Source organism: Hoylesella nanceiensis DSM 19126 = JCM 15639 (assembly GCF_000379965.1).
GTDB classification, from domain to species: Bacteria; Bacteroidota; Bacteroidia; order Bacteroidales; family Bacteroidaceae; genus Prevotella; species Prevotella nanceiensis.
In genome coordinates, this window is record NZ_KB904327.1 from 230,685 (window position 1) to 346,027 (window position 115,343).

Below are 115,343 nucleotides of genomic sequence, written 5' to 3' on the forward strand. Positions count from 1 at the left end.
GGAATTAAATGTAAAAGGAGAATTCTTTTTACAAATGAATATTGTCAATAGGGTATAATGAAAATGCAACTAGACTTTTAAAAATTTGTTGTTAATATATTTTTTTGTTACCTTTGCCACCTAGTAAATTAACGATAAAAACAATATTAAGTATATGAGTAAGATATTTGCAGAATATTCTGGTCTGGATTTAACAAAGACCAATAATGAAATATTGGCTGCATGGCAGTCTAAAGACATCTTCCATCGCTCAATAGAAGAACGTGAAGGTTGTCCAGAATTTGTGTTCTTTGAAGGTCCACCCTCTGCAAATGGTCACCCAGGTATACACCATGTTCTAGCAAGAGCAATTAAAGATACCTTTAACCGTTATAAAACGATGAAAGGTTTTCAAGTTCATCGTAAAGCAGGTTGGGACACACATGGTCTTCCTGTTGAACTTGGTGTAGAGAAAGAGCTAGGTATTACAAAGAAAGATATCGACAATAAAGCATCTGATAAATATATTTCTGTAGAAGAGTATAACCACAAGTGCCGTGAGAATGTAATGAAATTTACAGAAGAGTGGCGTGAGTTGACAGAGAAGATGGGTTATTTTGTAGACCTAGAACATCCTTATATCACATACGAAAACAAGTATATTGAAACTCTTTGGTGGCTTTTAAAGCAATTCTATACAAAGGGATATCTATATAAAGGTTATACTATTCAGCCTTATTCACCAGGCGCTGGAACAGGATTGTCAAGTCATGAGTTGAACCAACCAGGCTGTTATAGAGATGTAAAAGATACAGTTGTAACTGCATTATTTAAGGTCGCAGAACCAAAGAGCGAATGGACAGAGTGGGGAACTCCATATTTTATGGCGTGGACAACAACCCCTTGGACTCTTCCTTCTAATACAGCTTTGTGTGTTGGACCAAACATTGACTATGTAGCAGTTCAAACATACAATCCATATAACGCACAACCTGTTACTCTTATATTGGCAGAATCTCGTTTAAATGCTTATCTAAGTGCAGAAGGAAAAGACCTTCCTCTAAACGAATATAAGCAAGGTGACAAAGTTATTCCTTATAAAGTAATTGGTAGTTATAAGGGTAGTGAACTCGTAGGAATACATTATTATCAATTAATGCCATGGGTAAAACCAAGTGCAAAGTTAGATAATAATGCTGCAGAGTTTGTTACTCGTTTTGCAGAAGCTCATCCTGAAAATGTATTTACATCTGAAAACGGAAAAGAACGCTTTGTTGAAATGTCTCAAGAAGCATTCCGTGTTATTCCAGGAGACTATGTAACAACAGAAGATGGTGCCGGTATTGTACACATTGCAAATACCTTTGGTGCTGATGATGCTAAGGTTGCAAACGATGCGGGCATTCCTCCTGTTATCTTAATCAATAGGAAAGGCGAAACACGTCCTATGGTTGATCTACAAGGTAAATATTATACTGTAGATGAACTAGATGACAACTTCGTTGCAAAATGTGTTGATGTTGAGGCTTATCAACATCATGCTGGAGACTATGTGAAGAACGCTTATGCTCCAGAATTTAACGTAAACGGATATGATGAGAAAGCTGCTAATGCTGCAGAAGATCTCAACTTGATTATAGCTCTCGAAATGAAGGCAGAAGGAACAGCGTTCAAAATAGAGAAGCACGTACACAACTATCCTCATTGTTGGCGTACTGACAAGCCAGTTCTTTATTATCCACTAGATAGTTGGTTTATAAAGAGTACAGCTAAGAAGGCTAGAATGTTTGAATTGAACAAGACAATTAACTGGCAACCTGAATCAACTGGTACAGGAAGATTTGGTAATTGGCTTGAAAATCTAAACGACTGGAACTTATCTCGTTCTCGTTTCTGGGGTACACCACTACCTATATGGAAAGATGAAGATGGTGAAGAAAAGTGTATTGGCTCGTTAGAAGAGTTGTATAATGAGGTTGAAGAGGCTGTAAAAGCAGGCTTTATGTCTTCAAACCCATTGAAAGATAATGGCTTTGTTCCTGGAGATTACTCAAAAGAGAATTACGATAAGGTAGATCTTCATCGTCCTTATGTTGATAATATCGTTCTTGTTAGTAGCAAAGGAAAGGTAATGACCCGTGAAACCGACCTCGTAGACGTTTGGTTTGACTCTGGTGCTATGCCTTATGCACAGGTGCATTATCCTTTTGAAAATAAGGATTTGATAGATAAAGGTCTTGCTTTCCCCGCAGACTTTATCAATGAAGGTGTAGACCAAACACGTGGTTGGTTCTTCACTCTACATGCAATTGCAACCATGATATTTGATAGTGTTGCCTTTAAGAACGTTATTTCAACAGGTCTTGTACTTGACTCTAAGGGTAATAAGATGAGTAAGCACGTTGGTAATGTGGTGAATCCATTTGATATGATAGAAAAGTATGGAGCAGATTCTGTACGTTTCTACATGATGACCAATAGTGAACCATGGGATAATCTTAAGTTCGATAAAGAGGGAGTAGACGAAGTTCGTCGTAAATTTTTCGGTACTTTATATAACACTTATTCATTCTTTGCTCTTTATGCCAATGTTGATGGATTCTCATTTGCAGAGAAAGAAATTCCATTGAATGAGCGTCCAGAGATTGATAGATGGATATTATCTTGCTTACACACATTGATTCGTAATGTAGATAAGGAGCTTTCTGAATACAGTCCTACTAAAGCAGGTCGTTTGATTGATGCTTTTGTGAATGATGATTTATCAAACTGGTATGTAAGATTGAACAGAAAACGTTTCTGGGGTAAAGAAATGAGCACAGATAAACTAAGTGCTTATCAAACTCTTTACACATGTTTGGAAACTATTTCGAAATTATTAGCGCCATTTGCACCATTCTTTGCAGATAGATTATATTGCGACTTAATGTCTGCAACACATCGTGAAGCATTTGATTCTGTACACTTAGCACATTATCCAGAGGCTAAAGAAGAATATATTGATCATGACCTTGAAGAGCGAATGAGCATTGCTCAAAAGATAACATCAATGATTTTGGCTCTTAGAAGAAAGGTAAATATCAAGGTGCGTCAGCCACTTCAGCAGATAATGGTTCCTGCAGTTGATGATGAGCAACGTAAACATATCGAGGCTATTGCAGAGCTTGTTAAGAACGAAGTGAATGTAAAAGAACTAAACTTCATCGAAGGTGATGGTGTTTTAGTGAAGAAAATAAAATGTAACTTCCGTACTCTTGGTAAGAAATATGGTAAGTTAATGAAAGACATTGCTAATAAAGTGAATACTCTAACACAAGAAGATATTCTTGAAATAGAGCGTAGCTTGAAAGAAAAAGCAAACTATGTTCTTGGAGTTATTGCAGAACAAGAAGTGATTCTCGAGAAAGAAGATGTTGAAATCATTAACGAAGACATTCCAGGATGGTTGGTTGCAAACGAAGGTAACGTAACAGTTGCCCTTGAAGTTGAATTAACTGAAGAGTTATTACAAGAAGGTTTGGCTCGTGAGTTGATTAATCGTATTCAAAATATGCGTAAAGATAATGGTCTAGAAATAACAGACCGTATCGATATTGTGGTTGCAGAACATGACAAAATGCACGCTGCAATTGACCATTATGGAGAATATATCAAAGGTCAAGTGTTAGCTGATAATATCACAATTGCAGCTAATGACGGTGAAGAAGTTGATTTTGATGACTTTAAACTTAATATAAAGATCCAGAAAGTATAACGGAAAGTAATTTAGAAATTAAAAAACAAGGATTAATCTATGACTGTAAAAACTCAGTATAGTGATGAGGAATTGGAAGAATTCCGCGCTATAATCAATGAAAAGATTGCTATTGCTCGTCAGAGTTATGATGAGATGATCAGACAATTAATGAATGCAGATAGTAATGATGTTGATGATACATCTCCAAAATACAAAGCTTTAGAAGAGGGAAGTACAACTCAATCTAAAGAAGAATTGGTTGAGATGGCAAATCGACAGAATAAGTTTATTCAAGGATTAGAGGCAGCTTTAGTCCGCATTAAGAATAAAACTTATGGTATAGATAGAATCACTGGTGAGCTAATTCCAAAAGAACGCTTGCGTGCAGTGCCTCATGCTACTTTGAGTGTAGCATCAAAGCAAATGAGAAAAAAATAACTATTGAAGCACAAGGTGAAGAATATTTTAAAGAATATCACAAGTTTACGATTAGTATGGTTCATTGTTTTGGCCATACTAATCGTTGATCAAATTATAAAGTTTGAGGTTAAGTCTACGATGTCTTTAGGTGAATCAATCCCCATTGCATCGTGGTTTAAGATTACATTTATTGAAAATAACGGTATGGCTTATGGCATGACGTTCATCAATAAGATTGTACTCAGCATTTTTAGACTTATTGCCATCACCGCAATAGGGTATTATGTTTGTAAAATAACCAAAACAACTCACCGTAAAGGTTATGTCGCTTGTCTCGCATTAGTATTGGCAGGAGCTATTGGCAACATGATAGATTCGATGTTTTATGGTTTGATCTTTAATGCATCTACTCCCTTTAACGTCTCAGAGCTCGTTCCTTTTGGAACAGGTTATGCTGGTTTTCTAGAAGGAAAAGTTGTAGACATGTTCTATTTTCCTTTAATAGTTACCACTTGGCCTGAATGGGTTCCAGTGTGGGGAGGACATGAATTTATATTCTTCTCGCCTGTGTTTAACTTTGCAGATGCAGCAATTAGCTGTGGAGTAGTTCTGCTCATCCTTTTTTATAGAAAAGAGATGGAAGGCTTAAGCCTTAATTTCTTCTCAAAGAAATCAAAAGAGAAAGAAGAAAATTAAGTAAGTATTAGTTCGTTTATTGTTGTTTTTGATCGCAGATATAATGGTATTTATAAAGAGACATCTTGCATTATTACAGATAATGAGTATATCTTTAATCTTCTTTGTGGCATGCAAACCAGGTGTACCTAATCGTTATATTCAACCTTCAGAGCTTGGAGATATTCTCTATGAATATCACTTAGCAGAAGGAATTACGTCGCTTAAAAACGACACAACCGCTCTTTATTATTATAAGAATAATATTCTAAAGAAGCATAACGTCACTTCTGCCGAGTTTGATTCATCAATGGTGTATTATCTTCGTCATGCAGATGAATTAAAAAAGATATACGAACACCTTTCAGAACGATTCTCTGCAGAAGCAAAAGCCAATGGCTCTGCAATTGGAGACCTTGCTAATTCTGCATTTAATAGTGTTAATGGAGATACAACTAACGTGTGGCAGGCAGACAATGGCATTGTTCTAACACCTTATGCACCTACAAATCTCTATTCTTTCACACTTAAAGTAGACTCAACCTATCATAAAGGAGATAAGTTGTTGCTTGCCTTTGATGCGCAATTTATTTATCAAGATGGAGTGCGTGATGGTGTTTGTGTGATGTCAGTTACATACAATAATGATAGCATTGCATCACAAACTGTTCGTATGAGCTCGTCAAGCTCGTATTCAATGGAGGTTAATGATATTCATAAGCACGGTATTAAGAGTATAAAAGGATTCTTCCTTTTAGGTAATGGTTCAGAAATCAATGCCTATACTTCAACAACTTTGCGATTAATGGCATTGAGAAATATCCATTTAATACGTATGCATCAGAGCGAAAATAAAAAAGAGGAGAAGCCAGAAGAGGTACAAAGAGACTCGCTTGCCATTAGAGAAGAAGAGTAGAGGGTAATAAAAAAGCCTTACATCTATCACATCTAGGTTTAACCTGCTAGTGATGTTGCCATAATATGATATTCTTTTGTATTTTATTCTAGCTTCCTTTATTTCATAAGGGTGTTGTCTTCCTTTATTTGTAATACACTCTTAGAATAAAAATGAACTTATTTGAAATATTAGATATATTGTAGTTTTTAAATTAAAAAACTTTTATATGTTGAGAAAATTATTACTATTATCAGCTTTCTTAGGCTTAGTAGATATGGCTAATGCCTGCACTAATTTTATTGTTGGAAAGAAAGCCAGTGCCGATGGGTCTGTAATTTGTACCTATAATGCCGATGATTATGGCTTGTTTATCAATTTATGCCATTATCCTGCAGGCACTCATTCTAAAGGAACCATGCGAAAAATATTCAACTGGGATACTAATAAATATCAAGGAGTTATTCCAGAAGCTCCTCAAACCTATAATGTTATTGGCAATATCAATGAGTTTCAAGTCTCTATTGCAGAAACAACGTATGGCGGACGAGAAGAAATGGAAGACTCAATAGGTATCCTTGACTACGGTTCTCTTATCTATTTAGCTCTTCAACGTTCTAAAACTGCTCGTGAAGCAGTTCAGGTAATGACCACTCTTGCACAAACTTATGGATACAATAGTGGTGGAGAAACTTTTACAATATGCGATCCTAACGAGGCTTGGATTATGGAAATGATGGGTAAAGGACCAGGCTCTAAAGGTGTAGTATGGGTGGCTTTGCGTGTACCCGACGATGCAATATGTGCTCATGCCAATCAAAGTAGAATTACCAAGTTCAACATGAATGATAAAGCTAATGTGCTTTATTCTAAGGACGTTGTTTCTTTTGCACGTTCAAAAGGTTGGTTTACTGGAAAAGATAAGGATTTCTCATGGCGAGATACTTATGCAAAACCAACTTTTGGAGGTCGTCGTTTCTGTGATGCTCGAGTGTGGAGTTTCTTTAATCACTTTGCAAACGATTTTGATAAATATCTTCCTTGGGCTTTAGGCAAGGATAAAGATGCAGAGGATATGCCTTTATGGATTGTGCCAAATAAAAAGGTTAGCGTGCAAGATGTTATGGTTTGTATGCGTGATCATTATGAAAACACACCACTTGCGCTAGATTCTTCAAGTGTAGGAGGCGGTGTTTGGGAAATGCCTTATCGTCCAACACCTTTACGTTTCAAGGTAGATGGAAAGAATTATTTTAACGAACGTCCTGTTTCTACTCAACAAACAGCTTTCTCTTACGTTGCTCAATTGCGTTCATGGTTGCCTAGAGAGGTTGGAGGAGTGTTGTGGTTTGGTAATGATGATGGTAATATGGTGGCATATACTCCTATTTATTGCGGTAATACAACACAGGCTGAATGTTACAATACACCTGGAGCAGATGCTGTAACATTCTCTGATAAGAATGCATTTTGGGTGTGCAATTGGGTGTCAAACATGGTTTATCCACGCTATAATCAGATGTTCCCAACCTTGAAAGAGGTGAGAGATAGTTTAGAGAATAGCTATTTTGCTAATCAATTGACTATTGAGAAGCAAGCAGTTGCATTATACAATACAGATAAAGCAAAGGCGATTAGCTTGTTGAATCAATATAGTAACGATAAAGCACAACAGATGTTGCACCATTGGAAAAACCTTGCTGTTCGTCTAATTGTGAAGTTTAACGATATGACAGTTAAGCCTGAGAAGGACGGAGTGTTTGTAAGAACCCCAGAAGGAACAGGTGCTGCGGTTAAACGTCCAGGCTTTTCAAATGCTTTTGCACGCAAACTTATAAAAGAAACAGGCGACAAGTATGAGTGTCCTGCAGAATAATGAAAGTACATTTATTTTGTTATGACAATAGAGTAGTAGCTAAATTAAAATAAAAGAACATTGAGTTATGATTCTACTGAAAATAGATAAATAGCTCAATGTTTTATTTTATGCTGAAAAATATTCTGTAGTTTTTGGCGGTTTTATAAAATATATGTATCTTTGCATCACCATTTAAGAAGGCGCTTCGATACAAATGGTGTTATAATGGTGGATTCATCTAACGGTTAGGATACAAGATTCTCAATCTTGGCATAGGGGTTCGATTCCCCTATCCACTACAAAATGCTCAGCAAGAATTTATTTCTAGTTGAGCATTTCTTTTTATATACAATTCGAACTCAATGAAGATAGTCCTAAATCTCTATCTTTTTACTGATTAAAAGCAGTGCTCTTGCGATCTAATTTCACTGCTTTTGTCAACTAAATGCTATGCTTTTATAATAATGTTTCAATCTATTCAAGTAGGAGGAAAAAAGAAAGCATAACAAAGATGTTGCTTTGTTATGCTTCACCTGTAAAGTCTTTTACTATAAAAGTAGATATGCTTATTGGTGAACGTTGAAGTAGTTCGTGTTCAGAAATATTCTATCTTTATAGTTTTATACAATGTATTGCAGCCTCAATGTTGAGTTTTAATTGACTTGGAGTTGGCTCTTGAGAGAATAAACCGAATATAGTACTACCGCTTCCACTCATCGCTGCATATTCAGCACCATTTAGGTAGAGTTGTTCTTTGATGTCTTTCAGCTCAGGATTCATTTTGAAAATTGGAGCCTCAAAGTCATTAATAAGTAGCTCTTTCCATTCTTTTATAGGCTTTTCAATAATATTCCTACAGTTTATTGCAGGCTTTTGGGGAGTAATCATACCAAAGGCTCCTTTGGTAGATATAGATACCAAGGGCTTAACCGCAACGATATAATATTGGGATAGTTTTTCTTTTAAAGAAGGGATAAGTGTTAACTGTTCTCCAATTCCCTCAGCGTAGGCAGGTAAGCAATTGATAAAGAAAGGACAATCGGCGCCTAGTTGAACAGCATACTCTTCTAATTGAGAACTTGTTAGTTGTAAGTTGCAATAGTCATTAATGAGCTTTAGCATGAAAGCTGCATCGCTAGACCCCCCTCCCATACCTGCTTGAGCAGGTATTTCTTTGTGAAGATGAATGTGAAGTCGTGGCAGTTGAAAATCATTCGCAAGGAGTTTATATGCCTTCACTACAAGATTTTCTTGCTCATTTTCATTGAACGACATTCCTGTTACTTTTAAATCGCAATTGAAAGGAGTTGGAAACTCGTTGTCAATTGTGTACACCTCGAGTGCATCATGAAGAGGAATAGGGTAGAACACCGTTTCTAAATTGTGATAACCATCAGGTCGTTTAGACACAATGTTTAGTCCTAAATTTATCTTGGCACATGGAAATATCGTCATATTATTATCTTCTTCTTTAAAATATATAGGGACATAGAATCTAAAAAAAGTCTCTATGTCCCTTTAAATATAAATTATTTACTCTTTGTATTAATCTCGTTTAAGAGCTTCAATATGCTTAGCATAAGCGCCCCAGTCTGTTATTTTGTGTCTTGCAACACCACTTTCGATAGCAGCTTTAGCTACAGCTGTACTTACTTTAACAAGTAATCGTGGGTCTACTGGTTTAGGAATGAAGTATTGAGCACCAAACTTTAAGTCGCTAACGTTATATGCAGCTTTCACTTCTGCAGGTACTTCTTCTTTTGCAAGAGCTGCAATAGCATAAGCTGCAGCCTGCTTCATCTCCTCATTAATTGCAGTAGCACGAACGTCTAGTGCACCTCTGAAGATGTAAGGGAAACCAAGTACGTTGTTGATTTGGTTGGGATAATCAGATCTTCCTGTAGCCATTAATACGTCAGGACGGCATTCTGTAGCTGCTTCGTATGTAATTTCAGGGTTAGGATTAGCCAAAGCAAATACAATTGGATGGTCATTCATTGATAGAATCATCTCTTGTGATACTACATCAGCTTTAGAAACACCCAAGAATACATCTGCACCTTTCATCGCATCTGTTAGAGTCTTCACCTCAGTTCTGCTGCTTGCAAAGAATTTCTTTTGTTCATTTAAGTCTGTTCTATCGGTAGTTATTGCACCTTTAGAATCTAACATAATGAGATTTTCTTTCTGAACACCGAGAGAAAGATATAGTTTGGCTGTTGAGATGGCTGCTGCTCCAGCTCCGTTAATAACAACTTGAACTTTATCTATTTGTTTGTTAGCTACCTCAAGTGCATTAATAAGACCTGCAGCGCTAATAATTGCAGTACCATGTTGGTCGTCGTGCATTACAGGAATATCGAGATTTTTTTTCAATCTCTCTTCAATATAAAAACATTCAGGTGCTTTAATATCTTCAAGATTTATACCTCCAAAGGTACAAGCAATACGTTCTACAGTCTCACAGAACTTCTCTGGGTCTTTTTCATCAACCTCAATATCGAATACATCAACGCCTCCATAAATCTTAAAGAGTAGTCCTTTACCCTCCATTACAGGTTTTCCGCTCATTGCACCAATATCTCCTAGACCCAAAACTGCGGTACCATTAGAAATAACGGCAACAAGGTTACCTTTATTGGTGTATTGAAAAACGTCGTTAGGATTTTGTTGTATTTCTAAACAAGGATAAGCAACGCCAGGCGAATAAGCTAAACTTAAATCGCGTTGTGTGCTATAAGGCTTTGTTGGCTTTATCTCGATCTTTCCTGGACGGCCTTCATTGTGATAGTGAAGAGCCGCTTCTTTTGTAACTTTTGTCATAATCTTAAAACTTTAATAAGTTGGATAATCCAACTGACAAAGATACTAAAAAAAATGAAATAAGGCCGTTTTTAGATGTTTTTTTATACCTTTGTACCCGAAAAACAGCATTTTAATGAATAAAGATTGTATAGTGAACGATTACAGAAACGAACTGAAAGAAAGAATTTTAGAATATTCTGAGAAGGAATTTTATGCAAATGGAGTGAGACAAGTAAAGATGGACAACATTGCAAACTATCTTTCTATATCTAAACGTACACTCTATGAGATCTATCCAACTAAGGAAGATTTGTTGTTAGAGTGCGTTAAAAAGCATGATAAAACACATGAATCAAGAATCGAACAATACATAGAAGAATCTAATCCTAACGCAATTGAAATTATTATCTTCTCTTATAAAATAAAGTTAGAACATTTCTTGCAACTTAATCCTTTATTTTTAGAAGAACTTTGTAAATACAAACGAGTTATAAATTATTTTGATGCAAGGGATAAAGAGCGTGATACTAACTTTGAATGGTTATTTAATCGTGGTGTAGAAGAAGGTTTCTTTAGAAAGGATTTGAATCCACGAATCATCTCAAATATGTTCACTGTTTCACTGAAAGAGGCTATAGATAATGAGTTGTACAAAGAATTTGGGATGGAATATCTTTTCCGTGATATTGTTTTTACACTTATTCGAGGAATTTGTACCATCAAAGGTATTGAAGCAATAGACCAACTTTTAAATTAATAAAAGCTGGTCTATTTTCTTTTTTGTACTGATATTAAAATATGAAAAGTTGATGATTAAAGGCGACTAACTTGTTTTACACCTTTAATTGTTTTGATTTTCTTTATCAAACTATCTAGTTTAATTGTGTCTTGAAGTAGTATTGTTAAATTACCTGTGAACAGTCCGTCGTGTGATTCGATGTTGATTGAACGTAAAGTAATTTTATCTTCTTTTGAAATAATACTAGTAATATTGTTGATTATCGCAATATCGTCATTTCCAACAATACGCATTACTGTGCTATATTGTGAAGTTCCTTTACCACTCCAACGTGCTCTTACAATACGATAGCCAAATCTTCGGCGTAGTTCTGCACTATTAGGACAGTCGCAACGGTGAATTTTTATACCGCCATTAACGGTTACAAAGCCGAAAACATCATCGCCATAAATAGGGTGACAACATTTTGCTAGAGAGAAATCAATACCCTTTAAGTTTTTATCTATAACTAGAATATCGTCGCTTTCTTTTGTTTTCTCCTCATTAGGGTTATCGAAGTTGAACTCCTCTGCAGACCTCGCAGGTTGAGTAGGGTTAGCGTTCATATCATAATCTCTAACTTCTAAGTACTTATCAACAACCTCATTAAGGTCTAATTTCTCATCTGCTATTTGCTTGAAAAAGTCAGACATTTCTTTGAATCCCAATCTTTTTACAAGATGAGACATCACCGATTCGTCTATATCTATCTTTCTATTTTTGAATCTTCTCTCAAGCATTTCCTTAGCATATAAGCCTGTTTTTGCTTGAGTTTCTTTTAAAGCGAGTCGTATTTTCGATTTAGCTCTAGATGTTTTTACAATCTTTAGCCAGTCTCTATTGGGTTTTTGGTTGTTCTGAGTGATAATTTCTACTTGGTCACCAGAATGTAACACCTCTTTAATAGAAACGTTTCTATCATTTATTTTGGCTCCAACACACTTACAACCAAGCCCCGAATGGATGTGGAAGGCAAAGTCTAAAACTGTTGCTCCCTTTGCTAATTTATACAAATCTCCTTTGGGAGAGAACACATAAACCTCGTCTTCATAGAGATCTAGTTTGAATTGATCCATCAATTGCAAGTCGTCATTGTGTTCTAATGCCGCACGAATATTACCCAACCATTCATCAACTCCGCTTTCACTTTTAACACCTTTGTAACGCCAGTGTGCTGCAAGTCCATGCTCAGCTATTTCGTCCATGCGCTCAGTTCTTATCTGAACTTCGACCCATTTGTTCTCAGGTCCGAGCACAGTGATATGCAAACTCTCGTAACCATTAGACTTTGGAACAGACAACCAGTCACGTAATCGTTTGGGGTTAGGTTGATACATGTCCGTAATAATAGAATAAGCCTGCCAACATTGCATTTTTTCTTGTTGCTCAGGAGAATCTATTATAATACGAATAGCAAACAAATCATATATTCCAGAGAACCCACATTTCTGCTTTTTCATCTTCTGCCAGATAGAATGAATACTCTTTGTACGTCCTTTTATTTGGAACTTTAGACCAGCATTCTCTAGCTTTTCTTTGATTGGAGCAATGAAGTTGCTTATATAAGCATCACGAGTTTTCTTTGTTGCATTGAGGTTTTCCTTAATCATATAATAAGCATCATGCTCAAGATACTTTAAACTAAGATCCTCTAGTTCGCTCTTTAGCTTATAAAGACCAAGTTTATGAGCAAGTGGTGCGTATAGATAATTTGCCTCTTCTGCCGCTCTTCTGCGTTCTTCTTCTTTGTTTGTATCACGAATTTGCCTCATCATATTCACACGATCGGCTATCATTAACAGGATAACTCGCATGTCTTCGGCAAATGATATGAGTAGATTTCTGAAGTTTTCGCTTTCTACTACAGGCGTCTTTTTATATAATTCGTGTAGGCGTAATAATCCCTTTACAATGGTAAAGACGCCTTCTCCAAAAGTCTTCTGTATGTTTTCTATGGTTGAAAACTCATTAATCACACTATTAAAAGTGAGTATAGCAATTACAGCATCACGTTTTAATCCTATTTCTTTAATTGCGATTTGAGCTGTTTCTAATGAAAATAAGATAGGATTAAGACCAAAAATATCTCTTGGAATAAGGTTACTTTCAAGCGCAGCATTGATATGTAGACTTAGTTTTTCTTTGTCTCCAGGCTTGAAAGAATCTTCTATAGCACTATAAACAGTCTCGAAAAGTGAGAGTATTTCAATGCGTTCTTTTTCTGTTGAGATGTTATTTTGTTCCATAGTTGCTAACTTTTAATGATAAACAAAGATACAATAAAATAAAAGGAAAAGAGATATTTTTAATCAATTTTATTGCTAAAAGGGTGAATTTAGTGATATTTTCCTATTCTTTAGTAGCAAATTCAACTTTGACGTATAGCTCTTTTTGTTCGTATATTGATATTATAGAAGTTGTTTATGTATGTCTTTTGAAAATATAATCCTACTTTCTTATTTTGCAGAATATCATCTCTTGATATCTAAATCGTATAAATTTTATAATAAAACTTATACATCTTATAATAATAGAGTTATGAAAATATAACAATTGTATATCTTTAGTTTTATTAAAAAAACATTTTGTTGATTGCATTTAAAAAACTACCTTTGCATAATAAGAATGTATTTACACCCAAAGAGTTTATTTATTTGAGGTGTTTTGCAAGTAAATCAAGGCTAGAATAATAATTCTAATCGGCTTATTAATAACTAATTGGAAGATGACATACACAGAAACCGAACTGAAAGGTGTTTGGATAATAGAACCAAAGGTCTTTAATGATGACAGAGGTTATTTCTTTGAATCATGGAATAGCAAAAGTTTTACAGAACATATTGGAGCTATTAACTTTGTTCAAGATAATGAATCGAAATCTAGTTATGGTGTTTTGCGTGGGTTACATTATCAAAAAGGTGATGCAGCACAAGCTAAACTTGTTCGTGTTATCAAAGGAAATGTATTAGATGTAGCAGTTGATTTACGTCGTTCTTCGCCCACATTTGGTAAATATGTAGCTGTAGAATTAAGCGAAACAAATAAACGACAACTCTTTATACCACGTGGTTTTGCACATGGATTCTTGGTGTTAAGTTCTGAAGCAATATTCTGTTATAAAGTAGATAACGTGTATGCGCCAGACCAAGAGGCAACTTTAATGTGGAATGATGAAAGTGTTTCAATTGATTGGCCTATCAAAGAAGATTTAATTTTTAGTGCAAAAGATTTAAAAGGAAAATCGTTGAAAGACGCAGAAGTATTTGATTAATTAGATATGAATATTGCAATTGTTGGAACAGGTTATGTTGGTTTAGTCTCAGGAGCATGCTTTGCAGAGACCGGTGCCGTTGTTACATGCGTTGATGTTGATGAATTAAAGATTCAAAAACTGATGCAAGGAGATATTCCTATCTATGAACCTGGACTTGATGAGCTTGTTTTAAAGAATATAAAAGCTGGACGATTGAAATTTACAACATCGTTAGCAGAGGTTTTAAACGAGCAACAAATAGTGTTTTCTGCAGTGGGTACACCTCCTGATGAAGATGGAAGTGCAGACCTAAAGTATGTTTATCAAGTGGCAGAAACAATAGGCGAATATCTTGATAAATATGTTGTTGTTGTAACTAAGAGTACAGTTCCTGTTGGAACTTCAATGCAAGTAAAACACATTATCCAACAAAAGCTAAATGAAAGAGGCGTTAATGTGCCTTTTGATGTTGCAAGTAATCCTGAGTTTTTGAAAGAAGGTAATGCCATAAAGGACTTTATGAGCCCTGATAGAGTTGTGGTAGGAGTAGAGAGCGACAAAGCAAAAGAAATACTAACACGCCTTTATAAGCCCTTTTTACTTAATAATTTCCGAGTTCTTTTCATGGATATTGCAAGTGCGGAGATGACCAAATATGCTGCCAACTCAATGCTTGCAACACGTATTTCGTTTATGAATGATATTGCAAACCTATGTGAATTGGTAGGAGCAAATATCAATATGGTGCGTGCAGGAATAGGTAGTGACACTCGAATAGGACGCAAATTTTTGTATGCTGGCTGTGGATATGGAGGCTCATGTTTTCCTAAAGATGTCAAAGCATTGATTAAAACGGCAGATGATAATGGCTATAATCTACAGGTTTTAAAGGCTGTTGAGAATGTAAATGCATTGCAAAAGAAAGTTGTTTTTGATAAACTTTGCAAGATATATGGTCAAGAACAACTAAGCAAAAAGACAATAGCAATATGGGGATTAGCCTTTAAACCTGATACAGATGATATGCGAGATTCTACAGCTTTGGTTGTAATAGATTTACTTTTAAAAGCTGGTTGCACAATAAAAGTATATGATCCTGTTGCTATGGACGAATGTAAACGTCGTATAGGAGATGCTGTTCACTATTGTAAAGATATGTATGATGCAGCAATGGGAGCTGATGCAATCTTATTAATCACCGAATGGAAGGAGTTTAGATTACCTTCTTGGGACGTTGTTTCTAAGATAATGAACAAACCTTTGCTTATCGATGGACGCAATATCTTCGATAGATCAGAGCTTGAAAGTATTGGATTTGAATATCACTGCATAGGATGTTAAAGATTAAAAGTTAATAATAATGCGGTTATCTATAAATAAACTCATAAAAAGAATTGCTTTTATTTTACTAGCATGCTTTGTTGTTATGGCTTGTTCTGACAAAAAGAATGCGAAAGTAATTGATAATTCAGAAGATAAAAAAGCCAAACAACTATTGCAAGGAATATGGATGAATAATGATGATGGAGACATTGCATTCCGAGTTTTGGGCGACTCTATCTTTTATCCCGATTCTTTAAGCGTTCCCGTTGCATTCAAAATACAACGAGACTCATTTGTTTTGTTAGGATCAAACGTTACTAAATACCCCATTATAAAGCAAAGTGAGCATGTTTTTGAATTCAAAAATAGCAATGATGAGGTCGTTCGTCTAGTGAAAAGTGATGATCCTTCGAACATATATGAGTTTGAACATCGATCAGATATTCAGCTTAATCAGCATAAATTAATCAAGACCGACACTATTGTTACTGTCGGACAAGATAAGTATCACAGCTATGCTCAGATCAACCCAACAAGCTATAAGGTGGTAAAAACAGAGTATAATGATGATGGAGTAGAGGTAGATAATGTTTATTACGATAATATTATACACATAAGTGTGTTTAAAGGTTATCAGAAGATGTTCTCAAAAGACTTCTATAAATACGACTTTGGAAAATATATCCCTAAGCAATTCTTAAGACAAAGCATATTAAATGATATTGTTCTTTATAAAGCTGATAGCGAAGGATTGCACTATAAGGTTACTTTAAGTATACCAGATACCCCGTTAAGTTATATCCTTGAGATGGTGATAACACAGAATAAGATATCAAGAGTTTCGTTAATAGAAAGTTAATATATTTTGTTTTGAAATGTATGTAACATTCAAAGAGATATAGCAAATAAGATATTTGAAGATTTAAATTATCGAATAATATAAGAATAGCACTCTAATTATTAGGGTGCTATTTTCTTTTGGGGCTATAATGGTGGTGTTGTTATAATGCAATAACATTGCTTTTGCGCTGTAAAAGCATTGCAATTCAATTATAAAAACATTGAGTTTAGTGATTAAAAAGAATGTAATTATTACTCATTAAAGTATTTTACTAATATTGATTGTCACGAGATCCTATTCTTTATAGATATAAATTTTAAAAGAATTAATTTCTATCCTTAATCAAATAATAATGAGTTGATTATAAAATAATATTAGAGATAAACTTTAATTTTATTTAGATGTGATTTATTTAGAAAATTTGGAGGGTTGAAAATATAAAAGACGAACTCTTTTAAATATGTTTTGCTTGCATTTTTTTTGTCTTCTTGCTTTGCTTGTTATGTAGAACGTTGATTAAAATAGTCATATTTGTCAACTTAATTTGAGTATATAGATGTGCTTTATACCTCGTTGTTACATGCGATTTGAGCTGTTTGAACAACACAAAAATACTTATAAATAAGCTAATTGATATTCATATTCATTCTACAAAGAAAAGATAACGCAAAATAAAGAATATTTTCTTTGTAAATAAGAAAAAAAATATTAACTTTGAATTCATAATAGAAGAACTATCTTTTGTTTTGCTAAACAATTTATATTAAGAAACAATTAAACCTTAAAGAAGCTATGAGTTATTTGCACTTCGAAAAATCCTTGATGACGAATTTAGAGGAAGCGCTTCCAAGAGAGTTGCTCAGAACAAATCGTTCGGGTGCTTATTCGTGCTCAACCGTCGTTGATTGTAACACTCGCAAGTATCATGGACTACTTGTAATACCTATTCCTGAACTTGATGAAGAGAACCATGTCTTGTTATCTTCAATGGATGTTACCGTAATTCAGCATGGAGCAGAATTTAATCTTGGACTGCATAAATATCAAGGAGATAACTATAGTCCTAAAGGACATAAGTATATACGAGAATTTAACTGCGATAAAGTTCCCACAACTCTATATCGTGTAGGTGGAGTAATATTGAAAAAAGAAGTTGTTTTTCAACATTACGAAGACAGAATTCTTATTCGTTACACCTTGGTAGATGCTCACTCTACTACAACTTTACGATTTAAGCCATTCTTAGCGTTTAGAAGTGTAAGACAATTTACACACGAAAACTCGGTGGCTAGTCGTGATTATTTTGCGGTGACCAATGGTATTCAAACCCGAATGTATGAGGGCTATCCCGACCTTTATATGCAGTTTAGTAAGAAAAATACATTCGTTTTTCAACCAGATTGGTATAGAGGCATCGAATATACTAAGGAACAAGAACGTGGTTATGCATCAAATGAAGATTTGTATGTGCCAGGTTACTTCGAAATGAATATAAAGAAGGGTGAAAGTATCGTTTTCTCTGCTTCTATTTCAGAATGTAAAACAAAAGAATTAAAATCACTTTTTGAAGCAGAAGTAGAAGAAAGATCTCCTAGAGATAACTTCTTGCACTGCTTAATTAATGCGGCACACCAGTTCCATAACCGAAGTAAAAAAGATGAGAGATATATTCTTGCAGGATATCCTTGGTTTAAATGTCGTGCAAGAGACACCTTTATTTCTCTTCCTGGCTTAACGCTTTCTATTGAGGAGGCTGACTATTTCGAGTTGGTTATGGAAACAGCAGAGGTCGGATTGAGAGAATTTATGGAAGGAAAGCCTTTGTCTGTAGACATATATGAAATGGAACAACCAGACGTTTTGTTATGGGCAATATGGGCTATTCAACAATATTCAAAAGAAGAAGGAAAAGAAAAGTGTCTTGAAAAATACGGGAAACTTCTTCATGATCTTATAGATTTCATCATTAATAACAAGCATTCAAACTTATTCCTTGATGAACAAGGTTTGTTAAAGACCAACGGACGAGATAAAGCCGTGACATGGATGAACTCTACTGTTAATGGAAAACCTGTTATTCCACGTACTGGTTATATCGTAGAGTTTAATGCCTTGTGGTATAATGCTCTAATGTTTGTGTCTAAACTCTTAGAAGAAACGAATAAAGAATTTACTGAAAAGCTTCTTGCAATTGCAGAGAAATGCCAGCAATCATTTGTAAATACTTTCTTAAATGATTATGGTTATCTCTTTGATTACGTTGATGGTAACATGATAGATTGGAGCGTTCGTCCTAATATGATATTCGCTGCAGCTCTTGATTACTCTCCATTGACACAAGAACAAAAGAAAGGTATTATAGAAATATGTACCAAAGAACTATTAACTCCTAAGGGTTTAAGAACCTTATCTCCAAAGAGTGGTGGTTACAACCCAATGTATACCGGTCCTCAAACACAACGAGATTACGCCTATCATCAAGGAACTGCGTGGCCATGGCTAGGTGGTTTCTATATGGAAGCGTGTCTAAAACTATTTAAACATACTCGATTAAGCTTTATAGAGCGCCAAATGGTGGGTTATGAAGACGAGATGACCAATCATTGTTTGGGCACTATTCCAGAGTTGTTCGATGGTAATCCCCCTTTTAAAGGGCGTGGAGCAATATCTTTTGCTATGAATGTTGCAGAGATATTAAGAACACTTGAGTTACTAGAAAAGTATAACTTTAAATAAGAGAGGGCTGAAACATGAAAGTATTAATGTTCGGATGGGAGTATCCACCTCATATTCTTGGAGGATTAGGAACAGCAAGTTTCGGTATATCTGAAGGCCTCCATGCTCAAGGTGACATGGAAATTACATTCTGTTTGCCACGTCCTTGGGGTGATGAAGATAAGAAAGCTGCAAATATTATAGCAATGAATTGTGTGCCCATTGCATGGAGAGATGTTTCTGAAGATTATCTAAAAGAACGCATAGGACATGTGATGTCGCCTGAACTATATTATGATTTGCGTAATAATATATATGCAGATTTTAATTATATGCAGCTTAATGACCTTGGTTGTATAGAGTTTTCGGGTAAGTACTTAGATAACTTACACGATGAAATTAATAATTATTCAATTGTTGCGGGTGTTGTAAGTAGACAGCAGCAATATGACATTATTCATGCACATGACTGGTTAACATACCCTGCAGGTATTCATGCTAAGCGCATATCTGGTAAACCTTTGTGTATACATGTGCATGCAACAGACTTTGATAGATCACGTGGTCAAGTGAATCCAACTGTTTATTCTATTGAAAAAGATGGTATGGACCATGCCGATTGCATTATGTGTGTGAGTGAACTAACACGCCAAACGGTTATCAATCAATATCACCAAGATCCAAGAAAGGTATTTACTGTGCACAATGCAGTTTATCCTTTATCTGAAGAAATAGAAGCAATTCCACGTCCAAACCATAAAGGTAAAGATAAGATTGTTACGTTCTTAGGTCGTATAACCATGCAAAAAGGACCTGAATATTTCGTTGAAGCAGCAAGTATGGTGTTGCATAGAACTCGAAATGTCAGATTCTGTATGGCTGGAAGTGGTGATATGATGAATAAAATGATTAGGCTTGCAGCTGAGAAAGGCATTGCAGATAGATTTCATTTCCCTGGATTTATGAAAGGAAAAGAAGTATACGAGTGCTTGAAAAACTCTGATGTTTACGTTATGCCATCAGTAAGTGAGCCCTTTGGAATATCGCCTTTAGAGGCTATGCAATGTGGAACCCCAACCATAATATCTAAACAAAGCGGTTGTTCTGAAATCTTAACTAATTGTATAAAGGTAGATTATTGGGACATACACGCTATGGCAGACGCCATTTACTCAATCTGTCACAATGATAGCTTGTTTGATTATCTACAAGAAGAAGGCTTGAAAGAGGTTAATCAAATAACGTGGGCAAAGGTTGGTTTGTGGATTAGAGAACTGTATGAGCGTGTCCTTTAAAGTATTATAGTTGAATAACAATAAAAAATATCAATAGAAATAGCTATGAAAACAATCTGTCTTTATTTCGAAATTCACCAAATAACTCACTTAAAACGCTATCGTTTTTTTGACATTGGTACCGATCATTATTACTATGATGATTATGAAAATGAACGCACAATAAATGATATTGCCGAGAAATCATATATGCCTGCTCTTGAAACTCTTCACAAGATGATTAAAGAAAATGGCAAGTTTTTTAAAGTTGCCTTCTCTTTATCAGGTGTAGGAATTGAGCAATTAGAGATGCATGCACCACAAGTTTTAGATAAGTTGCAGCAACTTAACGAAACTGGTTGTGTGGAATTCTTAGCAGAACCCTATTCGCATGGTTTGTCTTCACTAACAAATGAAGAATGTTTTGTTGAAGAAGTAAAGAAACAATGTGCTAAAATAAAAGATTATTTTGGACAAACTCCTAAGGTAATCAGAAACTCTTCACTTATCTATAGTGACGATATTGGCTTGCAAATGCAGCAAATGGGTTTCATTGGAGCATTGACAGAAGGAGCAAAACACGTGTTAGGTTGGAAGTCTCCACATTACTTATATAATTGCGCTCTTACTCCAAAGTTGAAGCTTTTGCTAAGAGATATAACCTTAAGTGATGATATCTCGCTTCGTTTTAATAATAGTTCTTGGGACGAATATCCTTTATTTGCAGATAAATATATTAGCAAGATAACCGCACTTCCTGAAGATGAGCAAGTTATCAACTTGTTTATGGAATTGTCAGCGCTAGGAATTGCACAGCCATTATCAAGCAATATTCTAGAATTCTTGAATGCTCTTCCAGCACAAGCAAAGGCAAAAGGCATTACATTCTCAACTCCTTCTGAAATCTGTATGAAGCTTAAGAGCGTTGGAGAACTACATGTTCCCGATGCAATCTCATGGGCAGATGAAGAAAGAAACTTAAGTTGTTGGCTAGGAAATCCAATGCAACGTGAGGCATTTAATAAGCTTTATAGTATTGCAGACCGTGTAAGAATTACCAATGAACCACGTATTAAGCAAGACTGGGACTATCTTCAAGCATCGAACAACTTTAGATTTATGAGTACAAAGCCATCTAGTGTGATGTTTGGTAGAGGTATTTATGATAATGCTTTCGATGCATTTACCAACTACATGAATATTCTTGGTGACTTCATTAGTCGTGTAAATAGTTTATATCCTGAAGAAATTGACAACGAAGAGCTAAATAGTCTTCTAACAACTATTAGAAATCAAGGTGAAGAAATAGCTATTCGTGAAAAAGAAATCATTCGTCTTCAAACCAAAATCGAAAAGATGGAGCAGGAGAGAGTGAAGGATTCTGAAGAGAAAACAGCTAAGAAGAAAACTAAGAAAGCCGCAACTACAAAGAAATAAAGAATAAACTTTATTCATAATATTTCTATTGTAAACAGATGGTTAAATAGACATTGTAAATAACAAGCTATCAATTGAATGTTGAAATTTCTTTATAAATAATTTTGAGATATCAAATATTATCTTTATATTTGTCATGTTATTTTTTAGATTTCGACATTATTGAAATCATCCTCCGAGGTTGGTTGCATCCTGCACCAACCTCTTTTTAATATTAATAATTTGTTCAAATCAATCTTTTTATTTATCTTTGCCACCGTTAATATTATTCTAAAAACAATAAAGAAGGAGCCTATCGACAAATATCTACTTCATCAGAACGAATAGAAAATGAAGCAATTACATGAAATGACCAATGAAGAATTGGCATTATCTTATATAAATGGAGACAATAAAGCTTTTGATTTACTACTTTCAAGAAATCAAGAACAATTGTTCTCTTACATCTTCTTTATTGTGAAAGACCGTGCTTTAGCTGACGATTTATTTCAAGAAACCTTCATAAAAGTGATTACTAAGCTTAATGAAGGTAAGTATTGCACGAACGGAAGGTTTGGAGCTTGGCTCATAACTGTAGCACATAACACTATAATGGACTTCTATAGAAGTTCTAAAAATGACAAGTATCTTAATAACATCGATACTAATGAGTTTGATAATGCAGTGAGCATATCACTTATGGATAGTTGTATTGAGAACCATTATGTCAATCAACAGGTGTTGAAAGATGTGAAACGTATGGTTGATATGCTTCCAGCTCTTCAACGTGAAGTGGTGTTTATGCGCTTTTTTCAACAGTTATCGTTTAAAGAAATTGCAGAGATTACCAATGTAAGTATTAATACAGCGTTGGGAAGAATGCGATATGCGATACTCAATTTACGCAGAATGGCAAAGACAAATGGTATTACTTTGCAGTTAGATTAATATAAAACCACCCATTTCTTAATCAGAATATAATTGAATTGCATATCATACAACGTTATATATTGTATGTGAATGAATTCATTTTCTATAACTTTGAATAATGCATGTTGAAAAACATGCATTTTATTTTGCTCCATTTTGAGAGTAAAAGCATTCCTTTTGTGTAGTAAACTCAATTTATTTACATCTTAAAAACAGTGCTTTTACATCTGTAAATCACTGCTTTTATAAAATTCTGAAACAATTCTTTTAAACTATTCCTATCAAAATGCATTTTAATGATAAATCATTTTAATTTTTATAGAAGGTAAAAAGGTCTGTTTAAAGCCATATTCTGTTACTTTTACAAAATAAAATGGGTGTGTTTTATCATCTAACAATAGCACTATTAATTTTGTTTATGCTATTTATACTTGCTCATTTCCAGAAGAAATATTTTCTTTACAAATGAAAACCCAACCTAATTCGATGTAAAAGACAAAAAGTAGGTGTTTAAAATTTGTCCGCTTGTAACTTTTATTTATATTTGCACTGCTCTGAGGTGATAAAAATCAAGAATTAACTTTCAATGATAATAGAATTGATTGCATGGAAAATAATATAGAAGACGTATTAATTTGAGTTTAATCGTTTACTATATAATTAGGTTCCTACTAATAATTTATACCTATTCTGGGCAACCAACAGATATATATAGATATATCTTACCACTTGATATCACCACTTCTACTAAGGGATGAGGCTTCAAAGAGGATAGAGATTACTTGTTACCAATCCAATCTAGAATGCTTTCTTTAACTAAAGATAATTGGAAACGAAATCCAGGTTGGTAATAGATGTGTAACGGAGAAATATTTTTAGAGACGAAACATAAATAACTATTTTAAGACAATGTGTATTAAAAGATTACAATTAGTAGTGATTGGTCTTCTTTTCTCACTGTGTAGTTTTGCAGGAAAACAACCAGTTGGGAATTGGAACACCATTCCATTAGCTCAAAGTATTGAGCCGTTAAAAGAGAAGAACTTTGTATTGAATGGCAAAACAACAATCTATTGTCCTGATAATGCAAATGAATTACAAAAACGTAACGTTGAATTTCTCATTTCATATATAGAAGAAGTGACAGGAATGAAGTTGAAGGAGAATTCTAAGTTGACAAATAATCAAATTCGATTGTCACTTAATTCGTCTATCAAAGGAAACGAAGCGTATGAGATTAAGGCAACTCCAAAGGTGTTAATGCTATCGGGAAGCACTCCTGCAGGTGTGTTCTATGGTTTGCAAACATTGACTAAAGCATTGCCAATAGCAAAGAATGTGAAACAAGTTGAATTACCTTCTGTTATAATTTCAGATTCTCCACGCTTTGTTTATCGTGCTTTTTTGATCGATGTAGGTAGACATTTCTTTAGTATCGAATACTTAAAGAAGCTCATAGATATGTTTGCATTGCACCATATCAACTATTTCCATTGGCATTTAACTGAAGATCAAGGTTGGAGAATAGAAATAAAGAAATATCCTAAGCTAACAGAAATAGGCTCAAAGCGTACTGAAACGGTTCTACCTGGTGACAAAGGATATGATGGAACGCCTGTAAGTGGATACTATACTCAAGAAGAAGCACGTGAACTTGTGAAGTATGCGGCTGACCGTTTTATTACTATTATTCCAGAAATAGATATGCCTGGGCACATACAATCTGCGTTAGCTGCATATCCAGAGCTAGGATGTACTGGTGGACCATATCCTGTTTGTACTCATTTTGGCGTTATTAAAGAAGTTCTTTGTGCTGGAAATCCTAAAGCATTGCAGCTTGCAAAGGACGTTGTGAATGAGATTATGGATATCTTTCCATCAGAGTATATTCATCTTGGAGGTGACGAATGTCCTAAAGATAGATGGAAAGAATGTGCTAAGTGTCAGCAAAAAATAAAGAACTTAAACCTAAAAGATGAAGAAAAACACTCGAAAGAAGAGTTGCTTCAGACTTGGTTTATGGGCGAATTAGAAAAGGATATTCGTGCAAGAGGTCGTAAAATGATTGCTTGGGACGAGATCTTAGATGGCTCTCCTTCGAAAACTGTGACTGTAATAGGATGGACTTCGAAAGATGCTTCTATTCGTTCTGCTCGTCAAGGTTATCCTACTGTAGTTGCACCAATTACCAATTTCTATTTCAGTAACCCACGAATCAACAAAATAGAAGGTATTCCTAGTATTCAAAGAGTTTACGACTTAGATCCTTGTTTCGATGTATTAACTCCTGAAGAACAAAAGAATATAATTGGAGCAGAGGGCTGTATTTGGACTGAATGGGTGAAAGATAGTACTAAGTTGGAATGGCAATTGCTTCCAAGACTTGCAGCTTTGTGTGAAGTTCAATGGACACCTAAGGATAAAAGAAATCTTGATAACTTCTTATCACGTATGTTCCATATGCAAGAGTTGTATCAACTTAAGAATATGAATTATAGAAAAGACATTGGGGAAGATGTCTTAAAATCAAAAGACAATAAAGTTGTTTTCTGTAAATAAGGCAATGATTACTCCTTACAAATAGAATAAGTTCTATTAAATATCAATTTAAGGGAAATGAAATAAGGGTGAATCTCAATAGGAGATCACCCTTATTCTTATTTTATAGTTAAGTTGTTACTTGATATTTAATGATAAATAAAGTCTTTTAGTGTATTGGCTTGATTATTGCTTTACTTGCTTTAAGCTTCTAATTGTCTCTTCAGGATTAGGAGAATTGAATATATAACTACCGCTAACAAGAGCATCTGCTCCTGCATCTACTAAGGCTTGAGCATTCTCTCCTTGTACTCCTCCGTCTACTTCAATGATAGTTGATAAGTTTCTTTTATCAATTTCTTGTCGTAGTTGAGCAACTTTCTTAAGCGCATTGGGTATAAACTTTTGTCCTCCGAATCCCGGATTTACACTCATAATCAAAACCAAATCAAGGTCATCTAGTATATCTTCAAGAACAGAAACAGGTGTACTAGGATTTAATGCCACTCCTGCTTTCATGCCAGCAGCGTGAATTTCTTGAATAGTTCTATGCAAATGAACGCATGCTTCGTAGTGAACACACATTATTTCAACGCCTAGTTTTGCTGTTTGAGCAATATAGTGTTCTGGATGTTCAATCATAAAATGAGCATCAAGTGTCTTTTTACACGCCTTTGCAACAGCACTTATTACGGGAAAACCAAAAGAAATGTTAGGTACAAACATACCATCCATAATATCTAAATGAAGCCAATCTGCTTCACTTCTATTGATCATGTCAATATCTTTCTGTAGATTTATGAAATCTGCAGATAGGAGAGAGGGGGAAATAATTACTTCCATTTAGTTTTAGTTTAGACAAATAACCTTCTTGTTGTTATTTAAATGAAGAGTTTTATACGAGTAAGCTAATTGACGAATTAGCATTAATGTCTTCTCTGAAGGATTTAATTCTTCTGTAGTAAAAATTTTTATAGGCATAAAATTTTATTGTTAAATACTATAGTTATAACGCCATTTTATTTCCTTTATTATATAAAAAACTAAATAATTCTATCTTTTTATTTTGACAGAAGAATAAAATAAAAAAGGAGAGTGTACCTTGTAATAAGGTGACACCTTCCTTTTCAATTCTTAATTACTTATATATTCTTTTTAAAAAGCTTATATAATACCTTGTGCCATCATTGCATTTGCCACTTTTAAGAATCCTGCAATATTTGCACCTTTCACATAATTGATGTATCCATCTGCTTCAGTTCCATATTTAACGCAGTTCTCATGGATATCATCCATTATGCTATGTAGTTTAGAATCCACTTCTTCACGACTCCAATTCAATCGTTCTGAGTTCTGAGTCATCTCTAATCCAGATACAGCAACACCGCCTGCGTTAGATGCTTTGCCTGGAGCATATAGTATTTTTGCATCTTGGAACACCTTAATAGCTTCAGGAGTAGTAGGCATGTTCGCTCCTTCGCTGATCGCAATAACGCCATTTGCAACAAGAGTTTTTGCGTCTTCTTCAGTAATTTCGTTTTGTGTTGCACAAGGAGTAGCGATATCTGCCACTTCACTCCATGGTCTTCCCCCTGGTACATACTTCACTCCATATTGCTCAGCATATTCCTTTATTCTTCCACGTTCAATGTTCTTTAGCTCCATTACGAATGCTAACTTCTCTGAATCAATGCCATCTGGGTCGTAAATATATCCATCAGAATCAGATAAAGTTACAGGAACTGCTCCTAATTCGATAAGCTTTTCAACAGTATATTGAGCAACATTTCCTGAACCAGAAACAAGAACACGCTTGCCTTTTAGTGACTGATTGCGTGTTTTAAGCATGTTTTGTAGGAAGTAGATATTACCATATCCAGTTGCTTCAGGACGTATATTAGAACCTCCAAAGTCTTTTCCTTTTCCGGTTAAAACGCCAGTAAAGACATGAGTTAACTTCTTATATTGACCAAACATATAGCCTACTTCACGACCTCCAACACCAATGTCGCCTGCAGGGATATCTTCATCAGCTCCAATATGACGATAAAGCTCTTGCATAAAGGCTTGACAGAAACGCATAACCTCAGCATTACTCTTACCTCGTGGAGAGAAATCTGAACCGCCTTTTGCACCTCCCATAGGAAGAGTTGTTAAGGCATTCTTAAATGTTTGTTCAAAAGCTAAGAACTTTAAGATAGATAAGTTTACCGACTTATGAAAGCGGATACCACCTTTATATGGACCAATTACATTGTTATGTTGCACTCGATACCCCATATTGGTTTGTACATTACCCTTGTCGTCTACCCATGTTACTCTGAATTGAACAATTCTATCAGGAATACATAGACGTTCAATAAGGTTCACTCTCTCAAACTCTGGGTGCTTGTTGTATTCTTCTTCAATTGTTTCTAGCACCTCTGTCACTGCCTGAATGTATTCAGGTTCATTTGGAAACCTTTGTTTAAGAGTTTCTAATACTTCATTTGCTTTCATCTTTACCTTATTTGTTTTTATGTGAACAATTAATTTTTAATACTAATAATGTGTGTAAATAGATGATAATAAACAATCTTAATCGTTATTCTATCTCCGTTATTATTCTTTGTTTTAAAATCTTTATGTCTATTATTTCTTTACTTCTTCAAATTGAATATTGATTTTTTGAATTCCCATAGCCCTAAAAAAGTTCTTCATTTGCATTTCCGCATTCTCTTGGGCAGATGTGATATTCTCCTTTGTCATACATCTATTATAGATACGTTTGTAAGCTTTTTGATACATTTCTTGGCGTGCTTTGGCGTCCCAAGAACCTTTTTCAAAGAATGAAACCGTTTTAGCCTCATCAATAAAATTATTGTCTAGTAACTTAATCGGAGGCAATGTGGCAATTAAAGAATCACCTTCTAGTTTTGCCCAGCCTGGTTTTGCATCCCTAAAGTTTATGCCTAAATGAAGCGTTCCATAGTAAATACGAACCAATTCTGCATCTCCAAAGAAGCCATGTCGAGTGGAATCAACCATTTCTTCTGTACTAATAGAAAGGAATTCCCATTCTCCAAGAGTCTTAATTTGTTGGATTTGAGTTACTGTAAATCCCGTATTTTCATTGTCATTTACACCAATAGAAGTCTTTCTTATACTGAAAAATATAAGAAGAGCCACTACAACTACAGCGCAAATAGCTAATATCAAGATATTACTTCTTTTAAAAAGCCATCTTAAAAGCAACTCTTTTATTTTATTAGATTTATTTTCCTGCTGATTCATTTCGTGTTATTGTATTGGTTATTAACGATGAAGCATTGTTGCTATTAAGTTCTTTTCTAAATGTTATTGTGATGTTTTCTTCCTTAAATCCTAAGCCAACAAAAATAGGTATGAGTGTTTTTGCTGCACTTATGCGTGCCAGTTCTAATACATCTAACTTAGGAATATCTTTTATTATTGCCTTTCTTCCTTCTTGTTCATAGTGTGCTAGCTCTTCATCTGTAAAGTTACTGCGCATAAGAGCAACATATTGTTTGATATTAGAATGATCTATGCGAGAAGAAGTAAGGGTTAATTGTGGATCGGGCAATATAATATTTATTTGATCTTTGTTGCGTATTATATTGGAAGAAGAAAAATTATTAAAGTCGACGTAGGCTTTAATTGTTGCATCAAGAGGTATGGCCAGCTTGCGTTGGCTTACAGGAAGCTTTACGTTAAACGATTGATTGAGAAATGTTCCTGATATTTCTTTATCATCGGTGTGGGTTATTATCTTTCTAACTTTTACTTCTGCAGAATATAAGCGAGAACATTTTTGAACCTGAGTAACTAACATTGGAATGGTGTCTATACTCTCAGGAGCATCTAATGTTTTATTCTTTTTACATCCTAATAATAGAAATACAAATAGAATAGCAATACTTAATACCTTCATACCTTTATGATTTGAGTCGATGCAAAGATAATAAAATAATGTAGAAATAAAATAATTAAGTACTTTATTTTATGAAAAAGTTTTATCTTTGCATCTGAAATAGTGGTAAACTATCATTTAATTACTTATTATATAGTAGGTGATATTGTAGAAAAGTGATATTTTAATGGTATAAATTGCTATAAATTTAAAATTAAGAATTAAAGAAAAGGAGATTTATTATGAAAAAAATGATGTTAGCATTGGTTGCAATGTTTGCGTTAAGCTCAGCAACTTTTGCTCAAGAATGTTGTAAAAAAGACGGAGAAAAGAAAGAAGTTAGTAAAGCAGATTTCGCTCAAAAGCGCACAGAACAAATGGCTGAACGCTATGGTTTAAATAGCGATCAAAAGGCAAAATTACTTGCTGTAAATACTGCTTTCTTTGAAAAATATGGCAAAAAATGCAATGGTTGCCCAAACAAAGAACAAGCAAACAAAGATTGTTGCGACAAAAAACAAGAAGCAAAGCAAGATTGCTGTAAAGACAAAAAAGAATGTTCAAAGAAAGACGAAGCAGCAAAAGGCGACAAAAAAGATTGTTGTAAAAAGGCTAATAACGGTCAGCCAGTAGCTAAAAAGTGCGAAAAGGACGGAAAAGAATGTTCTAAAGACGCTCAAAAAAAAGGCGAATGCCCAAAAAGTAGTTGTGAGAAAGAAAACAACAAAGAACAAGTAAAGGCTGATGTAGCAAAGTATAAGAGCGACTTAAAGCAAATCTTTACAAAAGAACAATACGAAAAATACGAGAATGATATAAAGGAAAGACAAGAACGTCTTAAAGCTGCAATGGAAAAGAAACAAGCAGAGTAATATTTCAACTCAATTGTTTTATTTATAACCTGTATTCATTCTTGAATTGAAGTTATAAACCGACACATTCCAATAAAAAAGAATGTGTCGGTCTTTTTTTACACTATTTCTTTGTATCTTTGCGCCCAAAATAATACTATTTTTATTTTAGTACAAATGAAAAGAATTATGAACAAGACGTTATTCTATGCCTTTTTTGTTGCGGCTTTTGCTCTTTTACAAGTTGGATGTGCCAAGAAAAAGGAAACAACCAACATTATAACTCATAAAGAGAAGAAACAAAAGCCTAAGCCAACACAAAAAGTGGGTGACTTTTCACAGACAAGAACCATCTCATGGTTAGGCAGTAATATTAGAATTACTACAGAACGTGTGGCGGATAAAAGTCTTTCTATTGTTCAAGATGAAAATGGAAATAAGTATTATGACAATAAAATCATATTGAAAATACAACGTGCTGATGGCTCAATGTTCTTAGAACGAGTGTTTTATAAATCAGATTTCTCTAAATTTATAGATGCTTCTGCGGATAAAACAACAGCTCTTCTAGGAGTCGTTTTTGATAGAGTAGATGGCGATCACTTAATATTTGCTGCAAGTGTTGGTTCACCTGATAAAATAAGTGACGAGTTTATCCCACTTGTTTTGAAAGTTTCTAAATCAGGTAGCTTATCAATGTATAGAGATTCTCAAATGGATACCAACGATGGTAGCGTTCCAATAGGGGCAAATACTACTGATGAGGAAGAAGAAGGAGTATAGAACTAGATTATAAAAAGAAATAAAATAGAAAAGTAAATGGTAGCTTCTTATGTTGAGAAGTTACCATTTTTCTTGTTTATGTATTATAAAAACTCTTTCCATCATAACGTGGTTGTTTTTAAAGATTCTTCTTTTGCTATATAAAAACAATGCTTTCACATTGCAATAGTAATGTTCTTATAAGCAAAAAGTAATGCTTTTAAAATGTAAAAGCATTACTTTTATTATATGAATATAACTAATTAATTATCTGGATATTAATAAAAATAACCCTAATAGGGTAGCGTTACACTAAAATAAGGATTATCAGTGTGCTCTTTTTTAATGATATCTATCATCTTTTTCACGATATCGGGATGTTCATTGGCAATGTCATTATCCTCGTGAATATCGTTTGCTAGATTATAAAGATGAGGCTTTCCATGTTTAACCACTAACTTCCAATCATCCATTCTCACTCCAATTTGATTGGTTTCATCGAATTCCCAATATAAAAAGTCGTGCTTCTTTTGTCCTTTTTCTCCATAAAGAGTGGGCAGAATAGATATACCATCAAAATAATCAGTTTGCTTTTTGTTGCCATATTTCTTCTGAACATCTTTAATTCCAATCATCTCACAGAATGTAGGCATAACATCATAGAAGGCAAAAGGATGGTCATTAACTGTATTAGGTGTAACCTTTTTAGGATAGCTAACAATGAAAGGAATTCTTATTCCACCTTCATAGCATTGACGTTTCAAGCCTCTTAGCTTGCCATCTCGTCCAAAGAATGTAGGATCTGCGCCTCCTTCTTCGTGAGGTCCATTGTCACTGGTAAATATAATCATTGTATTTTCGTATAAACCTTGTTCCTTAAGCAACTCAATAATTTCTCCCACATAAGCATCTAAACGAGTAATCATAGCTGCAAATTGTGCATGTGTATACACTGAAGGATTGTATCTTGAACCTTCTTGCCCTCCCCAAGTCTTGTCGTTAAAGAACTTTTGTTTATAATGAGCAACGATAGAGTCGTCTGGTTGCACAAGTTCTGCATGTGGAAGAGTGTAAGTAAAGATGCCAAAGAAAGGCTTATTACTATTTTGATTCTTTATCCACTCAAGAGCTTTTTGATGAATCAAGTCTGCAGAATATTGTGGTCTTTTAAAATAATCCTTTCCAAACATCGGATATTTAATATTCTCTTCCAAAACAACTCTTGTGGTTTCCTTATCTCCAAGTTGCTTACTAAATCTATTTAAGAAGTTTGGATAATAGAGATGTGCTTGAAATTGGCATATAAAACCATAAAATTCATCAATTCCTCGCTTATCTGGTGTAGATGAAGAACCTTCGTATCCGCCAGCCCATTTACCAAACATTCCAGTATTATAACCATTATCTTTCATTATTTCGGGCAAGATAATGTGATTTGGATTATAAGGATGTTGACCTACAACAGAAAAGTCTTCATTATTAAGATACTTTACTTTTGGAACGTTTTTCCAATATTCTTTATTTCCACGAACCTCACAATGGCCTGTGTGTTGACCTGTCATTAGAGACGCACGAGATGGTGCACTCACTGGACTTCCTGCGTATGCTTGAGTGAAACGCATTCCATTCTTTGCCAATTTATCAATATTGGGGGTCGAAATATAAGGTTGTCCATAGCAACCAAGGTCGCCATAGCCCATATCATCACACATAATAAAAATGATGTTTGGTTTATTCTTAACTTTTGAATAGGCGTTTTGAGCCAATAAAGATAATCCACCTAGGAAAAATATTACTTTAGATTGTTTCATAAAACGAGTATAATAGCGTGTTTAGAGTGTAAAGATAGCTATTTATTTTGTTTTTATAAGTATCTTTGTAAGTGTTTTTTCAGAATACCATTGTTATACATCAATAAACTACCCCGCTATGTAATTTTGTTGAGTTTTATGGTGCTTATGGTATGATATTTGATGCTTTTCCTATCAAGAAATAAAATAACATAGGAGATTAATTATGGATAAAAAGCAAATACCCGTTATTGGAATGTCTTGTTCTTCATGCTCTGCGCATGTAGAAAAGAAGTTACAATCATTAAAAGGAATCAAAACTGCTTCAGTTTCGTTGCCAATGCGCAGTGCATCTGTTGAATATGATCCCGAAATGATTACTCCTGAGGATATGAAAAAGGAAATTCAAGCTTTGGGATATGATTTGATTTTAGATGAAGAAAAATCAGTAACGGAGATTGAAAATAGAAGTTATAAGTCATTAGTAAATAAAACTATAGCTTCTTGGGTGTTGTCAATATTGTCAATGGCAGTGTCTATGTCGTGGATTTCTATTGGAGATAAGAGTGCCACCTTGCAAGTGTTGTTCATTATCTCATTAATAAATATATTATATTGTGGAAGACAATTCTACATTGTTGCAATAAAACAGTTGTTGCATAGATCTGCCAATATGGACACGCTCATTGCTTTAAGTACATTTATTGCATTTGCTTTTAGTGCTTTAGTCACCTTTGGAGCATCTACAAACACCTTCTTATCTCATTTAAATGGACATGTTTACTATGATGCTTCGGTAATGATTATTACCTTTGCACTTACTGGTAGAGTGTTAGAAGAGCGTGCCAAGAAAAGTACTTCTACTGCCATTCGTTCTCTATTAGGTTTAACTCCTAAAGTAGCACATGTGGTAGATGAGGGTAAAATTATTGATGTTCCCTTGTCAACACTGCAACGAGGAGATATTATTGAGGTGCGAATGGGAGAGAAGGTACCCGTAGATGGTGTTATTACAGAGTTAAAAACACCTGAAGTGTTTATTGATGAGAGTATGATAACGGGTGAACCTATTGCTGTATCGAAAAGAATTAAGGATAAAGTGCTTGCTGGAACAATGAATAAAAAAGGAACATTGTTATTTAAAGCACAACAAGTGGGCGAGAAAACAATGCTTGCAAACATTATAAAAATGGTGCAAGAGGCTCAAAACTCCAAAGCCCCTGTTCAACGAATTGTTGACAAAATTGCATTGATTTTCGTTCCTATAGTTCTTTGTTTGGCACTCATAACATTCCTTGTGTGGTACTTTATTGGTGGACCTGACATGCTAGCAAATGCCATTTTGGCAGCAGTTGCAGTGTTAGTGATTGCTTGTCCGTGTGCAATGGGACTTGCAACGCCTACCGCTTTGATGGTTGGAATAGGTAAAGCTGCAGAAAATAGTATCTTAATAAAAGATGCAACAGCCTTAGAGAATATTAAGAATATCAATGCAATAGTTATCGATAAGACGGGAACATTAACCATTCCTAATCCTGATGTCGATTTCACTCAATCTTCAAACCTCTCTTTTGAAGAAAGAGAATCGTTAAAGCCTCATGCAAAAGAAGCGATGGAGCAATTACAAGGCATGGGCATTGAAGTGCACATGATGACGGGTGATAATGATGAGGCAGCGCAATATTGGGCAAATAAAGCTGGTATTAAGCATTTTAAGAGTAAAGTATTGCCTCAAGATAAAGAAACATTGGTTCGTAGTTTGCAACAAGAAGGAAAGAAGGTGGCAATGATTGGTGATGGAATAAACGACAGTCAGGCTCTTGCTGCCGCTGATGTTAGTATTGCAATGGGCAAAGGAACAGACATAGCAATAGACATAGCACAAGCAACTTTGATGGGAACAGACTTGAGAAAAATTGTTAGTGTCATAACGCTTTCAAAGAAAACGGTGGCAACAATACATCAAAATTTGTTTTGGGCATTCATTTATAACCTTGTATGTATACCACTTGCTGCGGGCGTACCTTTGCTCTTTGGTTTGCATTTCGTTATTACTCCAATGTGGGCAAGTGCGCTAATGGCATTGTCTAGTTGTAGTGTTGTACTTAATAGTTTGCGATTAAAGAGTGTACACCTTTAATGATTAGATAATAAAAGAAGATTGTTCTTATTAAAATGCTTTCTCTTTTACACTAGAATATCAATAAAAAGTCCCCCAAATAAATGGTTTGGGGGACTTTTATTAATAGGACTTGTCTAATATTGATGATGTTTATTCCTTTGTATATTTGCCATTCTTTAATTCTTCTGCAATGAAAGGCGATGTAAATCCGTTTTTGTTTTTAGCCACTTCTTCAGGAGTTCCGCTTGCAAGGACATAGCCTCCGTTGCGTCCTCCCTCTGGTCCCATATCAATAATGTGGTCTGCTAATTTGATAACGTCAAGGTTATGCTCAATAACAAGTACTGTATTTCCTTTATCAACAAGCTTTTGTAGCACTTCCATTAATATTCTAATGTCTTCAAAATGCAAACCAGTTGTAGGCTCATCAAGGATAAACAAAGTCTTTCCAGTATCCTTCTTACTGAGTTCTGTTGCAAGTTTTACACGCTGACTTTCACCTCCTGAGAGGGTAGTAGAGGGCTGTCCTAATTTTATATAGCCTAATCCTACATCTTGAATGGTTTTTATTTTGTGTAGAATACTTGGTACATTTTCAAAGAATTCCACTGCCTGATTGATGGTCATGTCGAGTACATCGGCAATACTTTTACCCTTATAGCGAACTGCAAGTGTTTCTCTGTTGTAGCGTTTACCATGACAAACTTCGCAAGGAACGAGTACATCAGGTAAGAAGTTCATTTCTATTGTTTTGTAACCATTTCCTCCACAGGTCTCACAGCGTCCTCCTTTTACATTAAAAGAGAATCTACCTGGTTTATAGCCTCTTATCTTTGCTTCAGGAAGATTGACAAAAAGGGCTCTAATATCACTGAATACGCCTGTATAAGTGGCAGGATTACTGCGTGGAGTTTTGCCCAATGGGGATTGATCTACAGTGACAACCTTATCTACATTCTCAAGTCCTTCAATGCTTTTATAAGGCATTGGCTTTTTAAGAGAGTTGTAGAAATGCTGTGACAAGATGGGTTGAAGGGTTTCATTAACAAGAGTAGACTTACCAGAACCAGAGACTCCGGTGACCAAAATGAGCTTTCCTAATGGGAATTCAACATCTACATCTTTTAGATTATTACCGCTTGCGCCATGTAAAATGATGCTTTTACCATTACCTTTTCTGCGTTTTGAGGGGATTTCAATATTAAGTTCTCCATTTAAATAGCCTGAAGTAATGGTGTTTTTTTTAAGCATGTTGGGTACATCTCCTTGGTAAACAACTTCTCCTCCCTTTCTTCCTGCACGTGGACCGATATCGATTACATAGTCAGAATGAAGTATCATGTCCTTATCATGCTCAACAACTATAACTGTATTTCCAATGTCTCTTAGGTCTTTGAGTGATTTAATTAGGCGCTCATTGTCTCGTTGGTGAAGTCCAATACTAGGCTCATCAAGAATGTAAAGCACATTAACAAGCTGTGAACCAATTTGAGTCGCAAGGCGAATTCGTTGGCTTTCTCCTCCCGAAAGTGATACCGATTGTCTGTTCAAAGAAAGGTAATCCAATCCTACATCCAATAAAAATGAGACACGAGTTTTTATCTCTTTAATGATTTCTCGTGCGATAGTTTCTTGCTTTTTATCTAGATGTTGATTCAAATTGTCTAACCATTCCTTTAATTCTGATATGTCTAAGTTGGCAACTTCTGCAATGTTTTTATCCGCAATACGATAAGATAACGATTCTTTCTTTAAGCGCATGCCATCACATACGTTACATTTTGTGGTAGCTAAGAATTGATCTGCCCATTTCTTTCCTGTGGAACTCTCATCACTTTCCATCACAGTTTGAAGGTATTTAATGATACCATCGAAAGGAATAAAGTAGTCAGAAGAAGTCTTAACGATATCCTTTGATATTCTAATATTCTCCAATGAACCATATAATATCTCATCAATTGCTTCTTGAGGAATATCTTTAAAAGGAGTTTTTATATTGACATCGTATTTCTGAAGAAGTGCATCTATCTGCCAAAATATCATCTGATTCTTGTATTTTCCTAAGGGACTAATAGCTCCTTCGTGAATACTTAGCTCTGGATTAGGTATTACTTTCTTCAAAGAAATTTCGTTAACACGTCCTAATCCCTTACAATGCGGGCATGCACCTTCAGGTGAATTGAATGAGAAAATGTTTGGAGCTGGCTCGCCATAAGATATTCCTGAGATAGGGTCCATAAGTCTTTTAGAGAAGTTTCTGGCATCTCCTGTTTCCTTATCTATAATCATTACAACGCCATCACCTTGCTTTAAAGCTAATCGAATGCTATTTTTTATGCGTTCAAAGTCCTTTTCTTTGACTTGAAGTTTATCGATAATCACCTCAATATTGTGGTTTTTATAGCGATCAACCTTCATTCCTCGCTTTATTTCTTCAATCTCTCCGTCTATTCGTATGTTAAGAAATCCCTTCTTTCTCATACTCTCAAAGAGTTCACGATAATGTCCTTTACGTTGTCTAACGAGTGGTGACAGAATATAAATACCTTTATTTAGGTATTCAGTTAGAATCATTTCAAGAATCTTTTCCTCTGTGTATTTCACCATTTTTTCGCCTGAAATGTAGCTAAAAGCAGTTCCAGCTCTAGCGTAAAGCAAGCGAAGAAAGTCGTAAATTTCGGTAGTTGTTCCTACAGTTGAGCGTGGATTCTTGTTTGTTGTCTTTTGTTCTATACTGATAACAGGGCTTAATCCTGTTATTTTATCAACGTCAGGACGTTCCATATTGCCTAAGAAATTTCTTGCATAAGCAGAGAATGTCTCTATATATCGTCGTTGTCCTTCTGCAAATATGGTGTCAAATGCCAATGAAGACTTACCAGAACCGGACAAACCTGTAATGACTGTAAGCTTGTTTCTTGGTATTTCTACATCAATATTTTTTAGGTTATGCACTCTTGCACCCCACACATTTATTTTATCGTCTTCTCTATTCATTCTTAAATATTGTCGTTGTTGCTTGCGTTTTTATTTACTATCAAATCACATTATGGTAGAGTTGAACCACTAGTTTCAGTGTACTCTCGTAGTAAATTTACATCTTTCTTAATTTTATACTTATATCCATCAGCTCCTTGAGCCTCGACTAATACAAAGTAAACACCTGCTTTTACATCCTTACCTCTATATTTTCCGTCCCAACCTTGTGAAGGATCAGACCATTCAAACAGCTTTTGTCCAAATCTATTAAAGATAATTGCTCTGAAAGAAACAATACTTCTATAACCTTCTTTGGCTTTATATATATCATTTATTCCATCACCGTTAGGAGAGAAAGCGTTAGGCATTTCCAGCTTACTTGTTGATATTGATATCTTGAAAGGAATGTTGTTTCCCCAATATTCTTTAGCAAATGCGATGGTATCATTATTCTTTGTGAAGGTTGCATACAATATAATGTTATGCGTTCCTGCTTTAGTAAAAGTATAGTTAGTATTCTCCTCATATCTAATAAGATAGGGAGAGTTACTTCCTTCTTCACTAAATCTCCATTCATAATGTGCTTCCCAACCTGTTGTTTGACTGCTATTGGCTTTAAACTCTACAGTTAGTGGTGCAGAACCTTGGTAAGAATCAATGTTCTCTCGTTCACCATTCTCTTGCACAATTGTTGCTTCTGGATTGATACTAGGAGCGGTTTGAGCCCACACTAGATTAGAAATAAAACAGAAGAGTGCAACAAGTATTTTATCTTTATAAATCATTATTCATACATATATTTATGCAAAAATAATCAATAAAGTTGATTTTGCAGTCTTTTTTTTGTATTTTTGCGCTAGATAAAATAAGGAAACACAGTATGAATAGACTCTTTAAATATTTATTATTATTAATTTTTATAGGTTCGTCTGCCGCTCTATTTGCTCAAAAAAGCAAGTTGAGAGATATGTATCAGGTAAAGAAAAAGGATACGATTTATGGCATTGCAAAGATGTATGGCTTAACTGTTGATGAGTTAGTGAGAGCTAATCCTGAAATGACTAAGCCAGATTACGTCCTTAAAAAGGATTCATATATTATGATTCCCTTTCATCAAGAGGAAGCCGTTGCCGCACCAGTAAAAGCAAATACCAATGCACCTAAGGTTCAAACTGTTGCAACTTCGAGCAAAAATGTAACTATTGGAGTGATGCTTCCATTGCATAATAATGATGGAGACGGTAGAAGAATGCTTGAATACTATCGAGGTGTGCTTATGGCATGTGATAGTTTGAAACTTCAAAATATATCTGTTCAAGTAAATACATGGAATGTTGATATCAATGTTGATATAAAACAATTCCTTTCAGAGCCTAATTTAGAAAAGTGTGACATTATCTTTGGCCCTTTATATTCTAAGCAAGTAAAGCCACTTGCAGATTATTGTAAGGCTAAAAAGATAAAGCTTGTAATTCCATTCTCAATCACTGGCAATGAAGTTGCAACCAATTCACAAATATTCCAAGTATATCAAAGCAACTCATTATTTAATGAAAAGGCAATAGAAGTATTCCTTTCAAAATTTAAATCGTATCATCCTATATTCATAGATTGTAATGATGCGTCTAGTGATAAAGGTATATTTACATTTGGATTGCGTAAAAAATTAGAAGAGCAGGGCATTAGCTACGGCATAACCAACTTAAAATCAAGTAATGAGATGTTTGCTAATGTGTTTAGTTCTACCAAACCTAACATCGTAATTCTTAACACAGCACGCTCTCCAGAGCTTAATTCTGCATTGGCAAAGCTAGATGCTTTATTGGCAAAAAGAAGTGATTTGAAGATTACAACTTGGGGATATACAGAGTGGTTGATGTACACTAAGGTTTATTCTGATTATTTCTTTAAGTACGATACCTATATTCCTACAACATTCTTCTTCAATCCTTGGCAAACAAGTACACGTGGATTAGAAGCTAATTATAAGCGCTGGTTCAATACTGATATGCAACAAGCACTTCCTCGTTTTGCAATAACTGGCTACGATCATGCACAATTCTTCATTAATGGAATTGTAAAATATGGTAAGAGCTTCACAGGTTCAACAACCGAAAATAGCTATAAAGCAGTTCAAACACCGCTACATTTCAAACGTGTAAGTAATGTAGGTGGATTGCAAAATACCAATTTTATGCTTGTTCATTATTTGAATAATCGTACCATTCAAACCATAAATTATTAAGAGATGCATTTAAAAAGAATCTTGTTCTTTGTTGTCTTATTATCTTGTTTCACAGCCTCTAAAGCGCAGATAGGAAAGCATCGCAACGATTTATCTGTGGGTGTGAATGGTGGTTTTGTGATGAGTAGGGTAAATTTCATGCCAACTGTAACACAAAGTCAATATCCAGGATTCACTGGTGGCTTATCTGTTAAGTATGTTTCAGAAAAGTATTTCAACACAATATGCTCTATTTATGGTGAAATAAACTATTCTGTGATAGGCTGGAAAGAGAACATTCGTGATGCAAATCGTCAACCCGTTATTAATTCAGTAACGTCAGTTGCCGAAGAATATCAACGCAATTTAGGATATATTCAGGTTCCTATTTTTGCCCATTTAGCGTGGGGGCGAGAGTATAAGGGAGCACAATTCTTCCTTAATTTAGGACCTCAATTTGGCTTCCTTATTAGCGAATCGACAACAACTAATTTTGACTTTAGTCAGAGAAACACTACAGATAGAGTAAATCAAACAGCGGCACAAGACACTTTAAGTGTTGAACATAAGTTCGATTATGGCATTGCTGCTGGTTTAGGTGTAGAGTATGTTGTTCCCAAAGTGGGTCATTTCTTATTAGAAGGACGTTATTATTATGGATTAGGAAATATCTTTGGAGATAGAAAGAAAGATTATTTCTCACGTTCAAATATCGGTAATATCGTTATAAAACTCACTTATTTATTTGATATAACCAAAACTAAAAAATAATAATAACTATGTTTGAAAATCAACCGAAAGGACTTTTTGCCTTAGCTTTGGCAAACACTGGCGAGCGATTTGGATATTACACCATGCTTGCTATCTTTGTACTTTTCTTGCAAGCAAACTTTGGATTCTCTTCAGCTCTTGCAGGAAATATCTATGGTATCTTCTTGGCTGCAGTTTACTTCCTACCATTTATCGGCGGAATTCTTGCTGATAAGTTTGGTTATGGCAAGATGGTTACTCTTGGAATCGTTGTAATGTTCCTAGGGTATATATTGCTTTCTTTGCCATTAGGTGCTACAACTGTTGCTGCTATTGCTATGTTTGCAGCTCTAGCAATGATTGCTTTAGGAACAGGACTCTTTAAAGGTAACTTGCAAGTAATGGTGGGTAATCTTTATGATGACCCTAAGTATGCAGATAAGAGAGATTCTGCTTTCTCTATTTTTTATATGGCAATCAATATTGGTGCATTGTTCGCACCAAGTGCTGCAGAAGCAATTATGAACTTTGTTCAAAAGAACTATGGAATAAGCGAGCAAGATTCTTATCATGCAGCCTTTGCCGTTGCATGTATTTCGCTCATCGTTTCTATGGCGATTTACTATGCTTGCCGTCGTACTTTCAAACATGTTGAAGGTGAAAAGAAAACTACTGCTACACAATCTGTTCAAAAAGAGAATGAAGTTGAAATTTCTAAAGAAGAAACAAAAGCACGTATTCAAGCACTTGTACTTGTATTTGCAGTGGTTATTTTCTTCTGGATGGCATTCCATCAAAATGGACTTACCCTAACATTGTTTGCTAAAGAGTTTACAACAAAGAATGTAACAGGTCTTCAAGGTATGGTATTCAATGTTTGGAACCTTGTTGCTTGTGTATTTATTGTTTACTCTTTGTTCGGTTTATTCCAATCAAAAACAAGTAAAGGAAAACTCATTTCAGCTTTAGTTTGTCTTCTTGCAGTGGCATTCTTAGTATTTGAATACTTCGAAGCAGGTGATGTTGAGTTCAAAGCTTCAATCTTCCAACAATTCAACCCATTCTTTGTTATTGCACTAACTCCAGTTGCAATGGGTGTATTTGGTTGGCTAGCAAAACTTGGTAAAGAGCCTTCTGCACCACGTAAGATTGCCTATGGTATGCTTGTCGCAGCGCTAGGATTCTTGATTATGTTCGTAGGTTCAATGAACTTATTAAGTCCTGTAGAGCAAACTGCAGCTGTAGAAGCTGGTACAGCTAGCTTTGTTTCACCCAACTGGCTTATCTCTACTTATCTAGTTCTTACCTTTGGAGAACTTCTATTGTCTCCAATCGGAATCAGCTTTGTATCTAAAGTGGCTCCACCTAAGTATAAAGGAATGATGATGGGTGGTTGGTTTGTGGCAACTGCGATTGGAAATTACCTAACAAGTATTCCTGCATTGCTTTGGGAAAAGACCTCTCTAACCGTCATTTGGGGTGTTCTTATTCTCCTTTGCTTCATTTCATTCATCTTTATCATGCTTATTATGAAACGTCTAGAAAAGGTTTCTAAATAATAAAATAAAGTATTTTTAATGATATAAGCGACTAGTCTTTATTCAAGATTAGTCGCTTTTTAATGCTCACTTTATAGCTTTTCTTTACCTCCTCATTTACTCTTCACTTTTACCTCTTTGTAATAATTCTCTTGTTACATTTTATTTCATTCTAAAAGCATAGAGTTTGCAATGTAATAGCATTGCTTTTATGATCTAATAGTGTTGCTTTTACAAGTCAAAAGCATTGATATTGAATTGAAGTAGAAAACTCTTCTTTTATAGGATATTATAATGATGTATGTAAAGCTTGTTGATATTAAAATGGATATAAAGGAGAATCTGCCCGCATTTTTTTCGTATCTTTGTGTGGATGTTAGGGCGAAAGATAATACATATAGATATGGATTCGTTCTTTGCTTCGGTTGAACAACGGGATAACGAAGAACTAAAAGGACAACCAATAGCCGTGGGTTCGGATACTATGCGAGGGGTAGTGAGTACTGCCAGCTATGAAGCACGAACCTTTGGGGTGCGTTCTGCCATGTCTGTTGTTAAGGCAAAGCAACTCTGTCCGCATCTTATTTTAGTTCCTCCACGCTTTAAAGCATATAAAGAGGTATCGAAAGCAGTTCATGAAATATTTCGTGAATACACAGAATTGATTGAGCCTTTGTCACTCGATGAAGCTTTCTTAGATATAACAGCTATCGCATCAACATTTGATGAGGCTATAAATATTGCACAAGAGATAAAGGATAAAATACAAGAACGTACCCAATTAACGGGTTCTGCGGGCATTTCGTATAACAAATTCTTAGCAAAGATAGCATCAGACTATAATAAACCTAATGGACTATTTGTGATTACAGAAGCTGAAGCACCTGGTTTTATTGACAATTTATTAGTGGAACGTTTTTGGGGAGTGGGTAGAAAGACAACCATTCGATTGCATCGTATGGGCATTTTTACTGGTAAAGATTTGAAAAACTTATCGCTAAAGCGGTTAAACGATATCTTTGGTAAGATGGGAAACCTATATTATAACTTTTCAAGAGGAATAGATAACCGAATTGTAGACATTAATAGTGTACGCAAATCTGTGGGTTGTGAGTGTACTTTTGAAAAGAACTTACAAGATAAAAGTGCGCTTACCATTGAGTTATATCATCTTGTTTTAGATTTAATTCATCGTATAGAAAAGATACAATTTAAAGGGAAAACATTAACTTTAAAGGTGAAATATGCCGATTTTCATCAGATAACACGGAGTGTGACGAGTCTAGATGCCTACGATACGAAGAACAGAATTCTGCCAGCAGCAAAGAAACTGCTATTTGATATCAAGGGTTTTGATTATTCAATTCGCTTGATGGGCTTGTCTGTTTCTAATCCTTCAACTACCGACCTGCATGAGGAAACAAATCAATGGCAAGAAGGGGAGTTATTTGTTGATGAACTTTTATAATAAAAGGCTTTGTAAATTAGAAATGGATTGATAAAAATCTTCAAAGAGATAAATTGCGAAATAACATGGGTTTACGAGATATTTTATAGCGAGGTTGATCGATATCTCAAAAAAAATATGTAGATTTGCAATATATTATTTTTTATTCTAAATTTCAATACATAACATATATGAAACAAACCAAAATAGTTTGCTCGATTAGTGACTTTCGTTGTGATGAAGACTTTCTAAGAAAGCTCTTTTTTGCAGGAATGAATGTCGTTCGAATGAACACCGCACACGCACCCGCTGAAGGTATTAAAAAGATTATAAAGAATGTTCGTGCTGTTTCTCCACATATTGCTTTATTGATAGATACTAAAGGTCCTGAAATTAGAACAACATCTGTAGATGAACCAATTCAATATCATATTGGTGAGAAAGTGAACATCTATGGTTGTCCTGATAAACTTACTACACACGACCATATTAATGTTTCTTACACAGAAATCGTAAGAGACGTGAAAGTAGGAGATCATATCTTGTTTGATGATGGTGCATTGGATATGTTAGTAACAGGTAAAGAAAACGACCATCTTCTTGTTGAAGTACAAAACGAAGGCGTTTTAGGTGCTCGTAAGAGTGTGAATATTCCTGGAGAACATATCGACCTTCCTGCATTAACAGAACGTGACAAAGAAAACATTCTTCTTGCTATTGAACAAGATATTGATTTCATTGCTCACTCATTTGTACGCTCGGCAGCTGACGTTAAAGCTGTTCAAGATATCTTAGATGAACACGGAAGTGATATTAAAATTATCTCAAAGATTGAAAACCAAGAAGGAGTTGATAACATAGATGAGATTATTGACGCTTCGTATGGTATAATGATTGCTCGTGGTGACTTAGGTATTGAGGTGCCAATTGAATGTATTCCAGGTATTCAACGCTCTATTATACACAAATGTGTGTTGAAGAAGAAACCTGTAATTGTTGCGACTCAAATGTTGCACACTATGATTAATAACCCAAGACCAACACGTGCAGAGGTTACCGACATTGCAAATGCTATCTATTATCGTACTGATGCTTTGATGCTTAGTGGTGAAACTGCTTCAGGAAAGTACCCTGTTGAAGCTGTAAAGACAATGGCTGCTATTGCTGAACAAGCTGAAAAAGATAAGATGAGAGAGCACGATATCGATCCAGTTGCTGACGTAACAGATCAAAGAGAGTTCCTTGCCCGTGCTGCAATTGAGGCAACTCAGCACTTAGGTGTTAAGGGAATTATCACTGATAGTGAAACAGGACAGACCGCAAGAGCACTTGCTTCATTTAGAGGACCTACTCCTGTACTTGCTATTTGCTACAAAGAAAAGACTCAACGTTTATTAAATTTGAGTTATGGAGTTATTCCTGTTTATCAAAAAGAACATGTTTCTTCACAGCATACTTTCATTGCTGCGCTCAGAATGTTAATACAAAAGCACTACTTAGAGCTTGATGATAAGATTGCATATCTTAGCGGTTCGCTTGGAGCTGGTAGCGGAACAAGTATATTAGAGCTAAATAAAGTACGCTCAGTGTTTGATAGAAACTATACATTTCACTTGCCAGATCAATTCCAAGACTCAAAAAATAACAAAGAATAAATAGGTAATAAAAACCTATTTATTCAATAGATTGAAAAATAAGTGTACAAAATAAGAAAGCGATGACATTATAATAACGTCATCGCTTTTTGTTGTTTTGTAGCAACTTGTTTTTATTTCTTTTCGTTGCGAATGGCTTCTTTGATTAAATCTTCAATCTCTTCGCATAATTCGGGATTGTCTTTCAATAGCTTTTTCGCAGCATCTCTTCCTTGACCGAGTTTAGATTCTTTATAAGAGAACCATGAACCGCTCTTTGTTATGATGTTATGTTCAACGCCAAGATCGATGATTTCACCTATTTTAGAGATACCTTCGCCATACATAATATCAAATTCTGCCTTCTTAAATGGCGGAGCTACCTTGTTTTTAACCACCTTTACACGTGTTTCATTACCGATAGGTTCATCTCCATCCTTTATTGCTGTACCACGTCTAATATCTAAACGCACGCTAGAATAGAACTTCAAAGCGTTTCCACCCGTTGTTGTTTCAGATGGACCGTATGTTACTCCAATCTTATCACGTAGCTGATTGATGAAGATACATGTTGTATTTGTTTTGTTGATGGTGCTTGTTAGCTTTCTAAGAGCTTGGCTCATAAGGCGTGCTTGCAATCCAACATTGTTGTCACCCATATCTCCATCGAGTTCTTTCTTAGGTGTAAGAGCTGCAACTGAGTCGATAACTACAATGTCAACAGCAGAAGAACGAATCAATTGATCTGCAATTTCAAGAGCTTGTTCACCTGTGTCTGGTTGCGAGATCCATAGCTCATTGATATTAACTCCAAGCTTTTCAGCGTAAAAACGATCGAAAGCATGTTCCGCATCGATAAATGCTGCAACGCCACCAGCCTTTTGTGCTTCTGCAATAGCATGTATAGCAAGAGTTGTTTTACCTGAAGATTCAGGGCCATAGATTTCTATAATACGTCCTTTGGGGTAGCCTCCGACACCTAAAGCGAGGTCAAGTCCAATACTACCTGTAGGGATTACATCGATATTCTCAATGTTGTCATCTCCCATACGCATAATAGCACCTCGTCCAAAGTCTTTCTCTATCTTTGCCATTGCGGCTTGTAGAGCTTTTAGTTTATTTTCTTGTAAACCCTCTTGTGGGCTCTTTTCTTTTTCTTTAGCCATGTTTGTTTTTCTAACTAGTTTAAAGTTTATAATTTATAATGAAATAAACAACCTCACAAAGAGGTGTGTTTATCTCATTAATATATTGTGGTTTAGATTCTTATAACTCAAGATCTCCGTTAAATACTTCATGCCATGGGAGTCCTTGTTTGTTGAGTTCTTCCATGAATGGATCTGGATCAAACTCCTCAACATTCCACACACCAGGTCTTTTCCATAAGCCTTTGAAGAACATCATGGCTCCAATCATAGCAGGAACTCCTGTTGTATAGCTAACTCCTTGCATACCCGTTTCATTATAAGCGTCTTGGTGTTTGCAGTTGTTATATACATAATAAGTAAGTTCTTTACCATCTTTAATACCACGAATTCTACAACCAATACTTGTTTCTCCTTCGTAGTTCTCACCTAAGTCTTGTGGGTTAGGTAATACAGCCTTCAAGAATTGCAATGGAACAATTTGCTGACCGTTATAATCAATGGGCACAATACTTGCCATACCGATATTCTCTATCACTCTAAGGTGATTGATATATTGTTCTCCGAAGGTCATCCAGAAGCGAGCTTGCTTAATAGTTGGATAGTTCTTTACCAAGCTTTCGAGTTCTTCATGATGAAGAAGATAACTCTCTCTAGGACCAATATTAGGATAAGTTAGTGGCTGGTGGATTTCCAATGGTTCAGTTTCAATCCATTGACCATCTTTATAATAAAGTCCTTTTTGAGTGATTTCACGAATATTTATCTCAGGGTTAAAGTTGGTGGCAAATGCTTTATGGTGATTACCTGCATTGCAATCAACAATATCTAGATAGTGAATTTCATCGAAATAATGCTTAGCAGCGTACGCTGTAAAGATACCAGATACACCTGGATCAAAGCCACATCCAAGGATAGCAGTTAAGCCTGCGTCTTCAAAACGCTTCTTATATGCCCACTGCCAGCTATACTCAAAGTGTGCTTCATCTTTGGGTTCATAGTTCGCAGTGTCCAAATAATTAACCCCACATGCTAGACATGCCTCCATAATTGTTAAGTCTTGATAGGGGAGAGCCAAGTTTATTACGAGTTCAGGTTTGTAACTATTGAATAGTTCTTTTAGCTGTTCAACATCATCAGCATCAACTTGTGCTGTCTTAATGTTTGGGTTTCCTATTGCTTTTACAATTTGATCACATTTTTCTTTGCGACGAGAGGCGATCATAAATTCAGTAAAAACATCGGCATTTTGTGCGATTTTGAATGCAGCAACAGTAGCAACACCACCTGCACCAATCATTAATACTTTTCCCATATTTGTTATATTGTTATTATTTTGTTTATTTCTTGATACTAATCTTTTAACTCTGAGCCTTTAATTCCGAGTGCACTCATTAGCGAATAACCAAGAATCTCTTGTTTAAAGTTACCGCCTGGCATTGGTTGCATAGCAAAAAGAGTGATTTTTTTGTTCTCGTCATCAACTCTGTTAAGTGTCATTCTTAAGTCATTCCACAACGCTTCTTTTTCGTGATTAGGAATAATCATTACTCGTTTAACGTTGGCATGATTGCATATTGTTGATGTTATATCTGTAAAGAGAGCATCTTTCTCAACGATTTCTTCATAAGGAAACGAAGAAATAACGAATTCTCCAAGATGATCTTTAAATGCTTTTTGGTTGAGTTCTTCTTCGAAATTAGAGGGAGTAAAGTTATTTAATTGCTTTGAATTTTTATCGTGCAGCAGAATCACTTGAATGTTATTTTCTCCTTCTCTTATTCCTCCATCTAATGCAATACAATCTAACCAATGAGCAAAATCTGCCTTAGGAATACGACGTTCAAGCATTCTTTCGAAGTTTACGGTAAGGTGAAAGGCTGTATTATCAATACATTCAGCATCGATAATGATAACATTTTCACTCCAACTTTCTGTATTTAAAAGATTATTTTCCATTAATGCAAAGATAATAAAAAAAGATCATATGACACCTTATTATGTTTATTGTTTTTACTTATTAAATTATTCGTTTATAAAAGCAATGAAATTAGGGCGTAAAAACAATGTAATTAGAAGATAAAAGCATTGCTTTTAAGGAGTAAAAGTGATGCAGTTAGAATGGGAGAAAAATGGAGGAATAGAAAAAGAGTATTATTGCTGTTTTGTAAATACATTGCAATAATACTCTTATTAAAACTTTAATGTAAGTCTTATAAGTAATTCGATATAAGTTATTTAAACTTATCTCGTATAAAGATCTTTTATTCTTGTTATCAATTCCTTTTTCTTCTTCCTTCTTTTTTGTTGTTTTTAGGAGCGAAGTTGGGATTATATGACTTCTTTTCGTTTGGTTTATTCTTGTGTTCAGAACTCTTTCTAGGATTGTTAAACTTTGGAGCTGGAGTCTTATCGAAAAGTTGTTGAATGAGGTCTGCACGACCAATCTTTCTTAATTCCTGTTCGATACCTCTTCGCTCTTCAGGTTTATACCAGAAGAAGAATTGTCTTTGTGCTAATTTTTCTTTTGGAGTTTTAGCACTATAGATAGGCTCTAAAGTATAAGGATGATAGCCCGTGTACCACGCTTCGGTACTTACTGTCATTGGAGTAGGGGTAAAGTCTTGTATTTGTTCTAGCTTAAAGTCTAGATTTTTAGTCTTTACTGCCAAGTCTGCCATATCTTCCGGTTTGCAACCTGGGTGACTACTAATGAAATAAGGAATGATTTGTTGTTTTAAATTCTCTTCTCTATTAATTCTATCGAATATCTTTTTAAATTCATAGAATTGCTCAAAAGAGGGCTTTCTCATTAGTCCTAACACATCATCACTCGTATGTTCGGGAGCAACCTTCAAACGACCACTAACGTGTTTGGTGATAAGTTCGTGTATATACTCTTTTGCTGCAGCGTTAGTTTTATCATCTTTGCTCTTATGAAGCAATAAATCGTATCTTACACCACTACCAATAAAGCTCTTCTTTAAGCCTGGTAGGGCATCAACCGCACGATAAATCTCTAATATTTTAGTGTGGTCGGTATTTAAATTAGGACAAATCTTAGGACTGATACACGAAGGACGTTTGCACTTTTCGCATACATTTAGGTTTTTACCTGCCATTCCATACATATTAGCAGATGGTCCTCCTAGGTCTGAAAGATATCCTTTAAAGTCGGGCATACTTATTATTTGCTTCACCTCTTTAATGATACTTTCTTTTGAGCGACAAGTAACAAATTTGCCTTGGTGAGCAGATATGGTACAAAAAGAGCAGCCTCCAAAACAACCTTGATGAATGTTTACCGAGAATTTGATCATCTCGTAGGCAGGAATACGTTTGTTTTTGTATTTAGGATGGGGCAAACGTGTATAAGGAAGGTCGAACATTGCATCGAGCTCAGCAGTGGTCATAGTTGGGAAAGGTGGGTTAACAACCGTATATTTTCCGTCTACCTCTTGCAGAAGTCGTTGTGCGTGCATCTTGTTAGACTCTTCTTCTATATACTTAAAGTTCTCTGCATGCGCTTTTTTATTTTGCAAACATTCTTCGTAACTATGCAAAATAATATCTTTATCTGTTATTCCTCCTTGTATATTATCTTTGCTTGAAAGATATACTGTTTGTGGAATTTCGGTAATTTTTTTGATGTTTCGACCTTGTTCTATGGCCTCAGCAAGAGCAAGAATAGATTTAGCTCCAACGCCATATAATAACATGTCTGCTCCAGAATCGCACAAAATAGATTTTCTAAGCTTGTTTTGCCAATAATCAAAGTGGGTTAAACGGCGCAGAGAAGCTTCGATTCCACCAATTACAACAGGAACATCAGGGAATAGTTTCTTTAATATTTGTGTGTAAACAATTGAAGGATAATCGGGTCTGCAATCGTGTCGTCCATCGGGACTGTATGCATCTTCAGATCTAAGTCGTTTGTTTGCAGTGTATTTATTCACCATAGAATCCATGTTTCCAGGCGAAACTGCAAAAAAAAGGCGTGGTTTTCCAAGCTTTTTAAAATCACGAAAATCCCCATGCCAATCTGGTTGTGGAACAATTGCGATGCGATATCCAGCCGCTTCTATTGAGCGTCCGATAACAGCAGGACCAAAAGAAGGGTGGTCTATGTATGCATCTCCAGTGAAGAGAATAATATCTAATTCGTCCCAACCACGTAAAGTACATTCTTTCTTTGTTGTGGGTAGGAAGTCAGTAAGTAAGTATTTGCTTTCCAAAACTATTCTATCGAAATTTGAACTCTAAGTAACTAATGTGTATAACAAATGATTTCACCTATTTATTAATAGGGAACAAGTCGCATTTGCTATGATTTTAATGCTAAATTATTTCTATGTTTCTTGAATATATAGTAATATAAGCTGATGAAGTCCAAAGGCTTTCATATACTTATGATATATTACATCAAGACAAAGGTCTAACAACTCTTTGCTTGTATTCTCTTCATTTCCTAAAAGAGAACGAATATTGAGTCGTAATTTATCTAATAAATCCTCATCGATAATTCCATTACTATCAACAAGGTTGCGAAACAATGAATATTTTTGTATTGTTTTGAGGTGCTCGTCGCTTACCTCAATAAACTTACTTCCACTTGAATTAGCTTGTATTTTATGAATCATAATTATTTTTGTTAGGGCGTTAATAAATAATTAAGAATACCTCTCATAAGTTTATTACGTGCTTCTTTATTAATGATACATTCGAATGGAAACCCCATAGTAAAGCAAGAATAGTCTGAACCCTTATAAGCTACAGCAGAACTTGTTTGATCTGCGTATTGCATTGCGCAGATTGCAGATGATGTAGGGTGAATAATATCAGTCTTAGGAGCAGCGTAATGTGTGTCGTTATAATAACTATATAAATTGAGATTTAATCCTAATCCTGCTATAGATGAGTTGTTTGTGCAACTATCTGTAGGACTATAATTAATCTTTAATACGTTTTCTAAGAATTGTTTGTCGCTAAATGATTTCATATCCGATGCAACATAAGCACCGCTAACAATAAGAGAACCACCTTTTTGAGTGTATTGTTGCAAGAGTCTTTGCATGTCGGGAGTAAACGTTTTATAGTACTTCAAACTATTGGTTGTACTCTTTTCAAGCCCAAGAATCAAGTCAATACATTTATATTTATCGAGATTAAGCTTTCTTGTGAGTGCAGCTTCACTCGAACTGCTTACAATATTATATTTATGTGCAGTGGCAATAGCTTCTGTATGTTCGACAGTATAGTTAAATGTGTTTCCCATTATCACTTTTCCTGCGAGTGATTCATCAGAGAAACCTAAACCATCAGGACCCTCAATACCTGCATTATACTTAGAGAATACCTGCTGATAGCCATTCCAACCTAAGGTTTTGCCATACGAAACACCAATATCTTCTCTTAAATCAAATCCTTGTTCGTCTTCATTATTGATGACTGCAGGACCTGATAAACGATTGAATCCATTTACTATCAATACAGTTTCTGTAGCTTGTGGTTGATAATAAGCTGACAATACCTCTGTTGGGAAACTCTCACCACCACTGTTACAAGCTGTGATATAAAAGTTATATTGCACATCTGGTTCGAGTTCCATAGTGTAATGGTTAGACTTTATATTTGTTCCATTATCAAATCCACTTGTTCCTGTAGCCATATATACATTAAAAGAGGTAGCATTTGAGGTGGATTCGCTATGGTCTGGAGTTGCTTCCCACGATAATTCGACTTTTGATTTGTCTTTAAACTCAATTTTAAAGCACTTTGGTGCCAAAGGAGCAACGACGTAATCTTCTCCATGTTGATTGGCAACGTACTTTAATAATGTCTTATATAAAGAACGAGCAAAGGTGAATTTAAAGTTGGGATCTTGTCCTAATAACATGTCGGGGAAATTCTGATGCGACATGGTTTCAATGATAGCCGATGGCACTTCGGGAATTCTTGTCTCAGAATAGTTGCGGTCCCAAAGGTGACGTTTAGCCCATTTCCCGTATTTTTGTTGAATATCTTTCACCAGATTGTTAAGTACAGAAGAAGCTAAATCTTTAGAAGCGTATCTTGAAATACCTGAATTTAGTCTACCATCATTATAATTTGTTGTGTAAATAGCAAGCGAACCAACAAGCGAATTGAAATCTTTTGCATAGCCAGCATCGCTATGTACGGCCAAAGAAAGCTCTAAAGGAACTTTCAATCCTTTGATAGTTGGTACATAAACAGAGCCTCCCGCTAGCCAGTTTACCATGTGAGAGCGACTATTTATGTCGTCTGCATAATCGTCTTCTCCACCTTTCCCACTATAAACAGAGTAGGGAGCACCCGACCATTGTGCAGTATATCGAGCACCTTCAACACAACGTGGCAATCCGCTTTTAATACCTCCACGATTGATATTGCCCATTCCTCCACCAAAACGAATGGCATCTGAAGTTATAACACCTTTATGATGAGAGCGGTTTGTTACAACAACTCTGTTGAATGGGTTGCATCCTCTGTCAAAAGAAAAGGTGCCAATATACACCCAAGTGCCTCCACCCATCTGTTGGTTTACTGTTATTTTTGTTTCAACACCTTTGTGATAAACGATGTATTCTGCATCATCTACACTTTTCTCTAATGTTGAATAGCTTACATAAACAGCATATTCACCTTCTTGAGGGATATTGGGTTGGTATGAGATACTTGAAAAATGTTTCCCTTTTGTGGTCTTAATCATTCTTGAAGTACCGCCCATAAAAGGATTTACTCCATCATATAAATCTCCTTGAATATTGCTAAAACCATTGATTGGAGATGATTCCCAGGTTTTAGAGTTATTTACTTCTACATAATAGGGGTATTTATATTTGTCATCATTGTCAACGATTACTTCATTACATTGCCAGTCTCTTTCTCTTGGTGTAAAGACATTGGCCCCTGCTTTCTCAAGCATTGGAATAAGATAGGGTACAACTATAGTTTGAGTAAATAAGTCTTCAGTGGTTCCAAACATACTGGGACGTTGCCATCTCCATGCTTGTTTTCTTGCATCATAAAACCTTCCGTGACTTGCCCACACTGCAATATGTCTGTTTTGAAGTCCTTTTGTAATATGATGAGGTTGTGAATTGTTCTTTACCCACGCATTATCTTTATAGTCAATATCCCCCCATGCGTTTTCCATCTCGTTGGAAGTTTGTCCAAAGAGATTAGAGTAGAAGAATAAAAATGAAAATAAACAGATATAAATTTTGTTCATTATGGTTATTCTCCTATAGTGAACTTCTCAGGATATTTAGCTTTGAAGTCTTTAAAATATTGTTTTATTTCATGTATGTCTTTATCAACATCTCCTGTAGGAATAAATGTTTTAGTGCATTGAATCAGTTTCTTTTCATAATCTACACCATATAAAAGTAGGGGGATATTAGCTTTTAAGGCAATGAAATAAGCCCCTTTTTTCCATTCTGGGTTAAGTGAACGGGTTCCTTCTGGAGTGATACAGATAGTAAAGGTCTTTGATAATCGGGCCATTTCAGCAAGATGATCTGTCATAGAAACATGCTTAGAACGCCATACTGGAATTCCTCCTATACTGCGAAAGAACATGCCTAATGGTCCAACAAACCATTCTTTCTTCATCAAGAAATTAATTTTATATCCTTCAGCTCTCATATATAGCTGTCCTAAAATAAAGTCCCAGTTACTTGTATGAGGTGCTAAACATATAATATATTTATTAGGATGCTCTTCTGTAACATCTTTTTTCCATCCTAATACTCGATAAAGTATAAAATGGCATATTGATTTTAACATGAAATAAATTTAAGATTAATGTAAATTGGATATTTGATCTACGATTTCATTCACTCTCTTTTCGAAGTCATTTATCAAGATAGTAAAATACTTTTTAGGAGCAATTCCCGGCTCAGGGTGTGAGATTCTGCACACAAAATCATTGCGCAATGTTATGATGCATGATAATAATGTATTTACACTCTCTTCGTTTTTAACATTATTATATAATGATGCTGCGATACATTCAGCAAATAAATCTCTGCAAACATAGTTTACTGTTTGCTTAATGTCTTTTCTACTACTCATAATTATATAGTATTTGGTTGTTTTTTCTGTTGAGATATGGTCAAAATACCATATTTAAAGTTAGTTATCCCGCTTTAGATTTTAGATAAATCTTATACTTTAGGGAACGCTAAGTAAAGCAACAAAATCGTTATTTACTTTTTACAAAGATAGAAAAAAAATAAAATCAAGTGTTGTTTTCTTGCAAAAAGTTTCTTAAAAAGATGTTTTCTTATTGTTTTATCTATCATTATCCATTAAAAACTTGTATTTTTGCAAAAAGAAAAATATTTATAAACACAATTATAAAATAGTAAAGATGAAAACAAGTGCATTGCAACAAGCAAGAGCAGCTTATCAACCTAAGCTTCCAAAGGCGCTTCAAGGCGCAGTGAAAGTACAAGAAGGTGCTCCCACACAAAGTGTAGATAACCAAGAAGAGATCAAAGCGTTGTTCCCCAACACTTATGGTATGCCTCTTGTTGAGTTTGTTCCTGGCGAAACGGAGAACACTAAAGAAATGAATGTGGGTATCATTTTAAGTGGTGGACAAGCACCTGGTGGACACAATGTTATTAGTGGTTTGTTCGATCAAGTTAAGAAATTAAATCCAAATAACAAACTATATGGTTTCTTAATGGGACCTGGTGGCCTTGTAGATCACGACTATGTTGAAATCACAGAAGAGCTTTTGAAAGATTATCGCAATACTGGTGGTTTCGACTTGATTGGTAGTGGTAGAACAAAACTTGAAAAAGAAGAACAATTCGAAAAAGGACTTGAAATCATTCGTCAATTGAATATCAATGCTATTGTAATCATTGGTGGTGACGATTCTAATACAAATGCTTGTGTTCTTGCTGAATACTATGCTGCAAAGAACTATGGCGTACAAGTTATTGGATGTCCAAAAACAATTGATGGTGACTTGAAGAATAGTCAAATTGAAACTTCTTTCGGTTTCGATACTGCAACAAAGACTTATTCAGAAGTTATCGGTAATATTGAACGTGACTGTAATTCAGCTCGCAAATACTGGCACTTCATTAAGTTAATGGGTAGAAGTGCATCTCATATTGCACTTGAATGTGCTCTACAGACACAACCTAACATTTGCTTAATCTCTGAGGAAATCGAGGCTAAAGACCAAACTCTTAACGATATTATTGAGAACATTGCAGAAGTAGTTGCTTATCGTGCAAGTCAAGGAAACAACTTCGGTGTAGTTCTAATTCCTGAAGGATTGGTAGAATTTATTCCTGCAATCGGTCGCTTAATCCAAGAGTTGAACGACTTGTTAGCTGCTCATGGCGCTGATTATGCAGACCTAGACAAAGATGCTCAACGTGCTTATATCCTTGCACACCTTACAGAAGAGAACAGAGCAACATTCGAGACTCTTCCTGAAGGCGTAGCTCGTCAATTGTCATTAGATAGAGACCCACACGGAAACGTTCAAGTTTCTTTGATCGAAACAGAAAAACTTATTTCTGATATGGTTGGTGCTAAGCTTGCACAATGGAAGAAAGAAGGTAAATACAATGGTAAGTTCTCTGCTCTTCATCACTTCTTTGGTTATGAAGGACGTTGTGCTGCTCCTTCAAACTTTGATGCAGACTATTGCTATGCCCTTGGAACTAGTGCAGCATTGCTTATTGCAAGCAGTAAAACTGGTTACATGGCAATCGTTAAGAATACAACAGCTAGAACAGATGAGTGGAAAGCTGGTGGTGTGCCCATCACAATGATGATGAACATGGAAAGAAGAAATGGCGAAATGAAGCCTGTTATTCGTAAGGCATTAGTTGAGTTAGAAGGTAAGCCTTTCAAAGCATTTGTTGCGCAACGTGACCAATGGGCGAAAGAAACTTGCTATGTTTATCCTGGTCCAATTCAATATTGGGGTCCTGCAGAGGTTTGCGATCAACCTACAAAGACTCTAGAATTAGAACAAGAAAAATAATAATATAGATTTTATTTATTTTAGAGTTAAATGTTGCTCTGATTGCTCTTTTTTGATCAGGGCAACATTTCTCTTTTTATTTTATACACATCATGTCTTCTCGTAGGCATCAATCACGGAGATCAAGAAAAAATAATAAGGTATTCTTTTGGAAGAGATTACCACGCTGGGTACGAATTCTACTACTTTTCTTAGGTGGAATTGTGTACGCATGGGCATTCTATTACTTTTTCGTTAGTCCCACAGGTTTTCGTTGGAGAGCATTGTATGGAGATGCAGAATACCCCGATGGATATGAGATTCATGGTATAGATATATCGCATTATCAAGGCGATATTGATTGGAATAAGCTTAAAACGGCTAAGATAGAAAATAGTCCTGTGAAGTTTATTCTCATTAAATCAACTGAAGGTTCTAATCAACTCGACGAAAATTTCAATGATAACTTTTATCAAGCACGTGAACATGGATTTATAAGAGGGGCTTATCACTTTTGGAGTAATAAGTCAACTCCACGTCAACAGGCCTATTATTTCTTAAAACAAGTGCATTTGGAAGATGGCGATTTGCCTCCCGTTCTTGATGTAGAACACAAACCAAAAGATAAAAGTAATGAAGAGTTTCAACGTGATGTCTTAACTTGGCTACATATTGTAGAAGACAAGTATCATGTAAAGCCCATTCTTTATACCTACTATAAATTTAAAGAAGCTTATTTAAATACACCCGTTTTCGATGATTATCCATATTGGATTGCTCACTATTATGTAGAAAAGGTGGCTTATAAAGGCCCTTGGAAGTTTTGGCAACATACTGATGTGGGTAAACTTCCTGGTATAAAAGGGTATGTAGACTTTAATATTTATAATGGTTCGTATTATGATTTAAGAAAGCTAACCATCGGAAATCAAGATAACGATTGGTGATTTCTGAGTCATTTTGTAATTCCTTTTAAAATAGGTGTGACTTTCTGTTTACCCGTGTGGTGTATAGTATGTACTTCAATAAGTACCAAGTAAATTCTAATTTAGTTTATTTGACCTTATCTTTACAACATTCTTTGTGGTTTGTTGTTCATTAATTGTATTCTTTATCCTTCTTTTTCTTGGGAAGAGATTTGCTTTCGTACTTTAATAAGACCTTTTATTAAAGCTATTTTATATCTAATATATAATGAGTTACTACATGTTTTACGTTTTTTGTTGCTCCTTGATTACTCAAAGTATGATGTTTTCATCTCAAGATATATTGTTCATCATAAATTCATCTGTGAGTTTATATCTCAATTCTATTTTTCTTCCTTCCAATATCATTGCTTTTATGTCTCAAAAGCATTGTTATTACACTGCAATAGTATAGCTTTTGTAATGCAATATCATTAACATTGTGCAATGAGTCTGTGTAATTCACTACTTTTTATATGCTTTTAAAAGAATTTATTATCAGCAATTGGGGTATTATTTGTATTTTTGCGGTATGAATATACAATTTACTTTGAGTAGAAACGTAACAATAAAAGTAGGCTCTTGCTTTGTTTTAGCATTATTATCTGCTTGTTCTGCAGAGAAATTTATCCCCGAAAACAATTATATGTTGACTCGTGTTGAGGTGAAATCTCAGGATAAGAAGCTCAATGTAACATCGCTTGAACCTTATTTAAAGCAAAAAGCCAACTCAAAATGGTTTTCTTTATTCAAAGTTCCCATGGGTACTTATACCATGGCAGGGACAGATTCTACCAAATGGATCAATCGTTTCTTAAAAGGAATAGGAGAGAAACCCATTATTTATGATTCTCTTTTAACAAAAGAAACGAAAGAAAATTTGCGCAAAGCCCTTTGGGATATGGGTTATTTAAATGCGCAAGTTGATACCATCTCTGAGATTAAGAAGAAAAAGATAAAACTAACTTATCTGCTGAAACCTGGAGAGCAATTCAAAATTCGCCATGTCTTTTACGACATAAAAGATGATAGTATTGCTTCTCTTTTGCAGATAGATGACGAGAAAAATAGAGGTCTGCGCACTGGAATGCCTTTTAGTGTAGAGGTGTTGAATAATGAAAGAAAACGAATTACCTCTGTATTGTCGAATTTAGGATACTATAAATTCCATAGAGATTTTATGTTATATCGGGTTGATTCGGTGGCAGGAGAGAAAAAGGTGGATGTAGAGCTTGATTTATTAAAATATAAAGAGAACTCACAATCACCAGATACTCTTCATCCAAGATATCAAATACGAGATGTAATCTATTCGAATATTGGAAGCGATACCTTGCGTCTGTCAAAGAAAACATTAAAGTATAACACTTTGATAGATAAAGGAGATTATTATAGTAGCAGTGATATCCTTAAAACGTATAATAAGTTATCGAAGATACAAATAATAAATTATTCGAACATAAGATTTACAGAGATTCCTGATACCAATCTCCTTGATTGTCATATTCAGTTGAAAGGTAATAAAACTCATCTGTTATCACTTCAACCAGAGGGTACTAATACATCTGGAGACCTAGGTGCTGCACTTACATTTATATATGAAAATAGAAATATTTTTCATGGTGGTGAGGTGTTTAGTGTGAAGCTTCGTGGAGCATATGAAGCAATAACACGACTTGAAGGTTATAAGGATAAGAATTATCAAGAATATAATGTTGAAACAAAACTTGTGTTTCCACGTTTCTTAGCGCCTTTCTTGTCGCATTCATTTAAAAAACATAATAATGCTTTATCGGAGCTTTCTGTTCGATATGATCTTCAAAATCGTCCTGAATTCCATAGACGAGTGTTCTCTACTGCATGGAGATATCGATGGAGTGAGCCCAAACATAATCTAGCATATCGGTTTGATTTACTTGATGTAGACTATGTTTATATGCCTTGGATTTCAGAGACTTTCAAGCGAGATTATCTCGATAATGCTTATAGCAGAAATGCTATTTTGCGCTATAACTATCAAGATCTCTTTATAGTAAAAATGGGATTTGGATTAACTTACAATGATGGAACAAATGCTTTGAGAGTCAACTTTGAATCGTCGGGTAATCTTTTGAATGCTTTTTCACGTGCAAGTAAGGCTACAAAGACAAGTGAAGGCAGGTATACTTTATTTAATATTGCCTATGCACAATATGTAAAAGGAGATATTGATTATTCTAAATTAGTGAAGTTAGACGAACGCAATGCGCTTGCTTTTCATGTTGGTTTAGGTGTAGCTTATCCTTACGGAAATAGTAAAATCTTGCCTTTTGAGAAACGATACTTTTCTGGTGGTGCTAATTCTGTTCGTGGTTGGAATGTAAGATCGTTAGGTCCTGGAACATTTGCAGGTGTAGATCGCAGAATAGACTTTATTAATCAGACGGGTGACTTGCGATTAGATTTGAATGCAGAGTATCGTACTTTCTTATTTTGGAAGCTTAATGGAGCTCTCTTTGTGGATGCAGGAAATATCTGGACGTTGCGTAATTATTCCGATCAACCAGGTGGAATGTTTAAGTTAAACGAATTCTATAAACAGATAGCTGTGGCTTATGGATTAGGATTAAGATTTAATTTCGATTATTTTATCTTACGATTTGATTTGGGAATAAAGGCCGTAAATCCTGTATATACAAATGGTAAAGAACATTATCCTATATGGCATCCAAACTTTAAGCGTGATGCAACGCTACATTTTGCTGTGGGATTACCATTCTAAAAAAATAAAGGGGATTATCAATTAATCCCCTTTATTTGTGTTTTATCATTATTTATTCTTAAGTAAATCTCTGATTTCAGTAAGAAGTTTTTCTTCTGTTGAAGGTTCAGGAGCAGCTGCTGGAGCTTCTTCTTCTTTCTTCTTAAAGCTGTTAATACCTTTAATTAGTAAGAAGATACAGAATGCTACAATGATGAAGTCGATGATATTCTGAATGAATAGACCATAACCAATGTTTGCATCTCCTACAGTTACAGCTAGTTTAGAGAAGTCTATTCCACCTGTAACGGTACCAATAAGAGGCATAAGGATATTATCAACAAGTGAAGAAACAATCTTACCGAATGCTGCGCCGATTATAACACCGACTGCCATATCTAACACATTACCTCGCATTGCGAAGTCTTTGAACTCATTTAAAATTTTACTCATACTTAAGTTTTTGTTTAAATTAATCTTGAAAACTTCTGCAAATATAGAAACTTTTTTGTAACTTTGCTGCGTAAAGAGGGGAGAAAATCTCCAATTACATATGAAAAAGGTCCAAAATGGATTTTTATTGAAATAAAACGACAAAATAAATAAATTTAAACCTTTAAATAAGTAAGTATAAATGATTAAAATTGGTATTAACGGATTTGGTCGTATCGGCCGTTTCGTTTTTCGTGCTTCTCTAGAAGCAGCTAACGCAAAAGATGTAGTAGTTGTAGGTATTAATGACCTTTGCCCAGTAGATTACCTAGCATACATGCTAAAGTATGACACAATGCACGGTCAATTCAACGGTACAATTGATTATGATTTGGAAAAATCACAACTAATTGTAAACGGTAACGTTATCCGTGTAACTGCTGAACGTAACCCTGCAGACTTGAAATGGAATGAAATCGGCGCTGAATACGTTGTTGAATCTACAGGTCTTTTCTTATCAAAAGAAAAATCACAAGGTCACCTTGACGCTGGTGCTAAGTACGTAGTTATGTCTGCACCTTCAAAAGATGATACTCCAATGTTCGTTTGTGGTGTTAATGATGATAAGTATGTAAAGGGTACTCAATTCGTATCTAATGCTTCTTGTACAACAAACTGTCTTGCTCCTATCGCTAAAGTATTGAACGATAAGTGGGGTATCACAGATGGTTTGATGACAACTGTTCACTCAACAACAGCTACACAAAAGACTGTTGACGGTCCTTCTTTGAAAGACTGGCGTGGTGGTCGTGCAGCTTCAGGTAACATTATTCCTTCTTCTACAGGTGCTGCTAAGGCTGTAGGTAAGGTTATTCCTGAATTGAACGGCAAACTAACAGGTATGTCTATGCGTGTTCCTACTCTTGATGTTTCTGTAGTTGACTTAACAGTTAACCTTGCTAAGCCTGCAAAATATGAAGAAATTTGCGCTGCAATGAAAGAAGCTTCTGAAGGTGAATTAAAGGGAATCCTAGGTTATACAGAAGATGCTGTAGTTTCTTCGGACTTCTTAGGTGACGCTCGTACATCAATCTTTGATGCTAAAGCAGGTATCGCTTTAACTGATACATTCGTTAAAGTTGTTTCTTGGTATGACAATGAAATTGGTTACTCACACAAAGTTGTTGAGTTGATCAAGAAAATGGCTCAAGTTAACGGATAATATTAGTAGTTATCTAACATATAAAAGCTATTCAGTATTTGCTGGATAGCTTTTTTTTTATATATTTGCAAGAAGATATCTCGAATGGCATGAAATATAAAATGATAACAATCTTAGGACCAACAGCGAGTGGAAAAACTAGCTTGGCGGCTGCACTTGCTTATCATCTCGATGCTGAAATAATAAGTGCAGACAGCAGACAGGTTTATCAGGGTATGGATATTGGGACAGGAAAGGATCTTGCAGATTATATAGTTGCAGGTAAACACATTCCTTATCATCTAATAGATATATTCAAGGCAGGTTCTAAGTATAATGTTTATCAATATCAACAAGATTTCTTAGAGGTATATAATAAAATAAAAGAAGCGAACAAGCTTCCTATATTATGTGGTGGTTCAGGTCTTTATCTTGAGGCAATCTTAAAGGGATATCATTTATCTACAGTTCCTCCAAACGAAGAATTAAGAAAACAACTTAACGATATGGCGCATGAATCTCTTATTCAAATGCTTGTAGAAATACAAGAGCAGTTGAATACGAAGATGCATAATTCTACAGATTTAGATTCTAAGCAGAGAACAATAAGGGCTATCGAGATTGGTAAGCACATGCTAACAGAGGCTGATCCCAAAACAAACTTCCCTGAAATTCCATCATTAATAATAGGTGTAGATATTGATAGGGAGGAAAGAAGGCGTAAAATCACAACTCGACTTCATCAACGTTTAGAAGAGGGTATGATAGAAGAAGTGAAGCAATTACTCAATCAAGGGATAGCACCTGAAGACCTTATATATTATGGTTTAGAGTATAAATTCGTTACAGAGCATATCATAGGAAAGTTACCCTATGACGAAATGATTCGACAATTGGAAATTGCAATCCACCAATTTGCTAAAAGACAGATGACTTGGTTTCGTGGAATGGAACGAAGAGGAATCAAAATTAACTGGATAAATGCAAGTTTACCGTTGGAAGAAAAGATAGAAATGATACAAACACTTTATAAAGAAGGGAATAAAGATGAGTCTAAATACTGATAATTCTACCAAGTGGGGGGTTCTGTTTTGTCCTTCACAAAACATTTGGAACAGCGATAAAAGATATAAAGAGATTAAGGAGCTTCTTGATTCTAATGATGTTATGTATGATATTTTCACTGCAGAAACATCAGATAGGGTGCAATATGTTTCTAAAATGTGTATCAATAATAATTATAAAACGATTGTTATTGTGGGAGGTGATCATGCCCTTAACGACTTTATAAATGTGTTATTCTCTTATGAAAACGATATTATCAAGACCATTTCTTTCAGTATTATTCCTGATGGAGTAATGAATGACTTTGCCTTTTTCTGGGATGCTAAGGAGAAAGATGAAGATAATATCATTAAGTCTATAAAGAAAAACAGAGTTAGAAAGATTGATGTTGGACTTCTACAATACACCAATGGTAAAGGAGAAGCATGCCGTCGATATTTCTTAAACAGTATAAATATAGGCTCAATAGCTTATGTAATGGGAATAAAGAGTAAGATGAATAATATCTTTTCTTCTCGTTTCTTCTCATTTTTATTATCTTTCTTTTTTCTTCTTTTTAAGAGTTTCGAGTATAAAATGTCGCTTAAAACCGATCAAGAAGATATGCCAAACAAGTTTATGGCATTGTGCATAGGCAACTGTCGTGGCTATGGACAAACCCCAAATGCAGTTCCTTATAATGGAACTCTAGATGTATCACTCGTTACAAAAGAAAAGGTTAGTCAGCTATTTAAAGGAATTTATCTGTTTATTAGAGGTAAGTTCTTGAATTATAAACATATATCAGTATATCGAACAACTAAAGTAGAGATAGAAGAAATTGCCAAAGCACCTATCACAATTGATGGCCGTTCAATGAAATTACCTATGAGCAAAGTAATGATAACTATAAAGAAAGAAATAGTAAATTTCATTATTCCAAAGATTTTGTAATGTCGTTTATTCCTTCTTTTCATTAAGATAGAGTGGGTTGTGAAGAAAATAAGATACTTTTTGTGATATAATATTAAAGAAAAACTATCTTTTCATCAACTCACATATTTTCTTTATCTTTGCACATTAATTATTATACAAACAAAATGAAAAAGTTTTGCCTAGATTTAACCGTTGTTTCCGTGTCGAAAATAAACGACCGTTATGTGCTAATTAAGCTTACACATAATGAAGAACTACCACAAATGGAACCAGGACAGTTTGTTGAAGTGCGTGTAGATGGTTCTCCTACAACCTTTTTGCGCCGCCCAATTTCAATCAATTTTATAGATAGAAAGAATAATCAGCTTTGGTTATTGGTGGCAACGGTAGGAGATGGAACACATAAAATGGCACAACTAAAAGAAGGAGAGATACTTAATTGTGTACTACCATTAGGTAAATCATTCACAATGCCGCAACAACCACAAGAAAAGTATTTATTAGTTGGAGGTGGAGTAGGTACAGCTCCAATGCTTTATCTAGGTGAACAATTAAAGAAAATGGGATGTACTCCCACATTTTTGTTAGGTGCTCGCTCTCAAAAAGATCTTCTTGAACTTGAATACTTTGAGCCATTAGGCAGACTCTTTGTTACTACTGAAGATGGAACTGCAGGCGAAAAAGGATTTGTAACCAATCATTCCATATTGCAAAACGAAACTTTCGATAGAATATGCGTGTGCGGTCCAACTCCAATGATGAAGGCAGTGGCTCAATATGCACGTCAAAATAATATCGAATGTGAAGTTTCTTTAGAGAATATGATGGCTTGTGGTGTTGGAGCATGCTTGTGTTGTGTAGAAAAAACCACAGAAGGTAATTTATGTGTGTGCACTGATGGACCTGTATTTAATATCAAACAACTGTTATGGCAAAGCTAAATGTAAACATCAATAAGCTGGAATTAAAGAATCCAGTGATGACTGCTTCTGGAACATTTGGTTACGGATTAGAATTTAACGACTTCATTTCAATAGATGAAATAGGTGGTATCATTGTTAAAGGAACAACTTTAGAGCCTCGCCAAGGTAATGACTATCCTCGTATGGCTGAAGTTCCTTCGGGTATGTTGAATTGCGTTGGACTTCAAAATAAGGGTGTAGAATATTTCTGTTCCAACATATATCCACAGATAAAGGATATCAACACCAACATGATTGTGAATGTGAGTGGTTCTACTTTAGAAGATTATGCATCATGTGCAGCACGTATCAACGAACTAGATAACATACCAGCAATAGAATTAAACATCTCTTGTCCTAATGTAAAGGCGGGTGGAATGGCTTTTGGTGTAACCGCATCGGGAGCTGCAAGTGTAGTTAAAGCAGTAAGAGAGGTGTATGATAAGACGCTTATTGTGAAACTATCACCCAATGTAACAAGTGTTGTTGATATTGCAAAGGCTTGTGAAGATGAAGGAGCTGATAGTGTTTCATTAATCAATACTTTAATGGGAATGGCAATAGATATCGAAAAGAGAAAGCCAATATTAAGTATTGCTACTGGCGGATTGAGTGGACCTGCAGTAAAACCTGTTGCTTTACGCATGGTTTGGCAAGTTGCTAAAGCCGTGAACATTCCTGTTATTGGTTTAGGAGGAATAAGCTCGGCAACCGATGCTATTGAGTTTTTGATGGCAGGAGCAACTGCAATTCAAATAGGAACAGCTAATTTTTTAGACCCAACAATAACTATAAAGGTTCGTGATGGAATCAATCAATGGTTAGATGAACATAATATATCTGATGTAAATGATATTATCGGGAGTCTTAATGCATAAATCTTAATGAGATAAGACAAAAGCATCAAGAGTATAAATACTTGATGTATTCAGGATAAAAGAATTGAAAAACAAATAGATTTACGAAACTAAAAAAGAAGAATATGAATAAAATGAAATGGTTATTTGTTTCGTTACTAGCATCAGTTATGCTGGCTTGCGGAACAACAAGTACTGTGCCCATAACAGGACGCAAGCAACGTTTATTGGTTTCTGATGAACAAATTCTATCGTTAAGTAATCAACAATACCGCCAATATATGGCAAAAGCTAAGGTTTCAACCAATCCAACCAACACTGCAATGGTGAAAAGAGTAGGTCAAAGACTAGCAAATGCGGTTACAACCTATCTTTCTGCTAATGGACTTGGGGCGGAAGTGAAGAACTATCAATGGGAGTTTAACCTTGTACAAGATAATGCAGCCAATGCATTTTGTATGCCTGGAGGAAAGATTGTAGTGTATGAAGGCTTGTTACCATATACAAAAGATGAAGCTTCTTTAGCTATTGTGCTTGGTCATGAAATTGCTCATGCTGTAGCAAAACACTCTGCAGAACGACTAAGTAAGCAACTACAACAACAATATGGAGCAAATATCTTAGGAACAGTTTTAGGTGCAAGCGGTGCAAGTTCAGGTATTTCTCAAGTTGCTCAAATGGGTTTTGGCTTGGGTAGTCAACTTAATACTCTTAGATATTCAAGAAAGAACGAGAGTGAAGCAGATTATATGGGACTTGTTTTTGCTGCAATGGCAGGATATGACCCACGAGTTGCTGTTAGTTTTTGGCAAAGAATGGCTGCTGGAAAACAAAGTTCTCAACCTGAATTCTTAAGTAGTCACCCTTCTGACTCTAAGCGTATTGCTGATATTCAACGTGAATTGCCAGAGGCTTTGAAATACTATAAAGGTGGAAGTGCAACCACCACCACTTCAACAACGACTACAAAATCAAATTATAAGTCAAACAACACTGGTTCAATCTCTGTTAATGACTTATATAAGTCGACAAAGAAAAACAAACGATAAGTAAACTTTTAAGTAGCTTTTAAAGCTCAATTGAAATAAAAAGAGGTTCATCAATGATTGTGTTGATGAACCTCTTTTGTTTTGTCTAAATTAAATGTCCTTATAATAGCAATGAGTTTACCATATAAAAGCAATGAGTTTACCATATAAAAGCAATGCTATTACTATGTAAAAGCATAATAATTGGATCTTAAAAGCACTTCTATTATTTAGTAAGAGGAATATAAGGTGGTTAAGGAGCGGATAACTCTTAGGTGTCTAAGAGAGTGTGTTATAGTTCTCTTGTAATAGATCTTAGAGATGAAAGATATAAATTCGGTAGAAGCTTCTTGTTTTTTATTAATAAGGGAGGAGTAATAAACCTTATGGACTCTTATCTTTTACGATTTTAGTAGTTGTAAATAAAGGTCTTCATATTGTTTTGCCACTTTGTTTGCATCGTGATGTTTCTCAATATAACGAATACTATCTTCTTTTAATTGCTGAATTTTATTGGGTGATAGAACCAGCTCTTCGAGTGCTTTTTCAATACTTTTATAGTTAGGCTCAACATTAATAATCGGCTTTAAGGAACTCTCATTCAACATGTTATAGTTCTCAGGTTCACCGCCACCCACACATATTATACCCTTACTCATTGCTAAGAGTCCATTCATTGCGGGAGTATAGCTATATAACTGGTCGAGAAGAACATCACTTCCATTCATAATTTGCTGATATTCATTAAATGGAACACCATTCACTTCGTGCAAAATAACCTTTGAAGGGTATTTCGTTGCTATTGCCTTTGCTGCTTGTAGCATGATGTCGGTACCCTTATATTCGTGTCTATGTTTACTTATTCCAATGAATATTTTCAACGGATAATGAAAAGATCCTATCTCTTTGGGTTGTGATTCAGTAGAAATAGGGAAGGGAATAAATGTATTTTTCTGAGGAAAATAGAGTTGATAGGTTGCCCAATACTCGTATAATCCACTAACAATAGCATCGCATGTATTAGCAATATGTTTGTTTAATGTTTCTTTAGAGGTGCTTAGCCAATCCTTTTGTTCTGCTATAGCGTCCTTGTTAGTGCGCAGTTGGTCGTGAATATTAAAGTCGCTATATCTTAAATGCTTATGAATTGTGCAGGCATCAACCCAATAATGGTCCATTCCCATAGCGCAAAGAACAATGCGTTTATTGTGTTTTTTTAGGTAGTTATAAATAGGAAAAATGCGTTGAGCCTTTAGTTCTAAGAACATTGGGTTGATAATTTGAACAATATCAAAGTTGCGTAAACGAGGTAAAAGCATCATTACCTTTAGCCAATAAAGCAGTCCTCCTAATTTAGTATATCGTCTACTAAGGTCTATGTCACGTGGATAGTTCTTCCAAAAATCTCCATTTGAGATTGAAAGAACTTCATGTCCACGTTTCTTTAATGCCTTAGAAAGAGTTGCATGAACATTGCTATATTCGCCCAATAATAATATTTTCATTTCGTTTTTGCAATTAATTTGAATAATATTTTTTGCCCAAGAGTAGATAAAGTAAGTGCTCTAAATAGATAATATTTTGTAGTGTAATATCTATTTTTTAGAGGAAATAAATGATATCTTCTTAGTTCTTGTAATGTATTTATAAATACCTTGTAATCATTTAGATATATAATTGTGTTATAGATATAGTCCATTGTTAGTTGAGCCGTTCTTCTTTCGAGTGCTAATTGTTCTGTATTTGAAAGACTTGGTAGCAAATTATTGAATTGTAGAAGGATATTTTTTGTATCTTCTAATCGCTTTTTAAGAATGGTAATATCTATATTATTAGAGCATGATTCTTGTCGAGTATCATAGAAATAAGCATTTGCATCAATGGAAATGAAATATTTTGCTCGTAGTAACAATAAAGGCATAAACTCCTCATCTTCATTCAATCTACCACAAGAGAATCGTAAATCTCCTAAAATACTACGCTTAAAGATAGATGTGTCGACAGATAGTTGAAGATTATTATGCAGCATATAATCGGCTCCTGTTATGCTCTTACTTCTTTGGTAGCTTCCTTCGTAATCCTTAGTCTTCGTATATTTAAATAATAATAGTTGTGGTTTTTCTTGTTTAAGTATGTCAATACAGTGGTTATAAGGCTTAGTTAGAAGATAATCATCACCATCGATAAACTGAAGATATTCTCCTTTTGCATGCTCTACGCCCGTATTTCGGGCACCAGCAGCTCCTTTATTGTCTTGATATATATAACGAATGGTGTTTCGATATTGTTTTAATTCAGGTAGAACTTTTGATTTACTACCATCATCAACCAACACTATCTCAAACTCATCTTTATTTAATGAACTTGAGAATACACTGTCAATGCACCTTAATAAATAGTGGGCAGGTAAGTTGTAAGTCGTTATTATAAAGCTAATTAGCGGTTTCGTTGCCTCCATTTATATAAAAGGTTCATTATTTTACATGTGGTTTTAACACCTAAGCAGCTAACTAAAACGAGCTTAAAGCTTGTCCAATATTGTTTATAAGGGAGTAGGATAGGGGCTTTAAGTCGATTATATACATCGATCTGAACATTTAAAATACTTAGATAATAATCTGCATTTTGATATTGTTCGAACGCTTTTAAATGAGCATTTAGCAGGTCTTGTAAAGCCTTTCCATCGGCAGTAGCAGTTATTCCGTGTGGATTATAATAATAATGGTAATATCCGCAAGGTGTTGTTGCAATGGTTTGGCATTGTTGAATGATGTTAGGTAGAAGCCAAACATCTTCGAATTTCTTTCCTTTTGGATAGCGTAAATCCTTAAAGATCTCTCTCTTATAAATTTTATTACATGCAAAAGCGTGAGTATAAGCACGAGTTTTAAACCAATAATCTCTGTGATTATGATAAATAGAATCACGGAATTTGAAAAGTATTTCAGTTTTATTTTGTGCTTCTTTTATAAGAGAATATTCTAAGAGATCTATGTTTTTATGAGTATTAAGTTGCTCTAATAGGTGACAATAGAGGTCTTTTGATATATAATCATCAGAGTCTACAAAAGTGATGTATTGTCCTTTTGCTATGCCTAATCCTGCATTTCTCGCTGCTGAAAGTCCTTGATTTTTTTGATGAATAACCTGAACTTGTTCTGGATAACTATTCTTATATGACTCACAAATATTAGCAGAATTATCTGTAGAGCCATCGTTTACTAAAATAATTTCAAAATTATTCAACGATGACTGTAATACACTGTCTACACATTTTTCTAATGTTTGTTCAGTATTATATACAGGAATAATGATGCTAAGTTTCATTATTGCAAAAATAAAGATTTTTTTCTCTATAGCGAAATGCATTCAATGAAAACATGATTAATATATAAAATAAACCTATTTATATACTGATTGCAGTAGATTATTAATGGATATCAGCCTAAATAAAACAACTATTGATATTTAAAAGTAATAAGAAATATAATTAATAGTATGATTAATGTTTTTTAAGATTTATATATTTTTAGTAGTGTTTAGTATAGGTTTTTTGAAAACTGACGAGGTGTCAGTTTTTCCTGTAAGAAACAAGTTTTTTGACAAACGTCGGAGGCGTTTGCGTTTTATATTTGTGTTTGTAGAAAGATTTTTTTTTGACTTTTAAGGGGCGCATTAGTTCCTACATTTCGCATACGCTTATTCCGTCACACGACCGCAAGCGGTTGCGCCTTAACCGCTTTTCGCTTTTCGGGGCTAAACGCTATGGGAGGCATTAAAAATGCCCCCTATACCCCCAAATAAATAACTCCACGTTTCACAACGTAGAGTTAAGAAAGTATAAGATTTACATTAAATCTATAAGCAAAGACAAATTAATAACTATATTTGTACATCAATAACTAAAATATTAATCATATGAATGAAGATGTAAAGCAAAAACTAACTGCATATTTAGAGAATGAGAAAGCCAAACAACAGAAAGTTATTAAATATGTTATAATAGTTTCTATAACTATAGGCTTAATAATTCCTTTATTATATATATTATTTGCTTTTATAATGGTATTTAAATACAATATGTAATATTAAAGTTTAAGTAAAGTACCAAAAGCACCGCCTAAAGCACGAACATTATTTAAAAATGGATTATTAGAATATAAATTAAAATAATTCATAAGATTACGTTGCCATTCATGTGCTTTATCATAATTTAGATCATAATTAAGTCTATCTAATTGACCATTTTTCAAATTAAAATCAGAAATCAAACCAGCAATTTTATACGGATTTGACCGCTGAATGTCCCAAGCAGAAGTATTATTATAATTCGCACGTGACTCTAACTCTCTCTTTTTAAAAGGGTTAAGTTCTTTCAAATCCCAAGCAGAAACATTATAAAAGTTAGATAAAGAATAATTCATGTTTGCAGCAGCTTGAAAATTCATACGTTTGAAATATTCAGTTACTGCCATTTCTAAGTTTAATTTAATATCTGAATTTAATTTCTTTACCTCTGTGTTATACTTTTCAGTTAAAGCACGCATTTGGTTAAGGGTTTCAGGCATTAAATTTCTAAGCTGATATTCTTTTATAAGATTATCCCATTTAATCGTATTACCTTGTTCTACGATATTTGCAATCTCTTGCGATAACTTCTCAATCGTTTTGTATTGCTGTGATACTATACCTTTGTTTTTGGCGTCGCTGTACGTCATCGGAGAGCCGTCCGGATTTGTCATCGGTTGGGAATTCTCATCGTATGCTTGTGACTGCATAAATGTTGTATTTAATTCCTCTTGAACTGCCAAAGCTAATTCTTTACGAGCGTGTGCGCCTGCTAATTTAGCGTTGCCGACTGCTTCCTGTGCTTCCGTCTCACCTTCACCACCTGATAATACGTCTTTTTTATTATCTATTAATTGTTTACGTCCTAAATCGTAATTGTTACGCTCAAAATCTTTGATTTTATTCATACTATCAGCAAATAAATTACCTGCATTTTGTAGAGCGTTTCCAAAACTTGGATCAAATCCACTTGGCATATTTTCCACAGGGGCAGAGCCTGCTGAATTAGAACCTACTGCACTTGCTTGGGCGTTATTGTCGTATAAATAAGGGTTATATCCTGCGCTTTCTATACGATTTCTTACGTTAACTTCGTTTGTCCAATCTCTATTCTCTTGATTTACTTTGTCATTGTACTCCTGTTGTCGTTTTAACATCAGTTCTTGATGTGCTCTATTTCGGGCGTTTTCTTTTCTTTGTGCTCGTGCTCCAAAAATCGAATTTATAGCACCTCCAACAAGTCCTAAAGCACCTGAAGATAATCCACCTGCAAGTGCTGCACCTACTCCGTTACTTTGTTGTTGTTCCATAATTTACAAATTAAAAGTTATGAAATAGTAGGGGGCAAATTCCCCCTACTTTTATTATTCAGTAGCACCTGTACCTGTTTCAGTACTTCCTGTATCGGTTGCGGTTGTTTCTTTTCCACTTTCAGCTACATAATCAGTAAAGTTAGCGATGTGATTTGCAAACTTATCATTATCGGTCATCGTCATGTTTCTACGACTTGGCAGAGTCGCCATAAGTGTGTCATCGTCAACACCTCTATTACCGTTATCTGTTGGTATTGCCTCCATCATCTTTGCATACTTTTCTTTTTCTAAAGCTGAAACAGTAGGCGATAATAATTTTGTTACTGCTGAGGTTGGATTTCCTGTAAGTGGGTCGATTGGAAAGAGTGTATCGACTACTTCCTCTATCTCTCTGTTAAGTGCAGGTAAATCTCTGTTAGGTTCGGTTTGAACTTCCATTGCCTTTATCTCATCGTTAGATAAGTAAGGGAAAAAGATATTTAAATTACTCATATTTATATTCCTTTCTTTTATACTTTAGGCATTCCGTCAATAGACATGTCTGAAACTTTTACGATATTGAAATAACAACCTCCAAAAACTTGGTCGGTTAACTCTGTACCGTTATAGTTTACGGCAAATACATCATCAAGCCACTTAGGATTGATTTTGAACGTAGAGATATTAAAGTTAGACATACTTTCGCCTCTTGCTCGGGCAACGGTCCAATAGCTTAGGGGTTCTTGATGCACAAATTGACCGTGATTGATGTCTAACGCTGTCTTATACTCGCTGTATCTTGGTTGCCAACCAAAAGCACCTAAATTCTTTATTCTTGAATTAGCTGTATTATTATTATACTTATAGCTAATATTTTTAGCAAATAATGGTTGCATTCCAAGGTTTTCAAATTCAGGAACGAAGAAGTCACCACGCTCTATCTTTTGTACGAATGGGTCAACACGTTTACTATCATACTGAACATCAGGAACAAGTGAATAAATGCACATTAATATACCATGTTCTTTTGCATCAAATCTAATATGACCGCTACCACTTCCTGTTGCCTTTCCTGTCGTTCTACCAAGATAACCACCAAAAGATGTATCTTTTGTACCTGTCACGGTTGTACCGCTTGATTGGGTAACGTCACCAACTTGTATATTACTATCAAAGCCACCGATATATGTACATCTACCATCTCTACCTTCTTCAACAGAAATGCCGAAATGTGCCTCCATTTGCTCCTTATAGGTCTTTCCTGCTCTCATGGTTACAGATGCAAGCTTTTCAAGTGCAAAAGCGTTGCGAATGTCTGCAACAGAAATCATAGTTCTCTTACTATCTACACCGTTCTCTTTAAGATTTTTTCCAACAATAACGACACTATCTCTATACTCGTGTGTTCCACCTGTGACATTAGGTCCTTTTTCCATAACGATATCACTACCACCTGTAAAAAATTGAGGGTTAAAATCGTCAATCGAGAACAAAGGAGTAGGGCGAACGTTCGTTAATAGGTCTTTTTGAGCGTTTCGATATCGGAGGGTAAACCAATCATAGTCCCATGGCTCGTTAGGAATTGTTTCCTTTACCTTTCCACTGCCGTAGAACATATCAACGTTAAAACTTTCAAGTTGATATTCTTCATAGGTTGTATTACGATAGAAGTCGTTATATATCTTTTGGTACGCTAAACCTCTAAAAGGTGTACATTTTCCCATAGTTGTAGATGTTGGGTTTGTGTATGGAACACCTGCGGAATTTGCATATTTACCATATCCGAGTAAATCAAGAATTCGGTAAACGCCTTTGTTTTTATCAAAACCGTGTATATCTTTAGCGGTATTTGTTTTGCACCAATCCACTAATTTTTGAACATCGAAAGAAACGCAAGAGGGGGGTGTTTTACCTTTGAAAGCGTACATAAATGATGATTTATAATCGCTCATACCTGTTATAAATTGGTCAAATCCTGACCATAGCTGTTTGTAAGGCACGAAATAGAACTCATAAACGCCTCGCATAGACATAAATGCGGCACTGTTCATTGGCAAGGTTCTCATGAAATCACTTGCATTAATTTCCACATGGTCGTGGGGTAGGAGGTCAAGCGATAAGACAGGGAGCAAAGCGCCTGCAGGTGCTGTAAATAGGTGACGCTGTGAAATGTCGAAAGCATTTCGAGGGCGTGTCGCCTTACTTGGTTTAATTAAAGGGACTTTTGAAGTTGACATAATTAATTTAAAATTAAATAGTTATACATATTTGTTTAATAATTGGTTAAGCCATTTTTCTAACTCCATTAACTGTTGTATTATTTACTTTCTTCGACTTATTTCTAAGATCAAGCTTTTTCTTTTGCTCATTCTTATAGGTTTCGAAAAAAGTTGTTTTTCGGGGGTTATACTCTTTATCAAATTTTTCATCGTCAAAATAGCCGTGAAAGTTGTAAGGAGTTACCCAATATTTAAAAGGAGTTCTTTCTATATAATTAATATATGGTTGTAAATTTATATCTTTTCTATTTTCTCGTTCAAAGTTCAAGTTATAGCCGTGAACTGTAAATTTTTTAATATGTGGAATAGCCTGGCGGAGAATTGGAAAACATTCTAATTCTGCTGAATAATAGCCTATTTCCTCAATTAAGTTATTAAACGTATTATAGAAGTTAGACAGCTTATCCTGTTCATATAAATAAAGATAGCGGTCAAACATAAAGAGATACACAGAAGTAAAGTCAGAAAAATGACAATATCTCCTAAGGTCAATGTCTTTAGAGCATTCATAACACTTTTTGCTACTATACCAATTCGTGTCGTTATCCATTTCAAGTTGAAAATACTCATCAGCTTTGTAATTAATACACCAATTCCTGAAAGTATCTTCACGGTATACTCTAAGATAACTAGACAAATTAACTCGATTAAATCTAATATTATTCTTAAAAGCATATTCTATAAGTTTAACGTTAATATACTCTTTCCATTCTCTGATGTGCTTAGAATAGAAGTTATAAGTGTGATATTTGATATCATTAGATAAGTTACTATATCTATAACATTTGCGGAATACGGTAGATAATGTATCTTTGGATATAAGAAGATTAACTGTCTTTTGAGTTCCATCTTTTTTAGTAAACGTTGTAGGTTTTCTAAGCATTCCGATATCGATGCGTGCGAAAACTTCTTCTTTGCTATTTTGGAATTCACCAATAATAGGGTTTTTACTTTGTAAGTGGAACGGCTTTGTACAACGTTCTCGTAGCACCTTTGGTAAACCCAAATTGCCTGCAACATACTCCGCAACATAGTAAGCTGTGTTTGGGTCGCAGATATTGATGTGTTCGGAGGTAAGAAAAGTATCCGCAAACGGTTTAAACTCATACTTATTAAATGTGTCTTTTTTCTTGACCCAAAGACCCCACGACTCAACGATGAAAGCTTTAATCTTAGAGAGGACTGTGGGGGAATCGATGAACAACACACCGTGGTAATGCGGACGGTAGGTCTTTGGTCCATACTCTGATGCGATAAAATAGCGAATTTTTTTTTCATTTTGTGGAATATTTAATTTATCAATTTTTTTCCTCAATCTTTTGAGAAAATTCTGTATATCTTTTTTGCTAACTGTTGCAAATTGTAGATTATTCTTACAATAAATTTTGTTATTTTCTATCCAAGGTATACGTGTATCATCGTTAAAGCGATAATCACCGTTATAGTTTTTAGAATTAAAAGGGCAACTATCATGTAAATCAGCAGTTCTGCCAATAGGTTTAAGTTGCATTTCTCCATGTTTGCCTGCAAATGCCTCCATTCGTGGAATATACACATTATCATATGTCAAAGTAAACATAACACTAAATAGATGTTGTTTTATCTCTTCACGAACTCGTCGAGATTGTTTGCTTGCCTCAACATTTACACAATATGTACAATTATGACAAGGCACAGTTTCATAATGTCCTGTATTTTTATTGTAAATATAGGAGGGTGAAAGACAGCCAAAAAGGTTATCGTTTGGCTCAAATTCTTTAGCGGTAAAAGATTTAGTTTCATCTATCATAATAATATACATTTATCGGTTAATTTTACATCGGGATGCATAGGATGATTCGAACAAATAAAGCCGGCAAAGTGTCCAACTGAATTAAAGTTAACCACGCACCAAGAGCAATCACCACAAGTAAGAGTGTAATTGCATATTTCATCGAAATTTTGCGACATATCAAAGTTCATGCCACAAATATAAATAATTGAGACGAAAAAGTTATATAATTAATATTATGATAAATAGGTATTATATAAAACAATATTGTGCTTTAATCTCTTCTCCTATCCATTTTTAAAGGTTATTCTTTGGTAAGCAATAGTTATTCTCTTTTCTTACTAAAGTTGTTATCTATTTTGATAAAATATGTAACTACGAAAGTTATAATGCAAGTTATCAAAACAAAGATGAAGAAGTTTTGATATCCAAGTATAGATTGTAACCGGCCTGAAACCATTCCAGGTAACATCATAGATGCTGCCATAAATCCTGTACAAATGGCATAATGACGTGTTTGGAACTGTCCTCTACAGAAATACAACATATATAATGTGTAGGCAGTAAAACCAAAACCATAACCAAATTGTTCAATAAAAATAGATGTATTGATTAGCCACAAGGCATCTACTTGATAATAACTTAGATAGATATATACGGCATCTGGAACTGTAATAGCAATGACCATAGGCCATAACCACTTCTTAAGTCCGTCTTTGCTCACTAAATATCCGCCTATAATTCCACCGCCAAGTAAACCTATAACACCCACAGTTCCATATACTAAGCTAAATTCTTGAGGGGATAATCCTAAACCTCCAGCATGCTTAAAGTCTCTAAGAAATAGGATAGAAACCTTAGATAACAATGCTTCTGGGAATCTATATAACAGCAAGAATAATATAGTTGTGACGATATAAGGTTTTTTAAAGAAGCTAGAGATGGTCTCTATTAAGTCTTTCCCTATCCTTTTAATATCTTTTTGGTTGATATTTTTATCCTTCTTTGGCGTAGGAAGTCGTTTAATGTGATAGAGATAAATCGCTATAAATAAAGCAGATACGATGTAAAAGATAATACTCCACGAGAAACGGATTTGCCATCTGAATAGAACTTGCAGTGAACCTGCAAGGAATACGAGAAATCCTTTACCAAAGATAGATGCTATTTTGTAGAAAGTATTGCGTATTCCGTTGAATAAGGCTTGATCGTGTTCGCTCAAGCCAAGCATATAAAAGCCATCTGCAGCAATGTCATGAGTGGCACTTGAGAAAGCGATTATCCAAAATAAGCATATCGTTGATTGCAACCAAAAGGTGGTTGGAATACTAAAAGCCATAGCTGCAAATGATGCACCAAGCAATAGTTCCATTGCAATAATCCACCATCTTTTTGTTTTAAGTAGTTCAACAAAAGGACTCCAGAATGGTTTTAACACCCAAGGAAGATAGAACCAACTAGTGTAAAAGGTGATGAGTTCATTGCTAAGTCCTAATTGTTGGTACATTAATACAGAAATTTCTGCAACTAAGATATTAGGAAGTCCCTCAGAGAAATATAGAGTTGGTACCCATTTCCAAGGACTTTTCTGATTCAATTGATTGTGGTGTATAGTATGTTGTTTCACTTTTATTGTAAGGTTTCAAATCATTTAGTATATATTTTCTTGATCTCTACATTCTTATAGTAATGTAGTAAGATTTCTTTATAATCAAATCCTTGCTCTCCCATCACTGCAGCTCCAATCTGACACAATCCTACTCCATGTCCCCACCCTGCTCCTTTAAGCGTGAAAGAAGTTGGTATATTGTTTGAGTCTACTGACTTTTCAATGATGAATGCAGAGCTGTATAGATGAGAACTACTAAGAGTTCTACGAATCTCAAGCTCTTTTCCAATAATTATCTCTTTCTCAGAGCCAACGATTTTTAATCTATATATGCGTCCACTTTTACCTCTTTCTAGAGCAATAATATCTATAATGTTCCCTAAATCGGTATTTAGTTTCTTGCTAATGAGTTCTTTTAGCTCCTCTTGAGAGTAGCTAATTTCCCATCTATAGAAATCTTTTGTTTCTTGATCGTAATCTTTTAATACTTGAGATAGAATCTTTTTATCTGTTGTATTGCAGAAAGCATCAGGCGAATCAACTATCCATTGATGTGCGGTTGACTCAGAGGTTAAATCTATTTCTTTTCCCTCTTTGTCATCTTTTAGTGCAATAAGATAATCTTTAGGATTGTTGTCCCAGCAATATTGATATTCTTCCGTAGCACCACCACAGCATTTACTAAATCTAGCATCGCATATTTCATTGTTTGAAAGCAATACTTCTCCAGTTGTTTCTTTAATTGCTTTAGCTGCATTAGGAGTGATTCCTTTTGATATTCCTTGATATCTTTGGCAGTGATCGTCGCCACAAACATCAAATAAAGAATGGTCTTCTCTATCGTACCAACGAATAATTTCCTTGTCAGTCTTTGTAAATGAGAAGAAATTATTGCTCTGTTCGCTTTTCGACTGGTTATGTTTTTCAATTTGATTCAATAACCAACTTCTCGAAATAACAGAATGAGCCTTTAATAATTCTAATGACGATGTTGCACTCATTTCACTAGAAATAACCGAAGAAAGATAATTTTCTAGAGGTAAAATATTGATAGCCCAGATTTTATCAGAATCAATAATCAACTTTAAGGCACCTTCAAAGGTTTGTTCTTCTTTTCTTTCCCAATGGAAATTGATACCTATTGAAACATTCTTTAGTGTGAATGAGGCATTAGAAGTTTGTGGGTGGAAGGTAATTTCTTGATAATTTTTACCATTCCAAAGTATTCCTCCGTCATCAAAAACAAGACTTTGCTCTCCTTGAATCGATTGTCCTTTGGCTGTATAAACATCATTTAAAATGATATCTATTTGTTTGTCACAAAGAATTCCCACAGAGATTGTAGGCTGTTCAGATAGCAATGCTGTTGTGAATGAAGTGGGTTTAAAATGCTTGTTTCTTTCAATTACATCGCATACACGATTTACTTTCTCGCTTGTAAAGCCACATTCTTGAATAATACTAACAGCTTCTGCTCCTGAAAGAGTATCAAAATCCTCTTTTTTAGGAGTGATAATTAAGCCTGACATATCAAGAGCTCCAGGACTAATCATGCGCTGAAGATTTCCTTTGGCATAATAACATTCTGGTCTATGCTTTTCTCTTGGGATCACAACAGTGATGAATTCTTTCTCGTTTCTCCAAGAAATGATATTCATCATTGGCTCTTCTGTTTCAGGTTGTATTTCCTTTAAGCTATTATATAGAAGCTTAAACAACTCAATTTGAGATTGGCCTCGTTGATATTGAATTACAAATACAGGAACAATAAATGTATTGATGATACCTAATTGTTCTTGTTCATTAATCAATACAAGTGGTTTTATGTCGTTTTTAAGTCTGTTCCAATCATTTTGTAATGGTAAAATGCCATTTGTTCCCGCTTGGAAATGCAAGTGATCGGGCGCAGAAGCACCACTTAAAGGACCATTATAGAATAGCATCATCTCAGGGAATTCACAAAGGAAATGATACACTTCATCTATATTCGAATAGATTCTTTGTGGTTGATGTTGTGTAGATGCAATTGTAAAGTGGATAGGAAGAATTGGAAAAGGATTCACTAATATCTCAAATCTACTATCAAATCGCTTTATTAACTGCTCTTCTGGGCGTTGTTTCTTGCATAAAAAACAAGGACGTTGCTCTATATCTGCTTTAGAAATACTAGCTCCCGTAGAGACAAGTCTGCTTGGGTTATGTTGTAATTTCACATAGTTCTCCCCTATTTCTAAGGTTTTTGTTTCTATTTCAGAAAGCCTTTTATATCGCTTCTCAACCTCTTTCCAATGTGAAAGCTGTTGATTAAAGAATCTATTTAAGCTACTATTAACCAATGAATTATTATTGGTTATATTCTTATTAAAACGAGCTAATATCTCAATCGTTCTAATTTTATCTTTATATAGGTTGTTGGCATTTACCTTTTCAATGCTTAGAGCAGCATCAGAGTTACCTCCCCAGCGTCTACAAAGATAGAGTTCGTCGTATATTCTACCTATTTTATAGTCACGAGAGATGCGTAATCCCACAGCGTAGTCTTCTCCATAACTTGTGTTAGGGAAACCTATTTCACGCAATATAGGTGTGTAAAAGGCTCTAGGTGCGCCTAATCCGTTTATTCTTAGAGCATTATTACAACCATTATTGTCTGTCCACTCTTTGTGATCGATAAGACCTGGAGGTAGAGTTTCTAGCTCAAAGTTGCATATTCTGTAGCTACCAACAATCATTGCAGCCTTTTGTTTATAGAAAGCATCAACGACTTTTTGAAGTGTAGAGCTACTAGAATAAAGATCGTCGCTATCTAATTGCACTGCAAACTTACCACAATGAGTTGAGTTTATAGCATAGTTCCAACAGCCTCCAATACCCAAATCTGTTCTTTCAGGTATAAGATGAACTAAGTTTTGGTAACTCTTTGAGAGCTCGGATAATATATTTGTTGTATCATCTGTAGAATGATTGTCAACAACAATCACGTTAAATCTAAAACTTGTTTTTTGTTTTAGGGCAGAAAGAACAGCATCTGATATTGTTTTTTCTCTATTGAATACAGGAATAATAACCGACGCTTCGAGGTTAAAGTGATAGTCATTAAATTGAATGGGTTGATAATTTGCAATGTTTACAAGCATCTTTTGTTTATCAAGAAATACTGTAAAGGCCTTTTCCATATCAATTTGTATGTCTCGAAAAGCCGCATTTACATAATCAAACTGTTTCTCCCCACTCTTCCTATTGTCTGTTTCTGTTTTTGTGTAGAGGTATTCATCAATATGAACAATTTTATTATTGGCTCCAGCAAACAAGCGGAACGAATACCAACCAGCATACTTATAGCTTTCTTCTTTGTTTGAATTGAGGAATTCTCTCAATGCTTGAGTTTTGATAAGAACAAGCTGTCCAAAGTCAAAATCATCTCTAACACTTCCTATTTGATAGTTTATTAGAGGATGTTTTTGTATTTGTCCTTCAATGATGTCATAATGATCTGCATACACAATATCTGCATCAGTATCTTTTGCAACCTGAATCATTCTTGAAAGAGCATTGTATCCCCACTCTATAGATGCATTTTTGAGGTTCAATAAGATATATGGAGATGTTGCATGTTCAATCAATTGATGCAGCATTTCGGTAGAAAGAAAGTCGTGAAAACAAACGACTTTTATATTATTTTTATTTAATTCAGTATTGAAATGTTCATCTTTTACCAATGCATAGACAGAGGTGATTTCTTTTTCATTTGCCACCTTTTCAAGTGTTTCAGGGCTATTTAAGAATCCTTCTCCTGGTAAGAAATAATCTATATGGTTAATCATCATTGTTTTATTTTTACTTGCAAATATATATAAAACGAATGAAAATAGACCTATTTTATCTTTTTTTCCGTAACTTTGCATAAGAAAATAAGATCTAAAATTGATATGATGACAGACAAACAGGCACTTTTAGGAATGTCTTTGTTTGAACTAAAACAAGCTGTAACTAATCTGGGTATGCCCGAATTTACAGCAAAGCAGATTGCAAAATGGTTGTATTCGCAACACGTTTCGTCGATAGATGAAATGACAAATATATCTAAAAGCAATCGAGAAAAGCTCAAAGAACATTTTTATATAGGCTGTGCAAAGTTTATAGATGCACAGTATTCCAAAGATGGAACCATAAAATATCTTTTTCCAACTCAATCAGGAAAGTTTGTAGAAACAGTATATATCCCTGATAAAGACCGTGCAACTCTTTGCGTTTCGTCACAGGTTGGTTGTAAGATGAATTGTTTATTCTGCCAAACAGGCAAACAAGGATTTGAAGGAAACCTAACTTCTTGCGATATTCTTAATCAGATTTATTCTTTGCCCGAACGTGATAAGTTAACCAATATCGTGTTTATGGGGCAAGGAGAACCTATGGATAATTTTGATAATGTTTTAAGAACAACTCAAATTCTCACATCTGATTATGGCTATGCATGGAGCCCTAAGCGCATAACAGTTAGTAGTGTTGGTGTAAAAGGTAAGTTAGAACGATTCTTAAACGAAAGCGATTGTCACGTCGCAATAAGTATGCACAACCCAATAGCTAGTGAACGAGCTAGTATTATGCCTGCAGAAAAAGGAATGTCGATAGATAGTATTGTTGAGTTATTAAGAAACTACGATTTTGCTCATCAACGTCGACTCTCTTTTGAATATATTGTTTTTGATGGATTGAATGACACTAAAGAGCATGCACAATATATAGTAGACCTTGTTAGAGGCCTAGAATGTCGCTTTAATCTCATTCGTTTTCATCAAATACCAAATGTTCCGCTTAATCCAACTAATGAGAAGAAGATGGAACAATTTAGAGATTACCTCACTTCTCATGGTGTATTCACAACAATTAGAGCAAGTAGAGGACAAGATATATTTGCTGCTTGTGGCTTATTATCAACTGCTAAGAAAGAAAAAACAGCTAAACAATAAATACGAAAAACAAATGTTTTATGGAAAATAGAAAGTTACGCATTGCAATAACTCATGGAGATACCAATGGTGTTGGGTATGAAATGATATTAAAAGCATTTACAACTCCTGAGTTATTAGAATTATGTACTCCTATTATATATGGCTCACCAAAGCTCGCAGCCTATCATTCTAAGGTGTTAGAAATACCAACAAACTTTACAATTATCAACAATGCTCGTGAGGCAACAGATGGAAAAGTGAATCTTCTAACATGTTTTGATGAAGAAATTAAAGTAGATTTTGCCCACCCTAGTAAAGAGTCTGGTGTTGCAGCGATAAAGGCTTTAGATGCAGCAATAACCGATTATAGAGAGGGATTGTATGATGTTTTAGTGTCTGCTCCTATCGATAGCGCAAATATTAATGTCGAAGGAGTTCCTTTTAAAGGACTTACTCACTATCTAGAAACTTGTATGGGTAAAACAAACGATGCGCTACAAATTTATAGTAATGAGTATTTACGTATTGCAACATTAACAAATTACATTGACATTAAAGATCTTCCCAATTATATTACCAAGGAAAATATCATTGAGAAAGTAACTACTTTGCATAAAACCCTACAAAAAGATTATCGTATTTCTTTGCCACGTATTGCTGTGTTATCCCTTAATCCAGATGGAAATGGCGAAGAAGAGAAGAATATTATCGCTCCTGCAATAACTCAATTAGCAAGTGAAGGTATTAATGCTTTCGGTCCTTTTGCTGCAGATAGTTTCTGGGATAATGATGAGTTTGGTATGTTCGATGCTGTTTTAGCCATGTATCACGACCAAGGTATTATTCCTTTAAAGACTTTAGTTCAATCAGACAATGTTTTAACTGTGAGTGGTTTACCAATTATATGTACTGCTCCTGCCCTCTTCTCTCCTTTCAATGATGCAGGAGAAGGTATTGTTAATGAGAATTGTTTACGACAAGCTATATATCAAGCAATTGATATTTTTAGAAATAGAATTACATTTGAAGAACCTTATGCTAATCCTCTTAAGAAGCTGTATCACGAAAAAAGAGATGAAGTAGAAAAGGGACGCTTCTCTAATAACAGACAGAGAGATAATCAAAAGAATTCTCATTCAGAACAGAAAAATGAAGAATAAATACCAAAATTTCTTTTTTCTATTTGGTGTTACGATATTTGCAATTATGGTGTATAACTTAGGTTTCACCGTAATTGTAAATAATATACGCCATGCCGGTTACTGGTTTTGGCTTATTTTGGCTTTTTGGTTGGTGTTGTATTTAGGCAATACGCTATCTTGGTATTTAATTATTAAAACAGGAAAGCCTAAAGATAAGGTGGAAAAAATAAATTTCTTTTGGCTTTATAAAGTCACTATTTCTGCCTTTTCGCTTAATTATGCCACTCCAGGAGGCTTAATGGGAGGTGAACCTTATCGCATAATGGAACTAACCCCCAAGATTGGTACAGAGCGAGCAACATCTTCTGTATTGCTATTTGTAATGACTCATATTTTTAGTCATTTTATATTTTGGCTTTTTGCCATATTTCTTTTCCTTCTATTTGAATCTTTTTCGTTGCTCGAAGGCAGTGTTGTTGCGATTACAGGAGTCATACTATTATTAGGTATAGCCTTTTTCTTGAAAGCCTATAAGTATGGTTTAGCTGTGAAGTTATTGGAACTTTGTAACAAAATTCCTTTGGTAAAACGATATTCTTTGCCTTTTATTGAAAAACATTATGATCAGTTGCAAAGAATAGACCAACAAATATCTGCACTTAAAAACGAAAATAGATTCACTTTCTTTTCTGTTGTATTTATTGAATTTGTAGGTAGAGTTATTTCTTCTTTTGAAATAATGTTTATTCTACTTATAGTAAATCCTGAGGTAAGTTTTGTAAAATCATTGATAATTATAGCTTATACTAGTTTAATTGCAAATCTACTTTTCTTTATGCCTTTACAGCTTGGAGGACGTGAAGGAGGCTTTATTCTGAGTTCAGTCCAACTTGGTTTCTCGGCATCTTCGGGTAGTTTTTTAGCTATTATTGTAAGAATTAGAGAACTTATATGGACAGGAATTGGGTTGTTGCTTATCAAACTAGATAGAAAGAAGAACATAAAACTCACCAAAGGAAAAGACGATTAAAGATATAAAGCGCATCTATTTTCTGTTTTTATATCGATGAAATCGATCTTTTTTATTTGCTTGATATCCTGTTATCACCCTTTGCAGAATATAAAAGCATCTCTTTTATAGATTAAAAGTAATGTTATTACAGTGTAAAAGCAACGTAATTATTCGGTAAAAACAATGCTTTTATAATATTATGTTGATAGGAAAATATTTAACTGGGATTACTTTTATTCTCTTTTAAAAGCTTATTCCAATATATAAAGGATAGTAAGTATAACTCAAAAATAAAGATTTCATCGTTTTTTTGAGTATAATCTCTGTAAAGAAAAGAGGTTAATAAATAAGTTTGACCTTATTTATTAACCTCAATAACTTTATTATATCGTATGAATTACTGTCTTATTTCACCATTTGTTCTAAGAAATAAGCATGAATACTAGAGTCATTTCCTAGTTCAGGATGGAAAGATGTAACCAATTGATTTGCTTGCTTGGCTGCAACAATATGGCCATCAACCTCTGCTAACACCTCCACATCTTTTCCTACAGATTTGATATAAGGTGCTCGTATGAATGTCATAAGGAAGCTATCCGATACATATTTCATCTTTTCGTTGGTCTCAAAAGAACCTAATTGACGTCCATATGCGTTACGAACAACCTCAATATCCATTGTTGCAATACGTTGAACATCACTCTCTCCCACTACATTTTGAGCAAGAAGTATAAGTCCTGCGCATGTACCAAATACGGGTAAACCGTTAGATATTGCAGTTTGAATGTCGTTCAACAAATCGAGTTCGTGTAGAAGTTTTATCATTGTGGTGCTTTCTCCACCAGGGATAATTAGTCCGTCTTTATGTTGTTGCCAGTCTTCTTTCTTGCGAATTTCAAATACTTCAACGTCACCAAGACTTTTAATCATCTCCTCGTGCTCAATAAAAGCACCTTGAAGGGCTAGAACTGCAATTTTTTTCATTTGCCTCTTTCAGCCATTAACAACTCAATCTCTTGCTCGTTGATACCAACCATAGCTTCGCCTAAATCTTCAGAGAGCTCTGCAATCATCTTAGCGTCTTTATAGTTAGTAACAGCTTTCACAATTGCAGCAGCACGTTTCTCTGGATTTCCGCTCTTGAAGATACCACTTCCAACGAATACGCCTTCTGCTCCTAGTTGCATCATCAATGCTGCGTCTGCAGGAGTTGCAACACCACCAGCAGCAAAATTAACAACAGGTAGCTTACCATTGTCGTGAACATACTTCACCAACTCATAAGGAGATTGTAGTTGTTTTGTTGCTTCGAATAACTCACCTTCAGTTAATGAAACGATACGGCGAATCTCACTTTGCATCATACGCATGTGACGTACTGCCTGAATGATATCTCCTGTTCCAGGTTCTCCTTTGGTTCTAATCATAGTTGCACCTTCTGCTATTCTGCGAAGAGCTTCTCCTAAGTCTTTAGCACCACAAACAAAGGGAACTGTAAAGTCGTTTTTGTTGATGTGATAGATGTTATCTGCTGGTGAAAGTACTTCACTTTCGTCGATATAATCTATTTCAATTGCTTGAAGTATTTGAGCTTCTGCAAAATGGCCAATACGGCATTTCGCCATAACAGGAATACTAACAACTTCTTGTATGCTCTTAATCATCTTTGGATCGCTCATACGTGCAACACCACCAGCAGCTCTAATGTCTGCAGGAATACGTTCTAGTGCCATAACTGCACATGCACCTGCAGCTTCAGCAATACGTGCTTGTTCAGGAGTTGTTACGTCCATAATAACTCCACCTTTTAGCATTTGAGCTAAATTTCGATTAAGATTTTGTCTGTTTTCTTTCATAATTCAATATTTATTTTTTCTTTCTAAAATTACTTGGGGGAACTCCTACTTTCTTTTTAAAGAACTTCGTGAAATGTGCTTGTGATGAAAAGCCATTTCGATAGGCTATCTCTTGAATAGTAGAAAAAGAATTCTGTAAATCAAGTTCTATCTGTTCTATAAGATAATCTTCTATAATGGTTTTGGGAGTTTTGTTGCTAACGGCCTTTGTTACCTGTGATAAATATCGACTGCTTACATTGAATAAGTCGGAATAGAAGCGTACGTCACGATTGTCTTTGTAATATTTCGACACGGCATCTATAAACTCTTGGTATAAAAGGTTGATACGCTCGGAAACTACTCTCTTTTCCTTTTCTTTCTCAGCAGCAAACAAATAGGCATTATTAATGGCATCTTCAAGAGAATTATTCTTGCTTAAATAAGATGCAACAGCTGAAGAAAAATAGTTATTTTTTCCGTGGAAGAAACTGTCTACCAATACAACTTCTTTGCAACCAAAGGCTTTTAATTGTGCAATTGCTTTCTGTTTATCCTCGTTAGACTCAATGGTTATGCCTAAAATATATTCTGCATCGATATTTCTTATAACGACAATAGTTGACAATGGCAATAAGCGATTCTTTATTTGAGATATGACATCTCGGCTCATAAGCTCATCACCATTACTAGAATAAACAATTGGATTGTATATAACAGATTGTATGTTATATTTGGAAACCATATCGCAAATGACCTTTAAGACATTTACATTTCGAATCATACCAAGCTTTAATATCTTTGCTTGGGTATCGTTTACAAGTGCTTCGATTTGCGCTTCGATGATATTTGATGGCAGATCGAAGAATTCTTGAATACCCAAAGTGTTCTGAACCGTAATACTTGTTATCACGGAAACAGATGGAATTCCTAGTGCTTCAAATACCTTTATGTCGGCTTGTATGCCTGAAGTACCAGTGCCATCAGAACCTGTTATTGTTAAAACTGGTGTTAGTTTGTTGTCTATCATAAGATATCAACTACAAAGTAAGTTATTTTTATCGAGAAAAAAAAATGATGTTCCCTTATAGACAAAGAAAACACCATTTTGTATAAATCATTTTATGAACCTTATAAGATAAACTTATAAACTCTAGCACCATAAGGGTCGATTCCCACTTTGAATGGCTTCTCAGGAGAGAACATTTGGAAAGTGGTTTCACCTGTTAATAAATCAACAGCATTTACTTGTCCTTCTGATAATGAAAGATGTTCAAAAGCGTGTCGAGGAATATTAATAGCACATTGCATTTCTAAGTCTGAGAAGTTAGCAACAACCAATAGCACCTCTTGCTTATATGCACGAATGAAAGCATATAAAGAGTTAGAATTGAAGTTAGATGTCAATGGATTGGCGTACATCAAATCGAAGAAGGAACCCACTGAAACAACTTTCTCTTTGCTCGCAATGCGTAGTATGGCATTATACTTATCCCATATTACTTTTTCTTGAGCTGTTAATGCATTCTTTTTATAATAACCTCTATAAAGTTTATCAATTCCCCAGTAATCAAAGATAGTTGTTCTTCCATCTCTTCCACTGAATCCTTCTGCATCCATTCCTGGTTCACCTAACTCTTGTCCTGCATAAAGCATAAAAGGATTGGATAATAATAAAGAGCTGACAACAACTCCAGGGAATCCTTTTTCTGCATCATTTGCAAAGAAAGGAGACGCAATTCGTTGCTCATCATGATTCTCTAGGAAATAAAGCATCTTATTCTTTATATGATCGGTAGCTTGCCATTGCTTGGTAATTTCTGTAGGCTTTCTTGTTCCTGCGATAACACCTCTTACGCAATCGTACATTCCTACCTTATCATATAGATAGTCGAATCCACTTTGTATATAAGTATCATACAATGAAGGATTATAGACTTCACCAATAAAAAGAATATATGGGAATTCGTTCTTTACTTCTTTTATAGCGTAAGTCCAGAATGCTGATGGAACCATTTCTGCCATATCACATCTAAATCCATCAACTCCTTTTCTAGCCCAGAATAGAAGTATGTCGGTCATCTTCTTCCAAGTAGAAGGAATAGGATCAAAATGTTCTGTATGTTCGCCGCATGGATTGCAATAATCTACACCATAATTAAGTTTAATGGTTTCATACCAATCATCTTTATTGGGTGCATTATCAAAGCGATCATTGCCCGTAGCTTTTGCTGGTTGCTCAAAATAAGTTGTGTCTGTAGCTTCAGAATACAAACTAAAAGTTGGAGCAAAAGAAAGCCCATTACAATAATAAAAGTTATTGTTGGTATCGAAATTCTTGGTGGTGTTATCGTTTTCACCTAAATCTTCGACTCCTTCTGGTTTTGTTATTGATTTGTATTGGCGTGCTACATGGTTGGGGACAAAATCTATAATGGTTTTTAAACCAACCTTACTTGTTCGAGAAAGAAGAGCTTCGAACTCTTGCATTCTGTCTGGAACGTTTTCTGCTAAATCTGGATCTACATCATAGTAATCGACAATCGCATATGGAGAACCTGCCTTACCTTTTACAATTGCTGGATGTTGTGTAGGAATTCCATACTCTTCGTATGAAGTTGTGCTTGCGTGTCTAATTATTCCGGTATACCAAACATGGGTACATCCCATGCTTTTAATGCGTTTCAGGGTTGATGTATTAAAGTCATTCATTTTACCAACGCCATTTTCGGTAATCGAACCATTGACTATATTATTGTGATTGCGATTACCGAAAAGGCGAGTAAAGACTTGATAAATAATTAATTTCTTATTCACCTTTATATCGTCTTCTAATCTTTTAGGATTTATATTATTCTACTCCGTGGGCAGCAACAGTCTTATCAATGCGGCCAATCATTCCTTGTAGTGCTTTTCCAGGTCCACATTCTGTAAAATCATTAGCTCCGTTTGCTATCATATTATTGATAGTTGCGGTCCAACGTACTGCTCCTGTTAATTGAGCAACAAGGTTTTTCTTAATTTCTTCTGCGTCTGTGTGTGCTAATGCATCTACGTTTTGATAAACAGGGATACGAGGTGTATTGAAAGTAACACTCTCAATAGCTGCTTGAAGTTCATCTTTTGCAGGTTGCATTAATGGAGAATGGAATGCACCAGATACTGGTAAAGGAAGTGCTCTCTTTGCTCCTGCTTCTTTCATCTTCTCACATGCAGTATTGATTGCATCGATACTACCAGAAATAACTAATTGACCTGGACAGTTATAGTTTGCTGCAACTACTATGTTTTCAGGTGTAGATATAGATGAACATATTTCTTCTACCTTCTCATCTGCAAGACCAATGATTGCTGCCATGGTACCTTTTGTAGCTTCGCAAGCTTTTTGCATTGCGTTAGCACGTGCTGCAACAAGTCTAAGACCATCTTCAAAAGAAAGTACTCCTGCAACAACTAAAGCAGAGAACTCACCTAAAGAGTGACCTGCAACCATTTCTGCATCTAGCTTATCTTCTAGAGATAATGCTGTTATAACGCTGTCTAAGAATACGGCAGGTTGAGTTACTTTTGTTTGTTTAAGTTCCTCATCTGTACCGTTAAACATTATTTCTGTGATATTGAAGCCAAGAATTTCATTCGCTTTGTCGAATAGTTCTTTCGCAAGGGCACTTGAGTTGTATAACTCTTTACCCATTCCTACGTATTGAGCCCCTTGACCTGGGAAAACAAATGCTTTCATGTTCTATTTATTTATGATAATATTTGGAGGTACAAATATAACATCTTTTTCTTAAATTCATTTAGATAAAAGAATATTTATGTTATATTTACAAGAATAAAATATCCCGAAAAACATGATGTTATCGGGATATTTTATATTACTACAACTGTATAGTTATAATTGTTACAATAAATTATTATTTCTCAGCTGTTTCTTTCTCTTCCTTTGCTGTCTCAGCTACAACCTTAACAGGTACGATTGCTTCAACTTCTTTGTGGAAGTGAACAGTAGCTTCAAAATCACCTACGTGCTTGATATCACTCATTGTGATAATTTTACGGTCAATTTCGAAACCTTTTTTCTTTAATTCTTCTGCTACGATTGCAGCGTTTACAGAACCATAAGTAGCACCTGTTGCAGATACTTTAACTTCGATAGTTAGCTCAACACCTTCTAATTCAGCAGCTCTCTTTTCTGCATTAGCTTTAATAGCTGCAAGTTTGTGAGCTTGTTGTTTTAGGTTTTCTGCTAATACTTTCTTTGCTGATTCTGAAGCAATGATAGCTTTTCCTGTTGGGATAAGGTAGTTACGGCCATAACCTGATTTTACGTTTACGATATCATTTTTATAGCCTAAACCTATAATATCTTCTCTAAGTATAATTTCCATTTCGTTACCTCCTTTTTATTTCATTAAATCTGTTACATAAGGAAGCAAGGCAATTTGGCGAGCACGCTTAACTGCTTGCGCAACACGTCTTTGGAATTTCAAAGATGTACCTGTAATTCTACGAGGTAAGATCTTTCCTTGTTCGTTTAAGAACTTCTTCAAGAATTCAGGATCCTTATAGTCAATATACTTAATACCACTCTTTTTAAAGCGACAGTATTTCTTTTTCTTATTGTCAACTGATGGTGGGGTTAAATAACGAATTTCGCTTTGTTGTTCTGCCATGATTAAGCCTCCTGTTTTTTAGCGTATTTATTCTTTCTCTTGATAGCATACTCTGCTGCATACTTATCAAGTTTAACAGTAATGAAACGGATAATTCTCTCGTCGCGACGATAGCCAATTTCGAGAGTATTAACAATTGTAGGCTCAGCCTTGAACTCTAACAAGCAATAAAAACCTGTAGATTTTTTGTCGATAGCATAAGCCATCTTCTTTAATCCCCATGCCTCTTCGTTCAAAATCTCAGCACCATTATCGGTAAGAAGCTTTTTGAACTTAGCGACCGCTTCCTTCATCTGTTCATCAGATAAAACGGGAGTTAAAATGAAAACGGTTTCGTAATGATTCATACTACTTTAAATTTATTGAAAAATATGTTTATTAATTCGAGGTGCAAAGTTAGTACTTTTTTATGAATATCATCCATGGAGTTTTATAATAAGCGAAGAATTATCTTTAATTAACAAATTAATAGCTTGAAAATTCTTGTCTATCCCAAGTGATAGTTATATTTTTGTGCTCCGTAAGAGATTATTATAGACAAATGAAAGAATATATATATAATGCTTTTGGTTTACACCTTATATATATAGGGGTACTGCTACAAATATTGAGTGCTTTTCAATTTATGAGCGGATATAAGAATATTTGCATTATTGCAGGTTTCTTATTAGTCTGTATTGGTTTTGTAACCTATCTCCTACTCAAAAAGAAACAACATTAAAATATTTATAGATCCAATCCATAATAAGGACTTCTTTATTAGAGAAGAGCTTGGATTGAAAGATAAAGGTTAAATAAAAATGATATCATCTAACTATATTTTAGTCTATAGAAAGATGATATCACTTATTTTAGAATATCTTATTCTTAAAGAATTATAGATCCCATCCTACAGCAGATGCACCTAATACAGCAGCAGAAGAACCTTCTAGACCGCTAATTAAGAATTTTGCTTTGTTCTTATAAATCTTCAAGACATGTTCGTCGAAGCTTCTTTTCAAAGGTTCCATTAGTAAGTCGCCAGCTTTTGTTAATCCACCGAAGAAGATAAACGCTTCAGGTGAAGAGAAAGCTGCAAAGTCTGCACATGCTTCACCTAGCATTTCACCAGTAAAGTCATACACTCTTTTTGCAAGTTTGTCACCTTTGCTAGCAGCAATACTAACATCTAATGAAGTAATATCTTCTGGGTTTAATTCACGTAATAACGAATCTTCGTCAGAATTTTGTAAGAACTCACGAGCAGTTCTTGCTACACCTGTTGCAGAGCAGTAAGTTTCTAAACAACCTGTTCTACCGCAACCGCAAGAGCGTCCGTCTTCTCTACGGAATGGAACGTGACCTAATTCTCCAGCGAAACCATCACATCCGTAAACTACTTGACCATTTATAACGATTCCAGAACCAACACCTGTACCAAGAGTTATTACAATGAAGTTTTTCATACCACGTGCAACTCCGTATGCCATTTCACCAATAGCAGCAGCATTTGCATCATTAGTTAAACCTACAGGAATATTGTTAAGACGTTCAGAGAATAGTTTTGCCAAAGGTACTTTGCCGTCATGTGCCCATGATAAGTTTGGAGCGAACTCTATCGAACCGCTATAGAAGTTGCCATTAGGAGCACCAATACCCATAGCTTTAATTGTTTCGATACCACCAACTTGTTCTATTATAACGTTAAGAGCGTCGATAGCACGATCTACATATTCTTCTACAGTGTTAGAAGCTGTTTTTATTGCAGTCGTAGCTTTGATCTCCCCTCTACTATCTACAATTCCAAATACAGAGTTTGTACCTCCTAAATCAAGGCCTATTACATAGGGCTTTACTAATGGTTCTTCATTCATGTTGTTATATTTTAATATTGTTTATTGTCCGATTATTTAAAGATTAAAGATGTTTCGCAAAGTTATTAAAAATATGCTAGCTTGCAAACTTTTAAATAGAAAATTTGTGCAATCGGTGTTTTTTTTGCAATTTTGCATCCATGTTTCTGAATATTAATCACATTGATATATTAGATTTAATCCTAAAGGGAATACTAATAGGCATTATTGCATCAGCTCCAATGGGTCCTGTTGGTATTCTTTGCATTCAAAGAACGCTAAATAAAGGTCGTTGGTATGGCTTTGCTACTGGATTTGGAGCAGCCGTAAGCGATATGCTATACGCTTTAATTACAGGACTTGGAATGAGCTTTATTATGGATTTTATTAGTAGTCCTCAAGCTCTTTTTATACTTAAAATAAGCGGAAGCCTCATTCTTATGGCGTTTGGAATATATTCTTTTAAAAGCAATCCAACTAAAAAGATTCATAAGAGCGGTAAGAAAAAAGGAAGTTTGATATATAATATGGCGACAGCTTTTGGGGTAACCATATTTAATCCTTTGATTATTTTCCTTTTTATCGCCTCATTTGCTCAGTTTGCATTTATAAGACCCGACCATCCTTTTGAAATGGGTGTAGGTTATTTCTGCATCTTTTTAGGAGCACTTCTATGGTGGTTTGGACTAACATGGTTGATTGATCAAATCAGAGGAAAGTTCGATACATCTGGAATCTTATTGATCAATAAAATAATTGGTTGCGTTGTTATTATCTTTTCTGCCATTATGTTGGTAGGAACAGCATTCAATTTATACACCATTTCAATATAAATTTTATCTTTATTCATTTAGAATAAATACTTGATTATTATGTTTATATCACAAGAACTAAGAAAGAAAAATATCGCAGAATACCTATTATACATGTGGCAAGTCGAAGATCTTATTCGAGCTTACCAATGTTCTTTGTCTAGAATACAAAACGAATACATCGCTAAATTTGATTATTCAGAAGATAAAAAGGCAGATTTAATCGACTGGTATGGCGATCTTATCCGAATGATTAATCAAGAGGGTAAACGTGAAAAGGGACATCTTTCTATCAATTCAATTCTTGTAGAAGATCTAAAAGACTTACACAATCAGTTACTTCAAAGTTCAAAGTTTCCTTTTTATAATGCCGAATATTATAAAGTTCTACCCTTTATAGTAGAATTAAGAAATAAAGGAGATAAAGATATCAATGAAATAGAAACCTGCTTAAATGCTCTTTATGGTGTGATGATGCTGAAACTGCAAGGCAAACCATTGTCAGTAAATACAGAAAATGCCATTAAAGAGATTACTATTTTTATTGGTATGCTTTCTGATTATTATTTAAAAGATAAAACAGAAGGACTCGTTTTTGAATAAACTTTCTGTTCTTAGAATATAACATCACGATATGAGAATTTTAGTAACAGGTTCTAATGGGCAATTAGGAAGTGAAATTGTTGCACTTCAGGCCCAAGAAACCCTACATCAATGGTTTAATCTAGATATAAATGAGTTAGATATTACAGATAAAAATGCCGTAGAGCAGTTTGTTCTTAGTAATAAAATTGATGGGATCATTAACTGTGCAGCTTATACCAATGTAGATAAAGCCGAAGAAGATGTTGCTCTTTGTTATAAGGTTAATAGAGATGCACCTCAATATTTGGCGCAAGCAATTGAAAAAGTAGGTGGATTTATCATTCATATATCTACTGATTATGTTTTTGATGGAACCAATAATATTCCCTATACCGAGCAAGATAAGCCCAATCCTGTAACCATTTATGGAAAAAGCAAGATCGAAGGAGAACAATATGTTTGTGAGTCTTGCAAACAACATATTATTATTCGTACTGCATGGGTTTATTCTTCGTATGGAAAGAATTTTGTAAAAACAATGATTAAGTTGGGTAAAGAGAAACCAAGCTTAGGTGTTATATTCGACCAAATAGGCTCTCCTACTTATGCAAGAGATTTGGCTAAGGCTATCATTACAATTGTAAATCAAGGTATTATACCTGGATTTTACAACTTTTCAAATGAAGGCGTTATCAGTTGGTACGATTTTACGAAGCACATTCATCAACTTGCTAATATCACTTCGTGCAAGGTTGCGCCAATTCATACTGCCGACTACCCTACTCTTGCTCAACGTCCACATTTCTCTGTGCTTGATAAAACCAAGATAAAGAATACCTATAATATTGAAATTCCTTATTGGAGAGATTCTTTAGAAGAATGTATTCAACTCCTTGAACAGTAAAAGAAAATAGAATAATAAATAAAGTATAGACATGCTTAACGAAATAGAAAGAAGAAGAACGTTTGCAATTATATCACACCCCGACGCAGGTAAGACTACTCTTACTGAGAAGTTCCTTCTCTTCGGAGGTCAGATACAAGTTGCAGGAGCCGTAAAAAGTAATAAAATTAAGAAGACAGCAACTTCAGACTGGATGGAGATTGAGAAACAAAGAGGTATCTCTGTTTCTACATCTGTGATGGAGTTTGATTATAATAACTATAAAATCAACATTCTAGATACTCCTGGTCACCAAGACTTTGCTGAAGATACTTACCGTACTTTGACTGCTGTTGACTCTGCAATTATTGTTGTTGACTCTGCAAAAGGTGTGGAAACACAAACCCGAAAGCTCATGGAGGTTTGTAGAATGAGAAAGACTCCAGTTATCATTTTCGTTAATAAAATGGATAGAGAAGGACGTGATCCTTTTGATATCCTCGACGAATTAGAAAAGGAACTACAAATTAAAACTTGTCCTTTGTCATGGCCTATCAATCAAGGAGCTAAGTTCAAGGGTGTTTATAACATATATGAACAAAAATTAGACCTCTTCACTCCTAACAAACAAAAGGTGACAGAGAAGGTTGAAGTTGATATAACAAGTAAGGATCTAGACGCTCATGTGGGTGATAGTGATGCCTCTAAATTGCGTGAAGACCTAGAACTTGTTCAAGAAGTATATCCAACTTTCGACAATGCGTCATATAAAGCGGCAGAAACAGCACCTGTGTTCTTCGGATCAGCATTAAACAACTTTGGTGTACAAGAATTGCTCGATTGCTTTGTGGAGATTGCTCCTTCTCCTCGTCCAACTAAAGCTGAAGAACGAGAAGTGAAGCCAGAAGAACCCAAGTTCACTGGATTTATCTTTAAAATTACAGCAAATATCGACCCTAATCATCGTAGTTGTATTGCTTTCTGTAAAATTTGTAGTGGTAAATTTGTGCGTAATCAACCCTATTTACATGTACGTTTAGGAAAAACAGTACGTTTTTCTTCACCCACACAGTTCATGGCTCAGCGTAAAAGTACTATTGATGAGGCGTATCCAGGTGATATTATTGGTTTACCAGATAATGGTATCTTTAAGATTGGTGATACTATAACCGATGGAGAACAATTGCATTTCCTTGGTTTACCATCATTTTCTCCTGAGATGTTTAAATACATTGAGAACGATGATCCAATGAAAACAAAGCAGCTTAATAAGGGTATCGATCAGTTAATGGACGAAGGTGTTGCTCAGTTATTTGTCAATCAGTTTAACAATCGCAAGATCATTGGAACCGTAGGACAACTTCAATTCGAGGTAATTCAATATCGTTTGGAAAACGAATACAATGCTAAATGTCGCTGGGAGCCTGTTCATCTTTACAAAGCTTGTTGGATTGAGGCTGATAGCGAGGCTGAATTAGAGAATTTCAAGAAGCGAAAATATCAATATATGGCGAAGGATAAGGAAGGAAGGGATGTGTTCCTTGCCGATTCTAGCTATGTGTTGAGTATGGCACAACAAGACTTTGAGCATATAAAATTCCACTTTACATCTGAGTTCTAATAATCCTTTTACTAAAGGAAAAATAGCATATAAATAAAAGAGAGTATGTATTGTAAAATACACACCCTCTTTTTTGTTTTAGTTACTTTAGGGTCTGTTCTTTAGGATCTTATATATTCTCTTCTAATAGCATTGCTTTTATAAAACAAAGGCATTGTGTTTACATTTCAGTTGCATTACTTTTTGATAGAAAAAGCAATGAGTTTTTCTACCTATTTACTTGCATAAGCCGTTTAACTATAAAATATTTTATAAGTATTATTTTTTTTATTCATTTAAGAACATACTTTAAATTTTAGTTGTATATTTGCAATATACTATCTAAAAAAAACAGCATCTGTATGAAACGAGATTTATTTTCACAGCGTTTGTGGGTGTTTCTAGCATTTCTCACCTACTCCTCTTTATGTCTTAATGCGCAAGAATGGGACGATAAAGTTATTATTTCACAATGTAAGGATAACTATCAAATTATAGAAAATAAAGGAAATCCAATTGTAAAAAACGAGAAAGATATCACCTTTTTATCTAATACGGTATCAACTGTAGCGCCTGAAACGGGTGCTTTGTATGGAGAATTTATTACGTTAGATAACGTTTCATGTAAAGGAGAAAAGATATATAAAAACATAACTCCTGAAAATGTATTCTATGATGATACAAAGGTTTGTATAGCGAAAGGCTATATCACAAAAAAAGGAAAAACTTGCAACACTTCTTATAAGCGTACTTTTAAGGATATAAAATACTTTACTCGTGTGTATTTGCTTGAAGATTTTTTTACGCAAAATAAGATAGTAACGCTCACTATACCTAAAACTTTGAAGGGGTATCGTATTCAAGAGATGAATTTTAAGGGTTTTCCAATTGTAAGTAAGCACGAATCAACTGCCGATGCTGATGTTTATACTTATACAATTACTAATGCAAAGCGTATGAAAGAGGACTCAAGCATGCCTCCTTTTGCTAATATTTATCCCTATTTGCTTATTGTAGGACCATTCCCTACGGTGAATGATCTTTACACCTGGTCGATGGAAATGTCAAATGTTGATTGTGATATTCCTAATATGCCTGCTCTTTTGAAAGAAATCAACGCCAATAGTAAAACCGATGAAGATCGTATAAGTAATACTTTTAAGTGGGTTCAAGAGCATATACGCTATGTGGCTTTTGAGCATGGAATTGCAGGACACCGGCCAGATACACCAAAAGAAGTTGTTAGAAAACGATATGGTGATTGTAAAGGTATGGCTTTGTTGCTTAAAACTCTATTGAAAGCGCAAGGTTTTGATGCTCGTTTAACAGATATAGGAACAAATGAAGTGCCTTATAAAATGAGTGATATTCCAGCTTTAGGAGCTGCTAACCACGCTATATGCACACTTTTTTTAAAGGGAAAGACTTATTTTCTAGATGCTACATGTGACTATATTCCTTATAATTATGTGCCACAACACATTCAAGGTTCTGAAGCAATGATTGAGAATGGAGATACTCCTTTGCTTAAAATGGTACCTAAAGCTAATCCCGACCAATCGTTAGATAGTCTTAGTTATACTTATCATTTTGCCAATAATGCATTACAAGGAAAAGCTACCTATATGCTTTGTGGGGATATGAAAGAATGGTTCATGAGCTCTATGGCTGCTTCTTCTCAAAAAAATCACGAAGAATATTTGGCAAATAACCTTAATACAGATAGTCATAATATGAAGGTGTCTAATGTAAAATGGACAGATAAAGAGCCTCAACACGAGTGGACTCGCTTTGAAGGTGATGTGGTTAATGATGCTGCATGGCAAGAAGATGGAAAAGAAGTGTATGTAGATTTAAATCCACATAATAATTTATTCGACAGACGTATAGACACTGTTAGACGTACACACGACTATTATTTCCCTGTACGCTGTAATATTGTTCGTAGAGCTTCGTTCACTATTCCTGCAGGATATAAGGTTGAGTCTCTACCAGTCTCTGCTACATTCACTACCCCTGAAGGTACTCTTAGCTGCTCGTTTACACGCAAAGATAATATAATAGTGTTCCATCAAAAAATGCAAATCAACAAACGTAGAATACCACTTGCTAATATTCCAAAATGGAATGAAACTATAAGAAGATGGAAAGATGCATGTAATGAACAAGTTGTTTTACATAAGTAAGTAACAGCTCTTACTATTGTCATCTTTTAATACAATTGAATTGATAACTAAATAATAAATATTAGTCCTATGAAGAAGATTTTATTTTCATTATTATGCATCTTTATTGCCCTACCTTCATTGGCGTTTGACAATAATGACTACAAGAAATTTGTAGAAAAAGTTAAGGAAGAAGTATGGGGACAAGATCTTCCACAGTTTAAAAATCGCAATGTCCCAGCAAAGTATAAAAATGAGTCTGCGGTCATTCTTGCTCGTTATGAGGAGGTAATTGTCGACCAAAAACGTAAATTTAGTTTTTGGGCAGGCAACAAAATGGTTAAACAAATCAATGGAACTCAGATTCAACGTTATCTAATTCAAATAAAAGATAAAGCTGCATTAGATAAGTTCTCGACCTTTGATTTTCAGACTTATAATCGTTCTTATAGTTACTTCGGCCGTGATGACCATAGAACTGTTCTTGGTGTTAAGGTGATTAAAGCCGATGGAACAGAAAGAATTATTGATAGTAGTGATTATCAAGATGTTGAAGAAGGTAAGAAAGGTAAGGATAAGCGAGCAAAACTAGCTGTCCCTGATTTGCAAATTGGCGATTTAATTGATTATTTCTTCTACGACCTCGATTATATTAAAGAAGAAAATATGCCTCCTTTTGTATTTGTATTTCGTTCAAAATACCCTACTCTAGATTATCAAATACATTGTGCTATCGATAAAAAACTTTGTACACAGTATCGTGCAATGAATGGAGCTCCAGACTTTACTGCTTCTAATGATGATGACAATGTTATTTTAGATGTACGTGTAAAGGATATTGAAAAGACGCTCCCTCAGTATGCTTATAAAACAACTATGCAAACACCATATACTGCTTTATACGTAACAGGTAAAGTGGCAGTGGGCTATATTCCTAAGAGTACAAAAGAAAAGGGACTTCACGCTAATCCATCTGCAAAGGAGATACAGTTAGATGCATGGAAACGTTGGGAAGATAGAGGTGATAAATGGACCTTTGAAGAAATACTAGGAAAGACTATTACTCAAGCAAAAAATATGAAAAGCGATGAAGAGAAAGCTAATTTCATATACGACTACATGGTAATGAGGTCTTTGATATTTAAAAAGCAGTATATGGATCATAACATTCTATTTGGAACTCTTTTCCCACAAGCATTGAAAAAGGCTAAAGTCCCATTCACAAGAGTTATCTCAACAACATGGAGTGATGAAGCATTAAGTAATATTATTAACTTTGATAATGCAGTATCACTGATAGAACTTAATAATGGTCAGCTCTTTTCTAATCCTAATGTATATTCTGTTAGTGGCAAAGTGTTATTTAGTCAATTGCAAAATAGAGAGGCGCAACGTTCAAAATCACCTAATAACTTTTCAGATGGTCCATTTGAAGAATTTAAAACTCTAGCATCGAAATCATCAGATAATGTCGAGAAGATTGATGTAAATGCGACAATTGATGATGTTATTTTACATATAACTCGTACTGAAACACTTACAGGGAATGAGAAAGAAGGTGCCATTCCTACTTATGCCACAGCTGAAGAAATCTGTAAGGCATGGGGAGAGCCATATGGTGTTCACGGCTATGCAGATATTCTTACCTATAAAAAAAGTAAGGGAGAGGCTGCTGCTAAGGAGCGTGCAGAGGCTGACAAAAAAGAGATAAGTGAGAACTTCCAAGAAGAAATAAAGAATTATCACGATAAAGCACCTGTTAGTATTGAGTCTACTGAAGTTACAAGTGTAGGACAAAACAATACTCCTTTTACCTATAAGGTCGCTTATACTATGGATGGATTAGTTAAAAAGGCGGGAAAGAACCTTACTCTTTCTGTGGGACAGCTTGTAGGACAACAAACACATATCGAAGGGAAAGAACGCCAACGTACTGACGATATCATCTTCTCTTATCCTCGTACCTTTGTTGCGACTATTAATGTTGAACTTCCTTCAGGATATGATGTTACTCCCGAAAGCCTACAAAAGCTCAATACTAATTTTAATAATGAGGATATGCGATTTGTAACCAAAGCAGAAGTAACGGGTAATAAATTAGTTATTCACTTAGAAAAAGAATACAAAAAGCAAATGGTTCCTGCTGCTCGTTGGCAAAATGTTCTTGAAGTATTAGATAGAGCCTATGAGTTTAATAACCAACAAGTGATTCTTAGAAAGAAGTAAGCATGTAAGTCTTGAGAAAAGAAAAGTCTTTTATATTCTCTAAAACTAAAACTATAAAGGGCTTTTGAGAATCAATAAAAAAAATAGTTATATACGAAAAGAGGGAAGCTCCATATTGATATTGGAGCTTCCCTTTATAGTTTAATAATGCTATTACTCCTTTATATTGTATTAAAGTGAATCATAATAGTTTTTAATAATAAACAAGATATAGAAGTTACATCTTTAATGCTATATCAAAAGAACAAATTTTATAGAGTAGATGAGCTGAACAAGAATGATATATATAATAATGTAAGGAGCAATTTGCTTTATTCCATTGCTTAAAGCCTCAATAATGAGGTTGCCCTTTCTAAGTCTTCCAATAATAAGTCCATAAGTAATAGAACTGAAGAGAGCAATAAAAGCAATGAGAGGAACAATACTTTTAGAGAAACTACTTGGGAATAATTGTCCTGTTATACTTAACATTGCAGCATGAGGAATGAAAGAAAGGAGGGCAATTACAGTGAACCATATCATTATTTCGATTAGAACGATACGGAAGCCTAAACGCTCTCGATAACTCAAAGTGTGTGAACGTTTAAATACTTGTAGTATATTACTGGCACGAATAGCCCCCCAGGACAATCCTATAAGAATAATCCAAACCAAAATATTGGAAGCTACATTATTAGTAAAATTGCCCAAAAACCACCTCACTCCTTCTCCACTTAATAATGATCTACCATTGAATTCGGGATAAATTGTTTTTATCATCCACGATAAAATTACGACCATGATTTGTAACAAAAGAAGGCTACAAGTGATAAATGCAATATTTAATTTAAATAAACTCTTAAGTTTACTCATCATCTGCAACTAAGTTATTGATGTCTAAGACTCTTAATTCCAAAGCTCTAACAACCAAACGAGTAGCATTAATACCAACACCTCCATTTCCATTTGGAAAGAGTTTTTGGATCAATTCATTTTGTCTTTTCTCTAAACTCTTTACACCAAAAGGCATGCCACGTAGGTTTGTGATCTGTTCTTTAGTATATCCTAGAGCCAAGTGGCGTAAGAAGCGTTCATCGTATTCGTCTATCTCATAGTTGATAAGTGCTTCGTTATGCTGAATTTCGTGAGATATAGCTTCTTTAAATCTAGATAGTATCTTTTCAAGAATAGGTTGATTAAAAACTAGTTTCTTACCACTCATTACACTAGATACGTCAGCATAAGTTAAGAGTTCTCCTGTTTTTAGAATAATTCCATCACAACCTGCATCTAAAACGTCTACCCAAAGTTTTTCATTTAGAATCTCTCCTGTGAAGATAAGTATCTTTACATCTGGATAGTTTTGCTTTGTTTGTCGACATATTTCAACTCCAATAGTTGTAGAGCCACCTAAACCTAGATCGAGAAGAACAAGGTCTGGAAGTTCTTGTTTTATGAGTTTCCAATATGAATATTCGTTATCGGCAGTGCCAATTATTTTTGCTTCGGGTATTTCTGTTTTGAGAATACCTTCTGTACCCTTTAGTTCTAAGGGTACATCTTCTACAATAATGACTTTAAATTCTTCCATATTACAGTTGTAAATACGATTTCTATATATTGTTTATTATTTCTTTCAATCGCTTGTATGCCTACGGCACGCATGTTTGTTTCCTCTCCTAGTTCTCTGATTATCTGTCTACAAATTAGATAACGTATATCTATTGTTTCAGAAGTAAACATCTGTTTGAGTTCTTTCTCCTTTAAGTTATTGGCAGGAAGCTCAATATAGACCTTTACATATTTATCGCCGTAAGGTTCTTCTTCAATGGCTAGTGTTGTAATTTGATTAATCTTCTTTATTAAGGAGAAGAGATACTTGAGGGTTGAAGTATCCACGTTTATCTTTGAACGCAGTTGACTAACAGCCTGAAGAAGAAACAAACTATAGAGTTCTTTATAGTAGTGTAGCAACTCTTCAACAACTTTTATTTCAATATCCTCTTGCTCTATTAGTTGTTTTATGCGTGAGGGATAATACATTGTCTCATGTTTAAAGGTGGACAAGCTATTATCTAATAAGTTGTTTGATATATAAAGAGCATCTGCTTCATACTTAGTTTTGCTCAATTCGTCTTTCAAGAGTGTTAAATCTTTATTCTGCTGTTCTAATAAAGTACATTCTAATTTCAAAGAATGTTTGATCTCTTTCACGATATCATTGAGTAAATGAAGACGAGTATTACTTTGTTCTTTATTAAAACTGTTGCTCCATAAAGTCTCTATTAATCTAAGTTTCTCCTTTGCATTTTGTGTATCTGATAATAGAATACTATTGATTCGATTTATCTTATCAATGCAAAAACGATAATAAAGCTCGTGTCTATAGTATAAAAAGTAATAAGCAGGGATTAATAATACAAGCAAAAGGATAAGCAGAATAATGGCAATATTCTTATTACTCTCTGATGTTTGCATCACTTTTACATAGTCACCAAGAGTATTGTCGGCACTCTTTATGCGGAAAAGTTGAGTGTAGACACTGTTATTATAATTGTATAAATCCCAGCGATTAAGGGCTAATGCTGCCACAGCCGATTCATTTCTAAAGTCTAGAATGATGTCATAATCGGTATTAACGTGCTTTGCAAACCATATTAATTCAGCGGCTTTATTAGGGTCTCCGCTTTCTTTTAATAGGATATTGCTTTTAGGGTGCTTTACATGATAAGCTTTATTGAGATAAACAATGCAACTATCAGTAAACTCAAGAGTAAGCTCATAGGTCTCATTTAAATTTGAGTAATAGGCACTATCTGCATATTCTCCAGCTTTTTGAATGAATTGTTTTTCTTGTTTATCAATATTAGGTGCACCAAATGATGTTGCAGATAGTATTGAACAGAACAAAACTAAGAATGTTTTCTTCAAGCCTTTAGGGAGTGTAAAGTAGAATCTACTACCCTTTCCAACTTCACTTTCAGCTCCAATTGAGCAATTCTTAAATATAGAACTAACTTTCTTATATTTCTCAATAATACCTTTACAGTTCATTAAGCCAAAGCCATATCCTTTTTCTTGTATAGAAGAAGTGTTCTGTTTTAGTTCTATTTTCTTGAAAGAGAATAAGTTTCTCAATCCTTCTTCATCAATCCCTACTCCATTATCAATTATAGAAACCTCAACATAATCGTCTAAAGATTTTGCTGAAATAGTAACTTCTCCACCCGAAGGAGTGAACTTTCGAGCATTGTCTGCTAAGGTATTTATCATGAAAAGAGTAAGTGTCTTATCAGCTTTAACCACTTCTGAGGTGTCTACAACATTCAAATTAATGTTCTTTAGTTGGTAAGACATACTATTCTTTTTAAGTAGCTCAAAGATAGTTTGCAATGGAAAACTCTCTATTCTCAAACTAATGTCTCCCTTATGCATCTGTATCCAGCTTGTTAGAACAGTATTTGTTTGGTTTATAGAGTTGGCAAGTTCCGAGATATAAGCCAAGCGTTGCTGACGAATATCTGTACTTTCAGAAGTATTTATAATTAATTTGTGGATTTCATTAACCATTCTATCAATCAAAGGATAAGTGTTACTAACCAAAGAGACTTTAGCCCTTTGTTCAATATTCTTTTCCTTATTCATCACTACATATCGCTGCTCTTGGTACAGTTGCTCTTTAACCTCTTCGCAGGTTTCCTGAAAATCTTCAAGTTTTTGTTTGTTTTCAGCCTCCCATTGTTCAAGTGGAGACAACAAAGAGGTGATTTTAAACTTGCGATCACTTCTTCTTTTCATTCTATCAAAGATAAAAAGAAGGAGTATAACCAATAAAATCATTATCACAACAGATGTAACCATGATATTTAGTTGGTGTGAAGATTTACTCAATTGTTCTGCTCTCGACTCTAAGAAGCGGTCTTGTCGAGTGATTTCTTGCATATCTAAATAGATATTTCTATTGTAATCACTTAACTGTTTGTCGTCAATAGCAGAATAAGCAAGCGACATTTGTTCTCTAATAGAGGCAACCAAGTCAGGGGCTTGTTGAATTTTTATGTTATCACTTAGAGCATGTTCAAGACACCATAGCGCATCTTCATATTGTCCTTGTTCCCAAAAAGACTTAGCAAGACTACGATATGCCCCCGCAATTTGATAGACATCGCCATATTTTTTGAACAAATCCACAGATTTAACGGCTATTTCTTTTGCAAGAAGGTCTTCAAATTGATTATCAGGAATAATGGTTCTCAGCATCGAACTATTATTCATTACAAGAGTATTGCCTGTTTCTGGATTAGATAAAGACTCACTAATACTTTGCAAAGCGTTTGCTTCCCAATAGATAAAGTCATTTTTCTTTGCGATAGTATAGCAGTTAATAAGGTAGTCAAGCTCTTCTTGTTTAGCAGAATAATTATCTTTTTTATGAATAATACCTCCTGAACCAATACTATAATAATAGTTAAGTAGCTGAGCAGTGTCACGTTGTATACCTCCATGAGGGTCAATATTTTGTAACGCTTCAATAGAATTTTCATTTAATCCTATGTAATAAAAATAGGTAGAAAGAATGATATAGTATTCCGTTCTCGCAAAAAGCAATCTTTTACGTTGATGCAAATTCAATACATCTTCCTCCTCTTTAATTCTCTCTAAGCGCTCTTCTGCGTGTTGTTTATAATCATAGAACTCCTTATTTTTTGATTGACGTTGGCATAAGCGCATAAACATAATGTCAGAAATAAGTAGTTCTATCTGATTGTCTGTAACCTTTTGAGCCTCGAACAATTGAGTTTTTGCCTCATTATAGTTCATCTTTGCCGTACTAACAAAAGCAATATTATTCAGTGCTTCTGCATGTCCTGCACCATATCCTTCTGATAATTTGAGTGCTTTAGTGGCATAATAGTTGGTGCTATCAAGGTCTTTATAGTGAAAAAGATAAGATTTTTCGTTTAATTCATCAACTAAACTCCTCGACTTTTGCGCTGTGCAAGCCGAAGAAAAAAACAATATCGATAAACCAAAAGAAATGTTTATCAGCAATATTATAAATGATTTAATCTTTAAAGAAAACACTATTGCGATTTATTTTATTCGCTACAAAGTTACAGTATCTTGATGATTATTACATAATTTCTCTATCAAATAAACCATATTTAGACTAAAAAATTAATTATTTCTTTGTATTTTTGTGCACAAAACAAGTATTATAGAGTTTCATGACAGAAAAAATACGCATAAAAGATATAGCACTTCGAGCTGGAGTGTCGGTTGGAACTGTTGATAGAGTTCTACATAAACGTCCTAATGTTTCTCCCAAAGCTTTGGAAAAGGTAGAAAAAGTTCTTAAGGAAATGAACTATCAACCCAATGTTTATGCGAGTGCACTCGCCTATAATAAATCATATACCTTCTATTTGCTTATTCCTGATCATGGTTCTGAGACCTATTGGGAGGAAATTGAGAAAGGTGCTTATAGCGCAATGGAGGCAAGACGTGACTTTCATATTAATGTAAAGATACTCTATTTCAAACGTTTTAATGAGGCTTCGTATTTAGAACAGGCTCAAAAATGTTTAGAGGCACAACCCGATGGAGTTATTATTGTACCTTCAGAACTAGACTTAACAAAGAAGGTAACAGAGTCGTTTATAGCTCAACATATTCCTTTTGTACTATTAGACTCTTATATGCCCGACTTAAAGCCACTGTCTTTCTTTGGACAAGACTCGCTTGCAAGTGGCTATTTCTCTGCTAAAATGCTTATGCTTTTGGCTTCTGAAGAGAAAACGATAATGCTTATGAAACAAACTAAGAATGGAAGAGTAACCAGTAAGCAGCAAGCACACCGAGAAGTTGGATTCAGACATTATATGGATGAGCACTTTCCTAAGGTGAATATAGTAGAATTGAACCTCCCAACAGAAGAGGATAAGGGAGAATATTATAAACTTTTAGAAGATTTCTTTAATAAAAATCAGGATGTACATCATTGCATAACCTTTAACTCTAAGGCACATATTGTGGGTGAGTTTTTGCTTCATACCAACAGAAGAGATGTACAAATTATGGGTTATGACATGGTTGAAAAGAACATAGATTGCTTAAAACAAGGTAGTATATCTTTCTTAATTGCTCAACATGCTTATCTTCAAGGGTATAGTTGTGTTGATACTTTGTTCAAAGCAATAGTACTTAAGGCTGAAGTTGAGCCTGTAAATTACATGCCAATTGAATTAATTTCAAAAGAAAATGTAAACTTCTACAGACGACTTCAATTGTAAAATTACTTTCAATATAATTGTCTTTATACTTCTTATAAGTAGCTATATATGAGTGAAATAAAACATATTAAAGGGTTAAAAGCTTTAACTCCACTTTTTCTTTTTATTGCTTTATATCTTTCTTGTGCTATTGTTGCAAAGGATTTTTATAAACTTCCAGTAACAGTAAGTTTCTTAATTGCAAGTATATGTGCGATTATGATGACCACAGGAGAAAGCATAGAGAAAAGAATTTCAATCTTTACAGAGGGTGCAGGACAAAATAGTTTATTGCAGATGGTGTGGATTTTTATTCTTGCAGGAGCTTTTGCTGCATCTGCTAAAGCAATGGGAAGTGTTGATGCAACAGTTTATTTTATTCTAAGTATATTACCCGCAAAGTTTATTCTTGCAGGACTTTTCTTATCTGCCTGTATCATTAGTCTTGCTATTGGTACAAGTGTGGGAACCATTATTGCATTAGTTCCAATAGCATCGGGCTTATCTCATGTCTTAGGAGTAGATGAACCTCTTATGTTAGGTATTGTTATTGGGGGAGCTTTCTTTGGAGATAACCTTTCATTTATATCTGATACAACGATAGCTGCAACGTCAAGTCAAGGCTGTAGTATGAAAGATAAATTCAAGGTAAATAGCTTAATCGTTGTCCCTGCAGCAGTCTGCATACTTATTATATATACAATCCTAGGACACGGACTAGAAAAACCAGCTGATTTGCCTGACTTTAATTATGTTCATCTTATTCCTTATATCGTTGTAATTCTTATGGCTTTGAGAGGAATAAATGTGATGATTGTTTTAATTGTGGGTATTGTCTTTAGTGGAGTACTTGGATTTTTTGCTCAAAGTTATGACCTATATGGTTGGTTTGCCACTTTAGGTGGTGGTATGACAAGTATGGGTGAGCTCATAATCGTAACAATGTTGGCAGGTGGATTGCTTGCTGTTATTAAATATAATGGTGGCATTCATTATATCATTGCTATTTTGACCAAATTTATTAAGGGTAAGAGAGGAGCTGAATTGTCTATTGGTCTTCTTGTTTCATTTGTTAATGTATGTACAGCCAACAACACCGTAGCAATTATAACAGTAGGAAATATCGCTAAACAAATAAGTAAAAAGTTTGAGATAGACTCACGAAAATCAGCAAGTATTCTCGACACTTTCTCTTGTGCAACGCAAGGATTGCTTCCCTATGGGGCGCAAATTCTTATGGCTGCAGGCTTAACCAATGTTTCACCTATTGAAATAGTTGGTTATACCTACTACCCTATTAGTATTGCATTGATGGCTTTATTATCGATATTAGTGCGTTATCCTAAAAAATATTCTTAAGGAAATATGGATATAATACGTCGAAACTTTCTTACATTATTAAAGTCTGGGGCTTTAAATGAATATGGAAACATTGAACCAATGTCTAGTTTTAAATGGGAACAACTATTTAAAATGGCAGTGGTACATAATGTTTCATCTTTTGTTTATAAAGGATTGAAACATCATCAATACGATAAAGAGTTCAATGTTCCTAACCCAATCCTCCGTAAGTTAGAAGAAGTTTCTAATCAAGATAATGCTTTTGAAGAATCTACAGAGATCAAACTATCCAACAAGTTGTTGAATATAAGACTTAAGAAGATAAGGAATGAAGAACTTTCAAATAACAGTTCATCCCTTACAACATTAGATCTACTTGAGCTGTTAATCGATAATGTGAGCAATCTGTTTAGAAAAGGATTGTCTATAAAATTGGTATTAGAACTTGGAACCTACTTAAGAAACAATGGAGATGATGTTGATTTTAATAAATTAAATCGTTGGCTGTCTAGTCTACATATTGTAAATATAACAGCACTTATTGGAAGTATTTTGATAACAGTATTCAAGTTTGATAAAAGTGAAGTACCCTTTGTAGATAAAGTTAGTAACTCTTCATATGCGCTATTTATGCATGCGCTAGGAAACGTCAAAAAGAATAGTAATAAAGAGGAATGGACTATTAGAGAAGGAGACAACGGTTTTGTTTACAATAACCCCGAAGTACTAAGAAAAAACATAAAAAGGAGTTTCAAATATTTCCCTTATGCACCAATAGAAGCAAGTAGTAATTTTATCACCAGTTTTATTCATAGCATATCAGATGTGCAAGAATAAGGAGAAATCAAAATATAATATATGTAAAAAAACACGATGAAAAATATATCAAATTATAGTTTTTCGTAACTTTGTAGACATGAAACGTATATTTATATTCATTCTTTCTTGCATCTTTTCAATTGCAGGTTTTGCCCAAGACGAATTTTATAATTGCGAAGATACTTGTAGTCATGTGCATGGTATTGACCTTAGTCACTACCAAGGAAATGTCTTTTGGGAAACAATTGGAGAAAACACAAAGATGGCTTACGTGTATCTTAAAGCCACAGAAGGTGGAGATAACATCGATAAAACATACGCCTACAACATTGAATTAGCTCATAAATATGGACTAAAGGTAGGTTCTTATCATTTTTTTAGACCCAAAACGAACTTAACTAAGCAGTTAGAAAACTTCAGAACTCAATGTAGACCTGAAGACCAAGATCTTCTTCCGATGATTGATATCGAAACAAAAAGCGGATTACCAACAGAAGAATTCTGTGATTCTCTTTTGAAATTCTTAACAATGGTCGAGAAAGAATACAAGCAAAAGCCTCTACTTTATACCTTTACTAACTTCTATGATAATTATCTTTCAGGCAAGATTGATGGTTATAAACTGATGATTGCACAATATACTCAACGAGAACCAGTCTTAAAAGATGGTAGAGATATAACCATGTGGCAATATACTGGTAAAGGAAGAATTAACGGAATTAATGGCTATGTTGATAAAAGTAGATTCTTTGGGACGCATGGTATGCGGGAAATACGATTCATTCACTTTAAACAATAACATAAAATCAAAAAACTATGGCTATAATAAAATGTCCTGAATGTAATGCATCTGTAAGCGACAGAGCCCCAGTTTGCCCTACTTGTGGTGCAGAAATAAGGGGTAAAGTAACAGTCTGTCCTACATGTGATACGGCTTATTTTACAGAAAAAGGAGAATGTCCTAAGTGTGCTTTAGAAAAGAATACAGCAGCGGTTGCATCTGTTAAAGAAACAACTCCTATAGAAGCTCCAATACAAACAGTTGAGGCTGTTCCTCCAACAGAGCCTAAAACACCTACTCCACCACAAAATAAGAAGCCTAAAAAAGTTATTATTTTGTCTTCATTTATCATTGCATTAATTCTTTGTGCTACCCTTTTCTATGTTTATAGTAATGCACAAAAGAAAAATGAGAAAGAGGCTTACGAACTAGCAATGAAGAGTAAGGAAATTGGAATACTTGAAGACTATCTTAATACTTATGCAAAAAATGCTCCACAAGAGCATATCGATTCAATCAATGCGCATCTAACAATATTACGTTCTACTGACAATGATTGGACAAATGCGCTTATTAGTAATACTAAAGAAGCTTTCGAAGACTATTTATCTAAATCTGAAAATCCTAAACATAAGAAGGAAGCACTGCAAAAAATCGATTCTTTAGACTTCGTTGCTGTATCACAAAAGAACACAATTGAAGCTTATAACACTTATATAAACGACCACTATGATGGCAACTACATCAATGAGGCTAACGAAAAGATAAGAGTTCTAAAGGCTAAAGAGGTGCAACAAGATGAATATCAGATGGTAGCCGGAACCATAAAGACTTTCTTTAGAGGTATAAGTGAACGCAATGAAAATAAGGTACAAGAAACAATTAGTCCCAATATATCATCGTTCCTTAATAAAACCGATATCAAACATTCTGATATCGCAGTATTTATTAGCAAGCTATATAAAGATAATGTAGAGGCAATAGACTGGAATATCGATAAGAATCTAAAGATTAAGAAGAAAGAAATAGGACTTGAAGAATACGAATATACAACGGAATTCTATGTATCCCAAGATGTTAAATTAAAAGACGGTCAGTCTGAAACCAATAAATATAAGGTACAAACACGAATAGATCCTACTGGAAAAATCGTAGAATTTAATATGATTAAGATCCTAGAATAACAATTTTAGTTAAAAAAAAATAAACTATTCATTTGCAAATGCAGTTATATCCATATTGTAATAGCAATAATGTAACTTTGCAACGATTTTTATTTAATCAATATAAAGTCTAACTTTATTAATTCATTTTTAATTAACATTATGTCAAACTTAAAGAACGTACAACCATTAGAAGACTTCAATTGGGAAGAATTCGAAAATGGTTCTGGCAACAACGCCAGCAAGGAAGCCCTTGTAAAGGCTTATGATGAAACCCTTAATAAAATTGCAGAACACCAAGTTGTTGAGGGAACTGTTACTCATGTAGACAAGAAAGAAGTTATTGTTAACATCGGTTACAAGAGTGATGGTATCATTCCTGCATCTGAATTCAGATACAACCCAGACCTAAAAGCAGGTGATAAAGTGGAAGTATATGTAGAGATGCAAGAAGATAAGAAAGGACAACTTGAACTTTCTCACAAGAAAGCACGCCTAAATAAGAGCTGGGATCGTGTTAATGAAGCTCTTGAAAAAGAAGAAATTGTACAAGGTTACATCAAGTGTCGTACAAAGGGTGGTATGATTGTTGACGTATTCGGTATCGAAGCATTCTTACCAGGAAGCCAAATCGACGTTCATCCAATTCGTGACTACGACGTATTCGTAGGAAAAACTATGGAATTCAAGATCGTTAAGATCAACCAAGAGTTCCGTAACGTTGTTGTTTCTCACAAGGCTCTTATCGAAGCTGAGCTAGAAGCACAAAAGAAAGAAATTATTAGCAAACTTGAAAAAGGCCAAATCCTTGAAGGTACAGTTAAAAACATCACTTCTTATGGTGTATTTATCGACCTTGGTGGTGTTGATGGTCTTATTCATATAACAGACCTTTCATGGGGTCGTGTAAGCGATCCACACGAAGTGGTTGCTTTAGACCAAAAGATCAACGTTGTAATTCTTGATTTCGATGATGAAAAGAAACGTATCGCTCTAGGTCTTAAACAATTAACTCCACACCCATGGGATGCTCTTAACACTGAACTTAAGGTGGGTGACCACGTTAAGGGTAAAGTAGTTGTTATCGCAGACTACGGTGCATTCGTTGAAATTGCTCCAGGTGTAGAAGGTCTTATCCACGTTTCAGAAATGTCTTGGAGCCAACACTTACGTTCAGCTCAAGAATTCTTACACGTAGGTGACGAAGTTGAAGCTGTTGTTCTTACACTTGATCGTGAAGAACGTAAGATGTCTTTAGGTATTAAACAACTTAAAGAAGATCCATGGGAAACTATCGAAGTGAAATATCCAATCGGTAGCAAACACACAGCTAAGGTTCGTAACTTTACTAACTTCGGTATCTTTGTTGAGCTAGAAGAAGGTGTTGACGGATTGATCCACATCTCAGACCTTTCTTGGACTAAGAAAGTTAAGCACCCATCTGAATTCACTCAAGTAGGAGCTGAAATCGATGTTGTTGTTCTTGAGATAGATAAAGAAAACCGCAGACTAAGCCTTGGTCACAAGCAACTTGAAGATAATCCTTGGGATGCTTATGAAACTCTTTACACTCCAGGTTCATTGCACAAGGGTAAGATCACTGAGATGATGGACAAGGGTGCTGTTATCACATTGAACGAAGGTGGAGAAGGTTTCGCAACTCCAAAACACCTAGTTAAAGAAGACGGCACACAAGCTCAAGTAGGTGAAGAACTAGACTTCAAGGTTATCGAATTTGTAAAGGAAACTAAGAGAATTATTCTTTCTCATAGCCGTACTTTCGAAGAAGGTAAAGAAGAGGCTAAACCTCGCAAGCAACACACAAGCAACGCTAAGAAGAACGATTCTGCTCAAGTAAACAACGTGGCAGCAAGTACTTCTCTTGGTGATATCGATGCTCTTGCAGCATTGAAAGCTAAAATGGAAAAAGGTGAATAATTAGTATACTGAATTCCTATATGAATGAAAGAGAGTATGTATCGCAAGAGGCATATTCTCTTTCTCATTTTTAATACTATTCTTTTAAGTGTATACCAATTGAACAGTTCTTCAATTATATATACTAATTCTTTATTATTAAATGGTTTTCGACACATAGAATAACTGCTTTTTTTGAGAAGTTGTTCTCTTTTCTTTGTGAAATAATACTGCTTTTGTAGTATAATCTCATTGCTTTTATCTTTTAATCTCATTGTTATTTAAAACCTTTTTCATTGTGTTTTAATGAAAATAGTGATTTATCTCCCCTATTTATTATATTGGTTAATATAAACAATCCATGCTCTCTTTTCTGTATTTGTGCGTACCTTGATGAACTAAAATAACATTGTTTGTAGAATTAATGTAGCAAATAGCACCTCTTCTTGCTGTTTTTATTGAACTTAAAAGGGCATGAAGACGAAAATAATATGTATATTTGCATAAGGCTTTCTTTATTTTAAGGAGCTATTCTTTTTTCCTTATTCATTTGCTTTAGAAGAGCAAGAGAAGAGGATAATAGGAAATCTAGAGATTTAATTTATATAAAGATATTTCTATGGCACGATATATATTATTTTTAATTTGCTGTCTTTTTGCATTCACTAGCACTCAAGCACAGAAGAAAAAGGTAGTAAAGAAGAAAGAAACAAAAGCAAAGGTAGTTGCTACTGATAAAAAAGTGGATAATAGTTTGTTTGCAACAATGCTCCCTAACACTGATAAATTATTGGTGATAGATAGTATGGTGGTAGATAAAGAGTCGTTTTTAAAGCATTTAGATTTGCAAAATGAAAACGGATATGTTGGTATAGAAAATAATAATGCTTGGTTTATAAATGCCTTAAAGAATAAGAAAATATATGCTTCTGGTGATTCTTTATCAGGAAGAAAACTTATTCTAGCCTATTATGTCAATTCTAAATGGGAAGATAGACGTCCTATATCTGAATTAAATACCCTATTTTCAGACATTAATTTTCCCTTTTTAATGCCCGATGCCACTACCCTTTTCTTTTCTGCAAAGGGACATAATAGTATTGGAGGATTTGATATCTACACCACAAGATTAGATGTTGACAATGGAGGTTTTTATATTCCAGACAATTATGGATTGCCATATAACTCTACAGCAAACGATTATTTCTTGGCAATTGATGAAATAAACAATCTAGGTTGGCTTGTTTCTGATCGCTATCAACCAGAAGATAAAGTATGTATTTATATTTTTGTTCCTAATAAAAATCGTGTGAAGCTAGCTCAAGAAGGCTTCGACAATAATACGATTAAGAAATTAGCTCAATTAAATAGCATTCAAGATACTTGGAACTTTGGCAATAAGCAAGAGGCGATGCGCAACTTAGAACGCCTTAGAACTCAAAGAAATGTGGAAAATAAAGGGAGAGAATCTGTTCTTTTTATTGTAAATGACAAAATAAAATACACATCATTAAGTCAGTTTAAATCGAATAAAAGTAAGCAATTATTTGCAAAATTAGAA

87 protein-coding genes and 1 tRNA gene (1 of these 88 only partly in view) are annotated in these 115,343 nt (G+C 34.7%); 48 read left to right on the plus strand and 40 right to left on the minus strand.

Translation table 11 applies throughout. The annotated features are described in order from the left end of the window. Positions 1-154: 154 nt before the first annotated feature. The 6 genes from ileS (at position 155) to A3GM_RS0101055 (ending at position 7,862) form a co-directional block, all read left to right on the plus strand. Positions 155-3,733, plus strand: a complete 3,579-nt coding sequence (gene ileS / locus A3GM_RS0101030) for an isoleucine--tRNA ligase (RefSeq protein ID WP_018361523.1) — start codon at positions 155-157, stop codon at positions 3,731-3,733. A 39-nt stretch (positions 3,734-3,772) separates the two neighbouring features. Then, complete coding sequence (locus A3GM_RS0101035) at positions 3,773-4,153, plus strand: TraR/DksA family transcriptional regulator (protein WP_018361524.1); 381 nt, start codon at positions 3,773-3,775, stop codon at positions 4,151-4,153. 15 nt (positions 4,154-4,168) lie between these two features. Then, on the plus strand, positions 4,169-4,831 hold the full coding sequence (locus A3GM_RS0101040) for a lipoprotein signal peptidase (protein WP_025829745.1): 663 nt from the start codon (positions 4,169-4,171) through the stop codon (positions 4,829-4,831). A gap of 82 nt (positions 4,832-4,913) precedes the next feature. Next, on the plus strand, positions 4,914-5,726 hold the full coding sequence (locus A3GM_RS10860; RefSeq protein ID WP_018361526.1) for a DUF4296 domain-containing protein: 813 nt from the start codon (positions 4,914-4,916) through the stop codon (positions 5,724-5,726). 208 nt (positions 5,727-5,934) lie between these two features. Continuing rightward, on the plus strand, positions 5,935-7,581 hold the full coding sequence (locus A3GM_RS0101050) for a dipeptidase (protein ID WP_018361527.1): 1,647 nt from the start codon (positions 5,935-5,937) through the stop codon (positions 7,579-7,581). A 209-nt stretch (positions 7,582-7,790) separates the two neighbouring features. After that, a tRNA-Glu gene (locus A3GM_RS0101055) sits at positions 7,791-7,862 on the plus strand. A gap of 313 nt (positions 7,863-8,175) precedes the next feature. Here A3GM_RS0101055 and ispE read toward each other — a convergent pair. Then, positions 8,176-9,018, minus strand: coding sequence for a 4-(cytidine 5'-diphospho)-2-C-methyl-D-erythritol kinase (ispE, locus tag A3GM_RS0101060; protein WP_018361528.1), 843 nt, complete (start codon positions 9,016-9,018; stop codon positions 8,176-8,178). 90 nt (positions 9,019-9,108) lie between these two features. Beyond that, positions 9,109-10,386, minus strand: coding sequence for a malic enzyme-like NAD(P)-binding protein (locus A3GM_RS0101065; protein ID WP_018361529.1), 1,278 nt, complete (start codon positions 10,384-10,386; stop codon positions 9,109-9,111). Positions 10,387-10,501: 115 nt separating this feature from the next. Between A3GM_RS0101065 and A3GM_RS0101070 the strand changes: the two genes are divergently transcribed. Next, positions 10,502-11,125 (plus strand): TetR/AcrR family transcriptional regulator, encoded by a 624-nt coding sequence (locus tag A3GM_RS0101070; RefSeq protein ID WP_018361530.1) that lies wholly within the window; start codon positions 10,502-10,504, stop codon positions 11,123-11,125. Positions 11,126-11,181: 56 nt separating this feature from the next. On the opposite strand, the gene A3GM_RS0101075 is transcribed toward A3GM_RS0101070, so the two are convergent. Further along, positions 11,182-13,392 (minus strand): RelA/SpoT family protein, encoded by a 2,211-nt coding sequence (locus tag A3GM_RS0101075; RefSeq protein ID WP_018361531.1) that lies wholly within the window; start codon positions 13,390-13,392, stop codon positions 11,182-11,184. 479 nt (positions 13,393-13,871) lie between these two features. Between A3GM_RS0101075 and rfbC the strand changes: the two genes are divergently transcribed. The 8 genes from rfbC to A3GM_RS0101120 all read left to right on the plus strand — a co-directional run bounded on the left by rfbC (position 13,872) and on the right by A3GM_RS0101120 (position 25,457). Further along, complete coding sequence (rfbC, locus tag A3GM_RS0101080) at positions 13,872-14,417, plus strand: dTDP-4-dehydrorhamnose 3,5-epimerase (protein WP_018361532.1); 546 nt, start codon at positions 13,872-13,874, stop codon at positions 14,415-14,417. A 6-nt stretch (positions 14,418-14,423) separates the two neighbouring features. Continuing rightward, positions 14,424-15,740, plus strand: a complete 1,317-nt coding sequence (locus A3GM_RS0101085) for a UDP-glucose dehydrogenase family protein (RefSeq protein WP_018361533.1) — start codon at positions 14,424-14,426, stop codon at positions 15,738-15,740. A gap of 85 nt (positions 15,741-15,825) precedes the next feature. Then, complete coding sequence (locus A3GM_RS0101090; RefSeq protein WP_018361534.1) at positions 15,826-16,581, plus strand: DUF4738 domain-containing protein; 756 nt, start codon at positions 15,826-15,828, stop codon at positions 16,579-16,581. A 774-nt stretch (positions 16,582-17,355) separates the two neighbouring features. Beyond that, complete coding sequence (locus A3GM_RS0101095) at positions 17,356-19,299, plus strand: glycogen debranching enzyme N-terminal domain-containing protein (RefSeq protein WP_026216080.1); 1,944 nt, start codon at positions 17,356-17,358, stop codon at positions 19,297-19,299. A 14-nt stretch (positions 19,300-19,313) separates the two neighbouring features. After that, a complete protein-coding gene (locus A3GM_RS0101100) occupies positions 19,314-20,573 on the plus strand; it encodes a glycosyltransferase family 4 protein (RefSeq protein WP_025829739.1) in 1,260 nt (419 codons plus the stop codon). Positions 20,574-20,618: 45 nt separating this feature from the next. Next, entirely contained in the window at positions 20,619-21,989 is a 1,371-nt protein-coding gene (locus tag A3GM_RS0101105) for a glycoside hydrolase family 57 protein (RefSeq protein ID WP_018361537.1), read from the plus strand. 330 nt (positions 21,990-22,319) lie between these two features. Beyond that, a complete protein-coding gene (locus A3GM_RS0101110) occupies positions 22,320-22,916 on the plus strand; it encodes an RNA polymerase sigma factor (RefSeq protein WP_018361538.1) in 597 nt (198 codons plus the stop codon). Positions 22,917-23,807: 891 nt separating this feature from the next. Further along, positions 23,808-25,457: a beta-N-acetylhexosaminidase gene (locus A3GM_RS0101120; protein ID WP_018361540.1), complete on the plus strand. Its 1,650-nt coding sequence runs from the start codon at positions 23,808-23,810 to the stop codon at positions 25,455-25,457. Between the two features lie 165 nt (positions 25,458-25,622). On the opposite strand, the gene rpe is transcribed toward A3GM_RS0101120, so the two are convergent. The 4 genes from rpe to A3GM_RS0101140 all read right to left on the minus strand — a co-directional run bounded on the left by rpe (position 25,623) and on the right by A3GM_RS0101140 (position 29,367). Beyond that, complete coding sequence (gene rpe, locus A3GM_RS0101125) at positions 25,623-26,279, minus strand: ribulose-phosphate 3-epimerase (RefSeq protein WP_025829738.1); 657 nt, start codon at positions 26,277-26,279, stop codon at positions 25,623-25,625. Positions 26,280-26,600: 321 nt separating this feature from the next. Beyond that, the gene (locus tag A3GM_RS0101130; RefSeq protein WP_018361542.1) at positions 26,601-27,935 is read right to left on the minus strand and encodes an NADP-specific glutamate dehydrogenase; all 1,335 of its coding nucleotides are present in this window, start codon (positions 27,933-27,935) and stop codon (positions 26,601-26,603) included. Positions 27,936-28,067: 132 nt separating this feature from the next. After that, positions 28,068-28,634, minus strand: a complete 567-nt coding sequence (locus tag A3GM_RS0101135; RefSeq protein ID WP_238299186.1) for a DUF4230 domain-containing protein — start codon at positions 28,632-28,634, stop codon at positions 28,068-28,070. Positions 28,635-28,689: 55 nt separating this feature from the next. Beyond that, a complete protein-coding gene (locus tag A3GM_RS0101140; RefSeq protein ID WP_018361544.1) occupies positions 28,690-29,367 on the minus strand; it encodes a DUF4230 domain-containing protein in 678 nt (225 codons plus the stop codon). Between the two features lie 221 nt (positions 29,368-29,588). On the opposite strand from A3GM_RS0101140, the gene A3GM_RS0101145 reads away from it, so the two are divergent. Together A3GM_RS0101145 and A3GM_RS0101150 are read left to right on the plus strand one after the other, a co-directional pair. Next, the gene (locus A3GM_RS0101145; RefSeq protein ID WP_018361545.1) at positions 29,589-30,218 is read left to right on the plus strand and encodes a DUF4890 domain-containing protein; all 630 of its coding nucleotides are present in this window, start codon (positions 29,589-29,591) and stop codon (positions 30,216-30,218) included. Between the two features lie 168 nt (positions 30,219-30,386). Continuing rightward, entirely contained in the window at positions 30,387-30,980 is a 594-nt protein-coding gene (locus A3GM_RS0101150; protein WP_018361546.1) for a DUF4738 domain-containing protein, read from the plus strand. A 272-nt stretch (positions 30,981-31,252) separates the two neighbouring features. On the opposite strand, the gene A3GM_RS0101160 is transcribed toward A3GM_RS0101150, so the two are convergent. Beyond that, the gene (locus A3GM_RS0101160) at positions 31,253-32,770 is read right to left on the minus strand and encodes an arylsulfatase (protein ID WP_018361548.1); all 1,518 of its coding nucleotides are present in this window, start codon (positions 32,768-32,770) and stop codon (positions 31,253-31,255) included. Between the two features lie 205 nt (positions 32,771-32,975). Here A3GM_RS0101160 and A3GM_RS0101165 point away from each other — a divergent pair, with 205 nt between their 5' ends. Further along, positions 32,976-34,889: a heavy metal translocating P-type ATPase gene (locus A3GM_RS0101165; RefSeq protein ID WP_018361549.1), complete on the plus strand. Its 1,914-nt coding sequence runs from the start codon at positions 32,976-32,978 to the stop codon at positions 34,887-34,889. Between the two features lie 132 nt (positions 34,890-35,021). Here A3GM_RS0101165 and uvrA read toward each other — a convergent pair whose 3' ends face one another. Beyond that, positions 35,022-37,868 carry an excinuclease ABC subunit UvrA gene (gene uvrA, locus A3GM_RS0101170; RefSeq protein ID WP_018361550.1) on the minus strand — a complete coding sequence of 949 codons (2,847 nt, stop codon included), beginning with the start codon at positions 37,866-37,868 and terminating at the stop codon, positions 35,022-35,024. Between the two features lie 50 nt (positions 37,869-37,918). Next, positions 37,919-38,635 (minus strand): T9SS C-terminal target domain-containing protein, encoded by a 717-nt coding sequence (locus A3GM_RS0101175; protein WP_018361551.1) that lies wholly within the window; start codon positions 38,633-38,635, stop codon positions 37,919-37,921. Between the two features lie 95 nt (positions 38,636-38,730). Here A3GM_RS0101175 and A3GM_RS0101180 point away from each other — a divergent pair, with 95 nt between their 5' ends. The 5 genes from A3GM_RS0101180 to pyk all read left to right on the plus strand — a co-directional run bounded on the left by A3GM_RS0101180 (position 38,731) and on the right by pyk (position 45,464). Then, a complete protein-coding gene (locus A3GM_RS0101180; RefSeq protein WP_018361552.1) occupies positions 38,731-40,095 on the plus strand; it encodes a LysM peptidoglycan-binding domain-containing protein in 1,365 nt (454 codons plus the stop codon). Between the two features lie 3 nt (positions 40,096-40,098). Further along, a complete protein-coding gene (locus tag A3GM_RS0101185) occupies positions 40,099-40,845 on the plus strand; it encodes a porin family protein (protein WP_025829736.1) in 747 nt (248 codons plus the stop codon). An 8-nt stretch (positions 40,846-40,853) separates the two neighbouring features. Continuing rightward, positions 40,854-42,383, plus strand: a complete 1,530-nt coding sequence (locus A3GM_RS0101190) for a peptide MFS transporter (RefSeq protein WP_018361554.1) — start codon at positions 40,854-40,856, stop codon at positions 42,381-42,383. A 352-nt stretch (positions 42,384-42,735) separates the two neighbouring features. After that, complete coding sequence (gene dinB, locus A3GM_RS0101195) at positions 42,736-43,830, plus strand: DNA polymerase IV (RefSeq protein WP_044124358.1); 1,095 nt, start codon at positions 42,736-42,738, stop codon at positions 43,828-43,830. Between the two features lie 170 nt (positions 43,831-44,000). Then, positions 44,001-45,464, plus strand: a complete 1,464-nt coding sequence (gene pyk, locus A3GM_RS0101200; RefSeq protein WP_018361556.1) for a pyruvate kinase — start codon at positions 44,001-44,003, stop codon at positions 45,462-45,464. Positions 45,465-45,577: 113 nt separating this feature from the next. Here the strand turns inward: pyk and recA are convergent, their stop codons facing one another. The 8 genes from recA to A3GM_RS0101240 all read right to left on the minus strand — a co-directional run bounded on the left by recA (position 45,578) and on the right by A3GM_RS0101240 (position 54,685). Next, a complete protein-coding gene (gene recA, locus A3GM_RS0101205; RefSeq protein WP_018361557.1) occupies positions 45,578-46,609 on the minus strand; it encodes a recombinase RecA in 1,032 nt (343 codons plus the stop codon). A 100-nt stretch (positions 46,610-46,709) separates the two neighbouring features. Then, on the minus strand, positions 46,710-47,903 hold the full coding sequence (locus A3GM_RS0101210; protein WP_018361558.1) for a saccharopine dehydrogenase family protein: 1,194 nt from the start codon (positions 47,901-47,903) through the stop codon (positions 46,710-46,712). A 38-nt stretch (positions 47,904-47,941) separates the two neighbouring features. After that, positions 47,942-48,547 (minus strand): DUF6621 family protein, encoded by a 606-nt coding sequence (locus tag A3GM_RS0101215; protein WP_018361559.1) that lies wholly within the window; start codon positions 48,545-48,547, stop codon positions 47,942-47,944. 317 nt (positions 48,548-48,864) lie between these two features. Beyond that, positions 48,865-50,823 carry a YgiQ family radical SAM protein gene (locus A3GM_RS0101220; protein ID WP_018361560.1) on the minus strand — a complete coding sequence of 653 codons (1,959 nt, stop codon included), beginning with the start codon at positions 50,821-50,823 and terminating at the stop codon, positions 48,865-48,867. Positions 50,824-50,937: 114 nt separating this feature from the next. Further along, positions 50,938-51,225 carry a hypothetical protein gene (locus tag A3GM_RS0101225; RefSeq protein ID WP_025829733.1) on the minus strand — a complete coding sequence of 96 codons (288 nt, stop codon included), beginning with the start codon at positions 51,223-51,225 and terminating at the stop codon, positions 50,938-50,940. A 14-nt stretch (positions 51,226-51,239) separates the two neighbouring features. Further along, the gene (locus A3GM_RS0101230) at positions 51,240-53,840 is read right to left on the minus strand and encodes a golvesin C-terminal-like domain-containing protein (RefSeq protein WP_018361562.1); all 2,601 of its coding nucleotides are present in this window, start codon (positions 53,838-53,840) and stop codon (positions 51,240-51,242) included. Between the two features lie 5 nt (positions 53,841-53,845). Further along, positions 53,846-54,397, minus strand: coding sequence for a 1-acyl-sn-glycerol-3-phosphate acyltransferase (locus A3GM_RS0101235; protein WP_018361563.1), 552 nt, complete (start codon positions 54,395-54,397; stop codon positions 53,846-53,848). A gap of 15 nt (positions 54,398-54,412) precedes the next feature. Then, on the minus strand, positions 54,413-54,685 hold the full coding sequence (locus A3GM_RS0101240) for a hypothetical protein (RefSeq protein ID WP_018361564.1): 273 nt from the start codon (positions 54,683-54,685) through the stop codon (positions 54,413-54,415). A gap of 298 nt (positions 54,686-54,983) precedes the next feature. On the opposite strand from A3GM_RS0101240, the gene A3GM_RS0101245 reads away from it, so the two are divergent. The 3 genes from A3GM_RS0101245 to tamL all read left to right on the plus strand — a co-directional run bounded on the left by A3GM_RS0101245 (position 54,984) and on the right by tamL (position 60,332). Further along, positions 54,984-56,627 carry a diphosphate--fructose-6-phosphate 1-phosphotransferase gene (locus A3GM_RS0101245; RefSeq protein ID WP_018361565.1) on the plus strand — a complete coding sequence of 548 codons (1,644 nt, stop codon included), beginning with the start codon at positions 54,984-54,986 and terminating at the stop codon, positions 56,625-56,627. A gap of 92 nt (positions 56,628-56,719) precedes the next feature. Next, complete coding sequence (locus A3GM_RS0101250; RefSeq protein WP_018361566.1) at positions 56,720-57,553, plus strand: glycoside hydrolase family 25 protein; 834 nt, start codon at positions 56,720-56,722, stop codon at positions 57,551-57,553. A 550-nt stretch (positions 57,554-58,103) separates the two neighbouring features. After that, complete coding sequence (gene tamL / locus A3GM_RS0101255) at positions 58,104-60,332, plus strand: translocation and assembly module lipoprotein TamL (RefSeq protein WP_025829730.1); 2,229 nt, start codon at positions 58,104-58,106, stop codon at positions 60,330-60,332. Positions 60,333-60,380: 48 nt separating this feature from the next. Here tamL and mscL read toward each other — a convergent pair whose 3' ends face one another. Beyond that, positions 60,381-60,764, minus strand: a complete 384-nt coding sequence (gene mscL / locus A3GM_RS0101260) for a large-conductance mechanosensitive channel protein MscL (RefSeq protein ID WP_018361568.1) — start codon at positions 60,762-60,764, stop codon at positions 60,381-60,383. Between the two features lie 181 nt (positions 60,765-60,945). On the opposite strand from mscL, the gene gap reads away from it, so the two are divergent. From gap to A3GM_RS0101290, 6 genes are all read left to right on the plus strand, one after another. Beyond that, a complete protein-coding gene (gene gap / locus A3GM_RS0101265) occupies positions 60,946-61,965 on the plus strand; it encodes a type I glyceraldehyde-3-phosphate dehydrogenase (protein ID WP_009227559.1) in 1,020 nt (339 codons plus the stop codon). Between the two features lie 89 nt (positions 61,966-62,054). Further along, positions 62,055-63,008 carry a tRNA (adenosine(37)-N6)-dimethylallyltransferase MiaA gene (gene miaA / locus A3GM_RS0101270; protein ID WP_018361569.1) on the plus strand — a complete coding sequence of 318 codons (954 nt, stop codon included), beginning with the start codon at positions 62,055-62,057 and terminating at the stop codon, positions 63,006-63,008. Further along, positions 62,992-63,942, plus strand: coding sequence for a diacylglycerol/lipid kinase family protein (locus tag A3GM_RS0101275; RefSeq protein ID WP_018361570.1), 951 nt, complete (start codon positions 62,992-62,994; stop codon positions 63,940-63,942). Before miaA ends, A3GM_RS0101275 begins: the two co-directional genes overlap by 17 nt. 146 nt (positions 63,943-64,088) lie before the next feature. Further along, entirely contained in the window at positions 64,089-64,865 is a 777-nt protein-coding gene (locus tag A3GM_RS0101280) for a dihydroorotate dehydrogenase electron transfer subunit (protein ID WP_018361571.1), read from the plus strand. Beyond that, on the plus strand, positions 64,853-65,764 hold the full coding sequence (locus tag A3GM_RS0101285) for a dihydroorotate dehydrogenase (RefSeq protein WP_018361572.1): 912 nt from the start codon (positions 64,853-64,855) through the stop codon (positions 65,762-65,764). Before A3GM_RS0101280 ends, A3GM_RS0101285 begins: the two co-directional genes overlap by 13 nt. Positions 65,765-65,868: 104 nt before the next feature. Next, a complete protein-coding gene (locus A3GM_RS0101290) occupies positions 65,869-66,792 on the plus strand; it encodes a M48 family metallopeptidase (RefSeq protein ID WP_018361573.1) in 924 nt (307 codons plus the stop codon). Between the two features lie 380 nt (positions 66,793-67,172). Here the strand turns inward: A3GM_RS0101290 and A3GM_RS0101295 are convergent, their stop codons facing one another. From A3GM_RS0101295 to A3GM_RS11315, 9 genes are all read right to left on the minus strand, one after another. Beyond that, positions 67,173-68,276 (minus strand): glycosyltransferase family protein, encoded by a 1,104-nt coding sequence (locus tag A3GM_RS0101295; protein WP_018361574.1) that lies wholly within the window; start codon positions 68,274-68,276, stop codon positions 67,173-67,175. Then, positions 68,273-69,229 (minus strand): glycosyltransferase family 2 protein, encoded by a 957-nt coding sequence (locus A3GM_RS0101300; protein ID WP_018361575.1) that lies wholly within the window; start codon positions 69,227-69,229, stop codon positions 68,273-68,275. Before A3GM_RS0101300 ends, A3GM_RS0101295 begins: the two co-directional genes overlap by 4 nt. Continuing rightward, on the minus strand, positions 69,208-70,098 hold the full coding sequence (locus tag A3GM_RS0101305; protein ID WP_025829726.1) for a glycosyltransferase family 2 protein: 891 nt from the start codon (positions 70,096-70,098) through the stop codon (positions 69,208-69,210). Before A3GM_RS0101305 ends, A3GM_RS0101300 begins: the two co-directional genes overlap by 22 nt. A 761-nt stretch (positions 70,099-70,859) precedes the next feature. Continuing rightward, entirely contained in the window at positions 70,860-72,149 is a 1,290-nt protein-coding gene (locus A3GM_RS0101315; RefSeq protein WP_018361578.1) for a hypothetical protein, read from the minus strand. Positions 72,150-72,203: 54 nt separating this feature from the next. Next, a complete protein-coding gene (locus A3GM_RS0101320; RefSeq protein ID WP_018361579.1) occupies positions 72,204-72,644 on the minus strand; it encodes a hypothetical protein in 441 nt (146 codons plus the stop codon). Between the two features lie 17 nt (positions 72,645-72,661). Continuing rightward, positions 72,662-74,368 carry a major capsid protein gene (locus tag A3GM_RS0101325; protein ID WP_018361580.1) on the minus strand — a complete coding sequence of 569 codons (1,707 nt, stop codon included), beginning with the start codon at positions 74,366-74,368 and terminating at the stop codon, positions 72,662-72,664. A 46-nt stretch (positions 74,369-74,414) separates the two neighbouring features. After that, a complete protein-coding gene (locus A3GM_RS0101330) occupies positions 74,415-76,199 on the minus strand; it encodes a rolling circle replication-associated protein (protein WP_154648055.1) in 1,785 nt (594 codons plus the stop codon). A 307-nt stretch (positions 76,200-76,506) separates the two neighbouring features. Beyond that, complete coding sequence (locus A3GM_RS0101335) at positions 76,507-77,778, minus strand: MFS transporter (protein ID WP_025829725.1); 1,272 nt, start codon at positions 77,776-77,778, stop codon at positions 76,507-76,509. Positions 77,779-77,828: 50 nt separating this feature from the next. Continuing rightward, positions 77,829-81,614 carry a DUF4922 domain-containing protein gene (locus A3GM_RS11315; protein WP_018361583.1) on the minus strand — a complete coding sequence of 1,262 codons (3,786 nt, stop codon included), beginning with the start codon at positions 81,612-81,614 and terminating at the stop codon, positions 77,829-77,831. Positions 81,615-81,719: 105 nt separating this feature from the next. Between A3GM_RS11315 and rlmN the strand changes: the two genes are divergently transcribed. The 3 genes from rlmN to A3GM_RS0101355 are packed head-to-tail and all read left to right on the plus strand — an operon-like array spanning position 81,720 to position 84,914. Continuing rightward, positions 81,720-82,760, plus strand: coding sequence for a dual-specificity RNA methyltransferase RlmN (gene rlmN / locus A3GM_RS0101345; RefSeq protein WP_025829724.1), 1,041 nt, complete (start codon positions 81,720-81,722; stop codon positions 82,758-82,760). Positions 82,761-82,780: 20 nt separating this feature from the next. Further along, positions 82,781-83,902, plus strand: a complete 1,122-nt coding sequence (locus A3GM_RS0101350) for a PdxA family dehydrogenase (RefSeq protein WP_018361585.1) — start codon at positions 82,781-82,783, stop codon at positions 83,900-83,902. Next, a complete protein-coding gene (locus tag A3GM_RS0101355; protein ID WP_018361586.1) occupies positions 83,892-84,914 on the plus strand; it encodes a lysylphosphatidylglycerol synthase transmembrane domain-containing protein in 1,023 nt (340 codons plus the stop codon). The genes A3GM_RS0101350 and A3GM_RS0101355 overlap by 11 nt, the downstream gene beginning before the upstream one ends. 387 nt (positions 84,915-85,301) lie before the next feature. Here the strand turns inward: A3GM_RS0101355 and pdxT are convergent, their stop codons facing one another. The 9 genes from pdxT to A3GM_RS0101400 form a co-directional block, all read right to left on the minus strand. Then, the gene (gene pdxT, locus A3GM_RS0101360) at positions 85,302-85,880 is read right to left on the minus strand and encodes a pyridoxal 5'-phosphate synthase glutaminase subunit PdxT (RefSeq protein ID WP_018361587.1); all 579 of its coding nucleotides are present in this window, start codon (positions 85,878-85,880) and stop codon (positions 85,302-85,304) included. Beyond that, entirely contained in the window at positions 85,877-86,752 is an 876-nt protein-coding gene (gene pdxS / locus A3GM_RS0101365) for a pyridoxal 5'-phosphate synthase lyase subunit PdxS (RefSeq protein WP_018361588.1), read from the minus strand. Before pdxS ends, pdxT begins: the two co-directional genes overlap by 4 nt. 10 nt (positions 86,753-86,762) lie before the next feature. Continuing rightward, on the minus strand, positions 86,763-87,761 hold the full coding sequence (locus A3GM_RS0101370) for a bifunctional hydroxymethylpyrimidine kinase/phosphomethylpyrimidine kinase (protein WP_018361589.1): 999 nt from the start codon (positions 87,759-87,761) through the stop codon (positions 86,763-86,765). A 101-nt stretch (positions 87,762-87,862) separates the two neighbouring features. Then, on the minus strand, positions 87,863-89,548 hold the full coding sequence (locus A3GM_RS0101375) for an alpha-amylase family glycosyl hydrolase (RefSeq protein WP_018361590.1): 1,686 nt from the start codon (positions 89,546-89,548) through the stop codon (positions 87,863-87,865). 34 nt (positions 89,549-89,582) lie between these two features. Beyond that, positions 89,583-90,470 (minus strand): ACP S-malonyltransferase, encoded by an 888-nt coding sequence (gene fabD / locus A3GM_RS0101380; RefSeq protein ID WP_018361591.1) that lies wholly within the window; start codon positions 90,468-90,470, stop codon positions 89,583-89,585. Between the two features lie 178 nt (positions 90,471-90,648). Then, complete coding sequence (rplI, locus tag A3GM_RS0101385) at positions 90,649-91,122, minus strand: 50S ribosomal protein L9 (protein ID WP_018361592.1); 474 nt, start codon at positions 91,120-91,122, stop codon at positions 90,649-90,651. A 15-nt stretch (positions 91,123-91,137) separates the two neighbouring features. Next, the gene (gene rpsR, locus A3GM_RS0101390; RefSeq protein ID WP_009228790.1) at positions 91,138-91,407 is read right to left on the minus strand and encodes a 30S ribosomal protein S18; all 270 of its coding nucleotides are present in this window, start codon (positions 91,405-91,407) and stop codon (positions 91,138-91,140) included. 2 nt (positions 91,408-91,409) lie between these two features. Then, a complete protein-coding gene (gene rpsF / locus A3GM_RS0101395) occupies positions 91,410-91,754 on the minus strand; it encodes a 30S ribosomal protein S6 (RefSeq protein WP_018361593.1) in 345 nt (114 codons plus the stop codon). 528 nt (positions 91,755-92,282) lie between these two features. After that, positions 92,283-93,260: an ROK family protein gene (locus A3GM_RS0101400; protein WP_018361594.1), complete on the minus strand. Its 978-nt coding sequence runs from the start codon at positions 93,258-93,260 to the stop codon at positions 92,283-92,285. Positions 93,261-93,400: 140 nt separating this feature from the next. On the opposite strand from A3GM_RS0101400, the gene A3GM_RS0101405 reads away from it, so the two are divergent. The 6 genes from A3GM_RS0101405 (at position 93,401) to A3GM_RS0101430 (ending at position 101,510) form a co-directional block, all read left to right on the plus strand. After that, positions 93,401-94,072 carry a LysE family translocator gene (locus tag A3GM_RS0101405; RefSeq protein WP_025829721.1) on the plus strand — a complete coding sequence of 224 codons (672 nt, stop codon included), beginning with the start codon at positions 93,401-93,403 and terminating at the stop codon, positions 94,070-94,072. 39 nt (positions 94,073-94,111) lie between these two features. Next, a complete protein-coding gene (locus A3GM_RS0101410) occupies positions 94,112-94,654 on the plus strand; it encodes a DUF4924 family protein (RefSeq protein ID WP_018361596.1) in 543 nt (180 codons plus the stop codon). A gap of 31 nt (positions 94,655-94,685) precedes the next feature. After that, positions 94,686-95,540, plus strand: a complete 855-nt coding sequence (gene rfbD / locus A3GM_RS0101415; RefSeq protein ID WP_018361597.1) for a dTDP-4-dehydrorhamnose reductase — start codon at positions 94,686-94,688, stop codon at positions 95,538-95,540. Between the two features lie 31 nt (positions 95,541-95,571). Beyond that, on the plus strand, positions 95,572-97,140 hold the full coding sequence (locus tag A3GM_RS0101420) for a peptide chain release factor 3 (protein ID WP_018361598.1): 1,569 nt from the start codon (positions 95,572-95,574) through the stop codon (positions 97,138-97,140). A 341-nt stretch (positions 97,141-97,481) separates the two neighbouring features. After that, the gene (locus tag A3GM_RS0101425) at positions 97,482-99,305 is read left to right on the plus strand and encodes a transglutaminase domain-containing protein (protein ID WP_018361599.1); all 1,824 of its coding nucleotides are present in this window, start codon (positions 97,482-97,484) and stop codon (positions 99,303-99,305) included. Positions 99,306-99,374: 69 nt separating this feature from the next. After that, positions 99,375-101,510 (plus strand): DUF3857 domain-containing protein, encoded by a 2,136-nt coding sequence (locus A3GM_RS0101430; RefSeq protein WP_018361600.1) that lies wholly within the window; start codon positions 99,375-99,377, stop codon positions 101,508-101,510. Between the two features lie 231 nt (positions 101,511-101,741). Here the strand turns inward: A3GM_RS0101430 and A3GM_RS0101435 are convergent, their stop codons facing one another. The 3 genes from A3GM_RS0101435 to A3GM_RS0101445 all read right to left on the minus strand — a co-directional run bounded on the left by A3GM_RS0101435 (position 101,742) and on the right by A3GM_RS0101445 (position 106,541). After that, positions 101,742-102,290: an AbgT family transporter gene (locus A3GM_RS0101435; RefSeq protein ID WP_238299182.1), complete on the minus strand. Its 549-nt coding sequence runs from the start codon at positions 102,288-102,290 to the stop codon at positions 101,742-101,744. A 64-nt stretch (positions 102,291-102,354) separates the two neighbouring features. Then, complete coding sequence (locus A3GM_RS0101440) at positions 102,355-103,080, minus strand: DUF5932 domain-containing protein (RefSeq protein ID WP_018361602.1); 726 nt, start codon at positions 103,078-103,080, stop codon at positions 102,355-102,357. Then, complete coding sequence (locus tag A3GM_RS0101445) at positions 103,053-106,541, minus strand: sensor histidine kinase (protein WP_240430779.1); 3,489 nt, start codon at positions 106,539-106,541, stop codon at positions 103,053-103,055. The genes A3GM_RS0101440 and A3GM_RS0101445 overlap by 28 nt, the downstream gene beginning before the upstream one ends. 176 nt (positions 106,542-106,717) lie before the next feature. Here A3GM_RS0101445 and A3GM_RS0101450 point away from each other — a divergent pair, with 176 nt between their 5' ends. The 7 genes from A3GM_RS0101450 to A3GM_RS0101480 all read left to right on the plus strand — a co-directional run. Continuing rightward, a complete protein-coding gene (locus tag A3GM_RS0101450; protein ID WP_018361604.1) occupies positions 106,718-107,782 on the plus strand; it encodes a LacI family DNA-binding transcriptional regulator in 1,065 nt (354 codons plus the stop codon). Between the two features lie 48 nt (positions 107,783-107,830). Continuing rightward, positions 107,831-109,120, plus strand: coding sequence for a Na+/H+ antiporter NhaC family protein (locus A3GM_RS0101455; RefSeq protein WP_018361605.1), 1,290 nt, complete (start codon positions 107,831-107,833; stop codon positions 109,118-109,120). Positions 109,121-109,126: 6 nt separating this feature from the next. Further along, entirely contained in the window at positions 109,127-109,939 is an 813-nt protein-coding gene (locus A3GM_RS0101460; protein WP_018361606.1) for a hypothetical protein, read from the plus strand. A 79-nt stretch (positions 109,940-110,018) separates the two neighbouring features. Continuing rightward, positions 110,019-110,720, plus strand: a complete 702-nt coding sequence (locus tag A3GM_RS0101465) for a glycoside hydrolase family 25 protein (RefSeq protein ID WP_018361607.1) — start codon at positions 110,019-110,021, stop codon at positions 110,718-110,720. A gap of 17 nt (positions 110,721-110,737) precedes the next feature. Then, entirely contained in the window at positions 110,738-111,886 is a 1,149-nt protein-coding gene (locus tag A3GM_RS0101470) for a zinc ribbon domain-containing protein (protein WP_018361608.1), read from the plus strand. 141 nt (positions 111,887-112,027) lie between these two features. After that, complete coding sequence (gene rpsA, locus A3GM_RS0101475; protein ID WP_018361609.1) at positions 112,028-113,803, plus strand: 30S ribosomal protein S1; 1,776 nt, start codon at positions 112,028-112,030, stop codon at positions 113,801-113,803. Between the two features lie 598 nt (positions 113,804-114,401). After that, positions 114,402-115,343, plus strand: the 5' portion of a protein-coding gene (locus A3GM_RS0101480) for a hypothetical protein (RefSeq protein ID WP_018361610.1). Its footprint extends 189 nt past the window's final position; only the first 942 of its 1,131 coding nucleotides appear in the window; its start codon is at positions 114,402-114,404; its stop codon lies beyond the right edge, outside the window.

Bases quoted from the DNA above. Each gene is read 5' to 3' on its own strand.
- ileS (WP_018361523.1), top strand. From the start codon at position 155: ATGAGTAAGATATTTGCAGAATATTCTGGTCTGGATTTAACAAAGACC.
- A3GM_RS0101035 (WP_018361524.1), top strand. From the start codon at position 3,773: ATGACTGTAAAAACTCAGTATAGTGATGAGGAATTGGAAGAATTCCGC.
- A3GM_RS10860 (WP_018361526.1), top strand. From the start codon at position 4,914: ATGAGTATATCTTTAATCTTCTTTGTGGCATGCAAACCAGGTGTACCT.
- A3GM_RS0101050 (WP_018361527.1), top strand. From the start codon at position 5,935: ATGTTGAGAAAATTATTACTATTATCAGCTTTCTTAGGCTTAGTAGAT.
- ispE (WP_018361528.1), bottom strand. From the start codon at position 9,018: ATGACGATATTTCCATGTGCCAAGATAAATTTAGGACTAAACATTGTG.
- A3GM_RS0101065 (WP_018361529.1), bottom strand. From the start codon at position 10,386: ATGACAAAAGTTACAAAAGAAGCGGCTCTTCACTATCACAATGAAGGC.
- A3GM_RS0101070 (WP_018361530.1), top strand. From the start codon at position 10,502: ATGAATAAAGATTGTATAGTGAACGATTACAGAAACGAACTGAAAGAA.
- A3GM_RS0101075 (WP_018361531.1), bottom strand. From the start codon at position 13,392: ATGGAACAAAATAACATCTCAACAGAAAAAGAACGCATTGAAATACTC.
- rfbC (WP_018361532.1), top strand. From the start codon at position 13,872: ATGACATACACAGAAACCGAACTGAAAGGTGTTTGGATAATAGAACCA.
- A3GM_RS0101085 (WP_018361533.1), top strand. From the start codon at position 14,424: ATGAATATTGCAATTGTTGGAACAGGTTATGTTGGTTTAGTCTCAGGA.
- A3GM_RS0101090 (WP_018361534.1), top strand. From the start codon at position 15,826: ATGGCTTGTTCTGACAAAAAGAATGCGAAAGTAATTGATAATTCAGAA.
- A3GM_RS0101095 (WP_026216080.1), top strand. From the start codon at position 17,356: ATGAGTTATTTGCACTTCGAAAAATCCTTGATGACGAATTTAGAGGAA.
- A3GM_RS0101100 (WP_025829739.1), top strand. From the start codon at position 19,314: ATGAAAGTATTAATGTTCGGATGGGAGTATCCACCTCATATTCTTGGA.
- A3GM_RS0101105 (WP_018361537.1), top strand. From the start codon at position 20,619: ATGAAAACAATCTGTCTTTATTTCGAAATTCACCAAATAACTCACTTA.
- A3GM_RS0101110 (WP_018361538.1), top strand. From the start codon at position 22,320: ATGAAGCAATTACATGAAATGACCAATGAAGAATTGGCATTATCTTAT.
- A3GM_RS0101120 (WP_018361540.1), top strand. From the start codon at position 23,808: ATGTGTATTAAAAGATTACAATTAGTAGTGATTGGTCTTCTTTTCTCA.
- rpe (WP_025829738.1), bottom strand. From the start codon at position 26,279: ATGGAAGTAATTATTTCCCCCTCTCTCCTATCTGCAGATTTCATAAAT.
- A3GM_RS0101130 (WP_018361542.1), bottom strand. From the start codon at position 27,935: ATGAAAGCAAATGAAGTATTAGAAACTCTTAAACAAAGGTTTCCAAAT.
- A3GM_RS0101140 (WP_018361544.1), bottom strand. From the start codon at position 29,367: ATGAAGGTATTAAGTATTGCTATTCTATTTGTATTTCTATTATTAGGA.
- A3GM_RS0101145 (WP_018361545.1), top strand. From the start codon at position 29,589: ATGAAAAAAATGATGTTAGCATTGGTTGCAATGTTTGCGTTAAGCTCA.
- A3GM_RS0101150 (WP_018361546.1), top strand. From the start codon at position 30,387: ATGAACAAGACGTTATTCTATGCCTTTTTTGTTGCGGCTTTTGCTCTT.
- A3GM_RS0101160 (WP_018361548.1), bottom strand. From the start codon at position 32,770: ATGAAACAATCTAAAGTAATATTTTTCCTAGGTGGATTATCTTTATTG.
- A3GM_RS0101165 (WP_018361549.1), top strand. From the start codon at position 32,976: ATGGATAAAAAGCAAATACCCGTTATTGGAATGTCTTGTTCTTCATGC.
- uvrA (WP_018361550.1), bottom strand. From the start codon at position 37,868: ATGAATAGAGAAGACGATAAAATAAATGTGTGGGGTGCAAGAGTGCAT.
- A3GM_RS0101175 (WP_018361551.1), bottom strand. From the start codon at position 38,635: ATGATTTATAAAGATAAAATACTTGTTGCACTCTTCTGTTTTATTTCT.
- A3GM_RS0101180 (WP_018361552.1), top strand. From the start codon at position 38,731: ATGAATAGACTCTTTAAATATTTATTATTATTAATTTTTATAGGTTCG.
- A3GM_RS0101185 (WP_025829736.1), top strand. From the start codon at position 40,099: ATGCATTTAAAAAGAATCTTGTTCTTTGTTGTCTTATTATCTTGTTTC.
- A3GM_RS0101190 (WP_018361554.1), top strand. From the start codon at position 40,854: ATGTTTGAAAATCAACCGAAAGGACTTTTTGCCTTAGCTTTGGCAAAC.
- dinB (WP_044124358.1), top strand. From the start codon at position 42,736: ATGTTAGGGCGAAAGATAATACATATAGATATGGATTCGTTCTTTGCT.
- pyk (WP_018361556.1), top strand. From the start codon at position 44,001: ATGAAACAAACCAAAATAGTTTGCTCGATTAGTGACTTTCGTTGTGAT.
- recA (WP_018361557.1), bottom strand. From the start codon at position 46,609: ATGGCTAAAGAAAAAGAAAAGAGCCCACAAGAGGGTTTACAAGAAAAT.
- A3GM_RS0101210 (WP_018361558.1), bottom strand. From the start codon at position 47,903: ATGGGAAAAGTATTAATGATTGGTGCAGGTGGTGTTGCTACTGTTGCT.
- A3GM_RS0101215 (WP_018361559.1), bottom strand. From the start codon at position 48,547: ATGGAAAATAATCTTTTAAATACAGAAAGTTGGAGTGAAAATGTTATC.
- A3GM_RS0101230 (WP_018361562.1), bottom strand. From the start codon at position 53,840: ATGAACAAAATTTATATCTGTTTATTTTCATTTTTATTCTTCTACTCT.
- A3GM_RS0101235 (WP_018361563.1), bottom strand. From the start codon at position 54,397: ATGTTAAAATCAATATGCCATTTTATACTTTATCGAGTATTAGGATGG.
- A3GM_RS0101240 (WP_018361564.1), bottom strand. From the start codon at position 54,685: ATGAGTAGTAGAAAAGACATTAAGCAAACAGTAAACTATGTTTGCAGA.
- A3GM_RS0101245 (WP_018361565.1), top strand. From the start codon at position 54,984: ATGAAAACAAGTGCATTGCAACAAGCAAGAGCAGCTTATCAACCTAAG.
- A3GM_RS0101250 (WP_018361566.1), top strand. From the start codon at position 56,720: ATGTCTTCTCGTAGGCATCAATCACGGAGATCAAGAAAAAATAATAAG.
- tamL (WP_025829730.1), top strand. From the start codon at position 58,104: ATGAATATACAATTTACTTTGAGTAGAAACGTAACAATAAAAGTAGGC.
- mscL (WP_018361568.1), bottom strand. From the start codon at position 60,764: ATGAGTAAAATTTTAAATGAGTTCAAAGACTTCGCAATGCGAGGTAAT.
- gap (WP_009227559.1), top strand. From the start codon at position 60,946: ATGATTAAAATTGGTATTAACGGATTTGGTCGTATCGGCCGTTTCGTT.
- miaA (WP_018361569.1), top strand. From the start codon at position 62,055: ATGAAATATAAAATGATAACAATCTTAGGACCAACAGCGAGTGGAAAA.
- A3GM_RS0101275 (WP_018361570.1), top strand. From the start codon at position 62,992: ATGAGTCTAAATACTGATAATTCTACCAAGTGGGGGGTTCTGTTTTGT.
- A3GM_RS0101280 (WP_018361571.1), top strand. From the start codon at position 64,089: ATGAAAAAGTTTTGCCTAGATTTAACCGTTGTTTCCGTGTCGAAAATA.
- A3GM_RS0101285 (WP_018361572.1), top strand. From the start codon at position 64,853: ATGGCAAAGCTAAATGTAAACATCAATAAGCTGGAATTAAAGAATCCA.
- A3GM_RS0101290 (WP_018361573.1), top strand. From the start codon at position 65,869: ATGAATAAAATGAAATGGTTATTTGTTTCGTTACTAGCATCAGTTATG.
- A3GM_RS0101295 (WP_018361574.1), bottom strand. From the start codon at position 68,276: ATGAAAATATTATTATTGGGCGAATATAGCAATGTTCATGCAACTCTT.
- A3GM_RS0101300 (WP_018361575.1), bottom strand. From the start codon at position 69,229: ATGGAGGCAACGAAACCGCTAATTAGCTTTATAATAACGACTTACAAC.
- A3GM_RS0101305 (WP_025829726.1), bottom strand. From the start codon at position 70,098: ATGAAACTTAGCATCATTATTCCTGTATATAATACTGAACAAACATTA.
- A3GM_RS0101315 (WP_018361578.1), bottom strand. From the start codon at position 72,149: ATGGAACAACAACAAAGTAACGGAGTAGGTGCAGCACTTGCAGGTGGA.
- A3GM_RS0101320 (WP_018361579.1), bottom strand. From the start codon at position 72,644: ATGAGTAATTTAAATATCTTTTTCCCTTACTTATCTAACGATGAGATA.
- A3GM_RS0101325 (WP_018361580.1), bottom strand. From the start codon at position 74,368: ATGTCAACTTCAAAAGTCCCTTTAATTAAACCAAGTAAGGCGACACGC.
- A3GM_RS0101330 (WP_154648055.1), bottom strand. From the start codon at position 76,199: ATGATAGATGAAACTAAATCTTTTACCGCTAAAGAATTTGAGCCAAAC.
- A3GM_RS11315 (WP_018361583.1), bottom strand. From the start codon at position 81,614: ATGATTAACCATATAGATTATTTCTTACCAGGAGAAGGATTCTTAAAT.
- rlmN (WP_025829724.1), top strand. From the start codon at position 81,720: ATGATGACAGACAAACAGGCACTTTTAGGAATGTCTTTGTTTGAACTA.
- A3GM_RS0101350 (WP_018361585.1), top strand. From the start codon at position 82,781: ATGGAAAATAGAAAGTTACGCATTGCAATAACTCATGGAGATACCAAT.
- A3GM_RS0101355 (WP_018361586.1), top strand. From the start codon at position 83,892: ATGAAGAATAAATACCAAAATTTCTTTTTTCTATTTGGTGTTACGATA.
- pdxT (WP_018361587.1), bottom strand. From the start codon at position 85,880: ATGAAAAAAATTGCAGTTCTAGCCCTTCAAGGTGCTTTTATTGAGCAC.
- pdxS (WP_018361588.1), bottom strand. From the start codon at position 86,752: ATGAAAGAAAACAGACAAAATCTTAATCGAAATTTAGCTCAAATGCTA.
- A3GM_RS0101370 (WP_018361589.1), bottom strand. From the start codon at position 87,761: ATGATAGACAACAAACTAACACCAGTTTTAACAATAACAGGTTCTGAT.
- fabD (WP_018361591.1), bottom strand. From the start codon at position 90,470: ATGAAAGCATTTGTTTTCCCAGGTCAAGGGGCTCAATACGTAGGAATG.
- rplI (WP_018361592.1), bottom strand. From the start codon at position 91,122: ATGGAAATTATACTTAGAGAAGATATTATAGGTTTAGGCTATAAAAAT.
- rpsR (WP_009228790.1), bottom strand. From the start codon at position 91,407: ATGGCAGAACAACAAAGCGAAATTCGTTATTTAACCCCACCATCAGTT.
- rpsF (WP_018361593.1), bottom strand. From the start codon at position 91,754: ATGAATCATTACGAAACCGTTTTCATTTTAACTCCCGTTTTATCTGAT.
- A3GM_RS0101400 (WP_018361594.1), bottom strand. From the start codon at position 93,260: ATGAATGAAGAACCATTAGTAAAGCCCTATGTAATAGGCCTTGATTTA.
- A3GM_RS0101405 (WP_025829721.1), top strand. From the start codon at position 93,401: ATGTTTCTGAATATTAATCACATTGATATATTAGATTTAATCCTAAAG.
- A3GM_RS0101410 (WP_018361596.1), top strand. From the start codon at position 94,112: ATGTTTATATCACAAGAACTAAGAAAGAAAAATATCGCAGAATACCTA.
- rfbD (WP_018361597.1), top strand. From the start codon at position 94,686: ATGAGAATTTTAGTAACAGGTTCTAATGGGCAATTAGGAAGTGAAATT.
- A3GM_RS0101420 (WP_018361598.1), top strand. From the start codon at position 95,572: ATGCTTAACGAAATAGAAAGAAGAAGAACGTTTGCAATTATATCACAC.
- A3GM_RS0101425 (WP_018361599.1), top strand. From the start codon at position 97,482: ATGAAACGAGATTTATTTTCACAGCGTTTGTGGGTGTTTCTAGCATTT.
- A3GM_RS0101430 (WP_018361600.1), top strand. From the start codon at position 99,375: ATGAAGAAGATTTTATTTTCATTATTATGCATCTTTATTGCCCTACCT.
- A3GM_RS0101435 (WP_238299182.1), bottom strand. From the start codon at position 102,290: ATGGTCGTAATTTTATCGTGGATGATAAAAACAATTTATCCCGAATTC.
- A3GM_RS0101440 (WP_018361602.1), bottom strand. From the start codon at position 103,080: ATGGAAGAATTTAAAGTCATTATTGTAGAAGATGTACCCTTAGAACTA.
- A3GM_RS0101450 (WP_018361604.1), top strand. From the start codon at position 106,718: ATGACAGAAAAAATACGCATAAAAGATATAGCACTTCGAGCTGGAGTG.
- A3GM_RS0101455 (WP_018361605.1), top strand. From the start codon at position 107,831: ATGAGTGAAATAAAACATATTAAAGGGTTAAAAGCTTTAACTCCACTT.
- A3GM_RS0101460 (WP_018361606.1), top strand. From the start codon at position 109,127: ATGGATATAATACGTCGAAACTTTCTTACATTATTAAAGTCTGGGGCT.
- A3GM_RS0101465 (WP_018361607.1), top strand. From the start codon at position 110,019: ATGAAACGTATATTTATATTCATTCTTTCTTGCATCTTTTCAATTGCA.
- A3GM_RS0101470 (WP_018361608.1), top strand. From the start codon at position 110,738: ATGGCTATAATAAAATGTCCTGAATGTAATGCATCTGTAAGCGACAGA.
- rpsA (WP_018361609.1), top strand. From the start codon at position 112,028: ATGTCAAACTTAAAGAACGTACAACCATTAGAAGACTTCAATTGGGAA.